Here is a 115,343-nt window from a genome sequence, read left to right on the forward strand (position 1 = left end):
ATACTAACCCAGCAAAAGAAGAGCAAGAATATGTCGATGCTATCAAGGAAGATGTTTCTTGGTTAGGGTATCAATGGGATAAGGAGTGTTTTTCAAGTGATTATTTCCAGCAGTTATATGATTGGACTGTCCAGCTTATTAAGGATGGAAAAGCTTATGTAGATTCTCAATCTAGTGAGGCAATGGCAGAGCAGAAGGGAACACCTACACAACCTGGTGTGCCTGGACCTTACCGTGATCGTACGGTAGAAGAAAACTTAGACCTTTTTGCTAGAATGAAAGCGGGTGAGTTTAAGGAAGGAGAGCATATTTTACGTGCAAAGATTGATATGGCGCATGTGAACATGTTAATGCGTGATCCTATTATTTATCGTGTGTTGCACAAAGATCACCACCGTACAGGTAGTGACTGGTGTATCTACCCTATGTATGACTGGACACATGGAGAGAGTGATTATATAGAACAGGTAAGTCATAGTTTATGTTCGCTTGAGTTTAAGCCTCACAGAGAACTTTATGATTGGTTCTTAGACCAAGTATACTCTGGTGAGGATTTACGTCCTAAGCAGCGCGAGTTTGCACGTCTTAACCTCAACTATACAATTATGAGTAAACGCAAGTTGCTCACACTGGTAGAAAAAGGAGTAGTTTCTGGATGGGATGACCCACGTATGCCTACTATTTCTGGACTAAGACGTCGTGGTTATACAGCTGCAGCAATACGTAATTTTATAGATGCAGTAGGAGTTGCAAAGCGTGAGAATGTGATTGATGTTGCATTGTTAGAATTCCACATTCGTCAGGATTTAAATAACATTGCTCCTAGAGTAATGGCAGTATTAGATCCAGTAAAACTGGTGATTACTAACTATCCAGAAGGTAAAGAGGAGTGGCTAGATGCAGAGAATAATCCAGAAGATGAGGCTGCTGGAGAGCGTAAAGTTCCTTTTAGTAGAGAGTTGTACATAGAACGTGAGGATTTTAAAGAAAATGCTGGAAACAAGTATTTCCGCCTTACTACAGATAAAGAAGTACGTTTAAAAAATTCATACATCATTAAAGGTGGTGAGGTTATCAAAGATGAGAACGGAGTTATCACAGAGATACACTGTACCTATGATCCAGAGAGTAGATCTGGAAGCGGTACAGAAGCTTCTAAGCGCAATGTAAAAGGAACACTACATTGGGTTTCTATTGCTCATGCGATTAAAGCAGAGGTACGTTTATTTGATAGACTATTTAGTGATGAAAATCCTGATGGTCATGAGGATAAAGACTTTATGGAATTTATAAATCCTAACAGTCTTACTACAATCACTGGATATCTTGAGCCAAGTCTTAAAGACGTTGAGGTAGGGGATATATTCCAGTTCCAGCGCAAGGGATATTTTAATGTAGATAAAGAATCTACAGCAGATCACCTTATTTTTAATAGAACGGTAGGTTTGCGTGATTCATGGGCAAAAGTAAAGCCTAAACAAGCACAAGGTAACACGCAAGGTCAAGCAAAACCACAGCAACAGCAAAAAGCTTCAGCTCTTAGTACGATTAATAAACTAGGTAAGAAACTTGCAAATCTACCAGAAGATAAACGTATTGCGGCTGTTGCAGATATACAAAAGTTAGCAGCGGGTTTAACAGAGGATGAGGTAAAAGGATTCTTTAATACTTCGGCAAAAAAGGTGGGTACTCGTATTGCGGGTATTGAGAGTTTGTACGCTTTCGCGAAAGCGCAAAACAAAACTATTAATGACATTGAAGGAGCCAAAGCATTTGTTGAAAAGGCAAAAGAAGATAGCAACGAAATATTACAAGAAGCAGCGTCTAGATTTTAATATCTAGGATCTATATTTTAACAATTATTGGCATAAATGTCTCATTTAAGGATGATAAGAGACTACTTTTAACAAAGATTATGAGTTGGTTAAAGAGATATTAACCGGTTATTAACGGAGAAAAGAAGCATATCAAAATATCTTTACATTCAACCAATTATTAATATAAAATAGAATCATATGAGTAAGTCAAGTAATACATTGTTAGCGTTAGTTTTAGGTGGTGCAATAGGTGCAGCAGCAGGAATTTTATATGCTCCAGAAAAAGGAACTAAAACTAGAAAAGATCTTTCTAAGAAAGCTAAGAAAGAGCAAGATAAATTAGTAAAGCAACTTAAGGAAACAAGAAGCTCACTTACTGATAATGCTCAGAAAGCTAAGTTAACTTTTGAAGAAAAGTTAAACGACTCTATTTCAACAGCGAGTCATAAAGCAGATGATGTAATCTCAACTTTAGAAACAAAATTAGCTGAATTACGTGTACAAAATGCAAAACTTCAAAAAGATGCTGTTGTAGATAAAAATGTAGCCAAAGTGGAGAAAGCATTATCATAAGCCAAAAGAAACCAATCAGATATGGCTTTTGAAAAGTTAACAAATAACTTAAAAGGACTAACAGACAACGGGCAGGAATATGCCAAAGTCACTGCGGAATACTACAAACTAAGCTTGTTCAAAAATGGAATGAGAGGATTAGTAAGTAGTGCAAACTTAGCTTTGAGAGCAACTTTTGGTCTTATAGCAATGATGTTCTTTTCTATAGGCCTTTCAATTGTGATAGGGGAGTCTCTAGATAGCTTGAGTGCAGGATTCTTTATTGTAGGAGGAATTTACTTAGTAATATTCTTTTTAGTATTTCTTTTTGCTGCAAAGCCTCTCGAAACTATGTTACTTAAGAAATACAGTAAACTTGCCTTTAGTGATGATTCACTCCCAGATGTTTCACCAGTAGCTCCTGTAGCAACTCAAAATATAAACACTGATGAGAGAATATAGTAGTTTTGAACAAATAGAGCATGATCTTAAAATTCTCAAACTTAAAAGACAAATAAGTGAGGAGGAGGTAAGACTAAATGTAAATGGAGCTAAAAATGGTATGAGCTCTGGATTTTCTCCAGTATCATCATTAGGAACTGTCTTAGGATCTTTAATTCAAAAAGCAGTAGTTACGAAATTATTAGGTACAATTTTTGGTTACAAGCGTGTTAAGGAAGTCAATAAGAAAGGTGACTACAAAGTGTAAAGACTTATTTTATAAATAAATAAAAACCCCAAGAACAATTTGTTCTCGGGGTTTTTTTATGAGATCAATGGTAATTATTAATCTTCTTGAGTGTCTCTTTTCTTCTTATTAACAATACCTTTTGCTTCATTATCTTTTTTCATTTGTTCTCCTATTTGATTAGAAGCTACAAAGGAAGTAATCATATCATTAAGCATATTACTTCCAGCTTGTGGTGAGTTAGGCATTAAAATTAAGTTAGAGTTAGTTTGCTCTCCCATAGATTGTAATGTGTCGTAGTGTTGTGTCACAACAATAAGTGCAGATGCTTCTTGAGAATTAATCCCCACATTGTTTAGTACATCTACAGACTCTTCAAGACCACGAGCAATCTCACGTCTTTGATCTGCAATACCTTGTCCTTGTAAGCGCTTAGACTCTGCTTCTGCACGAGCTTTTGCTACAATCTTGATACGATCTGCTTCTGCTTCAAACTCTGCAGCCACTTTCTCGCGTTCTGCTGCATTAATTCTGTTCATAGCTGCCTTTACCTGCATATCTGGATCTATGTCTGTTACAAGCGTTTTAATGATATCAAAACCATAACTAGACATAGCCTCGTTAAGCTCACGTTTTACTGCAATGGCGATATCATCTTTACGCTCAAAAACATCATCTAGTTTCATTTTTGGAACTTCTGCTCTTACTACATCAAATACATAGGAAGTAATCTGATCGTGTGGATTTTCAAGTTTATAAAATGCATCATACACTTTATCTTTTACTACTTGAAACTGTACAGATATCTTAAGACGTACAAAAACGTCATCCTTAGTTTTAGTCTCAACAACAACATCGAGCTGCTGTATTTTTAAGTTGATACGACCTGCAATTTTATCAAATACAGGAATTTTAAATTGAAGCCCCGAGTTACGCACTCCAATAAATCTTCCAAAACGCTCCACAACGGCGGCGGTTTGTTGCTTAACCATAAATATCCCCGAAAGGATTATAAGTATGGCTAGTACTATTAATACTGGTAAAAGAATCTGTCCCATATTGGATATTTTTAAAAATTATTGATGGTGATTATTGTAATCTTAAAGATAAGTAGCCATAATCGATAAAATGTAACACATAAACTAAAAGTTTCTTGATTGCCTCAAAGTTATTATACCTTAGAACCATTAACTAAGCATAACCTCTTTACATAATCCCCTATGAAATATCTATCACTTCTCGCTTTATTACTTGTTACGTCAACAACTATTTATGCTCAATCTTACAAGAGCAGTGGTAACTACAATCGTATAGGCCTTCAAGGTAAAGCTGCTTTGATGGATATAGATACAAAGAATTTTGATGTACAAGGAGAGACAGGTTTTCTAGCAGGTTTTACTACTAGAGGAAATGTGTATAATAACTGGGGTATGGTTTACGGGATTGATTTTTTAAGTACTACGGTTACAGTTCAAACAACAGCTTTAGATGAACTAACTAGTGAGGATACTCAATATAATATTATAGGTGCTCAACTTAATCTATTACTCAGTTATAATTTAATTGCAAACCATCTAGCAGTAGACATTGGACCTGCACTACTTATTAACAGTAAAATGAAGCTAGATAATTCTAATCAAAATACAAATATAGTAAGCGGTTATACTACTCTTACCGCAAGTGACATACAAGAAATATCTCGAGTAAATGGTTTTGGTGTCATAGGACTCACAGGAGGTTTTGAACACGTAAGACTCACGCTACAATATCAATATGGATTTACAAACATCCTCAATAATCTCAACGATCAAAACCTTGTGATTGATAACAATGCGAGAGATTTTAAAGGCAATGCATCAATAATCGCTGCTGGAGTTGTCTTTTATTTATAAACTATCTGTAAAAAATTAAGGCTACAAATCAATGATTTGTAGCCTTAATTAATAATGTGATGTATAACAGTTATCCTAGTGTGGTAATTGCATAATCTATACGTCGCAATGTTTCTTCTTTACCAATGGTGGTAGCAATATCAAAAACATCAGGTCCTTGCATAGCGCCCACAAGTGATAATCTAAAAGGTTGCATTACTTTTCCAAAACCTAATTCCTTTGCTACAATCCACTCTTTAAGAGCTGTTTGTGCTTCAATAGTGGTAAAGTTTGATACTCCAGATAAGATAATTTTTACCTCTTCCATGATGGCTGCAGTATCTTCTTTCCAAGCTTTCTTCGCTGCCTTTTCATCAAACTCCGTTGGAGCAGTAAAGAAGTAACTTCCTAATGTCCATAAATCTTCTACAAATATGGCGCGTTCTTTAATAAGATCAACTACGTGTGTAGTGTATTCCTCTGTAACGGTAACCTTCTTATCCTTTAAGAATGTCATAAATTGATCTGCTATAAGTGCTACAGGAGATTCTTGCATATACTGCTGCTGGAACCATTTAGTCTTTTCTGGATCAAATTTTGCTCCAGCTTTATTAACACGTTTTAAGTCAAAAGCTGCTACAAGTTCTTCTAGACTAAAAATTTCTTGCTCCGTTCCAGGATTCCATCCTAGAAAGGCAAGCATGTTTACCATGGCTTCTGCAAAGTAACCGTCTTCTCTGTATCCAGATGAGATTTCTTTTGATTTTGGATCTTCCCATTGTAGCGGAAATACTGGAAATCCTAGTTTATCACCATCACGCTTACTTAATTTTCCTTTTCCTACAGGCTTAAGAATAAGTGGTAAGTGAGCAAATATTGGCGCATCCCATCCAAAGGCTCTGTATAATAACACGTGTAATGCTAGAGATGGTAACCACTCTTCACCACGTATCACATGAGTAATTTCCATTAAATGGTCATCTACTATGTTTGCTAGGTGATAGGTAGGCATTCCGTCAGATTTAAATAACACCTTATCATCTAGAATGTTAGTATCAATCTCCATAGCACCACGTATTTCATCACGTAGTTGTAATATTTCATCTTGTGGAGACTTAAAGCGGATTACATAGTTTTCACCAGCGGCAATACGTCTCTCTGTTTCCTCTTGTGATAGAATGAGAGAGTTATCTAGTTTAAGGCGATTGTGCCAGTTATAGATAAAGGTCTTGCCGTTTGCTTCATGATCTTTTCTGTGTGTATCAAGACTTTCGGCAGTATCAAATGCATAGTAAGCATTATTTGAGTCTACTAACGCTTTCGCGAAAGCGTGATATTTATCCTTACGTTCACTTTGTCTATAAGGTCCAAAACCACCGTCTTTTGTAGGCCCCTCATCATACGATATCCCGCACCAGTCTAGACTTTCACGTATATAATCTTCTGCACCAGGTACATAGCGATTTTGATCTGTATCTTCTATACGGAGGATAAAAGTACCTCCATGTTTTTTTGCAAATAAATAATTAAAAAGCGCCGTACGCACACCACCGATGTGCAATGGCCCAGTAGGTGAAGGTGCAAATCGCACCCGAACGTTTTGAGACATAGTCTTAGATTTTGTGCAAAGATACTTTTAAGCCTTTAAAAAGGCTTAACGATTACCGTTTAAAGTTTTTTATGAAGTTCACAGTGATATCTTTGTAAATGTTGACATCCTCTTAAAACATAATAAAATAGTACTTTAGAGGTTGCTATAAAGAGAATTAGGATAGATGACGAATAGATTTGAAAAAATAGAGAAGAAGCTAGAGGGATTTATTAGAAAATATTACACTAATGAATTGCTGCGCGGTGCAATATTGTTTTTTGCACTAGGCCTATTTTATTTCTTAATCACACTGCTCATTGAGTACTTTTTCTGGCTCAGTCCTGCGGGAAGAACGGTTCTTTTCTGGGCGTTTATAGTTGTAGAAATTGCCTTACTCATCAAGTTTATAGCAATACCACTAGCCAGATTATTTAAATTGTCAAAAGGTATCAACTATAAGGATGCCGCTAGTTTGATAGGAAATTATTTTCCAGAAGTAAGCGACAAGCTTATAAACACCTTGCAATTACATAGTGAAGTAACAGACTCAGAGTTAATGCTCGCAAGCATAGAGCAGAAGAGTGAAGAGCTTGAGCCTATCCCTTTTAGACTAGCTATAGATTTTACAAAAAATAAGAAGTACCTCAAATATGCTGCAATACCTGTAGTTATATTTCTCATTGCAAACTATGCGGGGAAGGAAAAGGTTTTCTCAACAAGCTATGAGCGTGTTGTAAATTACAACGAGGCGTATGAGCCACCAGCTCCATTTAGTTTTTATGTAGTCAATGAGAATTTACAGGCGATAGAAAATAAAGATTTTGAGTTGCGCGTGCGCACACTGGGAGATATAATTCCTGAGGAGGCGTCTGTGCGATTTAATGATGAGGTGTATTTTTTACAGCAAATTGCTCCGGGAGAGTATAGCTATATATTTGAACAGCCTACGGAGAATATCACATTTAATCTTAAAGGTAATAAAGTCGTTTCCCAGCCTTATACTATCGAGGTACTCAAGGTTCCTGTACTTATGGATTTTGATATGGAACTCAACTATCCTGCACATACTCGCAAGGGAAAAGAGACTGTAAAAAATACGGGTAATGCAATCATTCCAGAAGGAACTACCGTTTCTTGGAATATAAGTACGAGGCAGACGGAAGGTGTAGATCTTGTGCTTAAGGATACTATTATACCTTTCGCTTTAAGCGAAAATGTGACAACCTCAAAAGTTTTTAAAGCAGTAAAACGTATCTATAATAACACGAGTTATGAAGTAAGTACGAGTAATAGTCAACTAAAAAACTATGAAAATCTGGCTTATAACTTACAAGTCATAAAAGATCAGTATCCTCAAATATCCTTGGAAGCAAAAAAGGATACTGTAAACGAGCAGCAGAATTATTTCTACGGAAAAGTAAGCGACGATTACGGGCTTAAAAAATTACAAATTGTTTATTATCCTGCAGAGAGTGATAATAAACAGTATGAGGAAATCAGTATTTCAAAGGGTAATGTAGATCAGTTTATATATGCATTCCCTAATAATCTTGATTTACAAGAAGGAGTAAATTATGAGTATTATTTTGAGGTTTTTGATAATGATGCCATCCATCGTTTTAAAAGTACGAAGAGCACGATATATAGTTTTGTAAAACTGACAGATGATGAGCTTAAAAACAAACAGCTTGAGCAGCAACAAAAATCTATAGGTAATCTTGATAAGTCCTTACAGAAGATGAAGGATAGTGAGAAGGAATTACAAGAAATCTCACGAACTCAGAAGGAGAAAAAGCAACTGAGTTTTAATGATCAAAAGAAACTTGATAGTTTTCTGAAACGCCAGAAGCAGCAAGAGGAAATGATGAAAGATTTTTCTAAACAACTTAAGGAGAATCTAGATGAGTTTCAAAAAGAAGAAGAACTTACAGATGAGGATAAAGAAAAATTGAAGGAACGTCTAGAGCGTCAAGAAAAGAAAGCAAAGGAAAACGAAAAGCTCTTAAAAGAATTACAAGAGCTTCGAGAGAAAATGCCAAAAGAAGAACTCTCTGAAAAACTTGAGGAACTTGAAAAGCAAAATAAAAATAACAAGCGCAACCTAGAGCAAATGGTTGAGCTTACAAAGCGTTATTATGTTCAGAAAAAGACCGAGCAAATTGCTCGTGACTTAGAGGAACTCGCAAAAAAACAAGAAGACTTAAGTAAGAAGGAAGGAAAAGAAAATACTAAGGAAAAGCAAGATGAACTCAATGAAGAGTTCAAAAAACTTGAGGAAGCATTAAAAGATCTTGAGAAAGAAAACCAAGAACTTAAAAAACCTATGGACCTTCCTGGTGACGAAAAGAAACAAGAAGAAATTAAAGAAGAGCAGGAGGGAGCTAGCGAAGAATTAGAAAAACAAGAAGATCAAGAACAACAAGACGGAACACCTCAAGATAAATCGAGTGCTCAAGAAAAGCAAAAAAAGGCTGCAGAGAAGATGAAGCAAATGAGCAAGTATATGCAGTCTCAAATGCAAATGGATGGAGAAGAAAGTCTTGAAGAAGATACAGAGATGTTACGCCAGATACTAGATAATCTTCTTGTTTTTAGTTTTGAGGAAGAAGCTATCATGATGGAATTTCGTAAGATGGATGATAAGAATCCTAATTATGCACGTAAGTTAAGAAGGCAAAATGTACTCAAACAAAACTTCAAACATATAGATGATAGTTTATATGCCTTGTCATTACGTCAGCCAAAACTGGATGAGATTATCAATGAGACTTTAGTCGATATTGATTACAGCATGGATCAAGCACTTTCAAGACTTGCCGAAAATCAAATAATGCAAGGTGTAAGTAGCCAGCAATATGTTATAACTGGAACTAATAAACTAGCAGACTTCCTTAGTCAGACGTTAGATAATATGCAAAATGCAATGATGTCTGGTAGCGGCTCCGGTAAAGGAAAAGGTATGGGCATGGGTTCTGGCAGTGGAAGTGGGGAACAACTCCCCGATATCATACAGAGTCAAGAAGAGCTCAATAAGAAAATGGGTGAGGGTAAAAAACCTGGAGAAGGAAAAGAAGGTGAAGGTAAGGAAGGAGAGTCTGGTGAAGGTTCTGAAGTTAAAGAAGGACAAGGAAAAGGAGGCGGTGATCAACCTGGATCTGAAGGCGAGGGAGGAAAAGAAGGCGAAGGTGAAGGTGGTCAAGGTGGAGGAAAAGGCTCGAGTAATAGCGATTTAAAAGGTGATGGAAATGGAGAAAATGGAGATGGACAAAGCGACGAGTATGAGCAGGGACTTCTTTATGAAATTTATAAAGAGCAGTCTAAGTTAAGACAACAACTAGAAGATGCTATTAAAAGGGAAGGTCTTGGGGATAATGCAGAGAAGCTAGTTAAGGATATGAAGGATGTTGAGCAGCAATTATTAGACAAAGGTTTTAATAATGAAACGTTACAACGTATGACTAATCTTAAGCACGAACTACTTAAACTTAAAGAGGCAACGTTACAACAAGGGGAAGAGAATAAGCGTGAAGCAAATACCAACTTAAAAGAGTTTGCGAACCCTGTGAATAGTGCGCTTGAAAAAGCCAAAAAGTATTTTAATACGACAGAAATATTAAACAGAAATGCACTTCCGCTTAAGGAAGAATACAAGCGTAAAGTGCAAGATTACTTCCAGAAAAACAATGATTGAATTTAATAGTACAAATGATTTTGAATTATCAAATCCTGAAGAGTTACTTCAGTGGTTAACATCTGTGATAGAAGCCGAGCAAAAACAAATGGGGGAGATCAATTACATTTTTTGTGATGATGCCTACTTGCATAAACTCAATGTTGAATATTTGAATCATGATACTCTTACAGATGTAATCAGTTTTGACTACACGAGTGGAGATGTAATTAGTGGGGATGTATATATTTCTGTAGAGCGTGTTGAGGATAATGCTGCAGATTTTAAAACCTCTTTTAAAGACGAATTAAGCCGTGTTATGGTTCATGGACTACTGCACTATTGCGGTTATAAAGATAAGAGTGAGGATGAGGCTAAGGAGATGAGAGCAAAGGAAAATTTATATTTATCAGTTAGATAAGTAGTAATTTTCTTACAGCGCTCTATTTCAAGGTTTAACATCTGTCCCAGCGGGAAGTTGTGTTAGAGAGAATTAAAGGCTGTATCTTTGCACGCCTTTAAAAGAATGTATATCACGCTTTCGCGAAAGCGTAACTTCTCTTAGAGATATTAATATTTTAATGTTCCACGTGAAACAATGAGTCTATTTCAAGATACATACGATGTTATAGTAGTAGGTGCTGGCCATGCAGGTTGTGAGGCTGCCGCTGCTGCTGCAAATATGGGAAGTTCTACACTTCTTATAACTATGAACCTACAAACCATAGCCCAAATGAGTTGTAATCCTGCGATGGGAGGAATTGCAAAAGGGCAAATAGTAAGAGAGATTGATGCACTAGGAGGATATAGCGGTATCGTATCTGATAAGACAGCGATACAATTCAAGATGCTTAACAAATCTAAAGGTCCTGCCATGTGGTCGCCACGTGTGCAATCTGATAGAATGAGATTTGCAGAGGAGTGGAGAATGAAGCTTGAGGGAACTAAGAATCTTGATTTTTATCAAGAGATGGTGAGCGGTCTTATAGTAGAAAATGATAAAGTAGTTGGTGTAAAAACCTCTCTTGGAATTGAAGTAAGAGGAAGATCTGTAGTGCTAACTAATGGTACTTTTTTAAATGGATTAATTCACATAGGAGATAAACAATTTGGTGGAGGTAGAGCAGGTGAAAGAGCAGCTACTGGTATTACCGAACAACTAGCGGGATTTGGTTTTGAGTCTGGAAGAATGAAAACGGGAACACCGCCACGAGTAGATGGTAGATCGTTAGATTTCTCTAAGATGATTATTCAGCCAGGTGATGAAGTTCCAGAGAAGTTTAGTTATAGTAAAGAAACAAGTCCGCTTACACATCAGCGTCCTTGTCATATGAGTTATACTTCGCTAGAAGTGCATGATATTTTGAGAGAAGGTTTTGATCGCTCGCCTATGTTTAATGGTCGAATTAAATCTCTCGGGCCAAGATATTGTCCGTCTATTGAAGATAAGATTAACCGCTTTGCAGATAAGGATAGACATCAATTATTTATAGAACCAGAAGGGTGGAATACCTGCGAAATTTATGTAAACGGATTCTCTACATCCTTGCCAGAAGATGTCCAGTTTAAAGCATTAAAGTCTGTAGCTGGTTTTGAGAATGTAAAATTCTTCCGTCCGGGATATGCTATCGAGTATGATTATTTTCCGCCTACACAGTTAAAACATACGCTAGAAACTAAGCTTGTGAGCGGGCTATATTTTGCTGGACAAATTAATGGAACTACAGGATATGAAGAGGCAGCATCTCAAGGATTAATGGCTGGTATGAATGCACACCTTAAAGTGCATGAGAAAGATCCTTTCATGCTCAAAAGAGATGAAGCGTATATAGGGGTTCTTATAGATGATCTAATCACAAAAGGTACAGAAGAGCCGTATAGGATGTTTACTTCTCGTGCTGAGTATAGAACACTGTTGCGTCAAGATAATGCAGATGAGCGTCTCACGCCTATGTCAAATGCTGTAGGTTTAGCCTCTGAGGAACGTCTCATTACTATGGAAAAGAAACAGGCAGAATCTAATGATCTTGTTAAGTTTTTTGAAGACACAAGTATTCTTCCTGAAGAAGTAAATGATATACTAGAGGAGAGAGGATCTTCTCCTATGAGACAATCTGATAAAATGTTTAAAGTATTTTCTAGACCCCAAATCACGCTTGATGATATGAAAGGCTTTGAGAAAGTAGCTGCCTATATTGAGGAGAAAGATCTTGATCGTGATGTATTAGAACAAGCAGAAATTAAAGTTAAGTATGCAGGTTACATTGCAAAGGAAAAGGCAAATGCTGATAAGTTACAGCGATTGGAAAATATTAAAATCCCAGAAGGTTTTGATTATACAAAACTGAAGTCTCTGTCTTTTGAGGCTAGGGAAAAATTATCTAAAATTAGGCCAACTACAATTTCTCAAGCGTCTAGAGTGAGCGGAGTTTCTCCTTCAGACATAAGTGTAATGTTAGTTTATATGGGACGATAATTTTTAAATAGTATAAGTTCCACGTGAAACAAAGTTGATGAAAGAAGATTTTAAAGTAAAAGATCATTCGGTAAGTGGGGAGGAATTTACATTAAAGTATGATGAGAAATACCACATGTATTTCACAATTCCTAAGCCGGAAATTTCTAAACTTCCTTCATATTATGAGAGCGAAGATTATATATCTCATACAGATGGAAAACGATCTTTATTTGAAATCGCATATCAAACTATAAAAGGTATCACGCTTTCGCGAAAGCAAAAACTCTTAAAAATGTTTAATCCTGACCAAGGCTCTGTTTTAGATATAGGAGCTGGAACTGGAGATTTTTTGGAATTTCTATCTAAAAGAAAATGGAACGTAAAAGGAGTAGAGCCAAATGATAAAGCTAAAAAGCTGGCTCAACATAAAGGACTCGATATTTATAACACTATCGATGAAGTAGGAGGGGAGTTATACGATGTGATAACTATGTGGCATGTGCTAGAACATGTTTACGATTTACAAGAGCAAATAGCATGGTTGAAAAAGCAACTAGCAAAAAATGGAACTATATTTATTGCCGTTCCTAATTTTGAATCTTTTGATGCTAGTTATTATAAATCATATTGGGCAGCTTTTGATGTGCCAAGGCACTTATACCATTTTTCAGAAACTTCTATAAAAAGACTTTTTGCAGAACAAGATTTACAATTAGTAAAAACACTGCCTATGAAATTTGATTCCTATTATGTGAGTCTTCTTTCAGAAAAGTATAAAAGTGGTAAAATGAATTTCTTCACTGCATTTGTAACTGGATTCAAGTCAAATCGTAAAGCAAAGCGGTCTGGAGGTTATTCATCTCATATTTATGTCCTAAAACACGCTTAAATTGCAAATAAGCGCTTTTAAGGGCTTATGAGTACGAATGCCTTAAATGTATATGGCTAAATGCTGAAACCGCTTAAAAACAGTGTTTATAGGCTTCGTTTTTAATAAGATTTTATTATTAATTCTCTTTTTGGTCATTACTTTTTCTTATGATGGCTTATTCCAATCAATTTTGACCTTTTTTTATTTAATCTGGAATTGAGAATTTAGTTTTCAATGTTTCTGCTCAAAATGCATTTTATTGTAAAATGTTCCACGTGGAATATTTTAAATCAACAATGTCAATTTTTAAATCACACAATTACTATCCCCTGTAATGTGTTTATCAATCTTCCTGATTATTTCACTTCTCTTCAATTTTAATGCTTTCAGTATATCGTATTTATTAATTACAAATTACTTCCTTATTTTAAATTGTAGCGTTCTCAATTAATTCTCTAAGTGTAGGTTTCAAAAGATTCAAGTTTTAGTGAATAATCGCTCACTTTAAGTCTATTTATATTTATTTAAGAGTCAAAATGGAAATAGACATGATTTTAATTAAGTTTTAATGGATTCTACCTATTTTCGCATCAAATAATCAAAATAACACAATGAAAAAAATAGGAATGCTACTTGTTACGGCTATGATGGCTGTAGCTTGTCAAACAGAGAAAACAGGTTTTGTAGATACTGAAGAGTTACTTACAGAATATGCAGAGCTTAAAAGCGCAAAGGATCGTTTTACAAAGCAAAATGACGAAATCATGGGCGAATTAGAGCTTAAGATTAAGTCTTACCAAATCAAAGAAGACTTGTTTAGAAAAAACGGACCGTCTATGTCACGTAAAAAACAAGAAGAAACTTACAATGAACTAGGAGCAGAGGCACAACAATTACAACAAGAACGCCAGGCAAGAATAGGTCAACTACAAGTAGAAAGCCAGAAAGTAATAGACTCACTTATTACAAAAGTGAAGGATAAAGTAAAGGCTTACGGAAAGACAAATGGGTACTCTTATATCTATGGATCTAACGATGCTGGAAGTGTTCTTTATGGTAAAGATGAGTTAAATCTTACAGAAGAAATTCTTACAGAAATGAATGGAGAATATGCTCCAAAAGAAGACTAGATTCAAGTCCTTAAAATAGCTTTAAAAGCGATGAGAAATCATCGCTTTTTTTATGTCTAATTTTGATGGATTATCTGATCAATAAATGACTAGATCGCGCCGTAAAATCTACGTAGTTTTCATCAAGATAATCAAGCTTATTTAATAAGATTTCACTAACCAAATGGTACTGCTTAGCGGGGTAGAAATCGCACCGGCAGATTATAGAGCCTTTAAATGTTCTCGTTTAGTGAAAGATCTGAGATCATCTGAGTATATAGATAGCGTACACTATCGATTGTTTATCTAAAAATTTATTTAGACAAAACTAAATATAGACATAACTATTTGATATAATCAACTCTTACGATGTAGAAATCGAGTTAATTTTATAGAAAGGTCTGTCATGATAATCTTAGCATTTCCATTGCGTTCTATGTGATACGAAGCCTCTTGAATGGCTTCTACAATAGGAAATATATTATTATTATGAACAAATGGGGCAAATTTTGAAAGATCAAAACCGGTCTCTGGTTCCATAAAAACAAGATCATTTGCCTTGTAATTTTTAAGCAAAGCTTGGCGGAAAAATTGAACACAGTATGCAAGAAAATTTTTCTGGGTTTCACGGCCAGATTTTGCTATGATTTCGCTCCACTCCATGAGTCCTAAAACGGCTTCTTTTTTACCCTTTGCTTGGAAGGCTGTACGCACCCAAGTAACAAACCATTTTTCAAACTGAATATCATCACCATCGTGATGCAATAAATGCATCGCTTGCTGATAATCTCCTTGTGCTTGATGAGCTATTTTATGAGCTTCAGCATCTGGAGTTTTATGATGAGTAATTAAAGCATCGGCAATTTGTGGTTCGCTTAATCTTGGGAAATGTAATACTTGGCATCTTGACTTTATCGTGTCTATAATGCTATCCTCATTTTCAGAAATGAGAATAAATAAAGTTTTTGCTGGTGGCTCCTCTAGTAGTTTGAGAAGTTTATTTGATCCAGCAGTATTCATTTTATCAACTGCCCAAATGATCATTACTTTATAACCACCTTCATATGACTTTAAAGCGAGAGCTTTATTAATTTCAGAAGCTTCATCTACACCTATCTGTCCTTGTTTTTTTTCAATACCAAGATGCTGGTGCCATTCAAAGAGATCTCCATATGGGTTTTCTGTAATAAACGAGCGCCACTCTCTCATAAAATTATTAGAGACAGGATGGCTTTTTACTTCGGGAGTAGTTGCTACAGGAAAAGCAAAGTGCAAATCCGGATGCGATAAGTGTTCAAACTTTAAATTACAAGCTTGAGATCCTCCCTCATTTTCGCCTTGAGCGTTATTACATAAAATATATTGTGCATAAGCAATAGCCATGGGTAAAACCCCTGTGCCAGATAAACCTATAAAAAGTTGAGCATGAGCAATACGCCCTGCATCAACACTTGTTGTGAGATGATTTTTAATAAAATCTTGCCCGATAACGTTTGAAAACAGCATAGCTTCAAATATAAAGGAATCACTGCATTTTTTATCCTCTGTATCTATTATATTTGTTAGCAAAACCAATGAAAATGATCACAGTAGACGACTTTAATTTTGAGAATAAGAAAGCATTAATTCGCGTAGATTTTAATGTTCCCCTTGATGAGAATGGTAATGTTACTGATACTACAAGAATTGAGGCTGCAAAACCTACAATCTTGAAAGTATTAGAAGATGGAGGATCTGCTATCCTTATGTCTCATTTAGGTCGACCTAAAAACAAAGAAGAGGAGTTTTCTCTCTCTCAGATTTGTAAAACAGTTTCTGAAGTCATTGGTGTAGAAGTAAACTTTGTGGAGGATTGTGTAGGTGCAAAAGCCACAGAGGCTGCATCTAACCTTGAAATGGGTAAAATATTACTACTAGAAAACCTTCGTTATTACAGCGAAGAAACAGCTGGTGATGTAGACTTTGCAAAGCAATTAAGTGAGCTAGGAGATATTTATGTAAATGATGCCTTTGGTACCGCACACCGTGCGCATGCTTCTACTACTATCATTGCTCAATTCTTTCCTGAAGCAAAATGCTATGGTTATTTACTAGCAAAAGAAATAGAGAGTCTTGATCGCGTGCTTAATAACAGTGAGAAGCCAGTACTAGCTATTCTTGGTGGGTCTAAAGTATCTTCAAAAATTACAGTTATTGAGAATATCCTAGATAAAGTAGATGAGATGATTATAGGCGGAGGTATGGCTTTTACCTTCATTAAAGCGCAAGGAGGTACCATAGGAGACTCTATTTGTGAAGATGATAAAATGGAGCTTGCGCTTGACATTCTTAAACAAGCCAAAGAAAAAGGAGTACAAATTCACATACCAGTAGATGTTATTGCTGCAGATGATTTCTCAAACGATGCAAATACAAAGGTGTGCGATATCATGCATATAGAAGATGGATGGCAAGGCCTTGACGCTGGACCAAAATCTCGCGAACTTTTTGACGAAGTAGCAAAGCGTGCAAAAACTATTTTATGGAATGGACCATTAGGAGTTTTTGAGATGGAAACATTTGCAGGAGGAACTATTGCACTAGGGCATAGTATTGCTGCAGCTACAAAGGACGGTGCGTTCTCACTTGTAGGAGGTGGAGATAGTGTTGCGGCTGTAAAGCAATTTGGTTTTGATACAAAAGTAAGCTACGTCTCTACTGGAGGTGGTGCAATGCTTGAGATGCTGGAAGGTAAAACATTACCAGGTATAGCTGCTATACAAGAATAATTAATAAAACATCAATTGATAAGACCACCTCTTGAGGTGGTCTTATTATTTATATACCTAACAGAAGTTGTGCTGGCTAGAAGTTATATTTCCTCTCTTTAAAACCATACGATTTTCCCGTATCTTTCGTTCCTTGACTATGACTCAAATGCAACATAATTTTAAAATATCCCTAGTAGCTTCTATACTCTTGTTTTCCGCTTTCGCGAAAGCGCAAGACACCCTCTCATATGAGGCTTATAAACAGAAAGCTCCGGTTATCAAAGAAGATAAAAAACCGGCACTCCAAAGAGATACTATCAAAGTAGTAGATACTGTCATTACCAATACAATCTCTCAAGATTTACCTCAAGTATTACTAGATACACAAGTAAGAGATTCTATAACGTTCAACTTACCAGATAACCCTCAGGCAGCACTTATAGATATGCGCTGGCGTAAGGAACTGGCAAGAATGGATCTATTTGATTCTATAAATAATATACGTGAAAGCCACACGTACCAGCCTGAAGTAAACCTAGAACTTCCTACAGATACGCTTAAAAAACGCCTTGCCGAAATAAATGCGCGTACTCCATTTAACGTGGAGTATAACCCTTCGCTAGAAAGCGTTATTAATCGCTACTTAAAGCGTCACAAACCAGCTATGGAGAAGCTTATGGCCGTGAGCCAGTTTTACTTCCCTATGTTTGAGGAGCGTCTCGATAAGTATGACATCCCTCTAGAGATGAAATATCTCGCCATTGTAGAGAGTGCACTGCGTCCAAGAGCAAAATCTAGAGTAGGAGCAACAGGTTTATGGCAGTTTATGTTTGCAACGGGTAAAATGTTTAACCTTGAGGTAAACAGCTATGTAGATGATCGCATGGATCCTATTGCAGCAACAGAGGCTGCTTGTGCTTATTTATCACAACTTTATGACATTCATGGAGATTGGGATCTGGCACTGGCTTCTTATAACTCTGGTCCCGGAAATGTGTCTAAAGCAATAAGACGTTCTGGAGGTGCTACAAATTACTGGAATATTAGAAAGAATTTACCGAGAGAAACCGCTGGTTATGTACCTGCGTTTCTAGCCACCATGTATCTTTTTGAATATGCAGATGAGCATGGATACACACCAGAAAGAGCACCTATAAACTACTTTGCAACAGATACCATTCACATAAAACAAAGCATTGCGCTAGATCAGGTTTCTAGTATCGTGGGAATTCCTTTGGAGATTGTTCAATTCCTAAATCCTCAGTATAAATTGGATATTATTCCAGTGGTAAAGGACAAGAAATATTACGTGCGACTTCCTATCGAGAGTGTGGGTAAATTTGTACAAAATGAACAGGCTATTTACGCTTTCGCGAAAGCTGAACTTGACAAACGTGAAAAACCATTACCAGAAGTACTTACAGCAAGCTCTCAGGTTAGATACCGAGTGCGTAGCGGTGATTATCTAGGAAAGATAGCAAGCAAATACGGAGTAGGTGTAAGCCAAATCAAGAAGTGGAATAACCTACGATCAAATGCACTTAAAATAGGGCAGCGATTAACTATTTACCCAAGAAAACCTGTTACCAATAGCAGTACAAGTAGTAGCTCAAAAACTGTTTCATTAAAGGGAAAGAAAACGTATACTGTTCAAAATGGTGACTCACTCTGGAAAATTGCAAATAAGTTTCCTGGAGTAAGCATTGATAATATTAAAGTTTGGAATGATATTAGTAGTAGTAAACTGAAGCCTGGAATGAAACTACGTGTTTCTAAATAAATCAATTATGAAAAAGTTACTTCTTTCATTAAGCTTATGCTTTACAGCAGTACTTGCTGCACAAGAAGTAACTCTCAAACCGTATGATGCTGCGGCTTATACTGTAGTAAATAGTGAAGGAAATGAAAAAGGTATTATAAAAAATCCTGTTTACACGTATTTGATAGATAATTATAAAGCCATTTCAGACAAGGAAATTCTTCCACCTAATGGTGGCGGAGATTGTGGATTTACACAAACTTTTGAAAATGGAATCGTTTACACAAAACGCAATTGTGGCGACGCAGCACTTGCAACTGGAGAAGTACTAACGATATCAAACCCTAATAGAGAATCTGTGCTGTTGTGGGTAGAGTCGGTTAATAAGATTTTTGGTGATTATGGTCAGAATCATTGGAACTTTGACCTTACAGAATACAGACCTACCGACAATATACTAGGAGGTTTTTTTACAATTAAGAGAGATATAGATTACACCACGGTCCTTGTGATGTCTGGATGTTAATCATTAATAATAGCAATATGATAAAAAGAATATTTTTAAGTATAGTAACAGCATCCTTACTTTTTTCTTGTGGGGATAATGACGGTAAACGCATTTTAAGCCAGTCTGTAGGTAATATTAACAACGTTAAGGTGATTGTGACTAAAGCACAATGGCAAGGAGCTATAGGAGACGCGCTACGCGACGTGCTGGCAGATCCGGTGTATGGATTACCACGTGAGGAGCCTAAGTTTTCTATAGATCAGATTCCGCCAGAGGCTTTCAGTGATTTTTTACTTAAGAATAGAATTTATTTGCAAATAAAACCAGCAGATAGTGCTTCTTTAACTATTGTAAAAGATAAGTACGCACGCCCACAAACAGGAGTAATTGTTACTGGAAGTAGCCATACACAAATTGCAAATCTTATTATTGATAATGAGGAACGTATTGTAACTGCTTTTAAAGAACAAGAACTTGTTGCAAACCAAAGTCGAATTAAAAAGGCACTAAAGAAAACAGATTCTTTACAAAAGGTATTTGGAGTAAGACTTAACTTTCCTAATGCTTATCGATATGCAGAACAGAAAGCAGATTTCTTCTGGATGCGTAAAGAGCTTAAGCGCAGCGGTAACATGAATATCACAGTGTACGAGGTGCCGCTAGAAGCAATTGATAAGGATACCTTAACAATCAAGAACATTATACGCATGCGTGATTCTATAGGAGGAAAGAAAATACCAGTAGATGACGGTCGCTTTATTACAGAACGTGCTTTCTCACCATACTTACAAGAAACAGAGATAGATGGAAAACTAGCTTATGAGACTAAAGGAACATGGGAAGTAGACGGTCGTTATATGGCTGGGCCTTTCGTAAACTATGCCGTAAGAGATGAAAAAAATGGAAGATACTTGATATTAGAAGGTTTTATATTCTCCCCTTCACAAGACCAGCGTGATAATATGTTTGAGCTTGAGAGTATCTTGAAGAGTGCTAGGTTGAGGTAAAAACGTTATCTTTATTATGTTGTTAAACAGTATATTATGGGAGTACTAGAGTTACGAGAAGAAGTTTTAAAAAAAGTGCAAGATGCAGATGAGCGTTTACTTGCAATGATAAATGCGCTAGCAATAAGCTATCAAGAATCTGAAGTAATTGCTTATACCGTGGAGGGAGAACCTTTGAGTAGAGAACAATACAAACAAGAGCTACAGGAGGCAAAATCAGAATATAAACGAGGAGAGTATACAGCTGTTGATGATTTTAAGAAAGAAATAAAGGATTGGTAATTGATGCTTAATACTGTCTGGACCAATACAGCAAAAAGAGATTTAAAGCAAATTTACAATTACATAAAGAATGTAAAGAAATCACCACAAGGCGCTCTAAATGTGGTTAATGATATTATCGAGGCAAGCGAAACTATTATTTACTTTGAGCAATATCAAAAGGATGAAATTAATAATACCTTTAGAAGGATTATAATAAGACATTATAAAATAGTGTATGATAGAGAAGGTGATGACATTGTTATTTTAAGAGTCTTTAGTACATATCAAAACCCTAGTAGATTGATAAATGACTTTTAGAAATTATGCTTTCGCGAAAGGTGATACACATAAAAAAACCGCATAACTTAAAGAGCTATGCGGTTTTTCTATATAAGAAAGAGGGAGTATTACTTCTTCTCTTCTATCATATCGTCTTCTTCGTCCTTAGACGCTTTCTTAAATTCTTTGATACCGCCACCTAAGCCGCGCATCATTTCAGGGATTTTCTTACCTCCAAAAAGTAATAAAACAACTAATACAATAAGTCCTATTTGCCAAGGGCCTACCATTCCTAAAAATATTGCTAAAAAATTCATCTTCATCTGTTTTAGAAAAACAAAGATAGTAAGAAAACAGACATACGAGCGTTAAAGTGATAAAAAGGACTTAATTGACGTTGAGTGGTTATCGCAATCCAATTTTCGCGAAAGCGTAAAGACATCAATTATCTCATATCTAAAAAGTATATTTGTATCTCAAATGGCAGAAAAAAAAGAGAAGAAAAAAAAGATTGCAAAAAAGCTACTGCACAAGTATCGCTTAGTTATTCTCAATGAAGATACTTTTGAGGAGCGTATTTCTTTTAAACTCACACGACTCAATGTGTTTATTCTAGTAGGTATATCTGCTATTATTCTTATTGCACTTACCACTTTACTTATCGCATTTACACCATTAAGGGAATATATTCCTGGTTACTCAAGCACAAAACTCAAGCGCAATGCGACGCTACTCGTTGCAAAAACAGATTCTATAGAAAATGCAATTAGAGTAAATGAGCAATACTACTCTTCTATACGTAGAGTATTGAGTGGTGATGTAGAAGAGCTAGAATTTGATAGAGATTCTATACGCGATGCCGTATTTAATGATGAAGAAATATATGTGCTTCCTAGTAGAGAAGATAGCTTACTAAGGCAAACAGTAGAGCAGGAAGACAAGTACAATGTGTTTGATAAAGCTATTGAGGATACAGATTTCTCACTGTTTCCTCCAGTAAAAGGAACCATATCATCTGCATATAATGCTAGTCAAAAACACTTTGCAGTAGATATTGTAACGGTAAAAGATGCTCCTGTAAAAGCAGCAGCAGATGGAACTGTGATTTTTGCCGAGTGGACTGCAGAGACAGGTCATGTACTTATCATCAATCATGGTAAGAACCTTATTACCGTATATAAACACAATGCTTCTCTCAATAAGTCACAAGGAGCCTTGGTTCAAGCAGGAGAAGTTATTGCCACGGTGGGCAACACAGGTGAGTATAGTACTGGACCGCACTTACATTTTGAGTTGTGGAGTAATGGGTACCCTATAAATCCGACTAATTTTATAGATTTTAACTAATGTCAATAAAGTCTTTTGGAGCAAAAATTTTTGCGTCGTACATACAGCGAAGTATAAAAAAATGGGCAGACAACCCTATTGAGACTCAGCACAAGGTTTTTGAGAGTCTTATAGATGCTGCTCAGTATACGACCTTTGGTAATGATCACCGTTTTGATACTATAAAATCACATGCAGATTTTGTAAAGCAAGTTCCCATAAGAGATTATGAAGACTTGCGATATTATGTGGATAAAATGGTTGCTGGAAAACCAGATATTCTCTGGCCAGGTAAACCTCTTTATTTTGCAAAAACTTCTGGAACAACCTCTGGGGTAAAGTACATTCCGCTTACAAAAGACAGCATGGAAACGCACCCTAACAGTGCGCGTAACGCAATTCTTTCTTACATCGCAGAGACAGGAAATACAGACTTTGTAGATGGTAAGATGATTTTTTTACAAGGAAGCCCAGAGATGACCGAAAAGAATGGCATCAAACTAGGCCGCCTTTCTGGTATTGTTGCACACTATGTGCCTAATTATTTACAGAAGAATAGGCTTCCTAGTCTTGAGACTAATTGTATAGAAGACTGGGAACAAAAGGTAGATGCGATTGTAGCCGAAACAATAGACCAAGATATGACACTCATAGGAGGGATTCCTCCGTGGGTACAGATGTATTATGAGCGTCTTATCCAGAAGAGCGGTAAAACCGTGGGAGAGCTCTTTAAAAACTATCAGTTATTTGTGTACGGAGGTGTAAACTACGAGCCTTACCGTCGCAAGTTAGAAGATCTTATAGGTAGAAGCGTAGATAGTATTGAGTTATATCCAGCCAGTGAAGGGTTTTTTGCCTTTCAAGACACACAGACAGAGAAAGGAATGCTGTTGCAACTAGACAACGGTATCTTTTATGAGTTTGTAAAAGCAGAAGAGTTTTTTAATGAAAACCCAACAAGGATAACGCTTAAGGATGTAGCGCTTGATGTAAATTACGTGATGATTATCTCTACCACAGCAGGACTATGGGCTTATAACATAGGAGATACCGTGATGTTTACGAGTCTCAAGCCGTATCGTATTATGGTTTCTGGGAGAATCAAGCACTTTATTTCGGCTTTTGGAGAGCATGTGATAGGTAAGGAAGTAGAGCAGGCCATGCTTGAAGCCTCTGCAGGAACAGATATTAAAGTGACCGAGTTTACCGTAGCTCCGCAGGTGGCGCCACAAGATGGGTTACCTTATCATGAATGGTTTATAGAATTTGAAAATGAGGGGAGTGGTGATTTACACGCTTTCGCGAAAGCGTTAGATTCCTCACTACAAGCTCAAAACTCATACTACCTAGACCTAATCACAGGAAAGGTACTCCAGCCATTAAAAATCACCAAGGTGGTAAAAGATGGTTTTAATAATTACATGAAATCACAAGGAAAGTTAGGTGGTCAAAATAAAATTCCACGTCTTTCAAACGATCGAAAGATTGCCGATCTATTGCAATCAAAATAGTATTTAATAGGTAAGCTGGCGATGAAATTACCATGGTCAAGTTCTATTAAGTACCTTTATCCCCAATTATGAGCACAAACAAAACACAGGGCCGTACAAGAGCCCAAGAGAGCAGCAGCGCTATAGAACGCATGTATATTACAATGCGTCACCTTTTTAACAGAGGATTTTATAAACCTATGGGTGTCTCTGGAGAGACACTTAGAGAGTCATTACTTATATTAAGACCAGAAATCTACGGTACCATTGCCGAAGAAAAAGTAGAACTAGATGGTCTTCTTTACGTTATTGATAGACTTCCAGAAGGAATAGAGCAATGTAGATTCATTAACTTAACAAGTGATGAAGGCTACAAAAACAGCCACTTTGAACCTATTATTCCAGCAAAACGTCGTCGTAATTGCTACCGTATAGATGAGGAGCAAATGAATATCGAGATCACGCGTGGTCGTTCTGAAATTTATGATATTCTTACACACGTGACCTTCCTATTTATTGAGTCTCATAAGATTATGAAACGTGTCCTCATAAATGATGAAGGCGCTGTAATACGTGATTGGGAAAAGCTAGAAAAAGCAGTTTTAAACAATGAAGAGCTAGATCAAAATAGCTGGGAGATTGCAACTACGCATACCGCAAATATCTTAGGACGCACTTTTGCAGAAGTACGAGCAATTGCACCTCTTTTTAATACGCGCACTAATAACAAGCGCTTCTTTGAGCTTATTTACTGGTTAGGTAAACTTGCGATAGCAGAAGTACTTAAAGAGGAGAAGCGCACAGTTACCTTTAGTCCTGTTTTAAGAGAACGATTAGGTCATCACATACACGGTGAGATCTGGGCAAATGATATTAAAGCGACTTTGAAGAAAAACAATCTTTTAGGTAGACCTCTTCATATTATTAGTGCAAACATGCACTCTGTAATGAATACGCTGTATGCGCCACTTGCACTTAAGTCTGAACTTAAGAAAAAGTCTAAACTAGAGGTGTATGAAATGCTTAGTAATAGTGGTAACGCAGCTCTACGTGCTAAAGTAGAGAAAGTCGCATTACAAAACGGAATGATATACCTGCCAGATGATAGTGGTACTAATATCAATGTGCAAATTTTTGACATGTGTAAGCTACCAGTAGCTGAAAATGACTTCTGTAGCAACGATGTAAAAAAGGAACAACAGCCCGTTATTATAGTAATGGACTACGCCTTTGGAGAGCAAGCTTATGAAACTATGGAAGAGCTTCTTAAGCCTTATGAAGAAGGAGAGGAGAAAACATACTTAGATGTAGATTCTGTGTCTATCATGGGTAAAGCAGGTATTCTAGAAGGTGGAAAGGGGGATCTTATGATTCCAAGTGCACACCTTTTTGAAGGAACAGCAGATAATTATCCTTTTGAGAACGAACTTACTAAAGAGGATTTTGAAGGACATGGATTAGAAGTTTTTGAAGGTGCTATGGTTTCTGTATTAGGAACCTCGTTACAAAATAGAGATATCCTTAAATTCTTCCATGACAGTACGTGGAGTGTGATAGGTCTAGAAATGGAAGGAGCACACTATCAAAAAGCAATACAAGCTGCCGCAAAACTTCGTAAGAGCATTCAAGAAGATGTAAAAGTGAGATATGCATACTATGCTAGTGATAACCCTTTAGAAACAGGAAGCACACTAGCATCTGGCGGACTAGGAACTACAGGAGTGAAGCCTACATACCTAATCACTGAAAAGATATTGCACCAACTATTTACTACTAATAAGTAGGAATATATTACAACTAACATTCAATTTTAAGTAAGCACATGAGCGATCACTACAATCAGTCTGGAAATCAGCAAGAAATGGACCTCTCAGACATCTTTTCTTTGATAGGTAGATTATTCAAAAATGTGGTTTATTCATTTTTTAGAATTATTGATTTTATAATTAAAATGTGGTGGGTGTTTTTATTACTCATCGTTGCTGGAATAGCTTTAGGGTTCGTTTTGAAGGAGAAACCATCGTATGAGTCAAATCTGTTGCTTAAAACTAATTTTACGAGCCAGGCTTACGTCTATACGGCAATAGAGCAGTTTAATAATAACCTTGAAGAAGATGATCAAGATTTTATAACATCTCTAGGTAAATCCTCAGAAAGCTATAGCATTAAACAGGTGAGCGTAGAGCCCGTAGTTGAGGTCATAGACTTAGTTAATTATATAGGTGAAAATGACGGTGCGCTTGGAGAAATGACTAGAGAGTTTAAGCTTAAAGATGATCGTGAGTTGTTTGCAACAGATAGATTTTTATCTAAGTTTAAGTTTCACAAACTCAAAATAGTATTTGACAGTGATAAGAGTTTAGGAGATGTTGAGTCTTTCTTATCTTTTATTAATGATAGCCCTTATGCTAAAGAACTTAAAAAGGAAGGTCTTAAAAATCATAAAATCTATCTTGAAAGTGAAGAACAATCTATTGCTCAGATAAATGAGCTTATTAATTCCTTTAGTAAGGATACTGGTACATCAGAACAAAAAGACAGAGAAGGGTTTTATTTTAATAATCAAAATGAGAACCTAGCATCATTATTTCATACTAAATCAAATCTAGTAGGAAATTTAGAAGTTGAAAAAAACGATTACGTGAGTTATACTGATGTGGCAGTAATCGTAAGTGACATTCAAGTGTCAAAGAAGTCATCTATAACAGATAATTTGATTGTTATTTTCCCATTAGGCTTAGTGATTATATTTCTAATACTCTCAGGGATTGTAAGTGTATACAAATCATACAAGCGTGAAACGGTGGTCCTAAAAGGATAGTTTCTCCCACATATTAATAATTATTTATGAGTAATAAAGTAGCATTAATTACCGGTGTGACTGGTCAAGATGGAGCGTACTTAAGTGAGTTTTTACTTAAGAAGGGCTATGAGGTACACGGTATTAAACGTAGATCGTCTTTATTTAATACAGATAGAATAGATCATCTTTATGAAGATCCACATATTGATAATCAGCGATTTTTTCTTCATTATGGAGACCTTACGGATAGCACAAATCTGTTTAGAATCATACAAGAAGTACAGCCAGATGAGATTTATAATCTCGGCGCAATGAGCCATGTACAGGTATCCTTTGAGATGCCAGAGTATACAGCAAATGTAGATGGACTAGGTGCCCTAAGACTATTAGAAGCAGTGAGAGCTTTAGGTCTTGAAAAAAAGACGCGTATTTATCAAGCAAGTACATCAGAATTATATGGGAAGGTACAAGAAGTACCACAGTCTGAGACAACACCTTTCTATCCAAGAAGTCCTTATGCAGTAGCAAAGTTATATGCATACTGGTCTACCGTAAACCATCGTGAAGCTTACAATATGTTTGCGTGTAACGGTATTTTATTTAATCACGAGTCTCCAGTAAGAGGAGAAACTTTTGTGACTAGAAAGATTACTAGAGCTACATCAAAAATTGCTTTAGGCTTACAAGATAAAATGTATCTAGGAAACCTAGATGCAAAGCGTGACTGGGGTCATGCTAAGGATTATGTGAGAATGATGTGGATGATCTTGCAGGCAGATGAGCCAGAAGACTGGGTAATCGCCACGGGAGAGACTACGACGGTACGTGACTTTATTAAAATGTCATTTGCTCATATAGGTGTTACGTTGTCATTTGAAGGTGAAGGAATAGACGAAAAAGGAATTGTTACTGCATCAGAAAATGCAGATTACCCTGTAAAAATAGGGCAGGTAGTTGTTGAGGTGGATCCTAAGTACTTTAGACCTACAGAGGTAGAATTACTTATAGGCGATGCTTCAAAGGCTTACAACAAGCTTGGCTGGAAGCCAGAATATCAACTACAAGGACTTGTAGATGATATGATGCAAAGTGACCTAAGGCTGATGAAGAAAGACAGCTATCTCAAAGAAGGCGGATATAAAACGATGAATTATTTTGAGTAACACACCAATACCTAAAAACGCTAGAATATTTGTTGCTGGACATCGCGGTCTCGTAGGGAGCGCCATTGTAAATACACTTGAAGCAAAAGGTTATACGAATATAATAACACGTACTCATAAGGAACTTGACTTAACAAACACAGTCGCAACACAAGAGTTTTTTGAAAAAGAAAAGCCGGAATATGTTTTCCTAGCAGCTGCCAAAGTGGGAGGGATAATTGCAAATAATACATACCGAGCAGATTTTCTGTACGTGAATCTCATGATTCAAAATAATGTGATTCATCAGAGTTATGTACACGGAGTTAAGAAGTTATTGTTTTTAGGAAGTACCTGTATTTACCCTAAAAATGCACCGCAACCTATGTTAGAAGAGGCGCTACTTACGGGCGCTTTAGAATACACAAATGAGCCGTATGCTATTGCAAAAATAGCAGGTATTAAACTCTGCGAGAGTTATAATCTGCAATACGGAACAGATTTCATTTCGGTGATGCCTACTAATCTATATGGATTTAATGACAACTTCGACTTAGAGAAATCTCACGTGCTACCAGCATTGATTAGAAAAATTCACCTTGCAAAACTACTGTCTGAAGGAAGGAATGATGAGGTTTGTAAGGATCTTGATGTTTCCGCTTTCGCGAAAGCGCAGCCTATACTAGAAAAATTTGGTGTAACAGCCGAAAGTGTTGAGATATGGGGAACAGGAACACCCAGAAGAGAATTTTTATGGAGTCAAGATATGGCAGATGCTTGTGTACATATCTTAGAAAACACAAGTTTTGACGATGTAAAAGGAAGCACCACCGAGGTAAGGAATACACACATCAACATAGGCACAGGAGAGGATATCTCTATAAAAGAGTTAGCTACCCTCATCAAAGAAACGATAGGTTTTACAGGAGCGTTAATTTTTGATAGCTCAAAACCAGATGGAACCCCGCGCAAACTTACAGACGTTACAAAACTTAATAGTTTAGGATGGGAACATACGGTAGCGCTGGAGGATGGAGTTAATAGATTATATAATTGGTATCTAGATACCAAGAACGGATAAAAATGTCATTTTACAACACACTTAAATTTATTGTCTCACACCCTCTTAATAAGAAAAATCCAGTGGGGGGTCTTTTACGTTTTGGCAAATGGCAGTTGAAGAGTAGGTTTCTTAATAGGCCTATTATTTGCAATTTTGCTACTAAAAGTAAGTTATTAGTCTCTAAGGGGATGACTGGAGCAACCCAGAACATATACTGTGGCCTTCAAGAATTTAATGACATGGCTTTTCTACTTCATTTTTTGCGAGATACGGATCAATTTATTGATATAGGAGCAAATGTGGGGAGTTATAGTATACTTGCTTCTTCTGAGATAGGCGCTATTACTTATGCTGTAGAACCAGTCCCTAAGACCTTTGAAAGTTTGCAAAAAAATATAAGGCTGAATAATAGTCAAGATATAACGAATTCTTTTAATATGGGTGTGGGCAGTACTAAAGGGGAGATTTTATTTACTGCCGGATTAGACACAATGAATCATGTAGCTGTAGAAGGAGAAAAAAATACAATAGAGGTCCTTGTAGACACTTTTGATAATTTGTTTGAATTAAATAAAACAACACTTGTTAAGATAGATACAGAAGGATTTGAATCTGCCGTTTTAGAAGGAATGGAGAAATCAATCTCAAATAAGGAATTACAAGCTATAATCATTGAGTTAAATGGACTTTCTAAAAGATATGGGGATGATGATAGTAAAATTCACAATAAGCTTATAGAAAGTGGTTTTAAGCCGTATGATTATGACCCTTTTACACGTACTTTAGATTTACGCACATCATATGGAAAATATAACACATTGTATTTACGTGATTTTGAATTTATTTTAAATAGAGTTCAAACGGCACCATTATTTGAGATTCATAATACTGAATTTTAAATGTAACAATCACATTAGAGTTTGAAAAACCTTCAAGAAATTAAGACATTAATGAATTCCTCTTTTGGGAAAAGAATTTCTATAAACTATATCTCGCTTTTACTTATTCAGGTTACAAACTTAGTATTACCAATAGTCACTTTTCCTTATCTAATCTCAGTATTGGGTCTAGAAAAATTTGGACTTATTATGTTTGCACAAGCCGTATGTTCTGTACTATACATTTTTGTAGATTATGGATTTAGTCTTAGTGCAACAAGGCGTATAACTCTACAGAGAACTAATAAGGAAGAAATGGCAATCGTCTTTTCAACCGTTCTTCTTATAAAAATTGCTATTGCTACAAGTGTATTTATTTTATATTCTCTTGCTGTTTTTATTGTGCCTAAATTTCAAGTTGAAAAAGAAGTTTTTCTATTAAGTTACCTTATGGTAGTTGGACAGGCATGCTTTGTAGATTGGTTTTTTCAAGGAATAGAGAAGATGAAAGTAATGGCACTCTTAAGCCTTCTAGCAAAAGGAGTATTTACACTTCTTATATTTGTATTTATAAGAGACGTTTCGCATTATGTTCAAGTTCCGTTTTTTATGGGAATAGGGTATATCCTAGCAGGAATTCTAAGTGTTATTTTAGCTTTAAAATATGTTTCCATTGTTAGACCTAGTTTAACACTAGCAAAAGAATTATTGATGGAAAGCTTTAGCTTATTTATATCTAACCTTGCTGCTAGATTGATTAATACAATTCCAATTTTAATATTAGGCTTCTTTGTTAATGACTTTACAGTAGCAATTTACACAAGTATGGAAAAGCTTATAACAACTTCAAAAGGAGTTTTTGTTTCTCTATACCAAGCATTATTTCCATGGTTAGTTACTCAAACACGTTTAAAACAAAGGGCATACGTAAAGAAAATGATACCTATAGTGGGTTTGCTTGCAATTATTATCACGCTACCATTTTTAATATGCGGAGGGTGGTTGTTAAATATATTGTATGATAATGTAGCTATAAATGAAAACAGTTATCTTTTCTACATACTTGCACTTAATATTATTTTCACTAGTTATTTTATGCTTTTTATCGCCCATTATTTTCCTGCTGTTGGAGATTTCATGTCCCGATTGAAGACATTAGCTTTTTCAGCACTTTGTGGGATAATATTAGGCCTAATTTTTATTAGTCAGCTTGAGATACTTGGAGCAGTTATCACGGCGGTTTCTATAGAAGCTATTCTATTAATATTCTCAATATATTACTTTATTAAAACGAGACCTGTTGGAACTATCTAAAGATAAAAAGTTGATTATTATTCAAACGGCTGTCCCAGATTATAGGAAAGGTTTCTTTAAAGCCTTAAGGGATAATTTAGGGGATAATTTTGAGTTGTATAGTGGTAGTCACTATTTTGAAAAGTCTATACAGTCTGACGCGACAATCCCTCATAAGAAAACTAAGAATACTTACCTTTTTAACGCTAGATTTTTAATTCAATTTGAAGTCATAAAATTAATAGCGAGTGATAATCTGTTAGTGCTCGAACTCAACCCTAGAATAATTTCTAATTGGATACTATTAATTGGTAGAAAAATAGTAGGAAAACAAACAATACTTTGGGGTCACGCGTGGCCACGACAAGGGAAAGATGCAAGTACTGATACCTTGAGACAGCTCATGCGAAAGCTTGCAAGCGCTATTGTGGTATATACTAATAAACAGCGATTAGAACTTCAAGAGAGAATGCCTCATAAAACTATTCTTGCTGCTCCTAATGCGCTTCTTAATAAATCTCAAATGGGTGCAACTGCTGGAAATCCTAAACATCTTATTTATGTGGGGCGATTAACAAAAAGTAAAAAAGCACTTTTTCTTGCAAAAGCATTCAGTAATACTCTTGATTATATACCAAATGATGTACAGCTTCTTATAATAGGAGATGGTGAAGAAAAAGCAGCTCTAGAAACTTTTATAATAGAAAACAGTTTAGCTCAAAGAATACAACTATTAGGTCATATAAGTGATGAAAGTCGTTTGAGGGAATTATATGGAACTAGCTATTTTAGTGTGTCTCCTGGTTATGTGGGATTATCAATAACTCAAAGCTTTGGCTTCGGTGTACCTATGATTGTCTCACGCGATGAAGATCATTCCCCTGAAATTGAGGCAGTCTTAGATGGTGAAAATGCTATTTTTTTTGAAACAAATAGTGAATTAAGCTTTCGCGAAAGCTTATTGAACATTTATAATGACACTAATTTTTGGTTGTCTAAAAGAGATGAAATTGCGACATTTTGTGCAGAGAATTATTCTGTGGAGGCGATGGCTCGAGTATTTTGTAAATTGCTAAAAACGTATAGAACATAAGCTTTTGTCAGCACTAGCTTGTCAATTACAAACTATAATTTTTATTACTAGTACTAAAGAAAACAGCCATACTTCTCAGATAACGATTAATTAAATGGATATAAAAACGCATCACAAAAGCATCAGATTAGTAGAGGGTGCTCTCTTGTTATTATTTGCGTCTGTTTTATTGCCGTCTAATATAAAATCTATCGCTATAGGTCTATTTGCTGTGGTAAGTGGCATGCATTTTTTTAAAAGTCGAAATAGCTTCAATTTTAAGTTTTTCCTTGTAAATAGTGTTGTTTTTATAGTAATGGTAATTACTTTACTGTATAGTGAGAACGTTGTTTACGGTGTGCAAAGACTTACCATGTTTTTATCACTTGCAATATTTCCGCTTTGCTTTTCGATGTATTCTCAAGAGGATGTAAGCTACTTATATAGGAATAAGGAAAAGTACTTATCTACATATATAATTACGGTAGTTTTATTTAATATCATACCCTTTATATGGTTTTATATTACTAATTATAGTTTTGAGGAAATAATAGAGCACTTTCCTATGGCTATGAAATTAGACGTAGGTAAATACGGGATGCATGCCATATACTTGTCCATGCACTGCAGCATTGCGATTCTCTTTTCATTATACGTGTTACCGTCTTTATCAATAAGGTGGAAAATGATAGGCTTGATTGTACTTGATGTGATATTAATTTGTTTTTTAGTTATTTATGCTAAGAAAGGATCAATAATAGCCTTAACTACAGTTGCTTTTCTATTTGTGCTTTTCCAACGAAAAAAATTAACTATAAGACCTTATCTTTTTGCTTTAATAGGACTTTTGATACTAGTAGTTGCAATCCCGCGCACTAGAAATAAATTTTTAGAGTTTAAAAAAATTGAAGTAGTAGGAAAAGGAGCAGCTACCTCTACAAATATTAGATATACTATTTATCGCGTTGCAAAGGATGTAATTTTAGAAAGCCCTATTCTGGGTTATGGTGTAGGTGATTATCGTTCCGTTTTAAGTGATAAGTATCGCGATTTGGGAATACCTGTGCTACAAGAAGGAAGATTTAATGCGCACAATCAATTTCTGAGCTTCTTAATTATAGGTGGTGCTGTAGCACTTCTAGCCTTTTTAGCTACGCTCATTATAAACTTTATCTTTGCAGTTAGGTTTAATAATGAATTACTCATCTTATTAATCATATTTTATGGCATTTTAATGCTTACAGATAATATTTTGGAGAAGGAGGCGGGAGTTGTTTATTTTGCATTGTTTTTTAATTTTCTTGCTGCAAGATCGCTTTTTGCTTTACCTGATCAAGATTGATTGAGAGCGTGTTTTAGTTGAACCTTGTTAAGAATAATATTTTCAGGGCTCAAAGCGTATTTAAAGAGAGTGAATATTCAAGTTTAAAGATTTATGCTAGGTAAACTCATATTGATGGTATCTTATCTATTGATAAGTATATTTCTATTTGCAACATTCAGTGCAGATACTTCTGTGTGGATATCGTTCTTTGTTAGCAATCTTTTGTTATTTGGGATGTTCTGGTGGCATTTGCATCAGGAGAAAGAGTTTTCTCCTTTCATTTCTGTCTTTCTTGTCTTCAGCTTTCTATTTTTTATACTTTCTCCAGTTCTTCAAATAGGAGAATTAAACCTTGCAAATGGAGTTTTCATAACTAATTTAAAATACTCCCAAACTGCGATTGTACACACAAATGTACTTGTAATCATATTTAACTTGACCTTTGCTGCAGCATATCTTTATTTTAAAAAGTTTAGAACACTGAGAGTTATTCCAGTATATGATCAAACCAAATATAAAACCCTACCAATATTAATTAGTATAATCACAATCGCTACATTGCTTGTTTTTATTGCTAGCTTCGGTTTTGTACAAGAAGAAATAAGAAGACATAGTGGGACACCCTCGTCTGCGTCGATAGGGATGCTCTTGTTGTGGAAGAAGGTGCTGTTTATGATGCCATTTGCAGGAATTGTACTATGCTTTCAATATTTTGAGAAGCGAAAAAAGCTACCATTGAACATCGTTATTGTAGCCTTCCTTTTTTTAATTCTTGGAGCGTTTTTATTATGGTTTAAAAACCCTTTAACAGAAAAGCGCAACGCTTTAGGTCCCATTTACATTTGTATTATATTTTTGATAGCACCTAGATTACTTAATAGCAATGTTAAAATGACGCTATTTATGTTCTTTTCAATGATTATAGTTTTTCCACTCTCTGCCATGCTCACGCATGTAACAGCTACGTTTAAGGAGATTTTAAACAAACCTAGAGTGTTATTGGACAGTCTTGAAGGTTATGGTATTGGTCAGGTTTTTAACACATTACACTATGATGCTTTTATAAATATTACGGCCACCATAGATTACGTAAAATATGAGGGCTTTTCATACGGAAATCAATTGCTAAGTGGCTTATTATTTTTTATTCCTCGTAGTCTATGGGAGGCAAAACCCATAACCACTGGAAAATTAGTAGGTGAACACCTTATTGAATATCATGGATTCCATTATAGTAATTTATCTAATCCATTAGTATCTGAAGGTTACATTAATTTGGGAATTTTTGGAGTCGTTATAATAGCTATTGTTCTTGCAATCACATGTATAAAGTTTCTTTCATGGTTTAAAAGCGACGACTATCTCAAGAAGATTTTAGCACTCTACTTTTCTATACATTTATTATTCTTATTGAGAGGTGATTTTGCAAATGGATTTTCTTATTACATAGGCATATTTGTCGGAGTTTATATACTTACACGCTTTATACAATATATAATGGAGCAGATGTTTTTAAACCAGTTATCATGGAAGGCAAAGCATAAGCAACGTATATAAAGAAGCTTTACACTTTTCGAATTTATAAATTAATGTAGGCATCATTTTGAACTGTGAAAAGGGATTAAATTATCTGCATTTTTGATTGATTTCACTTCTAATATCCCTAAGTAACAAATGCACATAGTCCAAATACACAATAGATATAAAGACATAGGCGGTGAAGATATCGTTGTAAGTCGAGAAAAATTAATACTAGAAGCAGCAGGTCATAAAGTCTCTCAATATATTGTAAATAACAATAATATTAATACGCTTTCGCGAAAGTTAAAAACGGCATTATCACTACCATATTCGGTATCTCAAAAAAAATTAATCAAGACATTCTTAAAGGAGACTTTACCTGACGTGGTTCACGTCCATAATTTTTTACCTATAATCACACCTTCGGTTTTCTACGCTTGTAAAGAGCTTCATATACCTGTGGTAGTTACATTACATAATTACAGAATACTATGCAGTAACGGGCTCCTCTTTAGAGATGGAAAACCATGCGAAGATTGTATAACAAGTAAATGGGGTATTCCTGCTATTAAACATGGTTGTTATCAAGAATCTAAGGTTGCTACGGTATTTCCAGTACTTAGTAATGCCTTGCATGAATACCTACATACATGGTCGTCTTATATTGACAAAGTGATTTTACTAAGTGAGTTTTCTAAAAATATATTTAAAAAATCTCACATAACTTTTAGAGAGCAACAAGTTGTAATCAAGCCAAATTTTACAGAAGATAGAGGCTACCTCTATGACAAAGAGAATTATATACTATTTGTAGGGCGTCTCTCAGATGAAAAAGGAATTGTAAACGTAATAGAAGCTTGTATTAAAGCAAATAAAAGACTCAAAATTGCGGGTACAGGTCCCCTTTATGAAGTTGTTGAGAATTATTCACACATAAATAATAATATAGAATTTGTAGGAAATCAAGATGGAGAAGAGTTATCAAGCTTATATAAAAATGCTCAAGCATTAATTACAGCATCTAAGATGTACGAGACTTTTGGGTTAGTGATTATAGAATCTTTTTCCTTCGGTACTCCGGTAATTGCTCCATCCTTTGGAAATGCTGGGCAATTAGTAGAACATGAAGGTAATGGATTACATTATACATTAGATAACGTTGATGATCTTGCAAAAGCTATTTTAAAATTAGATTACCAAGATCAAGAAACTATGAGAAAGAACGCTCGTAATACGTTTCTCAAGAATTATACTGCTCAGGATAATGTATCTAAGCTAGAAGAAATATATCAATCTGTTTTATAAGCTTAACCCTAAGCATACCTAGCGATATTTTTGAGATTAGTTGTTGTTGTCTACAAGGTATTGAGCGAAGTTAATTACCTCCACATATAAAGAGTTTGCTAGTCGCTTACATTATTACTTGCAAAGTAAAACCTTATGCTTATGAGAGTGCAAATAATTACTTAATAGATTTGAATTAAACTATTTTTACAAGCCCTATGAATAACCTACAAGGCAAACATATCACGCTTATCTCCTTAAACTTCTATCCAGAAGACACGGCAATAGGACTTTACAGCACACAACTAGCAGAATATCTGGAATCACAAGGTGCTTTGCTTTCGGTGATTACAGCATTTCCTTATTACCCAAAATGGGAGATAGCAGAATCATATCAAAACCAAGGAACTTATCTGCATGAGAAGAAGGGAGCCATTGATATATACCGATATAAGCAGTTTACTCCCAAGGAGCCTACATTCTTAAATCGCGTTATACACATAGCCGATTTTACGATAGGATCACGCTTTAATTTCAAACATATTGCAGCGTGTGACATTGTAATCTCTGTAATTCCTTTTACGAGTAGTGCGTGGTTAGGTAATACGCTTGCGCGAAAGCGTAACGCAAAACACTGGATTCACATTCAAGATTTTGAATTTGATGCAGCTTTTCAGTCGGGTCTTGCGTCTGGAGTTGAAAGTAAAAGTATGGCATATAAAGCTTTGATGAAATTAGAGCGTAGTATTCTCAATAAAGCAGATTATGTAAGTACTATAAGTCAAACAATGCTTGCCAAACTTAAAGAGAAAACCACTTCCAAAACTTACTATCTACCTAACTGGATAGATGCAGCCGAGAGTGATCCATCTAAGTCACAAGTACATCCTTATTTTTCTCATGATAAGTGTAGTGTTTTGTATTCTGGAAATGTGGGAGATAAGCAAGACTGGCAGTTATTTACTAATGTGGTTAAAGCATTAGATTTTAATAAGTTTGAAGTAATTGTAGTAGGAGCAGGGGCAAAAATGGAGGTTCTAAAGGAAAATCTAAAAGACACTAAAGTAAAATTCTATCCGCCTGTTCCATTTATAGAGTTGTCAAGTTTACTCGCTAGTGCAGATGTGCATATTTTATTTCAAAAAGGCGAAGTTGTAGATACGGTTATGCCTTCTAAAATTATAGGTATGATGGCTAGTGCTAGACCATCTATCATCACCGGTCACCCAGACGCAGAGCCAGCTAAGATTATAAAAGATTCAAATGGTGGATATTATAACTCCGTTATTAATGTTGATATAATATTGAGCCAGCTAGAAACTCTCAATTCGGCTCCTGAAATAGCTATGACTATAGGTACTGCTGCGAGAAAGTATGTACTTGAAAAATTTGCAAGGAAACCTATTTTAGAGAAATTTTCTCAAACCCTGAGTAGGTTATAAGGCTTAGGCTTTACAAGCAGCTAATACTTCCTTATTTTTACGAACACAGATTTTTAAGTCTGTATAGATTAATCAACCAATTATGAAGAGAGTTTTAATTACGGGTGCTGCAGGATTTTTAGGGTCTCATTTATGTGATAGATTTATTAAAGAAGGTTTTCATGTAATTGGTATGGATAACCTTATTACAGGGAATTTATCAAACATTGAGCATCTCTTTAAGTTAGAGCAATTTGAGTTCCATCATCACGACGTTACAACATTTGTACATGTACCTGGTGAACTCGATTACATCTTGCATTTTGCATCACCAGCAAGTCCTATAGACTATCTTAAAATTCCTATCCAGACACTTAAAGTGGGTTCTTTAGGAACACACAACCTATTAGGGTTGGCTAAGGTTAAAAATGCCCGTATTTTGATTGCATCAACTTCTGAAGTTTATGGTGATCCACTGGTACATCCTCAAGATGAAAATTATTATGGTAATGTAAATACTATAGGACCTAGAGGGGTATATGACGAGGCAAAACGTTTTCAAGAATCTATCACGATGGCTTATCATCGTTTTCATGGCTTAGAAACCCGCATAGTGAGAATCTTTAACACCTATGGACCTCGCATGAGACTTAATGATGGTAGAGTAATACCTGCATTTATGGGACAGGCGCTCAGGGGAGAAGATCTAACGATATTTGGTGACGGATTACAGACTCGTTCTTTCTGCTATGTAGATGATCAAGTAGAAGGGATTTACCGTCTACTATTAAGTGATTATGCACTACCAGTAAACATAGGTAACCCAGATGAAATCACGATAAAAGACTTTGCTGAGGAGATTATAAAACTTACCGGAACAGATCAAAAGGTAATTTACCAAGACTTACCGGTAGATGACCCGATGCAACGTAAACCTGATATTTCTAAAGCAATGGAAATATTAGATTGGGAGGCCAAGGTAGGTCGCGCAGAGGGTATGAAAAAGACGTTTGAGTATTTTAAAAGTTTATCTCAAGAGCAATTATATAAAAGCGAACATAAAGACTTTTCAAAACACATACGTAAATAAGTATGGCGCAACGCGTAGGTAGGTATTCCTTTTACATAAGACCCATAATTTATGTTATAGACCTAGTAATTATTTTATTACTAGCTAGGGTATGCCTCATTATGAATGAAGATTTTGTGGTGTTCTCATTGTATATCACGACGACTTGGATTTTTTCAACAATTAAGTCAGATTTTTATGAGGTATATAGATACACAAAGCCCACACGCATTGTCTCACTTTTACTACTACAGTTATTCATTTTTGCGCTACTTGTTTTTGCATTTTTTGGGCTATTTCAAAAAATAGATGCATCACCTGTTGACGTATTTCTATATGTATTATATGTTTTTATAGGTATAGGTATTAATAAATTTGGGATATTTTACTTGTTGAAAACATACAGGGCTGTTTTAGGAGGTAACCATCGTCGTGTTGTTATTTTAGGCTGGAATGTACAAGTTAAGGAGCTTAAAAAGTTTTTTGATGAAAATAAAAGGTATGGCTATGTAGTGAGTAACACCTTTGATATAAAAGACCCAAGTGTTTCTCTTGATAGCATATTTAATTACATATTAAAGCACAATGTAGATGAGGTATACTGCTCAGTAGAGCAATTTACAAATGAAGAATTGAGAGAAATATCTGAATTTACAGATAATAATCTTAAGATATTAAAATTCATTCCAGACAGTCGTGAGATCTTCACAAAAAAGCTAGAATATCAATATCTTGGGATTACTCCTATTTTGTCACTACGTACTATCCCCATAGATAAACCGCTTAATCAGTTTATTAAGCGCGCGTTTGACATTTTTCTTTCTGTGGCTGTACTTGTAGGAATATTATCATGGCTTACGCCATTACTTGCTATTTTAATAAAGCTCGACTCTAAAGGAACTGTGTTTTTCAAACAGAAACGTAACGGATTAGATTATCACGAGTTTTACTGCTATAAATTTCGATCTATGCGAGATAATAAAGAGGCAGATATTGAGCAGGTGAGTAAAAATGATAGTCGTATTACTAGAGTAGGTAGCTTCTTGCGTAAAACGAGTATGGATGAGTTGCCACAATTTATAAATGTTCTTAAGGGAGACATGTCTGTGGTGGGGCCTAGACCTCATATGGTGAGACATACTCATATGTATGCGGAGCGTATAGATAAATTTATGGTACGTCACTTCATAAAACCTGGAATTACAGGCCTTGCGCAAGTAAGTGGATATAGAGGAGAAATTGAGACCGATGAAGATATTGTGAACCGCGTAAAATTTGACATATTCTACGTAGAAAACTGGTCACTCTTTTTAGATATTAAAATTGTTTTTAATACTATTTACAAAGCTATTGTAGGAGATGACAAAGCTTACTAAAAAAGATATACAGCCACTAGTCTCCATTATCACTCCGCTGTATAATGCAGCACCGTTTATTGCTCAAACCATCGCGAGTATTCAAGCACAAACGTATCAAAACTGGGAGCAAATTATCGTTGATGACTGCTCAACAGATGATTCTGTTCAAATTGTAAAAGCGCTAATAGCTCTTGATAATAGAATTAAACTTATTACGCTTTCGCGAAATAGTGGTGCCGCACACACTCGCAACATTGCAACAGAAGCTGCACAAGGTAAGTTTATAGCCTTCTTAGACTCTGATGACCTGTGGCATCGAGAAAAGTTATCTAAACAAATTGCTTTCATGCAAGAAACAAGTTGTGACGTTTCTTATACCAGCTATGTGCATATTAATGAAAATGGAAAACCACTTGGAAAACGCATCGTGGCATTACCAGAACTCACTTACAAGAAACAACATAGTAATAACTATGTGGGAAATCTCACGGGTATTTACAATGTATCGGCAATAGGTAAAATAAGCGCTCCAGACGTTAGAAAAAGACAAGACTGGGCGCTGTGGTTAGATGCTATAAAGAAGAGTGGGAAACCAGCCTTAGGCTTAAAAGAAGACCTAGCTTTTTATAGAGTACGTGAAGGCTCAATGAGCTCAAATAAATTAAATCTTGTTAAGTACAACTACCAGTTTTACAAAACTTGCCTAGGATATTCTCATATAGCAGCCACACTATATTTAGTACGCTTTTTCTGGGAGTATTTTGTAATGAGACCTAAGTGGATACAGCGATACGATGTCTAAGAGACTAGAGATGTAAACTGTTTGAGCTTTCCTCTATTACTACGGTCCATCATAGCTACTTTTTTATAGGATAGTTTTAGTCCACTTTCAAGATATTTGGCGGTAGCCTTTTCAATATTTATTTTCTCGTGAGCATTTAGTGGTCTTTCAGAGGTATAAATAAATGTAAAGGAATCTTGAGCAGTTTGCTCAATAATGAACTCACTTACATTGCCATCTTCCTCTATAATGCTTTTGGTCACGTAATAAAATGTGAGGCCAGGAACTACTTTACCACTAGGAAGACGTGCAATATCACTTGTTCTACCTTGTAGATTTTCTAAAATAGGTTTTTTAAGTGTGCTTTGAGGAGATAATGACCCCATATCCCCTATGTCATAGCGTATAAAGGGATGCGCTTTATTATAAAAAGACGTTATAACAATACGCCCTACAACACCTTGAGGCACAGGTTTATCGTTATCATCAAGAATTTCGACAAATAACAGTTCACTGTCTACCTCAAGCTGATTCTTCTTGTTTTGAAAGGCTATAAGTCCTACTTCTGAGGCTCCATATTCATTGATGATTGGGACATTAAATTGCTGTTCCATTAATTGTAAATCATCGGGAAATAGCATTTCACTAGTGACAATACATGCCTTAAGCGTAGGGCAAATATCGGTGAGTATAAGTTGGTGCTTTTTCAAGTACTTAGCAAGTAACACAATGCTACTTGTATAGCCATTGATATAGTCAAAAGGTGTCTTACTAAATTTATCAACCATACCAGCAAGCTTGTGCTCGCAAAGATCAAAAATGGGAAAACGATATCTGTTGCCTAGTTTGTCCTTGAGCCTTTCCTTCCGATATCCGATTTTATTGAGAGGGATTCCATAAAAACGGGCCTGTTTTGACGTATCCAGATCAAGATAATACCAATTATACCTATGTTGAAAACTGACCCAGCTCAAGGCATGAGCAACTTTGTCTTTTGCAAAAATAAAAGGATGTCCAGAAGAACCAGAAGTATTACTTACGTATACACTCTTGCGGTCGTAGTTTTGAGAAAGTCTATTTTCAAGAGGCTGTTGTAAATCTGATTTTGTTAGCACTGGCAGTGTTTCCCAATCTTTTTCGTCTCTTTCGGTAAGAAGATTTCTATAAAATGAATTATAGATTTCGTGATGGGTAACAATCTTTTTTTTCTGCTCAGATATATAAGCCGCATATTGATTTTCTGGGATATCTATGATACGTTGCAATTCCGCTTTCGCGAAAGCGGTATCAAATCCTTTCATTTTTAAAGCCCAGTTGAATAAATTCACATCGTCTTAATTAGGGAGCCAAAATACAAACATTTATTTTTGTCTAAACGCAAAATACACCATAATGAATATCTTAATCTTAGGTTCTGGAGGACGCGAGCATACATTTGCTTATAAACTAGCACAGAGCGAGCAATGTGATTCACTTTTTGTTGCACCAGGTAATGCAGGTACTGCTCAAATTGCAACGAATGTTGCCATAGGCGTAACCGATTTTGAAGCCATCAAAGCTTTAGTGATTAAGGAACAAATAACAATGGTTGTTGTAGGACCTGAGGATCCACTTGTGCAAGGAGTATATGACTTCTTTAAAGCAGATGAGTCTCTTAAAAACGTTGCTGTCATTGGGCCAAGTAAAGAAGGGGCAGAACTTGAAGGAAGTAAGGAACGAGCAAAGGAATTTATGATTGCTCATGATATTCCTACGGCTGCCTACGAAGCCTTTACAGCAGAGACACTAGAGAAAGGACAAGCGTTTTTAGAAACTTTAAATGCTCCATATGTTTTAAAAGCAGATGGTCTTGCGGCGGGTAAAGGAGTTTTAATCATAGAAGATCTTAATGAGGCAAAGGAGGAACTAGCAAGCATGCTTGGTGGTAAATTTGGCGATGCAAGTACGACCGTAGTGATTGAAGAGTTTCTAGACGGAATCGAGCTTAGTGTATTTGTGCTTACAGATGGTAAAAACTATAAAGTGCTTCCTACTGCCAAAGATTACAAACGCATAGGTGAAGGTGATAAAGGACTTAACACCGGGGGAATGGGTGCAATAAGCCCTGTTCCATTTGCAGATGATGCTTTTATGAGGAAAATAGAAGACCGTATTGTGAAGCCTACGGTTAATGGTCTTACTAAAGAAAATATAGATTACAAGGGATTCATTTTTATAGGTCTTATTAAAGTAGGAGATGACCCTAAGGTAATTGAGTATAATGTGCGCATGGGTGATCCTGAGACAGAGGTAGTATTACCACGTATCCAGTCTGATCTTGTATCACTTTTTAAAGCTGTTGATAATCAAACATTAGACCAGCAAGAGTTTAAGCTAGATCCTAGAAGTGCGGCAACAGTGATGCTTGTTTCTGGTGGATATCCAGAGGCATATCACAAAGGAAAAGTAATTACAGGGCTTGAAAAAATTGAAGGTTCTATAGCTTTTCATGCAGGAACTACAGAAAAAGATGGCGCAGTAGTTACTAATGGTGGTAGAGTGATTGCCATCACTTCCTTCCATGAAGATTACAGAGAGGCCATAAAAAAATCCTACCAGAATATAGAAAAACTACATTTTGATAGGATGAATTATCGTACAGATATAGGTTTTGACCTATAGTAAATTAAAGGTTGCTTTCTAGCTCGCTGTTTTTACCTAAGAAGCCGTGAGCTTTTGCCTCGCGATATTCTGTGTCGTTATCGTCATACTTTTTGATTTCCATAACCCAGTATACGATAGCTGCAGCACAAATAAGCATAAAGAACCAGTTGATTCCGTTAGCTAGCCACCAGTTGCTCAGTTCTAATTCTGCAAGTGCGTTGAAAGGTGCAAATAAAGTTGCTTCTGCAAATTCTTGAATGCCTTCGTAAAGTCCTGTCAAACTCATAATGTTGTATGTTTACAATATTGAAATCTTAATTATGCATCTTATAAAGATGTTATTGCAAAAATAGGAAAAAAACTAGCTATGCTCACAAGATTTTTTGGGTCATCAAAACCACTCGCTATTGCAATTGTTTTGATATATATGACCTTGGGCTTTTTTTATAGTCATAGGGACATAATTACTGAGCCATTTACATGGCTAAGTACATTTACAACACTAGGTATGTGGATACTTTATGTGCTCACAATGTTTATATTAAGTTTTGTTTCTCAAAAAAATGATCTTACTAAGCGATCATCTTATGGAGTACTTTTATTTGCAGCATTTAGCCTGGCATTACCAGTCGCTCTAAAGGATCACGCCATTTTAATAGCTGGGTTTTTTATCTTAATTGCGCTACGTAGGATCATCAGTTTCAAGTCAGAATTACATATGGAACGCAAGATTTTTGATGCTGCGTTGTGGATATTATTGGCCTCACTAGCTTTTTATTTTAGCTGGCTTTACGTTATAGCGATTTATCTAGCATTGCTTTTTTATAGAATTACTGTGGTAAGATATCTCTTTATTCCACTACTAGCATTACTGAGTTTTAGTGTGATTTATTATTCTATTTTATTATTTCAAGTGGGTGATCCGTCTGAGGTTTCGTTATCATTCCAATCTATATCGCTAGATTTTACAGCTTATAATAATCTACAAGTGCTCGCTGCAATCGCTTTCTTTATAGGGACATTATTATGGACCATCTGGAAGTATCTGGGGGAACAACGAAGGGCTTCTACGGGATCAAAAAGTAGATACTCGGTTATTTTAGGAATACTAGCTGTGGGATTACTGTTAATCTTGTTTACTACCACAAAAACAGGAGCAGAGTGGTATTTTATTATACCTGTAATGACCATTATTGTAAGCAATTATCTAGAGAACACAGAGAGCCTGTTGTTTAAAGAAAGCTTATTATGGTTTATCGTATTATTACCTATTCTTATTCATCTACTACCTTAATTACGTCATTCTTGCTCATAAATTAAGCGATGCTATTATGACTTATGGAAGGCAACAATTCCAAATCAAAAAATAATATCTTTGTAAACAATGCATGTTGCACGTATTCTTTAGAGGATTTAGACTTTATACGAAGTACTCTGCATTATAGAATAATTACATTATAGAAAACAATTTTATGTTTACAGAAAAGGCAAATGCCATTTTTAAAGAAGCAATCGATACCTATCATTTAGTAAATACGGTAGACCAACCATTTATCAATAAATACGATAAAGGCGAAGATTTATTGGGCCACCTATTGTACAGAAAATGCTGGATAGATACGGTACAGTGGCATTATGAAGACATCATTCGTGATCCGCAGATTGATCCAGTTGCAGCCTTGACACTAAAACGTAAGATTGATGCTTCTAACCAAGATCGTACAGATATGGTAGAATATATAGACAGCTATTTCCTCGAAAAATATAACAGTGTTGAGGTTAAAGAGGGCGCCACTATTAATACAGAAAGTCCAGCGTGGGGAGTAGATCGCTTATCAATTCTAGCACTCAAAGTATACCATATGAACGAGGAAGCAACTCGTGCAGATGCTAGTGATACGCATCTTGCTGCTTGTAAAACAAAACTTGACATATTACTTGAGCAACGCGTAGATCTTTCGACAGCGATAGATACCTTACTTGAGGATATCTCAAAGGGAGATAAATACATGAAAGTCTATAAGCAGATGAAGATGTACAATGACGATGAGCTCAACCCAGTACTGCGCAACATTAAAAAATAATTATCTGTTGAAGGTTTTAGTTTAAAATCGATAAACCCTTCACAAGTCCGGCTGTATAATGGCTCAACAAAAACACATGCTCATCATTCGTCTCTCTGCAATGGGAGACGTTGCGATGACAGTGCCTGTGGTGTACGCTTTCGCGAAAGCGAACCCAGAAATAAAAATATCCTTTCTTTCAAAACCTTTTTTTAGGCCTATTGTTGAGGCAATACCTAATGTAACCTTTATCGCTGCTGAAGTTAATACCATACACAAAGGTGTAAGCGGTATGTGGAAATTATCGCGCCAACTCAAAAAGTTAGGAATTACATATGTCGCAGATATGCACAATGTAATTCGGTCAAAAATGCTGCGTAAGTTTCTTAATCTTCCCAGCGTTTGCCTAGATAAAGGTAGACCAGATAAAAAAGCACTTACTAGAAGTACAGATAAAGTTTTTAAAGCCCTCAAGACCACAATAGCTAGATATCAAAATGTCATTGAAGGGTTAGATGGACGTCATTTTATACCAGAATCACTCCCTAAACCTAACAAACAAAATGAAGTTGTAGAGTTTACTGCTGGTTGTCATAAAAAGTGGATTGGCATTGCGCCTTTTGCTGCACACCAAGGAAAGCAATATCCACTAGACTTGATGGAACAAGTTATTAGAGAGTTAGATGGTAAAAAGGAATACAATTTATTCCTTTTTGGAGCGCCAGATGAGGTGGAGATACTAAGAGATCTTTCGCAAGGTTGTGCAATGACAAAGGTGGTTGCCGGAAAACTAAAATTTAAAGAAGAGATAAATCTTATCAGTCAGCTGGATGGTATGATCGCTATGGATAGTGGTAATGCACACCTAGCAGCAATGTATGGGATTCCTACCATAACGTTGTGGGGAGTAACGCACCCACATGCAGGGTTTGCACCATTTAATCAAGAAGCAAACTGCTTACTTTCGGACAGAAAAAAGTATCCAGAAATACCGACTTCTATTTATGGAAACGTAGTGCCAGAAGGGTATGAGGATGTGATGACAACCATCTTACCTATTGATATTGTTGATAAAGTTACGACTATAATCTAGCCCAAAAGTATTATGCACGCATAGTAAGATTGATTATATTTGTTTAAATTGAATGTTATGAGCACAACAAAACCTACCCTAAAAGATTTACTTGGAATTACACATCCTATCATTATGGCACCTATGTTTTTGGTATCTAATGTAGCGATGCTCAAAGCCGGAATGGAAAACGGAATTGCTGCTTGTGTGCCAGCACTCAATTATAGAACGATAGATGAGCTTAAGGCTGCAATTACTGAGCTTAAGGCTGCCAAAGTTCCTGGAGGAGCTTTTGGTATTAACCTCATTGTAAATAAGTCAAACATGAAATACCCCGCACAGCTGGAAGCGGCTTGTGAGCTAGGGGTAGACTTTATAATTACATCCTTAGGATCACCACAAATGGTGATTGAGCAGGCAAAACCTAAAGGAATCAAAGTATTTTGTGATGTAACAGACCTTGGTTATTCAAAAAAAGTAGAGGCTATGGGCTGTGATGCTCTTGTGGCTGTAAATAATCAAGCAGGAGGACACAGAGGTAACATCGCTCCCGAAGCATTAATAAAAGAACTTGATGAAAATTGTGCAATTCCAGTAATCACTGCTGGAGGCGTTGCAAATAAAGCAGATCTAGAGCGCGCCATGTCTTATGGTGCTATAGGAGCAAGTATAGGAAGCCCTTTTATAGCATCAGAAGAGGCTCCAGTATCTCAAGAATACAAGCAAGCTTGTGTAGACTTTGGAGCTAAGGATATCGTGATGACTCAAAAGATTTCTGGTACACCTTGTACTGTCATAAACACGCCTTACGTTCAAAAGATAGGGACTAAGCAAACGTGGTTAGAAGGCTTACTCAATAAGAATAAGAAACTTAAGAAGTGGGTAAAAGCGATTCGCTTTGCAAAAGGAATGCGTGACACCACAAAAGCTGCTCAGAGTGCTACATATAAAACAGTATGGGTAGCAGGTCCATCCATAGAAGAAACGACTGCTATAGAGCCTGTAGCTACTATTATTAAGAAGTTTATATAGAAGTACGCTTTCGCGAAAATTTGAGATGTCATCTCGACGCTAGGAGAGATCACACAAGAAGCTCAAGGCGGAAATTTTCAGAAAGTTTGCTTACCTCAAATAACCAAAATTTTTCAGATCTTTTGAGGTATGAACTTCATGAGCAACACCATCTTTTAATACCAAGTTCTTAGTAGAAACATCAAATACATCTGTATAATAGTGATCTGTGAGTATGATTCCTTTTTTCGCTTTAAACGAAATTAAAAACTCTTTTATTTTTTCCTTGTAAAGCGGTTCTATCATAGAGAAAGGCTCGTCCAGCATCAAAAATGAATGGGTGAGGTTTGCGACAAGTAGTAATTCTAGATAGCGTATTTCTCCCATAGAGAGTAGGCCAGCTTTTCTTGAAGCAATTTTCTCAATAAATGGAGCTCTAAAGATGGTGTCTTGAGCATCACCACTTTCATGAAATAGGGGAATAATATCTCTCACTTTTAAATGCTTAGGCAAGAAACTTTCTTGCGGTAAGTAACCGATAAGTTGCTCAGGTATGATGTTTTTAGGTGCTATGGATGTACCATTTATGCTAAGCTCTAAGCGCGTAGGTTTAAGTGTTCCAAAAAGAATTTTGAGAAGGGTAGATTTTCCACATCCATTTTTTCCAAAAAGTCCTAAGACATCTCCTGTACTAAGATTAAAGGATACATCTGTGAGTATGTTTTTCCCTCCAAAGTTTTTGTAGAGACCGTGTACATTGATTTCATTTTTCATAGAAACGGCAGTACAAAAACAGTGAGGATACAGGCAAGAACAAAATTTACCGCCCATGCACGTAGTATCAAATAGCGCTTTGTAAAACCAAGATTATAATACATATAATATTGCTGCTTCTGAAAATACGCAAATGCCAAAACGCCTAAACCAGTGCCAAAAACTCCAAAAATAATGATGGTGGTAATTATACCTACAGCGATACGTTCACTAGCGGGAACGTGAACAAGCCCAAACACTAAGCAAATGCCTGCGGCGTATAAAGTTACATCACGGTAATAGGTCCACATGGATTAAAAGTAGGGAGAGTAATTGTTTTTGCAAATGAGTAATGATGGTTAAAATGCAGGGGTTATAAAGCTTAAGAATTATTCAAAAATCTAAAGAGCTTTCTTAAGTCATTATCTTCCTTAAAGGATAACTTTTCATCTTTCATAAAGGTTTTTACTGTATTAGACTCATTATCAAATTGATTGATAATAGAAGATTTTTTTAGTTTTATCTTTATTATTTCATCATTTTGAGAGATGTAATAATTACTATTTATAACTATTTGATCATTTAAATTACCCCTATATGGGTCTGATCCTCTTTGTATAAGCTCTGCTTTGAAGTCTTTTAATAAAGTCTTTCCATTATAATTTCCTAACTCTTGAAAGAGAACAAATTTATTTTCTTTCTTAAAATACTTAACTACATAAGGATTGTAGTTAATGTTTACTTTTTTAATGTCACCAAGTTCAAATATGTACACAGATTCCTCTGATATTTTTGATTCAAATGAACCTTTATAAGCGTTAATATTGAAGTTTTGCTCTAAGACATATTTTTTGCCATTATTTAATTCAATTACAGCATTGTTTTCCCAATTTTCAAATACGTAATATGACCCTTCAACATTAGTTGGCGAAGAAGAAAACATACTCGAACTTCCTGATGCTGTGCCTATAGTATTAGGTGCTCCAGCATTTGATATAGAGGAAAGAGCATTAAAATTAGTCTCGGTAACACTACTTTGCTGTCCAAAGAGCGAAAATGTGGTTAAAATAAATATTGTAGCGACATGTAGGGATTGTATAAGTTTCATGATTAGATGTTTACAGTTAAAACATCAATGTAATAAATATAAATAGTTTTACATGAAATGTAGATAACATTAACTAATTGAATATAAGCTGTTTGTTGATATTCTTGATTGCTATATTTTATAAACGCCTTTACCACCATATTGAGCGATGACAAGGCTATTAAATTCCTTTAAAAATGATTTTTTATCTAAGGCATGCTTTTCGGCAGTTGCTCTTAGTCCTTTTTTCAGTGCGGCATTTTTCTTAAGAATGGACACTAAAAACCAAATAAGTATGGCTATTATTAAGACTCCTAGGGTGAGCATTGTCATTTCTATAATATTCTTCTCTGAATAAGTAACACGTTTTCCAGAAATAAAAATGTTGTAAATACCAAATAGTCCAGCTACTGCAAAACCTACATATCTTACATTATAGGTAGTCTTCATAAACAATATATAGCTATCAACGTGGGCTTGAAGTTCTTGAGCTGGTAGCGTAGATAATATTGGGAATTCTTGTTGGTTTACATCCATTGTTTAATTTGTTTAGTGATTTCTTTTACTTGCTATCTTTTTGTCGAAATTTTCATTCTCCTAAAAAGAAGCCTGCAATATATCTACAAATGATAAGTACATGCAAGTGTTTAAAAAGAAAAAACTCATTAAGTAGCTATACCTAATGAGTTTTAAAAATATGTTATCGTAAAAGACTACACATCATCATAGTCTACCACAATCGAAGCTGAGGTAGGGTGGGCCTGGCAGGTAAGTATTAATCCTTCGGCTACTTCTGAGTCTGTTAAGATTTGGTTTTGTGACATAACTGCCGTTCCTTCTGTTACACGAGCAATACAGCTGCTGCATATGCCGCCTTGACAAGAATGTGGAGCATCTATGTCTTGATCTAAAGCTGCATCTAGAATAACAGCATCCTTCTCCATAGTAAATTCAAACTCCTCATCATCACAAACTACTTTGATAGCAGTTTTACCATCTAGGTTGGCGTCAATAGTCACCTCTTCTGTACTTGCTGTAAAAAGTTCGAAGTGTATGTTTTCTTCTTTGGTGTCGTTTTCCTTAAGCACCTTAGAAACTTCTTTAATCATGGCTTCTGGACCACATAAGAAGTACTCGTTAAAGTCATTTGCTGCATATTTATTTTTCACTACAAAATTAACTGTAGCTTTCATTATACGTCCAAAATGTGCTCCATCTACTCGTGTTTGAGAGTAAATAAACTCTATAGAGAAACGATCTTTATATTGGTCACGTAAGGCTATTAACTCATCGCGGAACATAGCTTCTTCTTCGGTGCGATTTCCGTATACTAGAACAAATTTACTATCTGCAGACTGTGATAAAGTAGTCTTAATCATTGATAAGATAGGCGTGATTCCTGATCCTGCGGCAAAGGCTGCGTAGGTTTGCGCTTTCGCGAAAGCGGAATTTTCAATTTTAAATCGTCCTTCTGGTGTATGAACGTCCATGGTATCACCCTCTTTTAACTCACGGTTTGCATAGGTGGAAAAGGTACCATTCTCAACTTCTTTTATCGCAACAGTAAGTCCTTCTTGAGGAGTGCTGCAAAGAGAATATGCGCGACGAACTTCCTCACCATTAATTTGAGTTTTTAAAGTTATATATTGTCCTGCAGAGAAGTTAAAATCTTCTTTAAGTGAATCTGGAACGGCAAAAGTTACTGCCACAGATTTTTCTGTAACGCGCGTAATGCTTTGTATATGAAGTGTATGGAATTGTGACATTATGTTTTTTTTGTAAAAATACAAACGATTGCGTTTTGTATGTAACATTATCGAGAGTTTAAATACCTATACCTCGCTAAATAACCTGTAATTATGGTAAAACAATTTATAAGTCTAGAGTGGAAGGCTTTTTTTAGAAGTGCTTCTTTTCAAACCAACCTCGCTCTCAAGATCTTGATGATTTTTGGGGTGTTGATGATGATATTGTACTTAGGAGGTGCAGGTGTAGGACTCTATTTCCTTCTTGAGAAAATGGATCTCGAACCATTTGCTACGGTAAATATGTTTATGATTTATTATGTAGTGGGTGATCTCATTATACGATATATGGGTCAGAAAATGCCAGTAGTAAACATTAAACCACTATTACTACTGCCTTTTAAGAAGACCAAAATTGTAAAATTTGCATTAGGCAAGACGGTACTTTCTTTTTGGAACTGGATGCATGCATTTTTCTTTATTCCATTCTCTATTGTATTAATTACACAAGACTTTAATCCGCTGGGAGTATTGGTGTGGCATATTGCGATGTTCTGTTTTATATATGCAAATAACTTTATCAATGTCTTTTTGAATGATAAGTTGTGGTTAGTAATAGGTGTGGGAGCACTTTTTGCACTTCTAGGCGCTGCCCAGTATTATGAATATTTTGATATTACTGCTTTCACTCAGCCATTCTTTCAAGGGCTGTATGAAATTAAGTGGACGGTTATATTCCCTATAGCACTACTTGCTGTGGTGGCAACTATTGCATTTAAATATTTCTTAGCACGACTATACCTAGATGCAGGGCTTGCAAAAAAGGTGAGTGAAGCAAGCGGTGGAGATTTAGGATGGTTAGACCGTTTTGGGAAACAATCTACATTTCTCAAAAATGACATTAGACTTATAATGAGAAATAAACGCTCTAAGACTACGGTCTTTATGAGTATGATGTTTTTGTTTTATGGATTGTTGTTTTTTGGAGATGCTATAGAGGTTTATAGTGGTCCGTTCTGGATGATGTTTGCGGCAGTGTTTGTGTCGGGAGGGTTTTTATTCAGTTTTGGTCAGTTTGTTCCATCATGGGATAGTGCTTACTATCCGCTCATGATGACGCAAAATATTGCTTATAAAGAGTATTTAAAATCAAAGTGGTTACTAGTAGTAATCGCCACTCTTATCTCTGCAATACTTTGTATTCCTTATGTTTACTTTGGGGTAGATGTACTACTCGCCATCATTGTAGGCGCCATTTTTAATATGGGAATTAACGCTCACTTAGTATTACTGGGTGGTGCGTTTATAAAAACACCTATAGACTTGCAGAGTGGTAAAAAAGCCTTTGGTGATAAGAGCTCTTTTAACCTTAAAACATTACTCGTGAGCTTGCCAAAGATGCTCGGACCAATGGCTTTATATGCTATAGGTCACTTTACAGTGGGGCCTATGCTAGGGTATGCACTTGTTGCTATAGTAGGATTGATAGGTTTTGCCTTTAGAGATAAAGTGTTTGACCAGATTATTAAAATATATAAGAGCGAGAAGTATAAAACGCTTGATGCTTACAAACAAACTAAATAACAGAGACTATGATTACTATAAACAACTTATCAAAATCATATAGTGGAGTAACAGTTCTTAATCTTGAAGGTTTTGAGATTCCTAAGGGACAATCTTTTGGACTCGTAGGTAATAACGGAGCGGGAAAAACAACACTTTTTAGCTGTTTGCTAGATCTTATCCAGCCTACTTCTGGTTATATAGAAAATGGTGGAGTAAAGGTAAATGAAAGTGAAGACTGGAAAACACACACCGCATCTTTTATAGACGAGACTTTTCTCATAGGTTACTTAACACCAGAGGAATACTTTTACTTTATAGGAGACTTGCGAGGCGAGAATAAGGCAGATGTAGATGCGTTGCTTGCAACTTTTGAAGACTTCTTTAATGATGAGATTATAGGAAAGCGTAAGTATTTGCGTGATCTTTCTAAAGGAAATCAGAAAAAAGTGGGTATCGTGGCAACGCTTATAGGAAAGCCTGATGTTATTATTCTTGATGAACCTTTTGCAAATCTGGACCCAACTACGCAAATAAGACTCAAAGGAATTATCAAGCAAATGGCCATTGACAAGGAGGTTACAGTACTTGTTTCAAGTCATGACTTACAGCATGTTACAGAAGTTTGTGAGCGTATTGTAGTGCTTGAGAAAGGAGAACTTGTAAAGGACATTATTACCTCACCAGCGACTCTTAAAGAGTTAGAAGGTTATTTTGCTGGTAATGAGGTGATCACAGAGATATAAGTTTTGGGTAAAAAAAATGGTCACAATAAAGCAACCATTTCCTAAGTTCCCCAACTTAATTGTTCAAACCGTTTAAACGGCCTGAATTGTAAATGTACTAAAGTGCTTGCAATCAATGATGAACATGGGGTAATTTTTATAATAAAATTTCAAACGATTGCGTAAAATGTGCTTTTGCTGCTTATTTGTTGTGAAGAGGACATTTCTTACTAAGTGAATACTATTTAATTACTGATAGAAATCTTCGTTTTTTCAAAAAGAAGCGTATTTTTACGAGCTTCCATACTAATAAAGGTAAATTACAGTTCCTTTTAGTAAAAACAAATAAGGTTTGAAATTACTCTTAAAACGTTTATTCATTACTGGTGTTATCACACTATCTCTATCGAGTTGTTCTCGTAAGAACGATTCTTTTTTGAGTCGTAACTTCCATGCTGTTACTACAGAGTTTAATACTTTATATAACGGTAATGTAGCCCTTGAAGAAGGCAAAAGCTCGCTCGTGCAAACCTTTAATGATAATTACTGGGATATCTTACCCATTGAGCGTATCGTTTTTGAGGAAAATACGGCACTAGGTGAGGAGAACAGAGATCCTAATTTTCTAAGAGCAGAAGAAAAAGCTATTAAAGCAATACAAAACCATGCTATGAAGATAGATGGTGAGGAGCGTAACCCACAAATGGATGAAGCTTTTCTTCTTTTAGGTAAAGCACGTTATTACGATCAGCAGTTTGTGCCTGCACTAGAGGCCTTTAATTACGTGCTGGCATACTATCCTAAAAGTAATAATATAGCGCAAGCCAAAGTCTGGAAAGAAAAGACGAATATCCGCCTTGAAAATAATGAGGTTGCAATTGCTAATCTGGAGAAAATATTTAAGGTTGAAAATAAATTAAAGGATCAAGACATTGCAGATGCAAAGGCGATGCTTGCTCAAGCATATCTCAATTTAAATAAACTAGATAGTGCTCTTATTTACATTAAAGACGCTTCAAAATTAACTCGTAAATCTGAGGAGAGAGGTCGTTATAATTATATTAAAGGACAACTCTACAATCGTTTAGGAGAAAAGGATAGTGCAAACCTAGCATTCCAAGAAGTAATTGATCTTAATAGAAAGATTCCCCGCAAGTATCACATAAACGCTAATATAGAGCAGATACGTAATTATGATTATCAAGAAGCAGATACTCTGCTTTTGAGAGAGCGATTAGATAAGATGGTACGTAACCGTGAAAACAGACCATTTTTAGATAAAATCTTTTATGCAAAGGCAGACTTCTTTATGAAAACAGGAAGAGAAGACTCTGCAATTGCAAATTATAATAAGTCGTTGAGACAAAGTAGTACAGATGATTATTTGTTTTCTAGAGATTACCTAGCACTTGCAGACTATAGTTTTGAGCAAGCCTCTTATAAAATTGCAGGAGCTTATTATGATAGCGTGATAGGTAAGATAAGTGATCGCAGCCGTGAGTATCGTACTATCAAGAAAAAGCGTGAGAATTTAACCGACGTTATAGATTACGAAAACCTTACACAGCGCAATGACAGTATTATAGCGCTTGTTACACTTTCTGAAGATTCGCTTACAGCTTATTTCGATAACTATATTGCTCAAATTAAAGCAAAGAAAGCGGCAGATTCTATTGCGCGCATTGATAACATACGAAACAATGAATTTTTTAATGCTTCAAGCAGTGGCGGAAGGGCAATAGGAGGTGAGCCAGGAGAATTTTATTTCTATAATGATGTAGCTGTTTCTTATGGGAAACAGTCTTTTGAAAAAAGATGGGGAAAGCGTCGCCTTGTAGATGGATGGAGGTTATCATCTACACAGTCTGTACCACTCAATTCTGGTACGTTGCCAGTAGCTTTAGATAACCCAGAGCTTGATGGTGAGAAGGCGATGACTGCGGCAGATTATATTGCAACCTTACCAAGAGAGAAAACGCAGGTAGATAGTTTATTAAAAGAACGTGACTTTGCATACTTTCAACTAGGGCTTATTTATAAGGAAAAGTTTAAAGAATACCCTTTGGCAGCGCAGCGATTAGAAAAATTGTTAGCTTTTAATCCAGATGAAAAGTTAGTGCTTCCTGCATTATACAATCTCTACCAAGTGTATGGGGCTATGAACGCTTCCGCGAAAGCGAATACTTATAAAAATAAAATCACAGCGGAATATCCAGACTCTCGTTATGCTACCCGCATTAATAATCCAGACAAAGCATTAGAAGCCGACGCAGAGTCGCCAGAAGAGGTGTACAAAGGATTATATAAGAGATTCCAAAATCAAAACTTTGCAAATCTTGAGAGTGATTTAAATAAAAGGATAGACCAGTTTTATGGCGATCCATATTTGCCAAAATTTGAATTACTCAAGGCAACAGTTGCTGGTAGATATGAAGGATATGATGCTTATAAAAAAGGGTTGAGCTATGTAGCACTCACATATCCTCGCACAGAAGAAGGGAAAAAAGCACAAAGCTTACTTCAAAATGCGCTGCCTACCATGAAGTTTGATCAGTTTGATGACGAGGCAATTGCAATTAACTACAAAATAGTCTACCCATTTAATAACAGTAATATTCAAGGAGCAAAGGATTTACAGAAAAAGCTTTTAGAAAGCTTTGATGAGGTGGGTTATACGGAGTTCTCAACCTCCATTGATGTTTATGACGCACAACAATCGTTTGTTGTAGTTCATTTTTTAAGTAGCCGCAGGCAAGCAGAAGGTCTCGTAGAGTTGCTTAGTACTAATAAAGATATTTTGATAACATTACCTAGTATGGTAATCGCTTCAGAGAATTATAAAATAATACAAATGCATAAAAATCTTGATGCCTACAAAGCACAAGATTCAAATTAACTGACTAATTTTTTACCGATGTTTTCAGACAATAAGAAAGGAAAAGGACCTGACCTCACTAACCAGCAGAACCGTATAAGCCAGGGTACAACACTTAAAGGAGATGTAACCTCAGAAGGTGGTTTCCGTATTGATGGAGTTATACATGGTAATATTACATCACCTAATAAAATCGTTATAGGAAAAACAGGTGTGGTCATAGGAACTCTTATTTGTAATGATGCAGATGTAGAAGGTAAAATAGAAGGTAAATTAGAAATTAAGAACCTTCTGTCTATTAAAACAGCTGCTCATATTGAAGGCGAAGTAATTACTGGTAAACTAGCTGTAGAGCCAGGAGCAACCTTTAATGCATCTTGCGTTATGAAGGGAAGCGTAAAATCATTGTCAAATGGCAAAGGAAAAGAAGAACGTTCAGCTTAATAAATGGGTTAAATTTTCCACCATACCTTTCCAGATGGGTGTAACTATCTACTTAGGTAATTTATTAGGAAAATGGCTCGATGTGCGGTATGAGGCAAATTGGCTAGAGACTACAATCACATTATTATCAGTTTTTCTTTCCATTTATATAGTAATCAAAGGAGTAATACAACTTAACAAGTAGTCGTGATAAAAAAATTACTCTTGTATGTAATCATTGCTGTAATCACTTTTTTTATAAGTTACAGCTTGCATAATTACTTGTTAACGTCACTAGATAGCTCCCCTCCTTACAGCTTGAGAGATGTATATATCTTTCATGCTTCATTATCTCTATTTTTTGTTTTAACATTTGAGCTCATAATTTATTTTTTAAAAGAGTTTAAGGATCAAATAGGATTTTTATACCTAGGATCTATTGTTTTAAAAATGATGCTCTTCTTTGTGATTTTTAGAGAATTGCTGTCTACAAGCTTGCAATTAACAAAGTCAGATAAATTATCATTACTCATTCCTATTGCTATTTTCATAATTTATGAGGTGATGGTGGTTGTTAAAATGCTAAACAGAGCGGATTAATTTTGAAATAATTAAGAAATGCATTTTATTTTCAAGAAAATGAGTATTTTTGCACAAAATTTAAGGTTACGTTATTTATTGAAAATTTAAGAATGAAGGTAGCATCAAAATCAATCACACTTTTAGTATTAGTTTTTGTTCTTAGTATTCCCTTTTACGCTTTCGCGAAAGCGGATGCTGGAAAGACTGGAGAAAAAGGAAATCCAGTTAATACTAAAGAGGAGGTAAAGGCTTATATACAGCATCACTTAAAGGATTCTCACGACTTCCATTTATTCTCAACTTTTGATGATAATGGAGTAGAGCATCACTGGGGCTTTCCACTTCCTGTAATGTTATGGGGAGAAAACGGATTTACTGCGTTTATGTCTTCTGAGTTTCATCATGATGATGAAGGACAGGTAATCGTAACTAAGGGAGAAAGCCGCTTTGTAAAAAATCACGGTCGTATCTATGAACTTGATGCAGGAGCAACAAGTCTTACTTATGATGAAGATCACCACGCTACAAATGCTTCAAAACCTTTTGATCTTTCAATAACAAAAAGTGTTTTTGGTATCTTACTAATAGGACTTTTAATGTTAATCTGGTTCTCAGGACTAGCAAGACAATACAAGAAAAAAAATATCCCAACAGGATTTGCACGAGTACTTGAGCCTCTAGTAATTTACGTGAGAGACGAGATTGCAAAACCAAACATTGGGGAGAGCTATAGAAAATTTACTGGATACCTTCTTACAGTATTCTTCTTCATCTGGATACTTAACCTTGTAGGTTTAATGCCATTTGGTTTTAACGTTACAGGTCAGATTGCGGTAACTGCAGCACTTGCTGTTATTACATTAGTGATTTACGTATTTAGCGGTAACAAGCATTTCTGGGGTCACATGTTATGGATGCCAGGTATCCCTTACGTGTTCAGACCATTATTAGGTATTATCGAGCTTGCAGGTACATTGGTTATTAAGCCATTTTCACTGTTAGTACGTTTATTTGCAAACATCACGGCAGGTCACACTGTAGTTATGAGTCTTGTTGCTGTGGGAATCTTATTGCAAGATTCACTAAGCGTTGCAGGTTCTACTATAGTATCATTATTCTTGTCACTATTTATTATGCTTATAGAATTGCTAGTAGCATTTCTACAGGCGTATATATTCACTACATTGTCAGCTCTATTTATTGGTATGGCTGTAGCAGATGATCATCATGACGAGGAGTTACATGACGAGCATGGTGAAACGATAGAGGATACTGAGGTTATTAGAAAGAACTTCACTTAATTAAGAATTTTTATTTGTTTAATTTTTTATATACACTATTATGTCTTTAGCATTAGTACAAGAAGTAGCACCAATGATCCCAAATTTAGTGGGAGCTGGTTTAGTAGTAATTGGAGGTGGTATCGGTCTTGGTAAGATTGGTGGAGCTGCAATGGAAGGAATTGCTCGTCAGCCTGAGGCTGCTGGTAAGATCCAGACTGCGATGATTATCGTTGCTGCACTTTTAGAAGGACTTGCATTTGGTGCCCTAATTTTAGGAGCTTAATCCAAATCAACCTTAAAATTCAACTTCCTGTAACGGTTGGTTACAGGAGTTGAATTTCATTAAACAAAGAATAAAAGAACAAAGAATCACTTTTGAGATGGAACAATTATTAGACAATTTTTCACTTGACCTGTTTGTAAAACAAACAGTCCTTTTTTTATTGATCATTTTATTGATGGTAAAATTTGCTTGGAAGCCTATTATGAATGCTCTTAATGAGCGTGAAGAAGGAATACAAGGAGCTCTAGATGCTGCTGAAAAAGCAAAGCTAGACATGCAAAATCTTCAAGCAGATAACGAGAAGCTTTTAAAAGAAGCACGTGCAGAGCGTGAGTCTATGATTAAAGAAGCTCGTGAGATGAAGGCTAAAATGATTGACGATGCTAAGGCAGAAGCAAAACTTGAGGCAGATAAAATGGTATCACAAGCGCAGGCCGCAATCGAAGCTGAGCGTAAGAGTGCTATCGCAGATCTTAAAGGTCAGGTTGCAGCACTATCTGTAGAGATTGCAGAGAAAGTTGTAAAGAGTGAACTTTCAAATAAAGGAAGGCAACTAGAGCTCGTAGATGAGATGCTAGGAAACACGACTTTAAACTAATAGAATTTAAGCGGCCATCACTATGAGTAGAGCAGCAATAAGATATGCAAAAGCAGTACTAGATCTTGCAAAAGATAATGGTACTATTGAGGCAGTTTTAAATGATATGAAATCTGTTACAGCAACGCTAGAAGGAAGTAAAGGTCTTCGCAATGCTCTTAACAGTCCGATTATCAAAACAGACGATAAACGTGCAGTACTACGTCAAGTATTTACAGACGGAACAAAGGAGACTCTTGGTCTTATTGATGTTCTTGTAGATAATAAAAGAGCTAACTTGTTAGGCGGCGTAGCACAGAGCTTTATTACAGAATATAATAAAGCTAATAAAATTGAAGCTGCAACGGTAACAACCGCAGTAGCTTTAACACCAGAGCTAGAAACTAAAGTTTTAGCAAAAGTGACAGCTCTTACTGGAAGTACAAACGTAACCCTAACTAATGTAATAGATGAGAGCATTATAGGAGGTTTTGTACTACGTGTAGGTGATACGCAATACAATGCGAGTATTGCTAGCCAGTTAGGCAAATTAAAAAGAGAATTTAGTAATAGTTTATAAATAAACGGCTCATCGTACGGTGAGAAAATTTTCGCGAAAGCGGACTTATAAATTTAGATCAAATGGCAGAAGTTAAACCAGCAGAAGTTTCGGCAATTTTAAAGAAACAACTTTCAGGTTTTGAAGCAACAGCTTCCCTTGACGAAGTAGGAACAGTATTGACCGTGGGTGATGGTATCGCTCGTATTTACGGACTTGCAAACGCACAGTATGGTGAGCTTGTTGAGTTTGAAAGTGGTCTTGAAGCAATTGTTCTTAACCTTGAAGAAGATAACGTAGGGGTTGTACTCTTAGGTACTTCTTTATCTATTAAAGAAGGTGACACCGTAAAACGTACACAGCGTATCGCATCTATCCAGGTAGGTGAAGGTATTACTGGACGTGTGGTGAACACACTAGGTCTTCCTATTGATGGAAAAGGACCTATCGCTGGACAAACTTATGAGATGCCACTTGAGCGTAAAGCGCCTGGTGTTGTTTTTCGTGAGCCAGTAACAGAGCCATTACAAACAGGAATCAAAGCAATTGACGCGATGATACCAGTGGGTAGAGGACAGCGTGAGCTTGTAATTGGTGACCGTCAGACAGGTAAGTCTACTGTTTGTATTGACACTATCCTTAACCAAAAAGAATTTTACGATGCTGGTGAGCCAGTACATTGTATATATGTAGCCATCGGGCAAAAAGCTTCTACAGTTGCACTTATTGCAAATGTACTTGAAGAGGCTGGAGCTATGGCGTATACAACGATAGTTGCAGCAAACGCATCAGACCCAGCAGCAATGCAGGTATATGCACCATTTGCAGGAGCAGCTATTGGAGAATATTTTAGAGATACAGGTCGTCCAGCATTAATCATTTATGATGATTTATCTAAGCAAGCAGTTGCATACCGTGAGGTATCACTTCTTCTTCGTCGTCCACCGGGACGTGAGGCATACCCTGGAGATGTATTTTTCTTACACTCTAGATTACTTGAGCGTGCTGCAAAGGTGATTAATGATGATGCGATTGCAAGAACAATGAATGACCTTCCTGATAGTCTTAAGCCTATCGTAAAAGGAGGAGGATCACTTACTGCACTTCCTATCATTGAGACACAAGCGGGTGACGTATCTGCTTATATCCCTACAAACGTAATTTCTATTACAGATGGGCAAATCTTCTTAGATGGAGATTTATTTAACTCTGGTGTACGTCCAGCTATTAACGTAGGTATCTCGGTATCACGTGTAGGAGGTAACGCACAGATTAAATCAATGAAAAAAGTATCAGGTACTTTAAAACTGGATCAAGCAGCTTTCCGTGAATTGGAAGCGTTTGCAAAGTTTGGTTCTGACCTTGATGCTGCTACCCTTAACGTAATTGAAAAAGGAAAGCGTAACGTAGAGATACTTAAGCAAGCAGAAAATACACCGTTTACAGTAGAGGATCAAATTGCGATTATTTATGCAGGGTCTAAAAACTTACTACGTAACGTACCAGTAAATAAGGTTAAAGAATTTGAAGCAGATTATATCGAATTCTTAAACGCTAAGCATAGAGGTATCCTTGATACACTTAAATCTGGAAAACTTACAGACGAGGTTACAGATACATTAGTAGCTGTTGCAAAAGACCTATCTGCAAAGTATATCTAAGAGTATTTCGCTTTCGCGAAAAATGTAATTCAACAACTCCCGCGCGAGCGGGAGACTTGTCAAAATTAAAGACAAATCGTGATGTTCAAGATGTAATGCTTGAGACTACGGGAATTTAAAGAAGATGGCAAACTTAAAGGAAATAAGAAACAGAATTTCATCGGTATCTTCTACGATGCAGATCACTAGTGCCATGAAAATGGTATCTGCTGCAAAGTTGAAAAAGGCACAAGATGCAATTACAGCAATGCGCCCATATTCTGATAAGCTTACTGAGCTTTTACAGAACTTAAGCGCTACACTAGATGCAGATTCTGGAAGTAAACTTGCAGAAGATCGTGAGATAAAGAAGGTACTTATAGTAGCTATTTCATCAAACAGAGGTCTTGCAGGGGCTTTTAATACAAATATTATCAAAGGTGTTAATGCACGTGTTGCCGCAAAGTATGCTGGTAAAGAAGTGCACTTAGTTACATTAGGAAAAAAAGCTGATGCTATTTTAGCAAAGACTTTTAAGGTAATCGAAAATAACAATGATATTTACGATGATCTTACTTTTGATAATGTAGCCGCAATTGCAGAAGATCTAATGGCTCGTTTTGAAGCTGGTGAATACGATCGCATTGACATTATCTACAATAAATTTAAGAACGCAGCAACTCAAATTGTAACTCCAGAGCAGTTTTTACCTATTGTAGCAACCGTACAAGAGGAAGCAGCAGCAACTGCAGATTATATCTTTGAGCCTTCTAAAGAGGAAATCGTTGAAGGATTAATTCCTAAAGCTTTAAAAACGCAACTTTTTAAAGGAATTAGAGATTCTGTAGCATCAGAGCACGGCGCGCGTATGACTGCCATGCACAAAGCAACAGACAACGCAACAGAGCTTAGAGATGCGCTTAAATTACAATATAACAAAGCACGTCAAGCAGCTATTACAAACGAGATTTTAGAGATCGTAGGTGGAGCAGAGGCTTTGAATAACTAGTACTGATCTAAATATCACTATTATAACTCATAGAGTAAACTCCAATCGGAAACGGTTGGGGTTTTTTTTTGCACATTATTTTGGGGTAATAGCGCATAGGCGCTGCATTTAAATGAAGTCATATCCACAAGAATAATCTTTACTACCTTTATGGCAAGGGTTTTGAATATGAACTCAAAACAACTAATTATGAAAATGTACAAACTAGTAGCGATTTTAGGCATAGGATTTTCCTCATTATTACTCACACAATGTAAGTCTACTGCTGTGTCAGATACTCAACAAACTATGGTCCTATCTCAACCAGCTTTTGCATCAAGTCCAGCATATTATAATACGTATGTTGCTGGCATGTCTCAGGGAGGCTCGGGAATAGAGTTCTATTTAGACATAGAAGCATTAGAAGCAGATGTGGTATTAGAAAACGTATATTTCCGCGAAAGCGTAGGAAAAATTATGCGTGGTAGTGATAATTATGTCGCTCGCTTTAGAACAGACCAAGGTCCCAATCAAGATCTTGTAATGTCTGATAATGCAGAAGGTGAGGCAGTAAATACTCCTCCCGTTAAAAATGATACATTTCCATTTACATTATCACCATCTGAAGCTGGTATAACTTACCGCGATAATGGAGTGCTTAAATACGCTAAAATCGCAAACGTGGTAGAGAAAGAAACTAAAGCCTACCCTAGTCAGAAACCACGTGGTGGTCGTAACTAGTTGCTAGTATAATTTCTGTACTTTTGGCTACTTAAATACATAATTATTTGAGTTCTCTTAAAAGCCTTTTCAAACACACCTTTGTGTATGGTCTCGCGACGGTATTACCGCGCGTACTTACGGCTCTACTCACACGTCTCTATACTGGATATTTGCCAGATAAGGAGGCTTTTGGAGAAGTGACTATCGTATTTTCTTATGTGATGATACTCAACGTGCTTCTTACCTACGGGATGGAAACCGCTTTTTTTAGATTTTTTAATGATGATAAGTATAGTGCTAAGACGCTATCTACATCCCTTATAGCCTTACTGGTTTCTACAGTTGCATTCACAATTATAGCATTTTTGGGTATTGATACGCTATCTCAAATATCCGACGTTCCTGCTGTATACTGGCGATGGGTGATACTAATCATTGCATTTGATACGCTTACCGTAATCCCTTTTGCATATATGAGAGCGCAAAAGAAGTCTGGAACATATGCATTTATAAAATTACTCAATGTTGTAATCTCAACAGGACTCTCTGTAATATTACTAGTATGGCTACCTGGTTTAGATAGTGTTTCTAGTTGGTTGCCTTCAGATAAGATAGAGCTCGTTTTCATAGCGCTTTGTTTACCAAGTGTTCTCACTTTTTTAATTGTAATCAAGCCATATTTTGTAAAGTGGTCTTTTGATATAGATTTGTGGAAGAAGATGGTTACGTATGGAACACCTGTTTTACTGGCAGGCTTAGCTTTTACGATCAATGAATCTTTTGATAAGATTCTATTAGAAAAAATACTACCAGAAGACATTGCCAAAGGGGAAGTGGCTATTTACGGCGCCTGCTATAAATTATCTATTGGTATGACACTGTTTGCTACTGCATTTAGAATAGGGATTGAACCTTTCTTTTTTAGCGAAGCAAAAAATGAAAATGCACAAGTCATGTATGCTCAGATTACAAAGGCATTCGTAGTCTTAGGCTCTATTGCATTATTTGCTTATGTGGTCCTCGTAGACGTTGTAAAAGTGATTTTGTTAGATGGAGAAGAATATTGGGAAGGCATGTACATCGTGCCACTCATTCTCGTAGCATACCTGTTTTTTGGAATTTATCAAACGCTATCCGTATGGTATAAAGTGACAGATAAAACTCGATATGGTGCATACATTTCTGTAGGCGGTGCCATTCTCACTATCGTTATAAATGTAACGTTGATACCTAGAATAGGATATCTCGCCAGTGCTATTGCTACCTGTAGTGCTTATGGATTAATGGTGGTTGTATCTTATCTCATGGGACGCAAACATTTAGCAGTTCCTTATGATGTAAAAAATATACTTTTGTACCTAGTCATGAGTATTACATTTTCTTGCGTTTTCTTTTATGGTTTTAGAGATTATTTTGGTGTTGGGAGCTTGCCATTGTATCTTGTAGGAGTCGGTATGATTGTAGTTTTAATAGGCTTTATTAGCTTTCGCGAAAAAGAGCTTTTATTAAGGTTATTGAAAAGAAAATAAAGTCAACTCATAGTTTAATAAAAACACCGCAGACGCGGAATTGAAATAGATTATAATGAAGATTAAAGTAATTAATAAAAGTGCACACGCACTTCCTCACTATGAAACCATTGCTAGTGCAGGAATGGATTTACGTGCAAATATCACAGAGTCAATCACGATAGGTTCATTAGAAAGAGCCATTGTTCCTACCGGAATATTTATGGAACTTCCTATAGGTGTTGAGGCACAGGTAAGACCACGTAGCGGACTAGCAGCCAAAAAAGGAATCACCGTACTCAATGCTCCAGGAACCATAGATGCAGATTATAGAGGAGAAGTAGGAGTAATTCTTGTAAACCTTTCTAATGAGCCGTTTACAATTGAAAATGGCGAGCGCATTGCACAAATGGTCATTGCAAAGCATGAGCAAGGACAATGGGAAGAAGTAACAGAACTTTCAACTACAGATCGTGGTGAAGGCGGTTTTGGGAGTACAGGAGTTAAGTAAATTTATGCGTAGGTAAGAATTGCTCTCTCTAAAAGCAATAAGTATTAAATTCCATGTAAATGGAATAAATAAAGATTTATAAAAGATGAAGATAATAGTACCAATGGCCGGACTCGGCTCGAGATTAAGACCACATAGTTTAACAATACCTAAACCACTAATTCCTGTTGCAGGAGCACCTATTGTGCATCGTTTAGTGCGTGATATTGCAAAAATTTTAAAGCAACCAGTAGACGAGATTGCTTTTATACTTGGTGATCCTACATTTTTTGGAGATGCTGTAATTGCACAACTTGAGGAACTTGCACAAAGCCTTGGTGCAAAAGCATCTATTTATCGTCAGGGAGCGCCATTAGGAACTGGTCACGCAATCATGAGTGCAGAGCCTTCTTTAACCGGTCCTGCGGTAATCGCATATGCAGATGCACTAATACGAGCAGATCTGGAGCTAGATCCAGAGGCAGATAGTGTTATATGGACTAAGAAAGTCCCTAATCCTGAGGCTTACGGAGTTGTAAAACTTAATGACAAAGAAGAAATTGTAGAGCTTGTAGAGAAGTCAGAAACATTTGTATCTGATCAAGCCGTTATAGGGATATATTATTTTAAGGATGTAGCCGTTCTTAAAGAGAAGCTTCAAGAAGTGTTAGATGAAAATCTAATGAATGGAGGTGAATACCAGATTAACGATGGTATAAAGAAAATGATGGCCGAAGGGCGTATTTTCAAAACGGGAACCGTTACAGAGTGGATGGATTGTGGTAATAAAGAAGTAGCTATAGATACTAATTCTAAGATGTTACAGTTCTTACACGATGAAAAAGAAGAGCAACTAATTGCAGACTCTGTGGTAAATGAGAACTCAACTATTATTGAACCTTGTTTTATAGGTGAAAACGTAGTTCTTAAAAATTGTACTATAGGTCCGGGTGTTGCGATAGGAGCTGGCACAACTATTGAAGATAGTACCATAAGCCATAGCTTAATCCAGCAAGATAGTGTTATAAAAAACGCACAGTGGACAGAAGCCATGATAGGTAACAAAGTACAGTATAATGGAGAACACACGCGTGTAAGTCTTGGAGACTACACAGTGATGAAATAATATAAAGTGATGAACAAAGGGATTTACATACTCATATTTACCGTGTTTTTTACGCTTTCGCGAAAGCGTATGAACGCACAGCAACCGCAAGAGGTAACACCTTTTGCAGATGAGAATGTGGATGACTTAGGTGATGTGTCAGATGCTTTTCAAACAGCTTTTTTTGAAGCCCTTAAGCAAAAGGGGATTGAAAATTATGAACGCGCCATCACATCATTAAATAAGTGTATCGCTGTAGAACCTGAGCTTGCCATATTATATTTTGAAAGAGGGAAAAACCAAGTATTTCTCAAAAACTATGATGAGGCTGCCTCAGATTTTAATACGTACTTAGATATCAAACCTAATGATGTAGATGTTTTAGAGGCACTATATGAAGTTCATTTCCAGCAGCAAGATTATGAGGCTGCAGCTACCACAGTAAAAAAGCTAATAGGTTTTGATGTGCAGTACAAGGAAGATCTTGCACGCATCTATACAAGTACGAAGCAATACGAAGAAGCACTTGACCTCATTGAAGAGCTAGATGACGAGATAGGAAGTGACATATATCGAGATCGATTAAAGAGCAAATTATATGCGCTTTCTGGTAATACGAATAGACAGGTAAAGGAGATAGAAAAAAATATTGCTTCTAATCCAAAGAGCGAGGCAGAGTACCTCAAACTTATATTACTGTACAGTGAGCAAGGCGACACACAAAAGGCATACGAAACAGCACTTGAGCTACAAAAGGTTAATCCTTATGCAGACGAAGTTCACTTAGCGTTATACAAGTTCAACCTTAATGATGGGAAGATAGATGAAGCAATTGCTTCTATGCAAAAGGTACTTGAGAGTACGCGTATGAGTCCGCCAGCAAAGCATCGCGTGCTTAATGATTTTGTGCTTTTTGTAAATAGAAATCCTAAGTACGAGCCGGAGCTAGAGCAAGCTATTGCAATTTTTGACACGCAAGTAGCTGATGCAAATATTTATCAAGAGCTAGCTACCTATTACATTCAAAAAGGAAATAAAGCGAAGGCATTGCCATACCTTATTAAGGCGTTAGATAGTGAGCCAGAAAATCTCGAACTTATAAAAAACACAAGTTTATTATTGCTAGACGCAGGTGATTTTGAAAAAGTAGAAGATGTAGTGGCAGATGGTCTTGATTTATATCCATCGCAGCCGTTATTGTATCTTACTTATGGCGTGGCATTAAATAAACAAGGTAAGTTCAAAGCTGCTATTGATCAGCTGGAACTTGGTGTAGATTATATTATTGAAGATTTGATTATGGAGATGGACTTTTACAAGCAACTAGGTGATGCACACACTGGTGATGGAGATGCTACAAAAGCAACTCGTTATTACAGCAAAGTAAAAGAACTTAAAGCACAAGGAAATTAATGAAGAAGCTAGGCTACATATTATTAGTAATAGTGCTCGCAAGTTGCGGTGGTGCAAAGAAAGTTACTACAACAGAGACAGTAGAAGATATTTCTTCTAAGCGTCTTGTAAAGGAATATTATAATAATGCGATAGATTTTACAACTTTTGACGCTCGTACAAAAATTAAGTACAGAGATAAAAAAGGAACAAAGCCTACAGTTACTCTTACTATCCGTATTGAAAAGGATAAACAAATCTGGATGAATGCATCTTTGATAGGCTTTTCTGGTGCTCGTGCTTTAATAACTCCACAAAAGGTGCAGTTTTATGATAAGCTCAACAATCAATACTTTGACGGTGACTTTGCATTTTTAAGTCAATATCTCGGTGTAGAAATAGACTTTTTCCAACTGCAACGTTTACTCACTGGGCAAACTGTTTATGATTTGAGAGAAGGGAAGTATACATTTAAGGAAACTCAAAATGGCTACGAGGTTACCCCAAGAAAGCAACTTGATGAAGTGAATTTATTCTTTGGGATTAATACTCAAAATTTTGTTACTCAAGAACAACGTATAGAGCAAAAGGATAATGGAGGATCACTTGATATTGCATATGGTGATTATAAAGAAGTAGGAAATAAGATCTTTCCTTACTTGCTAGATATCCTTGCAGATGATGGTAAGAACCAGTCTCAAGTGCAAATAGAGTATCGCGATATAGATTTAAACGGAGAGGTACGCATGCCATTTTCTATTCCTTCTGGATACCAAGAAATCAAGCTCAATGCAAAAAAGTAAGTTAGCATACATCTTTATTGTAAGCTGTTTCTTGACGTTATTTATGTCACAAGCAGCCCTTGGGCAGTCTGCAAAGCAAAGACAGCTAGAACAGCGCAGAGAGGCTCTTAAAAAGGAAATGCAACAGTTGCAACGCTTGCGCGAAACAAATAAAAAGAAAGAGGTTTCCATCCTCACACAAGTAGAAGACCTTGACACAAAAATTAGACTTAGGTCAGATCTTATCAAGGTCACTAATAGTCAGGCTAATTTACTTACTCGGGAGATTAATGAGAACCTCGAGAAAATGGAAAACCTACGCAAGGAACTTACCATACTCAAAGATGATTATAGTGATATGATTCGTAAGTCTTATAAGAGTAAGAGCGGTCAAAGTAAGATTATGTTCCTCTTATCTAGTGAGAGCTTCAAGCAAGCATATAAGCGTACGCAATACATGAAGCAGTATGCAAATTACCGCAAGAAGCAAGGCTTGCAGATTAAGGAGCGCACCACACTCATTCAAGAAACAAATAAGAAGCTAGTTAAACAAAAAGGTGATAAGGAAGCCCTTATTGCAGAGAATCGTATAGCTAGACGAGAGCTTGATAAAGAGAAAGAACGTCAAGATGAACTTGTAAAAGAGATTCGTAAAAAATCCAGTAGCTACATAGCTCAGATTAAAACGAAACAACAAGAGGCAGATCGTATAGATAGACAAATAGATAAACTCATTGCAGATGCTATTGCAGCGAGTAATAAGAAAGCTGGAAAGTCGGCTAGCAGTAAGACATTTGCAATGACTCCTGCAGAGGTTGCACTAGCCAAAGAGTTTTCTGGAAACAAAGGAAGATTAATATGGCCAGTAGTGCGAGGTAGAGTCACTCGTCGCTTTGGTAAATCTGCACACCCTACGCTTCCTGGTATTACACTTACTAATAGCGGTGTAGATATTGAGACAGAACCAGACGCAGCTGTGAGAGCTGTATTTGCAGGAGAGGTTACTCAAATACAAGATATGCAAGGAGGTGCTATCACTGTTTTTATACGTCATGGAGATTATCTCACTGTCTATACAAACCTTAAGAGTATCAAGGTAAAGCAGGGCGACCAAGTTTCTTTTAAACAAGAGATAGGTCAAGTCACGCGCAATGCCTTCAGCGGTAAGAGTGTTCTTAAATTTTCGGTGCGTAAAAACACTTCAAAGCTCAACCCATCAGACTGGGTACTTAATATGTAATCCTTTTTTTACGCTTTCGCGAAAGCGTAACACTTATTACTATTTGGCATTTACCTAGCTTATTTTGTAATAAGCTTAACACAAGAGTGTTAGGCATGGTGTAATTTTAGGGTATGAGACATTATATCTACCTACTCTTCTTATGTGTCACCTCGTTTATGAGCGCTCAAGCAACCCCAGCCTCTGGAGAATCATTTTTAAATATTAAGGCTGTAGGAGCTATAGCTAATAATGTGGGAGAACTCAACAAGGAATTTTATGATCAAACACGTACGCTATTTGTGGGCGCCTCTGTAGGTTATAAATCCATGATACAAATGGGTATATCAAGATCAAGAGTAGGCAATGATGAAGTGCTTGAGTTTCCGCTTATTTTTAGATATCAGGCTACAAAGGGTATAAGCACTTATATGGGATTACAAGGACAAGTGGTGAGAGGACTTAATACTAATGGGGCGATGTTTACAGAACTTTCTCCTACCATGGGAGTTGATGTACAATTTACACCAGAGTGGGATGCAGGCATTCAGTTTTTTACACCTGTATATAAAAATGATGCAGCTCCTGCACTTAACTACGAGTTGTCACATCCTATAAAATTAAGAACGGGTATTAAGTTCTAGTCTAAGCACTCTTAGTAATGTAAGTTTTAGGATAACCATAACACTTTTTAATACTCTCTTATTACAATAAAGCGCTCATTAAAAGTAATTTAGTAGTGAACTTAAAAAGAGAAGATTATGAACAGCACAGAACTAGAAGGAAAGTGGAATCAAGTAAAAGGAGATTTTAAACAGAAATACGGAAAGCACTTTGACGACGACGAGACATTTGCAGATGGAAAATTTGATGAAGTTGTAGGTCGTATCCAAGAAAAAACTGGAAAAACCAAAGAAGCTATTAAAGAAGAAGTAGAAAAGTGGTAACCACCACAAGCATAAAAAAAGCCTCCAATAGGAGGCTTTTTTGTGTTATATAAATAAAGCTTTAAGCTCTGTTGCGTCTTCTGGTTTCATCTTACCAGCAAGCACAAGCGATAGTTGCTTACGTCGCAGTGCGGCGTCATATCGTTTCTTCTCAAGATCAGACTCTGGAGTTACCTGTGGTACTAAAACTGGGATTCCTTGTTCATCTACGGCAACAAAGGTATAGATTGCTTCATTAGCCTGCGATTTTAAGCCGCTCTCACGGTCTTCTATCCACACATCAATCACTATCTCCATAGAGGTTCTAAAAGCGCGAGAAATCTTTGCTTCTACAGTTACTACACTTCCTAGAGGAACCATGCGGTTAAAGGCTACGTGGTTTACAGATGCAGTTACTACTATACGACGAGAGTGTCGTCTTGCAGCAATACTTGCAGCTCTATCCATACGAGCGAGTAACTCACCTCCAAAGAGATTACCCAAAGGGTTAGTCTCACTAGGGAGTACTAAATCTGTTAGTGTTGTTTTTGAATCAGTAGGCGTACGTGCTTGCATTACATTTCAATTTTGGCGCAAAGGTACGTCAAACTCGAAAGGTTAAAAATGAAAATCTAATAAAGGATTATTCCATTTCTTGCACAAGAAGCCACGCTTCCTTATTATCTGTACTGCGTATAGACTTTAATGCGGCAAGAGCTTCTTGAGAGTCTGTATAGCTTCCATACACTACTTGATGAAGGCCATATTTATTAGTTCCTATCTTGCGAGCCTTAAAACCTTGTTCTGTAAGTTGGTCCACACGTGTTTGTGCATTTTCTTCCATACGGAAAGCTCCTGCAACAATATGATAGCTCCCTACAGGCTTCGTAAGTGATAGCTTAATCGCTGGTAGCGGATTAGGTATCTCAAAAGTAGCTTCTTGAATTTTATCTTCTAGTTGCTCTTTTGCCTCTTGATGAGAAACATAGTTATGCTGCTCTACATCTTTTACATAGTTAAATCCTACAGCGCCTATAAGGCCAAAAGCTATTACAGCTGCAGCTGCATACTTCATCCACGAGCTCGTTGCCTTGCGTTCTGGAGTAAAAGCTATAGGAGTTGTGCTTTCTAGAGCAGTAACTTCTTCTTTGTATACTTCTCTTAAAATCTCTGGAGAGGTAAATGAAGAAAGACCAAAAGAATCTGTAAGATAATTAAGGTGGTATGATGGCTCAAACTGTAACCTGCTTTCTGTGTCTAGAGAAAGAGTACCTATGTTTGATAGTGTTTGTGCTTCTCCCTTGCGAAGACTGTCAAAAAGAAAACGCACGTATGTTTTAATACGAGTACTCGCTTCCTCATGAGGGATCATCTCAGTTTTAGAAATATAATTTGCTAGCAATCCATCGCTATCTGTAAGTTGCGCGTTAAAAGAAAGTTTCTTCTTAGGCGGGTAGAAGGCATGGGTTGTTGAGTGAATCTGTGCACTCTGGATTTGAGTCAAAAACGCCCCAAAACCAGGTAATATCACACATTCATATCTATATAATAAATCGCTTATGTACTGATCTAACTGCATAATTCAAAATTAATCAAAATGCACAACCCTCCAAGATTTAGTGATTTATTTTATTAACAGATATAATAGTTGTTACTTAGATGTCTTAAAATCAACAGTTAATGTCCGAAAAAGAATTGCTTTCCTTGCTTACATTACAACATACTCCTAATCTAGGTGATGGTACCATCAAGAAATTAATACAACAATTTGGGAGTGCAGAGGAGGTACTAAAACAGCCTAAAACCACGCTTCTCAAAATAGATGGTATAGGAAATCATAAACTTAGTGCCTTTGGTGAGGAGGAGTATTACGCTTTCGCGAAAGAAGAACTTTCATTTATTCAGTCTAATGATATTAAGGCAACTACCTACACGGACCCAGACTATCCACAGCGGTTGAAATATTGTATAGATGGACCAGTTGTGCTCTTTTCTAGAGGAAATATTAACTGGAATAATCCGCGCATCATTAGTATTGTTGGAACTCGTAAAATCACTACTTATGGTGAACATTTCTTAAAAAAGTTTATAAAAGAGATAGCTCCGCTTAATCCGCTTATTGTCTCTGGTTTTGCATATGGTGTAGATATTACAGCACATAAAGCGTGTATTGACCACGGTTTACAAAACATAGGCGTACTTGCTCACGGCCTTAATCAAGTGTATCCTAAAGTACATAGTAAGTATATGAGCGGAGTAGAGGCAAACGGTGGTTTTGTTACAGATTTCTGGAGTCGTAGTAGTTTTGTGCATACTAACTTCTTGCAGCGCAACCGGATTATAGCGGGCCTCTCTGAGGCTACTATTGTGATTGAATCTGCAGAGAAAGGAGGATCACTTGTAACGGCAGATTTTGCAAATGGCTACAATCGCGATGTATTTGCAGTACCTGGTCGAGCAGACGATAAGCAAAGTTTAGGATGTAATAATCTCATTAAACAACAACGAGCAAATCTCATGACAAGCGCAGCCGACCTTGTGTATATTCTCAACTGGAAACTAGAAGAAAAGCAGCAGCCAGCCATTCAAAAACAACTTTTTGTAGAACTCACAGAAGAAGAAAAGGTAGTGTGGCGATTCCTTAACGAGAATGGTAAAGAGCTTATGGATATTATTGCTCTCAACTGCAAGCTACCCACCTTTAAAATCGCGAGTATATTATTGCAAATGGAACTTAAAGGAGTGGTAAGACCTTTACCTGGGAAGTTGTTTGAGTTGACGTAATCTTTAAAATATTTTGAGAGGTTTGGTTATGAGTTAGTTGCTCTCATCGTAAGTGAATACTTTATATATAATGCACTTTTATGAGGTTGAGAACATTTTCGCGAAAGAGAAATTAAAACATAATAAACTAATAATTAGATAGTTATATTTTTGGCACGCCGTTTGAATACTGTTAAGGGAATTAAAAAACGAACAGTATGAAAACGATCAAAAAATTATTTGCAGTAGCGCTTATCGCAGCCCTATTTACTTCTTGTTATACAGAAGAGATCGTAGTAGTAGATCCTTATGTTGAAGTAGATAATGGACCTTCACTTAACCAAGTGTTAAGTCAGTATGAAATATTTTATGTAGATATCGATGCCTCCTCTGGTAATCTTACCGTACCATTTTTACAAAAGGCATTTACAGTATCCTTTAGAAACGGAACCATCTTTGCAAACAATAACTTGTCTGGTTTAGGTCAGAATGGTGCAGGATTTGGTATTGATGTGGGAGCATATGACACTTTTGGGTATGAGCTAGATGCTTATCATGATCTAGATGGAGATTATTCTTTTGATGTACGTGTATTATCTAGCAATGAGATAGAGTTATTTCACCCGTCTACAGGAGCAGTATATATTCTAGTAGGATACCAAAGAAGCACTTTTGACTATGACTTGGTTTTCTATAACAATATCCACTACTTCTTACAAGAATTTGAAGCTTGGGAAAAAATATATACTAGTGAAGAAGGAGCAATAAACCCATTTGATAATGAGAATTTCTTACAGTTTCTACCTGCGGGACAGTCTGGAAACTTTAGAAGCTCTGAAGATGGAAACGGAACATCTACAAATAACATTTTTTGGGACTATGATGGAATCTATGATGTTAATGATGTGCCTGGAGATTTCTACTTGAAGACTTTAACATTAGATTATAATTTTCCAGACAATGAGTTCTTTGACCTTACCGTTATTGATGATGAAACGATAGAGCTGTATCAAGTAAATACGGGAACTACTTACCAGTTTAGAGGTAGAGGGTATATCCAGTTTAGAACAGCAACAGATGGAAAGAGTAAAAATGCGCCGAAACTTCGTAAGAAAACGGCAGACATTAAAGCAGAAATAAAAGCGCTTACCGCAAAGAAAGCAGCAGCGCTTAAAAAGTAATAATCACTGCACTAGCCACGGCAGTGTGATTCAAGAATTTTTGGTTGGTTATTTAGTTGGAGAATCCTTACCTAAGTGTTACTTAGTGTGAGGATTCTCTTTTTTTGGAAAGTGGCTCATGTGAATGAGATTCTACAAAAACATAGATGATCTGCTTAAATGTTAGGTAAGGGTTAATATACGTTGAGATTTACTAAAGTCATCATAACAATAGATTGATAACTCTAGCTTTTTTGTAACTTCCGTACTCAATAAAAACACTAACTAAATATTATAACTATGGGATTATTTTCATTCATTAAAAATGCAGGAGCAAAAGTTTTTGGAATAGGAAAAACAGATGCAGAAGAAGCAGCAGAAAAAGCAGCAGTAGCCGAAGAAAAAATTGCAATGGCAAATGCTAAAGCAGCAAGTAACATGGCAGAAACAATTAATGACTTAGGTCTTGATGTTGATAACCTTGATATCTCAATAGATGGAGATGTTGCTGTAGTTACTGGAAGCGCAAACGATCAAGCAACTAAAGAAAAGGTAATCCTTGTAGTAGGAAACTCTACAGGTATTGCAACGGTAGATGATAGACTTACGGTAGAGAATCCAGAGCCAGAAGCTCGTTTCTACACAGTAGTAAGCGGAGATTCTTTAAGCAAGATCTCAAAAGCGATGTACGGAGACCCAATGAAGTATCCACAAATTTTTGAAGCAAACAAACCAATGCTTAAGGATGTAGATAAGATTTATCCAGGTCAAGTATTACGTATTCCTCACTTAGAGAAATAAAAGAAAGCGCTCAAGCGCGATTATAGACTAATTAAAAGAACAAATATGAAAGACGATAGTCTGGAATGTTTGTTCTTTTTTTGTTTGTAGTAATTAAGATAGCTGACTAAAAACCTCTAAAACTTCTTTAGAAAGTTTCATTAAGAAAAATAGCCAGAAAATAACTGATATAATTGCAAAAACGCGAGCCTTAGCGAGCTTAGGGCTTTGAGGTTCCTTTCTAGCTTTGAGATATTTGATGATAGTAAGTATACTAGATGCAATAAATAAGGCAACCGTAAATCCCAAGAGAAAATCAGGTAAATCATTATCTGAAGCTTTTACACGTTGTAAAGCGAGGTGTACAAGAAATGAAATAACCATCAACATACCGTAGTAGGTAGCCTCTTTGCTATTTTGATGTGTCAAATCCCGTTTAGACATACAATTATGACCTATTTGTAAAAGTTCATTTGATCGATGTAAGTATGAACCTCAGGGGGTAATAAGGGTCTTATATTTTTACCATCCTTAATAGCTTTACGAATCATTGTAGAAGAAATTTCCATAATAGGAGCGTCTACTTTGTGAATCTTTGAGTGGTTGTCAAACTGTGTTTCAACTGTGCCTTCAGAGATTCTAGGATATACATATATGTCGTGACGTTCAAGAATAACCTCATAGTTTTTCCATTTATGAAGACTTTTAAGATTGTCTTCTCCCATGATTAAGCAAAACTCATGCTGAGGATACTTTTCTTCTAGATGAGCTAGTGTGTATACTGTATAGTTAGGTTGTGGTAAATTGAACTCAATATTGCTTGGCTCTATTTTATCATAGGTTTCAAGAGCTTCTAAGACCATCTGATAACGATGATTGTTGTCTAGTAAGCTACTCTTTTTCTTAAATGGATTGTGCGGTGTGATGACCATCCAGATTTTGTCTAGGTCGCTATACTCTGCCATGTGATTTGCAATCGCAAGATGCCCTATGTGAATAGGGTTAAATGTTCCGAAGTAGAGACCTATTTTCAATGAAGTAGTATTTAAAATTATTTCTTATGGAGAGGATTTGCATCAAAAGAAATACCCTCCCAGCCGTGCTGCATGAAGTTTCTAATGTTTTGGTGATCTGTACCCTCTGGGTTTTGTAGTACATCTTCTCTGTAATATGCGCCAAAACAGTGTAGTGTGTCACTTTTATTCAATCCTTGGTCTTTTGCAAAACCGAATAACTTGCAAGAGCCATTGTTTTCACCGCTATCATTACGAATGTTTCCGTTTGTAAAGGAGCTAGGCGTAAAAGTATATAGAGATTCTATAACCTCCATGGTATCGGTAAATCGAATATCACTAGGTGTGGTAGCAAGTTTGGTTTTAAAATCTTGTAATGTCATTGAGCTATTATTTTACAAAATCGGTAACAAGTGTGACCGCCTCTTTAAGAGCTTTTTCTAGATTGTCATTAAGAATGATATGATCAAACTGTGGTGCCGTAGCGAGCTCTACAGAAGCTTTTGCGATACGCATGTTAATCTTATCCTCACTCTCTGTGCTACGCTTCTTAAGGCGTATTTTAAGCTCGTCTACACTAGGTGGTTTTACAAACACAGCAAGTGTCTTATCTGGAAATTTCTTTTTGATACGTAAACCTCCCACAACATCAATATCAAAAATCACATGTTTGCCCATGGCCCAGATACGTTGTACCTCGCTCCACAGTGTTCCATAAAAGTTATCGCGGTATACTTCTTCCCACTCTAGAAAGTCGTCTGCCTTGATGTGATTTTTAAATTCTTTGAGATCTATGAAATAATAGTCCTTCCCATTCTTTTCTTCTCCACGAGACTCACGGCTCGTTGCAGAGATACTAAACTCAAGGTTTAATTCTTCTTGTGCTAGAAGGTGTCTCACTATCGTAGTTTTTCCGCTTCCTGAAGGTGCCGAAAATACGATGAGCTTTCCTTGATGTTCACTATTATTATCTTCTGGTTGCTTTGCCATTAGAGTACATTTAAAACTTGCTCCTTTATTTTTTCTAGTTCGTCCTTCATTTGCACTACTAGCTGCTGCATAGGTGCATAGTTAGACTTAGATCCTACTGTATTAATCTCGCGACCTATTTCTTGACCTATAAAGCCAAGTTTCTTACCGTTAGAATCATCAGATTCTAGCGCTTCTGTAAAGTAATCTAGGTGATTTTTTAAGCGAACTTTTTCCTCAGTAATGTCATATTTCTCTAGGTAATAGATAAGCTCTTGCTCAAAGCGATTCTCATCTACATTTACTTTAAGATCAGAAACAGCTTTCTCAAGCCTTACTTTTACATCACTCAGTCTATCTACATCAAGTACAATAACCTCTTCCAGCAAGCGCTGTAGGTTTGCAATACGTAGTTCAAACTCCGTTTTAAGAGAATTCCCTTCATCTAGACGGTACTTGTTTATTTCCTTAAGTGCTTCCTCTAGATTTGATACAATCGATGTGTACTCATTTTCATCTAGTTCCTCACGTTCTGTTTTAAGAGCATCTGGTAGGCGCATTGCCATTTTAAGAAGTTCTGTCTCGCTAGGATTACCACTCACAGCATCAGAGAGCTGAGCCATATAAGCGTTTACCACCGTTCCATTAATAACTGTATTGGTGTTTTCTCCAGTACTTTCTACATAAAGACCTACATCAATCTTGCCGCGTTCTAGTGCTTTTGCAACCATATTGCGCAGGGCAAGTTCTTTCTCACGATAGGTAGAAGGTATACGAGCATTGAGATCTAGATTTTTGCTATTAAGCGATTTGATCTCTATTGTAATTTTTTTTCCAGGAAGTTGTAGTACACTTTTCCCAAAACCAGTCATCGATTTTATCATTCGGCAAAGATAAAGGTTCAGTTATTAATTATGAATGGGGTTTGTACGCTTTCGCGAAAGCATAGTTGTATTCCTATAATCTTGTAATTAAGAGTATTTAAGTCGTGCCTACATACAATCATTCAAGACGTTTAGTGAATGCAATCAAATTTTCGCGAAAGCGAGACAATGTTATTTTATTTTGTCAGTCATATATGAGCGCACCTGGTAATTTGCTAAAATCACATAAGCGATAAGCGCAACATAACCGCCGTATGCTGCATAAGGGCTTTCAAGAAAGAACAAACAGCTACAAATTGCAAAAAGTGCAATAGTACCGATGCCATATTTTTGAGCCAAAAACGAGTACGCACTATTCCAAGTGGCTTGATCTCTCATCCACCATTCTGGAGATTTTGCTAAGAATGAGTTACCCATTGACGGTGGGAAGTAACGCGTATTTATAAATAATGCTAGACTTATGAGTGCTGGCGCTAGTGTGGTAAGTATTGTAGGTAAGTCCATTAATTTAATTTACGTAACCAAATATTTCTATAACCTACACCGCTCATATCGCCATGATCTTGAAGTATGATTGGTCCATCTCCATGGGCATTGTTCTTAGGAAATCCTATATACTCTGTGCTTCCTTGTAATTCATAGTGATCTTGAACAAGCACACCATTGAGTAATACTGTGAGCGTACCTGCTTTTGTTCTTTTTCCTGCACTGTCAAATTCTGGCGCGTGAAAAACAATGTCATAAGTGTTCCACTCACCTGTAGGTTTTGCAGCCATCACGTCTGGAGCTTTTTGCTTGTAGATAGAGCCTACCATACCGTTTACGTAGGTGTCATTATCATTGTTATTTAATATTTGTACTTCGTATAAGCCTTGAAAAAACACACCACTATTACTTCTGTTTTGGTTAGTCTGTGTGTTGTTTGGATCACTGCGCCATTCCAAGTGTAATTGCACACTCCCGAAGTCCTCTTTGGTCACAATATCTCCCGTCTTATCTTTTACGGTCATACTCCCGTCTTGATTAATCGTCCACTTAGGAGCGCCGCCGTCGTTTTTACTTTTCCAAGCGTTAAGGTTTGTGCCGTCAAACAATACTACAGCATCACTAGGGATACCGGTCTGCCCGTTTATGGCCACCTTTGCAGGTTTTGGACCCCATACTTCTGTTTGTTCTGGTTTCGTTGGTTCATCACCCACATTTCCTGAGCCGCACGATGTAATGGTTAGTGCTGTTGCGATAATTCCTAAATGGTATAATTTCATAATCTATTTTTTTAAATAAAGGTTGTTTTTTAAAGTCCAAGTATCTTCTTCAACTGCTCTTTGTCGATATCCTCACCTGCAAAATCATCAAAGCGTTTTTGTGTAGCCTCAATAATATGTGAAGCGATAAATGGTGCACCTTCTCTAGCTCCTTGTTCAGGACTTTTTACACAACATTCCCACTCCATCACTGCCCAAACGTCACAACTGTATTCTGTGAGTTTTGTAAAAATGGTTTTAAAGTCAATCTGCCCGTCTCCAAGTGAACGGTATCGCCCAGCGCGATCTTGCCAGTCACTGTAACCGCCAAAAGTACCGCGCTTCCCATCTGGTTTAAACTCAGAATCTTTTACATGGAAGGCTTTTATAAACTCGTGATAGTGGTCTATGTATGCGATGTAATCTAGCTGCTGCAATACAAAGTGACTCGGGTCATATAAAATATTACAACGCTTGTGATTACCTGTAGCTTCTAGAAAACGTTCAAAAGTCACTCCGTCGTGAAGATCTTCACCAGGGTGAATCTCATAAGCCACATCTACACCACACTCATCATAAGTGTTGAGTATAGGTAACCATCGTTTTGCAAGTTCTTCAAACCCCATCTCAACAAGTCCTGCAGGACGTTGTGGCCAAGGGTGCATTGTATGCCAAAGTAACGAACCACTAAACGTCGCACTCACATCAAGACCTAGATGTTTACTTGCGTGTGCAGCGCTTATTACTTGCTTGCGAGCCCACTCCGTACGCTTCTTTGGGTTGTTTTTACAATCGTCTGGAGCAAAATTATCAAACATCAAGTCATAAGCAGGATGTACTGCAACCAGTTGCCCTTGTAGGTGTGTAGAGAGCTCTGTAATCTCTAAGCCGTAACTATTGATTTTTCCTTTGAGTTCATCACAATAGGTCTTGCTTTCTCCAGCTGTGGTAAGATCTATTAATCTGTTCTCCCAAGTTGGGATTTGTATTCCTTTATACCCAAGGTCTGCTGCCCATTTACATAATCCGTCTAGCGAATTAAAGGGTGCTTTGTCATCCATAAATTGGGCGAGAAATACTGCGGGTCCTTTTATTGTTTTCATTGGATATATTTTTTTTCATTCTCGCAAAGGTGAGAATCTTTTTAATTGTTGCTTTTTACGCTTTCGCGAAAGCGTTCTTATACTACTCTAGGTCTATCCACACATTCCCATCACGATGAGATTGTACGGCTTTCTCTATAAAGTTCATACCTCGCACACCATCTGTCATACCCGGAAACTCGCCTGAATTGTAGTCTTCTCCACGTATTGCCTTTGCAACACCTTTATAGATATTACCCATCGCGTCAAAAATACCTTCTGGATGTCCCGGAGGTAGTTTTGTGCCGTCTAGCGATAGCGCACTGTTATAAGCGTGGCCTGGTTTAAGCACGCGCATAGGTTGTCCATCTTCTAGTAAATAGAGATAATTAGGGTTTTCTTGCTCCCACTTGAGACCTGCTTTTGTACCATAAACAGCTACGGTAAAGTTGTTCTCCTCACCTGTTGCTATTTGACTAGATCGCAACACACCTTTTGTGTATTCATCTAGGCGTAGTAATACGGTGCCGTCTATATCCATCTCATTATCTGCATATAGATGGTTGAGGTCTGCAAGTACAGATTTGATTTTCTTACCAGTCACAAACTCTAGCATCTGGTAAGCGTGAACGCCTATATCACCAAGACAGCAAGAAATTCCAGATTTTTCAGGCATTAAACGCCAGGTGCTATTGCGCTGCTCCTTGTCATGTATGAGGGTATTAATCCAGCCTTGGTAATACTGAGCATCTACTTTCTGTATTTCGCCTAGTTCTTCATTTGCTATCATTTCCCTCATCTGGCGTACCATAGGATACCCAGTATAGGTGTGTGTGAGTCCAAAAACGTTGCCATTCTTCTTTTGGATAGCCTCAAGCTCCAGCGCCTCTGCGTGCGTCATGGTCATAGGCTTCTCACAAATCACGTTAAAGCCAGCTTCTAGAAGCTGCTTTGCCATCGGGAAGTGTAAAAAGTTAGGTGTAAGTATAGATACCACTTGCATGCGCTGGTCTACTGGGAGCGCGGTTTCCTTTTCTATAAGCTCCGTTAAATCTTTGTATATACGATCTGTCGGGATGCCTATTTGAGTAGCAAAGTCTTTGCTTATCTCTATATCTGGGTTAAAAGAACCACCTACTAGCTGGTATGCGTCAAACATACTTGCCGCCACGCGGTGTAACACACCTATTAAACTATCTCCGCCGCCACCTAAGACGCCCCATCTTATTTTATTGCTCATTGTGTTGTGTTTTTATTTGCCGATTTCCATTTCCCTGTCTTAAAGGGTGTGTAAATCGACTTTTTAGATTTTTATTTATACTGAGTATATTATTACTTGTCCTAAAAACGTCCACCCTTCAAGGTAGGGGAACAACTTTTTAAGCCTGAACTACTACTCCGTATATTCTATTTTTTCTTCTTTAAATAGCACTGCAAATATCACAAATACTGCTGCTGCAAAAATTGCTGGGAATATCCATACAGAGTTCCAATCGTGACCTTCACCTACAATGTTTGCATCTGTTATTTTTCCTGCCACATAAAAACCTACTAACATCCCTACACCGTAAGTAGCAAGTGTGATAAGTCCTTGAGCGGCACTTTTAATTTTTGGTCCAGCTTTGCTGTCTGTATAAATCTGTCCAGATACGAAGAAGAAATCATAACAGATACCGTGAAGTACAATCCCTGTGATAACCATAAAGAATAAATCTCCAGTGTTTCCGTAAGCAAATAATAAATAACGTAATGTCCACGCTAACATTCCTACGAGGATAGTCTTCTTAAACCCAAACTTCTTAAAGAAGAAAGGAAGTAATAACATAAACACTACCTCAGATACTTGACCAATAGAAGCAAGGGCTGTAGATTTTTCTACTCCAGATTCCGTAAGGAACGGACTTAAGTTTTGGTAGTAAAATGCAAGTGGAATACAGATAAGTACAGAAGAAAGGAAAAACACTAAGAAATTTCTATCCTTAAGTAAACCTAGCGCTTCAAGACCTAAAATATCTTTGATAGCAACTTTTTCTCCTTTTGCACTTGGTGGTGTTTTAGGAAGTGTAAAACTAAAAACGCCTAATACTGCCGAAGCTATAGCCGTCATCACAAATGTATTCTTAAGCATGCCTGATGCAATAGAATCTTGTGAATCCCATCCAAAAGCAAAGCTGATTAACAATCCAGCTACAATCCACCCTATTGTTCCCCATACGCGTATGAATGGAAAATCTTTTGAAGGATCTTTCATTTGATTAAACGCAACGGAATTTACAAGTGCCAGTGTAGGCATATAAGCAATCATATACCCTAAAACATAAGGGTAAAAGACAGCCGAGTCTGTTGCTTGAGACATCATATACATTAATGCAGCGCCAATGATGTGAAGTACACCTAGTATGCGCTCTGCATTAAAAAATCGATCTGCAATAAGACCTATAATAAATGGTGCAATAATAGCACCCCAAGATTGTGTTGAGAATGCTGCTGCAATTTCTCCTCCTTCTGCATTCAGGTTATTGCCCATGAATGTGCCTAAGGTTACAAACCAGCCTCCCCAAATAAAGAACTCGAGGAACATCATAAAAGATAACTGGAATTTAGTAGTTGATTTCATAGGGTTTATTTAAGGTTGTCTATTGATTTTTGAACTAGTGCTTTAGTAAGAGCGATACCTTCTTTTGGATCTTCCAGTGGCCCTTCATATTCAGTACCTACATATCCTTCAAAACCACTATCGGCAACGATTTGCATTAATCGTTGGTAGTCTAATTTTGTCTCATTACCATTTTCATCAAAGTTATATGACTTTGCAGACACTCCTTTTGCATACGGCATCATTTCTTCTATTCCTTTATAAGTATCATATTCTAACACACAAGGAGCGCTCCAGCGTTCTCCACCTTCGCGTTTTACACAAAAGTTTCCAAAATCAGGTAAGACACCTATTGTTTCCATATTAACCTCTTTCATCACAGCAATAAGCTTTTCTCCATCGCTTGACCATCCTCCGTGGTTTTCTATGATTACGTTTACACCTACTTCTTTACCGTAAGCTCCTAGCTCTTTAAGAGATGCTACAGATAGAGCATGCCATTTTACAGGATCTAGCTCTCCAAAGAGATTTGCTCTTACCGAGTGTGCTCCCATAAGTTTTGCTGCATCCATCCATATTTTGTGATTTGCAATAGCTTCTTCTAGTTTTTTAGGGTCTGGATCTGCTAGTTCACCAGCGTGATCAACCATAATAAGAACGTTATCCATACCTGCAGCAGTTGCCTTATCATTAAGGTCGTTTGCAAGTTTCATTACACGTTCTTTATAATCTGTCCCTACTTCAGCAACAGATGGATATAGTTGTGTCACATATTCTACTCCGGTAAAACCAAGATCTTTGGCAATTTGCGGGAATTCCATCGGGTCCATAGTACCATCTTGAAACGGTTTGTGAAGTGACCATTGAGCTAGCGAATGTTTGAAAGTTGGAGCTGTTTTTTGAGAATTTTCAATTTCTGCTTTCGCGGAAGCGTTATCACCCTCTTTTTTTTGATCTGTTTTACAAGAAAAGAGTGTAAATGCGCATAAAAATGCTCCTAGAAGATATTTTTTCATAATATAATTTAATTGGAGGGTAGAACTATAACGTTTTCGCCCGTGAATTACTGTTAAATCTAGTGTTTGACTAAGGTAACCTTTTTCTCATATTAACAAAAAACAACTTAAAATTTATATATTTGGTAAACTACATCACAATTTTTTTTCATTAATACAATATATAGTGAACACAGCCAACGAAAACGAAATGTACGACGCAATCGTCGTAGGCTCAGGAATCTCCGGAGGATGGGCAGCAAAAGAGTTATGTGAGAATGGTATGAAAACGCTTGTTTTAGAGCGTGGTCGTATGGTTAATCACATTGAAGACTACCCTACTATGCATAAAGACCCTTGGGACTTTGAGTTAAAGGGTAATAATAGTGTAGAAGTAGAGGCTCGTTATGAGAAGCAAGCTCGTACGGGTTATGTTCATAAAGCAGAGAGTCGTCACTTTTTTGTAGATGATGTAGATCATCCTTATAATGAGACAAAACGTTTTGACTGGATACGTGGATATCACGTGGGAGGTCGTTCTATTATGTGGGGACGCCAGAGTTACCGTTTATCTGATATTGATTTTGAAGCAAATAAAAAAGAAGGCATAGCTGTAGACTGGCCAGTGCGTTATAGCGATATTTCTCCTTGGTATGATAAGGTGGAAGAGTATATCTCTGTTTCTGGAGAGAGTCTAGGTCTTGAAGTATTACCTGATGGTAAATTCTCACCTCCTATGGAACTTAACTGTGTAGAGGAAGTACTTAAGAAAAACATGGCCGAAAATTACAAAGACGGTCGTTTACTTACTATTGGGCGTGTTGCGCACATTACAGGAGCAAAAACTTATGATGGTCGCTCTGCTTGCCAGTTTAGAAATCGCTGTGTGAGAGGATGTCCTTTTGGAGGGTATTTCTCAAGTAACTCATCTACTTTACCAGCTGCCGAGCGTACAGGAAATATGACGTTACGTCCATTTTCTATCGTAACAGAAGTGGTGTATGATGATAAAACAGGGAAGGCAACTGGAGTAAAAGTTACCGACCAAGAGACCATGGAGACTATGGAGTTTAAAGCAAAGACCGTTTTCCTTTGTGCTTCTGCAATTGCCTCTGCTAGTATTCTTATGAACTCTAAGAGTGAGCGTTTTCCTAACGGGATGGGTAATGACTCTGGAGAGCTAGGACACAACTTAATGGATCACCACTTTAAAGCAGGAGCAACTGCAAAGTGGGATGGTGATAAAGACAAATATTACAAAGGACGTCGTCCTAATGGGTTATATATTCCTCGTTTTAGAAACATAGGCGGAGTAACAGATCAAAAAACCTTTAAGCGTGGTTACGGTTATCAAGGTGGTGCAGGTCGTGGTGATTACCAACCACAAATTGCCGAAGCAGGATACGGAGCAAAGCTTAAAGAAGAGATTCAAAAACCAGGAGGATGGACTATGAGTCTTATGGGCTTTGGAGAATGTCTTCCTTACCATGAGAACAAAATGACGCTAGATTATAATGATCTTGATAAATGGGGACAACCTAAGGTAAACTTTGACGCAGAGTGGAAAGAGAATGAGTGGGAAATGCGTAAGGATATGATTGCAAGTGCAAAAGATATGCTTAAAAAGGCTGGATTTACAGATATCCAGACTATGGATGATCCTAGTGCTCCGGGTAACGGAATACATGAAATGGGTACGGCTCGTATGGGTCGTGATCCTAAGACATCAGTTTGTAACGGTAATAACCAGTTGCATGCTGTTCCTAACGTTTATGTAACAGACGGAGCGTTTATGACCTCTGCAAGTTGTGTAAACCCATCACTCACATATATGGCTTTTAGCGCACGTGCTGCAAATCACGCTGCTGCTCAAATCAAAAAAGAAGCGTAAGATGAATAGAAGACAATTAATAAAGAACTTAGGATTAGGTGGAGTAGCACTTGTTGCAACACCTACGATATTGAGCCTTTTACAAAGTTGTAAAGCAGATGGACCGGTGTTTGAGCCTGTATTTTTAAGCAAGTCTCAAGGTAAAGCATTGCGCCATATGGTAGATCTTATTATTCCTTCTGACGAGATGATCCCAGGAGCGGTAGATGTAGGTGTACACAAGTTTATAGATACTTACTGGAATCAAGCAGTAGATGCAGAAGGTAAAACGCAAATTCTAGCAGGGTTTGACGCACTTGCAAATAGATTGCAAGACGCCTCTGGAAAGACATTTGAAGATGCCGAAGCAGAAGATTATGATGCCTTACTCACAAAGTACCTTAATGCATCTCAAGAAGAACAAGCTATTTACAATAAAGGTTTAGGTGAGTTTTATCAAGTTTACGAGAATGACAAGACGGTAAAAGTAGATCCAGATGCTGGTTCTTTTAGCCTTTTAGGAAATATAAGAGGAATGACTATATGGGGATGGAAAGCCTCAGAAGAAATAGGAGAAAATGTACTCGCTTATGAGCCTATTCCAGGTAAACAAGTAGGTTGCTTACCACTAGAGGAAGCAACAGGAGGAAAGACATATTCTCTATAAATTACACCAGATGTAATTAATAAATGGAATGCTATAAATGACAATATTGTAATAGCTATACACTAGCAATCATTGCAAGAATATTAATAAGTTATGGACAGAAGGAAATTTATACAAAAAGGAGCTCTCACGGGTTCCTTTTTAGGTTTAGGTAGTATTGGGGTAAACGCTATGGTTAATGGGATGGGAGATGTTTCCGCTTTCGCGAAAGCGAAAAATGGAGCACACTCTTTTAATCTCAACTATGCTCCACATGTAGGTATGTTTAAAGAGCTCGCTGGAGAAAATGTGATCAATCAGCTCAACTTTATGGCAGATCAGGGATTTACCGCCTTCGAAGATAATGAGATGCGCAACCGTCCCATTGCCGAACAAGAGGCTATGGCACTTGTTATGAAAGAACGCGGGATGACTATGGGAGTTTTTGTAGCTCATAAAATATACTGGACAACACCTCATCTAGCGAGCGGAAAGCAAGAATGGAGAGAAGAGTTTCTAGGTGATATTAAGAAATCTGTTACTGTTGCCAAACGTGTAAATGCAAAGTGGATGACAGTCGTACCTGGTCATGTGGATATGCGTCAAGACATGGCATATCAAACGGCAAACGTGGTAGAGACTTTAAAACAAGCTGCGGCCATTCTAGAACCACATGGAATTGTAATGGTGCTTGAACCACTCAATTTTAGAAATCACCCAGGACTCTTTTTATCTAAGTCACCGCAAGCATATCAAATTTGTAAAGCAGTAGATAGTCCGTCGTGCAAGATTCTATTTGATATTTACCATCAGCAAATTCAAGAAGGAAACCTAATCCCGAACATAGAACAGTGCTGGGACGAGATTGCTTATTTCCAGATAGGAGATAACCCGGGGCGCAATGAGCCTACTTCTGGAGAGATTAACTATAAAAATGTATTTAAATACATTCATAGCCGCGATTTTAAAGGAGTTTTAGGAATGGAGCATGGCAATAGTATAAAAGGGAAGGAAGGCGAGCAGCTTGTAATAGATGCGTATGTGGAGAGTGATCTCTTCTTATAAATTATTTTTTAAAATAATACAATCAGAATCTATACGTTTGATAACGGAGTGTGTAGGATTTACTACTTTTACTCAAAACCCTAGCAGATGAGTTCATCCTTTGAGAAATACCAGAAACGACGATTAATTACCTCCTATTTTTCGGTGGTGATTAGTATTGCTTTGGTGCTATTTCTACTGGGAATACTAGGATTACTAGTGCTTAACACCAAAAAAGTAGCCGACTATTTTAAAGAGACTATTGCAGTAGGTGTTTACTTTAAAGATGGAGCAAGAGATGTGGAGATGAAGCAGCTTGAGAAGTCTTTATCACTGGCAGAATACACAAAATCTATACAGTTTGTATCAAAAGAAGAAGCTGCTGAAGCACATAGCGAAGCTTTAGGAGAAAATTTTGTAGACTACCTTGGAGAAAACCCACTACAAAATAGCATAGATTTATACCTTAATGCAGATTACGTGTCAGCAGAGAAAGTATCAGAAATTGCTGCAGAGATTGCTTCTAAAAACTTTGTTGAGGAAGTGACGTATGACAAGCCGTTAATCTCACTTCTTAACGACAACATTAAGAAAATGAGCCTGTGGATTCTTATTATCTCAGGGATATTCACTTTTATAGCAGTGTTGCTTATTAATAGTTCTATACGATTATCCGTGTATGCTAAGCGTTTTACCATAAAAACCATGCAGATGGTTGGAGCAACAAAGAAATTTATACGTAGGCCTTTCGTTTGGAAAAGCGTGCGCTTAGGGATTATAGGAGCGCTTATAGCCATTGCAGGGATGGCTGGAGTATTGTATTATGCAAACAAGACTTTTCCTCAACTCACATTACTTGATGATCCACTACTATTAGGAGCACTTTTTGGAGGTGTATTTATGATGGGTATCGTGATTACTTGGTTTAGCACCTTTCTTGCAACACAACGTTTCTTAAATTTGCGCACAGACGAATTATACTACTAGCAGTATAAAAGTATTACTATGGGAGAACAAAAACGTAAAGAAGTCATTAAACAGGAAACCGAATTTATCTTTGGTAAGAAGAACTTTACCTGGATGCTTATTGGACTTGGTGTGATTGCCTTAGGCTTTATACTAATGTCTGGTGGTGGTAGTGACGACCCTAATGTTTTTAATCCTGAGATCTACTCATGGAGACGTATACGTCTAGCACCTGCTGTGATTCTCATAGGTTTTGGTATAGAAGTATATGCGATACTACTTAACCCTAATAAAGGGAAGTAACACTTGCCCCTTATAACGACAATCTTATCTTTGCGGTTATGGATAACTTAGACGCATTAATCCTTGGTGTCATTCAAGGACTCACAGAGTTTTTACCAGTTTCTTCTAGTGGTCATTTAGAACTAGGGAAGGCAATCTTAGGAGACACTTCTGTCCCAGAAGAAAGCTTGATGTTTACCGTTGTTGTGCACTTTGCCACGGCACTTTCTACCATCGTAGTTTTTAGAAAAGATATTGTAGAAATTTTGAGCGGATTGTTTTCATTCGAGTGGAATGAAGAAACACAATTTTCGGCAAAAATCGTGTTATCCATGATTCCTGCAGTAATTGTAGGGCTGTTTTTTGAAGAACAGCTAGAAGCGCTTTTTGGAGGAAATATCATGCTCGTAGGCTGTATGCTTCTTGTAACTGCGGTGCTATTATACTTCGCAGATAGAGCAAAAGACACTCAAAAGAATGTTACTTTTTCAAATGCATTTATAATTGGCGTCTCTCAAGCAGTGGCAATGATTCCTGGTATTTCTCGCAGTGGAGCAACTATATCTACCTCTGTGTTATTGGGTAATGATAAGAGCAAAGCAGCGCGTTTTTCATTTTTAATGGTGATTCCGCTTATTTTTGGGAAGATTGCAAAAGACCTTATGGATGGAGCGCTTACCACACAAACGGGTAACGTATCTGTACTAGTAATAGGCTTTGTAGCTGCCTTTGTAGCAGGACTTGTAGCTTGTACGTGGATGATTAAACTTGTTAAGAAAAGTAAACTCTCTTGGTTTGCTATTTACTGTCTCATTGTAGGAGTAATTGCAATAGGATTTTCCATCTATAATCAAGCTTAATACGTTTTATCTCTAGTTCTCGTCTTCTGATGTAAAGTGAAACATTGAATACTGTAATTCAATAGCTTCAGTATGGTTTGCAGCTGGATTATAGATTCCAGCCTTAAGATAATATCCATTTGCAATACCATTATCTTCTATCCAGTTTGTGCCTACCTCAGGGCTATAAGTATCATCTATAAGCGTTTGACCTCCCTGGGCTACAATAAGATGTACAACACCATTACCTTTTTCAATAATGATTTTTAAAGGCTCAGCATTATAGTTTGCACCATTGACAAAAGAGTAAAAATCTTTATCAAATTCTGTATCACTCGAGCTTACTTCTGGATCTCTTCGTACGACAGTTTCTAGTTCATCATTATGCAATTCAAGTCTAAAAAAAGGCTTATTAGAACTACCACCTCTATTATGAACCTGCGCAATGGTTATTCCTTCTGTAGGAATATCTAAGTATACTGCTTCAAATTCCATGCGAGATGGTGTTGTTAATGGACCTTCTGAGGATTGTTTAAACTCGGTTCTTCTTCCTTTTTCTAGTTGGCACTTCAAATTCAAAATGGTTCCGTTATTAGAAGAATAAAAATACTCGTCATCTGGCTGTCCACTTTCAAAAATGTCATCGAGATTTTCATCGTCTGTATCACAAGGTCCAGGTATACAACCACCCGTATTGAAACTATTTTCTATAACTAAATTTGGCTCAAATGAGAAGGCCTCGGTGTCTAGAGCATTGGCTTCATCTGTTGTACCATCGTCATCTGTTTCATCTGTTGGTGTAACTACAGGAACAGTAACTTCTACTGCATCATCAGACGACCCATCATTAGATGAACATTGCGTGCACATTAGGATTAAACCTACTAAAACAATAATTCTTTGCAACTGGGACATATTTTATTTTAAAGTATATCTCTTATTTATTACGGAGATAAGGAGGTGATTTCTTATAAAAATATATCATTAAACCACAATAAGAGTATTTTGATATCATAAAAAGCATAATAAGTTATGCGTGATATTTCTAGTTAAATAGCATTATCTTGATAACTTTGCCTCTTAGTCCCTAACAAAACCTACAAAACCAAGCTGGCTATGCTTACAGATCAAGATTATAAAGATGGGCAAGTACTCATTTTTGATAAACCGCTAGAGTGGACCTCGTTCCAGCTGGTTAACAAAGTGCGCTGGCTTATACGTAAGAACCTTAATATTAAGAAGATTAAAGTAGGTCATGCGGGTACGTTGGATCCTTTGGCAACGGGTCTTATGATTATTTGTACGGGGAAGTTTACAAAGCGCTTACACGAGTTCGTTGGGCAAGAAAAGGAATATACGGGCACCATTGTTTTAGGTGGTACTACGCCTAGTTATGATCTTGAGACAGAAGTAGATCAAACTTTTTCTACAGAACATATTACTGATGAGGATATTTACGCTTTCGCGAAAGCGTACCAAGGAAACATCATGCAACGCCCGCCAGTATTTTCTGCACTCAAAAAGGAGGGGAAACGCTTGTATGAATTTGCACGAGCAGGAGAAGAAGTAGATATTCCTAAACGAGAGATTAATATCTCATCTTTTGAAATCACACGTATTGCAATGCCAGAAGTAGATTTTAAAGTGCGCTGTAGTAAAGGAACATATATTAGATCGCTAGCATTTGACTTTGGCGAAGGACTCAAAAGTGGAGCTCACTTAAGTGCGTTGAGAAGAACCAAAATAGGTGATTACAACGTAGATGATGCACAGTCTCTTGATGGATTTATAGCCGAAATTACAGCTGGTTCCACGGAGGAATAATTCGTGAAACGCTGTTATTAGGCGATTGACCTATTTTTCTTTTATTATTTTAGTTCTTTATGAAGATTTCTCATTCTGATAAGGCTTTACTAATTACCGTTACGGGGGCAATTTTACTTGTGCTCGTTTTTTTCTTTCTGGGAGTAAAACCATATCAAGGAGAGATAGAGGAGTTTATAGAGATTCCTGTAATTACTGAGGAGGTAGTAGAGGAGCTTCAAGAGCAACAAGAAGATCAAGTTCAAGAGCGTCGTATTTCAAAAACGAACCAAGCCTACAATACCGCTCAACTTAGGGAGGAAAATAGAAGCTTTCAAGATAACGACGAAATTAGAAAAGCAATAGAAGCTCAACAGCAGAATAGTGTAGAGCAACTTAATGACGACTATGAGGCTAAGCTTAAGGCACTTCAAGAAGCTAGAGAAGGTAATCTAGAAGCAAAAAGAGAAGAGGTACAAGCGGCTATAGATGCTCGAGAAGCTGCACGTAATAAGAAAAAGAAAAGTGCTTATAGACATAGTACGGTTTCTTACGATCTAGTAGGCCGTACTGCAATAGTTTTACCTAATCCTGTGTATACCTGCGATGCTTACGGTAAAATAGTAGTGAATATCACCGTAAACGATAAAGGAACTATCATTGATAAGGATTATAATAAAAGTGCCTCTACAAGCTCAAATGGATGTCTCATAGATCAGGCAATGGAGTATTTAACAAGAGCTTACTTTGATAAAGGAAATAAAGCCACACAATTAGGGAGTGTGACTTTTGATTTTCAAGGGTAAGAGCTTACTTAAGTAGTTTAAGTAAATCTTGGGCAGTTCCTTGTCCTTTGTCTTTATTATACCACACTTGTAAATCTTCTTTAAATTCTGGCGTTAACTTACCGTGGGCTTCCTTATAGTCATTAACCATTTTTGTAGCCTCAGATGGACGTGGCCCCCAGTCTGCTATCACTTCATTTGTGTCGCTATTTACAGCGATAAGTCTCGGAATAGAACGTCCTCCATTATATAGAAACTGATCCATAAGATCAAGATTCTCATCTCTAAGAACAACTTTAAATTTAATGTTAGGGTTGAGGTCTGCAAACTTTTGCATCATAGGCATCGTTTGAGCAGCGTCACCACACCAGCTCTCTGTAAGTACTAGCCAGGTTACATCTCCTTTAAAATCTTTTATTTGTTGCTGTACATCATCAGAGAGCTTGAGTGTCTTGTCTAGACGTTTCATGCGCTTGTGATTAAGCATTGTATAGTTATGTAGCGCCTCTGTCACTTCTGGACCTGTATTAGTTCCTTCTAGGGCGTGAGTCTCTGTAAGTACTCTATAATCTTGATATGAAATAGCCTGAGAGAGACCCTCTGCTATTAATTGTGTTCTTGTTTTTTCCATTGTTTCCATAGCACATATGTCGTGAGCTCTGCTACAAACTTACTATCTTTCACCTTAGAATCCCAAATGATCAATGATGACAAAAAACAAATGCGGTTGGTGTGTAGGTGATGATCTCTATGAAGCTTATCATGATAATGAGTGGGGAACTCCTTTGAGAGATGAGGATTTACTTTTTGAGTTCCTTGTATTAGAAACATTTCAAGCGGGATTGAGTTGGATTACTATTTTAAAAAAGAGAGAAAACTTTAGAGTAGCCTTTGATAACTTTGACTACAAGCGTATTGCAGCTTATAAAGAAGATAAAATCCAGTCATTATTGCAAGATGCCGGCATTATCAGAAATAAATTAAAAGTGCGTGGTACAGTCACAAATGCTAGGCTATATATGGAGATTCAAGAAGAGTTTGGGAGTTTTTCTAAGTATCTCTGGGCTTATGTAGATAATACTCCTATCCAAAATGAGGTGCAGTCGTACAAAGAAGCACCAGCAAATACTCCGCTGAGTGACGCCATATCAAAAGACCTAAAAAAACGCGGATTCAAATTTGTGGGAAGCACCATTATCTATGCATTCATGCAAGCTATTGGTATGGTAAATGACCACGAAGTAAGCTGCTTCAGATATAATAAGGTGCAGTAGGGACGCAAGGCATTGCGTCCCTACTGTAGATATTCAAGAAATAAATCTCTCGGAATCTCTGCGGCACCTAAGCTCGCTAGATGGTCTGTATACATCTGGCAATCGATGAGGTGGTAATTTTCTTTTTCTAGCTTTCGCGAAAGCGTAATAAATCCCACTTTACTGGCATTGCTCATGGTTGCAAACATGCTTTCTCCACAAAATATTCCCTTCTCCTTAAGATCTATTCCATAAAGACCTCCGACTAATTTTTCATCATGCCAAACCTCAACAGAGATTGCATGACCTAGTTCGTGTAGTCTGAGATATGCATCTATAATATCATTAGTAATCCACGTGCCGTCTTGACCGTTGCGTTTAATGCGTTTACAAGCAAGTATGACTTCTAGAAAATTCTGGTTATAGGTAACTATAAATTGATTGTCACGTAACACCTTACGCATAGATTTTGATACGTGTACATCACTAGGTTTTACTACCATACGTGGGTCCGGTGTCCACCATAAAATAGGCTGTCCCTCATTATACCAAGGAAAAATGCCAGAATTATAAGCAAGCAATAACCAGTCTGTAGTGAGATCACCACCTACCATAAGTAACCCTTCCTCGTCTGCCAGATGATGTTCTGGAAACCAAGGTTCATTATTCCAATGTTGATCTTCTGGGAGTAAAAGCACGAGTATAATTAATAGCTATACACAAAGATAACTAGGCTTTGCTTCTATTAAAAGTATCAATTAACTTAAAATTTCTTCTTGTATGCCACACATAGCCTATTGCAAGTGGCGTGTAAAGTGCAATAATTAAGGCGATATAGGTGATGTCTGTGAGAAAGTAGTAGGCAGAAGATAATATTACAACACCTACAATTGCAACCTCCAAAACCGCATGACGTATGCGTTTTGAGAGTTTTGCTTTAAGCTGGTTTATAGTAAAGGTGGTAGTGACCCCGCATCGGGTACATTTTTTTGAAATGCTTGGACCTATTTGTTTTGAGAGTTCTGTGCGTGTATCCGCAAGAACATTTAGGCTCAAGTGGTTATGGCAACTTTTACAAACTCCGTATACAATCATAGGTTGATAAAGGTGTAAAAATAAAGAACCCAAAACAAGTTAATTGTTTTGGGTTCAAAAATCAATACGTTGACCTTTATCGTCTTAAAATGGTAGATCGTCGTGATCGTCACTATTAAGGTTTGTTGCAGGCTCAAATGAATCTGCAGGAGGCATAGGAGGAAGTGGTTGACCACCACCTGCATTTTCAGCAGCTACATTCTCAATGCGCCATCCTTGGATAGAATTAAAATACTTAGTCTCACCTTGTGGATTTACCCACTCGCGTCCTCTTAGGTTAATGCTCACTTTTACGTTTTGACCAACAGCATAGTTGTTCAAAAGATCTGTTTTATCTTGTACAAACTCCACCATAATGTGCTGTGGATATTGCTCTTCTGTCGTTACGACAAGTTCTCTTTTTCTAAAGCCGTTGCTCCCAAATGTTTGAGTCTCACCGACCATCTTTACTTTACCTTGTACTTCCATCGCGTTCAATTATTAGGGTGTAAATTTATGAAAATCCTAGCGTTTTGCGAGCAGAACTCTCCACGCATTGTCCACATTTTTTTTATCTAAATATTCCTTTGCTAGTTTATGCACTGTTTCCTCACTTGCTGTAGCAAGATTTGTTCTTAAATCTTCATGCTGTTTTATAAAGTCAGAAATCTCATCTTCGGTAGGTAGCTGCTCTACATTACCTAACATACCTAAGTCGTTACCAGTGAGTATCGTACTATTTCTTATTTCTTGAGGGATCATATCCACCCCTATACCTGTTCTCAAAACTGGTTTAGGCACTTCAAAAAGTCCATCTTTTGCTCTACTATACCAGTTTGCACCCATTCGTGAGACTTGATCTATCTTGAGAGGATCTATCGCTCCATGAGCATCTAATACCTCCTCATTAATATGCATTTTTAAAATCTCGCAAATTACAAGATTTCCCGCGCCACCTTGATCACCTAGTGGCTTTACCTCAATTACTTTACACTCAAACTGTACAGGAGCCTCTGCAACGCAAGGAGGTTGCACCATCTCAGATGGTTTTTCAGTAAGTCCAGACTTTGTAAACTCGTTTACACCTTTTGCATAAGCCGTACTTGCCAGTGACATTTGCTGTACCATTGCATAGTTTACAATGTTTACAGTACATTCAGGTACTTCAAGTACGTTATCTAGCGTGTGTTTTGTGGTGTTATCACGACCACTTCTAGAAGGGGAATACACAAGAATAGGAGGATTTGCCCCAAAGACATTAAAAAAGCTAAAAGGAGCAAGATTTACTTTACCATTCTTATCTACAGTACTTGCAAATGCAATAGGACGCGGTCCGACAGCACCTGTAAGGTGAGCAAATAATTGTGGAACTGGAATTTCTTTAGGATCTATCGTGAGCATACATATTGATTTTAAAAGTGTATCAAAAATAGGAATTCTTTGAGGGTATTAATAACGCTTTCGCGAAAGCTTAACAAGAACCTCTATAGCGCTGCTTGAAAAGGTATCTAGCAGCTCTATTAGTAAGGTTTTGTATGACGCATTTAAAAACCACTTATAAATATAGGGGTGTAAGCCCTTGTAAATTAACGCCATTATATCCCTTAGGGACCCATAAATCTGGTTCATATTTGTAATGTATTAATCACTTAAAAAGATATGTCATGAATACAAATACGGAAGAGTGGGGACTTCTAGAAGAAATTTTTCAAGATGAGGAATTTGATGTTTCTTATTTCTCAATAGAGTTTCCAGATGGAAGCTCATATGAGTACCAAGGATAGATGATAAGCCACTATACATTGTTTTGAGTTGCCTTTATATAGGCAATTAAGACCTGCTATTGTTTGAGGGAACAATAGTAGGTTTTTTTATGCTCCTTTTTTTAATAGGTATTTAACCTATTGACAAATAGGTTTTTATAGATGGAGGTAGTTGTGTTATTAAGCCATATTTGTACAAATTAATCTTTTAAACTAATTATTATGAATGACAATTATGCAATCGACACAGCTTCAAGATTTGGAGATATTCCATTTGTAGAGTTTACAAAAGAACTAGTTACAGGTGTTTTTGATTCTTTAGTAGAAGCTCATATTCTACAAATGGAAGAGTATGCAGCATTTGTATCTTCACTTACAGATGATTTATCTACTTATATCAACAACACAAAAGACGACGTTAGTTTTGATCAAATATCTGAGTTTGTACTAGCTTATGACCTCCCTGAACCAGACGCCACCGCCATAACAGAACACTTGGATAAATTACAACCTCCCAGCGCACCTGGAGCACCAGCCGCTGCAGATAAGCCAGCAGTTGACGATAAATGGTGGGGAGGTCTTATTAATGCACTCGCTCCAGTAGCAACAGGACTTGTAGATAAAATTAACGATCCTAGTGAAATGCAAGGTCTTGACGCGCTTAATAAATATAATGAAAAAGTGCTTGAGGGAGCCGAAGCTATCGCAGATCACCTTCCCACCTATAATGAGATAAACGATGCTATTGCTTCACTCATTGCTTCAAACAAGTATGGTCTGTTACAAACCATAGCAAAGCAAGGTGTAATGCGATTAGTAGTAACTGAAGGAGAAATAGAGACTAAGATTACTTTTTCTACCTGGAATAATAGTACTTCAGGGAGTAGTAGCGGCTATAACCAAAAAGCAAAGATTAAGACCAAAGCAAAGGATGTGAGAGGTGGGGGAATCATCGGGATTTTTAGATCAAAGAGAAAAAGAAAAAATGTGAGTAGAACTGTTACTGTAAACACAGCAAAGTCGTATCAAAGAGATTCTAGTGGAACTAAAGTTGACATCTTTGGACGAGTACTAATCAAGTTCAAAACGGATTATGCTCCATTAAACGGATAGGATATGGAAAATTTTAGCGAAGTAGGTTTAGGATTTTCAGAATTTGTGGGGCAGCTGTTACAAGAAACATTTGACGCTACCCTTTCCGCTCAAAATCACCAACTGGAAAAATACAGAGAGCTTCAAGAAGCATTAAATCTTTCATATGATGCCTTTAAAAAAGATTACCTCAACGAAGAAATGATAGCTGATAAAGAGCTTGCTCAATTTGGAGCGCTTATTGAAAATCTAGGTGTAATTACAGATGATCAATTAAGCTATCTTGAAACTCAATTTGATAGTCTTAAAGGGATTGTGTATCGTGGTAAATTGACTAAGGACGGTGTTCAAAAGGTTAAAAACCTCACGATAGAAAATCTTGTAGATGAATATAAAGGTTCTATTGAGTTACTCCTTAATAGAGCTGAGTCTACCCAATTAGTTGTTGATTCTGGAGAAATCAAAGCAAAGCTTGAACTTTCTAATTACTATCAAGAGTCTCAAGTTTCTAAGCCTATCCTTGCTAAAAAAATGAAGTCAAAAGTTGAAGCTAAGGATATAGTAATAGGCAAAGGCGATATAAAATCAATTGTAAATCTTGAAGCAACTCCAATTTCTATCAAAGGAATTTCTATTAAAGAGGTATTCGATTCTGAGCGAAATACCAAGGTTATTATGGTAGATAAGGCAGCAATGATTGAAAAAGGATCTATAGGAGCTTCCATTCCTTCTGTTAGAATTATTGCAAGGCCTGCTAGTACAAAAAGTGCTAGTAGTAATGCTACATTATATAGTGAGGTTACAATAAGATTTAAAACGGTGTAATAATGGAAGAAATCATACACGAACTTAAATATCTTGTGAATCTCGCAAGATACCTTCCGTTAGAAATTACTGACATCAGTATATTATTGCCCGACGGAACTCTAATTATTATAAAGTAACCTATTTGAATCGGCTATGTTAGGAATAACAATAGCCGATTTTTTGTGCACTATTTTTTCATAACTTTAAAACACAAAATAAAACAACACAACCTATGGATATTTTTAATAAAATTAAAGAGAAACTCAGTAATGAGTTTATAGATATTGTCGAGTGGTTAGACTATACAGATGACACCATTGCTCACCGTTTTGAGCGCTATCAAAATGAGATAAAAAATGGTGCAAAGCTTGTTGTACGTGAAGGACAGACGGCAGTGTTTGTAAATGAAGGCCAACTGGCAGATGTTTTTACACCAGGAACATATGACCTGACTACTCAAAATTTACCAATATTATCTACTATTAAAGGTTGGAAATATGGCTTTAACTCTCCATTTAAAGCAGAAGTTTATTTTGTAAACACACACTTATTTACAGACGAAAAGTGGGGAACTAAAAACCCAATTACATTAAGTGATGACCGTTTTGGACTGGTTGAGATTCGTGCTTTTGGAACCTACGCCTTTAGAATTGCAGATGCTGGAAAGTTTATCGTAGACATCGTAGGGACAGATAACAACTTTACTAATTTTGAGATTAATGAGCATCTCAAAAGTCTCATTGCAACAAGATTTACAGATACGGTAGGAGAAGCAAATCTTCCTATAGAGCTGTATGCTGCAAATACGTCTGAGCTTTCTGATACGTGCCAAGAGGTAATGAAGCCAGAGTTCATGTCTGTAGGTATTTCTCTTGAGAAGTTTTACATCGAGAATGTGTCGATGCCAGAAGACCTCAAGAAAGAAATATTTGAATACAGTCGTCTGGATAAAATAGACCTAGATAAACTTACTAAGTTCAAAACCGCAAAAGCAATAGAAGCTGCAGCTATTAATGAAGGTGGTACTGCAGGAGCAGGAATGGGAATGGGAATGGGCTTTGTTCTTGCGCAACAAATGGGCGGAATGATGTCTCCACAAATGGGAGGACAACAACAAGCACAACCCCAAATGAATCAAGGAGGAATGATGCCTCCACCTATGCCAGCCGCAGTACAATATTTTTATGCTGTAAACGGTGCGCAACAAGGACCCGTAGGTATCGATCAGCTCAAGGCTTTATTTGCAAACCGCACTATCAATAAGGAGAGTCTTGTGTGGAAACAGGGAATGGCTGCATGGACTGCATTGCAAGAGGTGGAAGAGCTTAAGTCTTTCTTAGGAGGTAACACACCGCCGCCGTTACCACAATAATATTTTATAACTAAAACTTTTTGAGGTGCGTATTTCTACATACGCACCTATTATTATTCCTATATGGAAGAAACACCCATTCATAAAACTGAACTTAAAAAGGCATGTATCAATTGTGGTGCAGAGCTTAAGTATAAGCCAGGTACAACGTCTATTACCTGTGAGTACTGCGGGCATCAAGAAAAAATATCACTTGAGACCAGTAAGTTTGAAGAACTAGAGCTTTATCCTTATTTGGATAAAATGGGAGATCAAAAAAACAGCGAAGAAATCTCAATGCTTCACTGTAAAAACTGTGGGGCAAACCAGCATGTAGAAGAGCATTATAAGTCCCTGCATTGCGTGTATTGCAGTATGCCGCTCATACTTGAAGATATGCGTAAGGAAGACTGGATCTTGCCAGGAGCTGTATTGCCATTTCAAATAGATCAGGGTGCCTCGTTTACTATTTTTAAAAAGTGGGTAAATGGGTTGTGGTGGGCTCCTAATAAATTAAAGAAAGCTTCACTAGATCCACAATTTACAAAGGGACTGTATTTACCTTACTGGACCTTTGATGCGCAGCTTGCTGCAAACTATACTGGCCAGCGAGGGGAGTACTACTATGTAACAGAAACCTATCGAGATAGTAAAGGAAAAACGCAATCTAGACAGGTGCGAAAAACGCGATGGTATCCTGCTTCTGGCAGTGTATCTGGATTTGTAGATGACACCTTGGTAGAAGCCTCAAAACAACGAGCAGGAAGAGTTCCTTCTAAAATTGCTAGATGGGATCTTAAAAAATTACAACCCTTCAATAGCGGATTTTTATCTGGTTTTGTGACAGAAAAATATACCATTCCTCTTAAAGATGGTTATGGTAAATCTCGTGATGTTGCAAAGCAAATAGCATCTACGTGGGCAGCTAGAGACATAGGTGGTGATACACAACGAGTGTCATCTATAGACATGAAGCTTGCAGAAGAGACGTTTAAACACATTTTATTACCTGTTTATGTGAGTTCATACCGCTATAACGGTAAGGAATATAACTTCTTTGTTAATGGAGAAACGGGAGCACTCTCTGGAAAACGACCATATTCATTCTGGAAGATTTTCTTTGCGATACTAGCGGGTCTTATTATGATAGGAGTTATTGTTATGCTAGCAAATAATGGCTAGCAGTAATGTAGATTATTAACTAACTCATGAGCTATGTAGTTTCTGTTTCAAAAGTCAACTATGGATGATAACCAACATAAAAATTTAACTTGGAGTGATTTTACTAAGGTAGAAATGCGAGTAGGCACCATCTTATCTGCAGAGGTATTTGCAGAGGCTAGAAATCAATCCTATAAAATGGTTGTGGACTTTGGTGAGCACGGTAAAAGAAAAACATCTGCACAAATCACTCAGTTATATACTACTCAAGAACTAGTGGGAAGGCAAGTGGTTGCAGTCCTTAATTTTCCGCCTAAGCAAATTGCAACGATGATGAGTGAGTGTCTCGTTTTGGGAGGTTTGGGCAATGATAAGGATGTTATTTTAATAGCTCCAGATAGAGAAGTAGCAAATGGCACTCAAATAGGTTAATGACTTTTAACTTCCTCAAAACAAGTGTAGACTATTAGTTGAGGTCATTATAAACCTTTGTTAAAGATGATGTTATATGCTGTTAATATCGCTTTCGCGAAAGCGTAATCTAATTACTTTTACTTCATATTAACAGCAGCGATAAGGACATGTTCTTGTCGTTTTAAATTACCAATTATGAAGTTTACAAGGAAAGCAAGCGCCCATTGGGCAGGAAGTGGGAAAGAAGGTAAAGGATCAATATCAACAGAAAGTACTGTATTAGATAAAGCACAATATGCATTTGGGACAAGATTTGAAGATGGAGTAGGAACCAACCCAGAAGAGCTTATAGGTGCAGCACATTCAGGATGTTACACGATGCAATTAAGTTTCTTATTAAATGAAGAAGATTTTGTTGCAGAGAGTCTTGACACAGACGCTCACGTAACTTTTGAAGACGGCGAAATCACCACAATTAAGTTAGTAACCAAAGGTAAAGTGCCAAATATCTCAAAAGAGAAATTTGAAGAGATTGCTCAAAAAGCAAAGGAAGTGTGTCCACTCTCTAAGCTTATGAAAGCAGAAATCACACTAGACGCTACACTATTATAGAAAACAACTGTTTACAAAATGAAAGTCCGCTATGAAAAATATCATAGCGGACTTTTTTAATATGGAATATATAGAGCTATTTACGCCTTACCGTAATCATGCTCATCTTGCCATTTTTTGAGTTCTGCCCATTTTCCTAGTGCTGCCATTTCTGCTTGCATAGGCCATGTCCCTGGGCGATGTATTTCATAGCGTTTTCCACCAGAATTAAGTACTTCCTGGCACTTCTCTACAGAGGTGCTTGCTAGTGCTGCCCATGTTTTAATATCGTGATTATGGAAGAGCTCTGAGATTTTTGGACCTATACCTTCTACAATGGTGAGGTCATTCTCTCTTACTTTTTTCTTCCCGTAGGCACCTTTTGCAACTGCTGCATCAAACGGTACGCCTATAATACCTATAGATGGTGATGGTTCACTAGTATTTGTATTTTCAATAACTGTTTTACTTGTAGCTGCCCCTGCCGCAAATGAACTTGCGATGCTCGCGGTACTAGTTGCCGCCAAGGGAGCTTTTTTTGCTAGACTAAGCTTAGACTCACTTGAAGCTAAATCTGCCTCTAAGGATGCAGTTTTACGAGTACACGCATCTAGATCTGCTTGTAGAGATGCTGTTTTACGCTTGCAATCTTCAAGATCTGCGCTGTAGTCTATTGTTTTATTAGTACTACTGCCAAAAAGGCGACCCAATAAATATCCTAAAATACCGCAGATGACACCCGCGATGAGTGGCCATATCCAGCAAGCTATGTTTGAAAAATCCATAATTATTTTGTTTTTGGTCTGTTAGTTTAATGTGATGACTGCGCGTCTATTTTTATTACGTCCCTCCTCGGTATCATTTGTTTCAATAGGGCTGCGCTCTCCTTTTGAAACTGTTTTAATTTTTGATCCCGGAATACCGTTGTTTGCGAGGTATGCCTTAGCAAACTCTGCTCTTTCTAATCCTAATCTATCGTTAGTTGTGAGGCTACCTTGACTATCTGTGTGTCCTTCTACAGTGATGGTTGCACCTTCTTTTTTATCTAGATAACGGCTTATGTTTCCTATTTGTAAGCGTTGTTTCTCGCTTAGCGTTACAGAGGCTTCTCCATAATCGAAGTACAATACTAGTGGGTCTGCTCTTAGGCTATTCTCTATGTCTTGTAGTGCCGTATTAGTAGCATCAAGATCTCCATTTGCCTGATTAAAGATCCTGTATTCCATAGGACCTTTGTACACGTTGTTATCAGGAACTAGTGATGAGCGTAGTTCTCCATACGTATTAATGCGGCTAGAAGAAATTCCTTGATCAACAAAATAGTTTTTTACAGAATTAGATCTCGCAAGTCCAAGATCTGCAAATGCTGAGGTGTTTTTTTCTCCACTGTCATAATATCCTGTGATGTCTATCATTTTATCTTCATTACCTGTGGTCTCAAAGTATGTTTTGAGCTCAGCTACGCCATCTGTAACCTTCCCAGAAATAGGAGGTAGTATTGAAAATGATGAGGTGTTGAAGTTAAAATTGTCATTGCTTGTAAAAGCAAAATTACCGTCAGGTCCTTTAAGGTTAAAGGCCATTGAGGTTGCTACTTCTGGAGTAGCTACTGCAGGAGGATTGTCAATAGTTTTTTCTCTTTGATTGTTTTGCAAATCACTATTTCCAGTGGTGTTGCAACAAAAAATCCATGCGAGAATCATACAAATAACAATCGTAAGCAGCATACCTAGTAGGTATCCCGTTTTCTTACTCATTTGGTTGTTTTTTAGGTGATTACTGTTTCTTAAAGTTAGTTAAAATATTAACACTTACAACTTTTTAGGTTTGATATTCAGCAGATTATGTATTTCCCCGATAATTTTAAGAGATTAATCGAGTAATAATTATCAAGTTCAAGCGCAAAACGTAGGTTATATACTGTTTTGCTTATTGTGAGAAGAGTGGGCTTGATGTGTTCAATTTTCGCGAAAGCGCATAAAAAAACCGCTTCCTTTAATGGGAAACGGTTTTGAAAATAAGTAGTTACTTAAAAGATATAGTCTCTTATAAGTCAAATTTAATTCCTTGAGCAAGCGGTAGCTCGGTTGTGTAATTAATAGTGTTAGTCTGTCTTCTCATATATACTTTCCAAGCATCTGATCCGGACTCGCGGCCTCCTCCAGTGTCTTTCTCACCACCAAAGGCTCCACCTATCTCTGCACCAGAAGTACCTATGTTCACATTTGCAATACCACAATCTGAACCGGCAACGCTTAAGAAACGCTCTGCCTCGCGAAGATTGTTAGTCATAATAGCAGACGAAAGTCCTTGTGCAACTCCGTTTTGAAGCTCTAAGGCTTCCATTACATCTCCTTTGTATTTTAATAAGTATAATACAGGAGCAAAAGTCTCGTGCTGTACAATCTCATAATCATTACTAGCCTCTGCAATCGCTGGCTTTACGTAGCAACCGCTCTCATAACCTTCTCCACTAAGAACACCACCCTCTACAATAAGGTTTCCACCTTCTGTAACTACACGTTCTAGTGCGCTGTTGTAATTAGCAACTGCATCTGTATCAATTAATGGTCCTACGTGATTATTTTCATCAAGAGGGTTACCTATGCGCAACTGGCCATATGCTTTTACAACGGCGTCTTTTACTTTGTCATACATACTCTCATGTATAATAAGACGTCTAGTAGATGTACAGCGTTGTCCAGCAGTTCCTACAGCGCCAAAAACAGCGCCAATTACTGTCATTTTAATATCTGCGTCTGGAGTTACAATGATTGCATTGTTTCCTCCAAGTTCTAGTAGTGAAGTTCCTAGACGTCCTCCTACAGTTGCAGATACCTTTTTTCCCATACGAGTAGAACCCGTAGCAGAAATAAGAGGGACACGCTTATCTGTAGTCATCATTTCACCTACTTTGTAATCTCCATTTATAAGGCACGAGATACCTTCTGGCATATCATTAGCTTTAAGAACTTCGGCGATTATGTTTTGACAAGCAACACCACAAAGCGGTGTTTTTTCTGATGGTTTCCATACACATACATCTCCACAAACCCAAGCAAGTGCTGTGTTCCAAGCCCAAACAGCCACAGGAAAGTTAAATGCCGAAATGATACCAACCACACCTAACGGGTGGTACTGTTCATACATTCTATGTCCAGGACGCTCCGAGTGCATTGTAAGACCGTGTAACTGTCGAGAAAGACCTACTGCAAAGTCACAGATGTCTATCATCTCTTGTACTTCACCTAGTCCTTCTTGATATGATTTACCCATCTCATAAGAAACGAGTTTACCTAATGGTTCTTTAACCTCACGAAGCTTGTTTCCAAACTGACGTACCATCTCTCCACGTGCTGGAGCTGGCATTGTTCTAAAGTCTTTAAACGCTGCAGTCGCAGAGGTCATTACTTTCCCGTAATCTTCTTTTGTGGTAGTTTTTACTTTACCTATTAACTGTCCATCTACTGGAGAGTAAGATTCGATAATGTCACCATTACCAAAACTTTTTTGACCTGTAGAGGTTCCTTCATTTATATCTGAAATGCCAAGTATTTTAAGCGCTTCGTCCATTCCAAAATCTTTTGCTACTGTGCTCATAGTTTTTTGAATTATTGAGTGAAGAAAACATACATAGCGATCTTACTCAATGGTTAATAATTTCTTTAATATACACCTGCTGCAATAGAGGTGTTGTCCTGAGTCAAATCTAAGGATAATTCAAAGGCTTCCATAAAAAAGGGCGTGTTATTAAACACACCCTAAAAATTATTCTGTTTTTTTACTAATCTGTAGTAAATCGCTCATCTACTTCCATAACGGTTCCGCAGTTATTGCAAGTTCTATGTTCTAAACTTCCGTAAAAATCTTTAAAGTGTCCTAAAAAGTCTTTTTCAATATCATTAAGCTTGAAGAAAACTTCGTATAATTTATGATTACAGTTATCGCAGAACCATAATAAACCATCCTTACCATCAAGGTCTACTCTCTTGCGTTCTATCACGAGACCTATAGAGTTTTCATGCCTAACGGGTGAGTGTGGTACACCAGCGGGGTGCAAATACATATCACCAGGACCTAGGTGCATAGTGCGCTTTACTCCTTCATCTTGTACGTGCACTTCAATAGTACCTTCTATTTGAAAAAATAGTTCTTCGGTCTCATTGTAGTGGTAGTCTTTACGAGCATTTGGGCCACCTACAATCATTACGATATAGTCACCTGCGTCTTTGTATAAGTTCTTATTGCCTACGGGTGGCTTGAGGAGATCTCTGTTTTCCTCAATCCACTTATTTAAATTAAACGGTTGTTGAATTGCCATAATCTTATTCTTTGTATAAAAATACAATTTATAGAAGTACGCTTTCGCGAAAGCGTAAAAAAACAACCCCGTCTACTGTTGTAAACGGGGTTGATAATCAAAACTGATTTGGGGGTATCTTTTTATCGTATAAATAATTGTGTATAATATGGTATTCCTGTTTCTGTCATTACGATGCCTACACCTGTATGTGTGTAATCTCCTTCTATTGCTTGCTTGTGCGCAGGGCTGTTAAGCCATCCTTCTAGAACTGATTCTGCATCTCTAAACCCATAAGCAACATTCTCGCTCACCATGTCTGCCCCATTTTCTTGCAATATAGCAGCACGCTCATAAAAGTTATCATGACTAGCAGCATTTTGAGCTACCATATAACTAGAGTGTCCTACGGCAAGGTTTTCTGAATCTGTGTGCCATTGCAGTGCATTGAGACCTAGAGATGCCCTATAGTCATTAAGTACATCAAGTACCTCTTCGGCAAGCTCAATGTTGTTTTCTACTTCAATAGTAGTTTCTAAATTTGCAAGAGTATCTATCTCTGTAGATTCTTCGCTGGTGCACGCGCTTAGGAGGCACAACGCAACTAGTGCGTATAAAGTTTGGCTAATCAATTTCATAATTTGGGGTTATGAGTTTATTATGACTGCAATATAAAACTATTTTGCACTTAAACGTATATTTTGTGTATTTAATCGATGAAATACACAAAAAAAGTTGATTTGTAAGAAATTTCAAAGAATATACTGTGTATTTCATCGATGTTTTTAAAAAGTGCGGTTCGTTTTACAGATTCTTTCTCCTTATATTTAGACACTTACAAAATCGTAATCTCTATGAAAAAATTAGTTTTTGGCATTATTTCGTGTTTTTTAATCATGTCTTGTGACATGCCAGTTAAAGAAGAAGCTTCTAAGGAATTTGAAAATACTATCCCTGCAGATCAAAATTTTGGTCTTGTTATACATGGAGGAGCTGGTACTATTCTTAAAAAAAATATGACAGATTCACTAGAAAAAGCATATCGTCTTAAACTAGAAGAAGCTACAAAGGCTGGTCATAAAATTCTAGACGATGGTGGAACTAGTATGGAAGCCGTAACAGCAGCTATAAATATTATGGAAGACAGTCCTTTATTTAATGCAGGAAAAGGTGCTGTTTTTACACATGATGGTACAAATGAGCTTGACGCAAGTGTGATGGATGGTAAGACGCTTAATGCGGGAGCCATCTCTGGAGTAACAACAGTAAAAAATCCTATTGATCTTGCAGTAGCCGTTATGGATAAGTCTGAACATGTGATGCTAAGTGCAAAAGGAGCAGAGCAATTTGCAAAAGAGCAAGGACTAGAAATTGTAAATCCTTCCTATTTCTATACAGAAAGGCGCTTCCAGTCATTACAGAAAATAATAGATAAAGAAAAAACACAACTCGATCATGATGATGATAAGAAGGTGGCATTTATGGATCCTTTTATAAAGGATAGCAAATTTGGAACCGTAGGTTGTGCGGCGCTAGATAAATATGGTAACCTAGCTGCGGGAACTTCAACAGGAGGAATGACTAACAAACGTTACAATCGTATAGGTGATGCTCCTATTATAGGTTCTGGTACATATGCAAATAATGCTACGTGTGCAGTAAGTAGTACAGGGTGGGGAGAATTTTTTATACGTGCGCAGGTAGCTCATGATATTTCGGCAATGATGGAATATAAAGGAGTAACGCTCCAAGAAGCGGCTAGCGAAGTTATCCAAAAGAAAGTTCCAGCTTTAGGTGGAGATGGAGGAATTGTAGCAATCGATAAAGACGGTAATGTTGCGATGGAATTCAACACTGCGGGAATGTACCGTGCTCATATGAATGCTACCGGAGACCTAGACATTAAGATTTATAAGAATAATTAAAGAATACTAACCTCATAATATGGACAACTGAGCTTTGAGCTCAAGTATCTAGCAAGTATATGGAAAGAGCTTGTCCCGAGTGTGGAGATAAAATCATAGGACGCGCAGATAAAAAATTCTGTAGCGACTCATGCCGTAATTCGCACAACAATAATCAAAATAAGGACTCAAAAAATATTATGCGCAATACTAATAATGTGTTGCGCAAGAATTATCGCATCTTAGAGCGTCTCAATCCAGAAGACAAAACAAGAACGACCAAGTCTAAGCTTAATGCAGCTGGGTTTAACTTTAATCTATTTACTAGTATTTATACTACAAAAGCAGGTACGGTGTATTACTTTGTGTATGATCAAGGCTACTTACCGCTTGACGGTGATTTTTATGCGCTTGTGAAGCGCGCATAACATTACAGCATACTCTCAATTTTTAAATTAATTATGACCTACCACATAGAAACAGAACACCTAATCTTACGCGAGGTTCGAATAGAAGATACAGGAGACATGTATCGATTAGATAGCGATGCGTTGGTACATGAATATTTAGGTAAAAATCCTATTACGTGTATGGGTAAGGCAAGAACCTACGTAGATTATATACGCATGCAATATGAAACCTACGGTATAGGTCGCTGGGCAGCGATAGAGAAAAGCACAGGAAATTGGATAGGGTGGATAGGACTCAAATATAACTTTGAGCAGGAGATGAATGGCCACACTAACTTTTATGATATAGGCTATCGTTTTATGCCTGAGTATTGGGGTAAAGGTTATGCAACCGAATCTTCAATCGCGGCAAGAGATTACTTTTTTGAACATTTTCCAAATACAAAACTCTGCGGCATGGCAGAGTTAGGGAATAAAGCATCTTGCAGAGTACTAGAGAAGATAGGCCTCGAGCGCAAGAATAATTTTATATATGAAGCCCAGCAAGTAGAACTCGCTTGGTTTGAAAAGACAGTGTAATACGTTATTTCCAGGTTTGACCGTTGAGGGCTAGAGCAGCTTTAAGAACATCTTTTTGGCTTATCTGCCCTACAAGCTTGCCGTTTTCTACAATAGGAAAACGTCTGTGTTTTGACTCCAGAAATTTATTTGCTGCATCAAAAACATTCATATTACCATCTATCGTATCCACATTAGTCACCATGTGATTAGACACCTTCATATTATCCATAGGCATATTGTAGTAGCGGCTTTCAGAAATTTGCTTCATACAGTCACCTTCAGAGATAATACCCAGTAGTTCGTTATTTTCATTAACCACGGGACCACCAGAAATCTTGTGTTTAATTAAGTTGTTCATCACTTCAAGTACCGATTGATCAGGAGAAAAAGTAATGAGCTTTCGGCTCATGTAATCACTTACCTTAATGTCTGTAGCGCTGCTTTTGGTGTCCTTTGCGCGCTTACCCATAAAACTTTTAATTGCCATAACTTGCTGATTTTGTTCTCTTAAAGTTAGTGATTTAATTTTAATCTCTGAGGTTACGCTTTCGCGAAAGCGTACTCAAGCTCATAAATTCGTATTTTACAAGCACCAAACCAATAGATTGCCTTCTCAATGAAACGTTTATCCCATATTATTTCATTTATTCTAGTGTTGTTTTTAGTATTTGTGAGCTTTTACTCACTCATGCCTAAGACTATAAGTGATAAAGAAACTCCGCTTACAGAATTTTCTACGGCAAGAGCATTATCACATTTAAATGTAATCTCAGCAAAACCGCATTTTGTAGGTACAGCGGCACATACAGAAGTGCAACAATATATTGTACAAGAACTTCGCAAGCTTGGTCTAGAGCCGCAAGTACAAGAAGGTTTTGTAAATGAGGAATGGAATGGATACAGTAATCTTACAAAGCCTCAAAATATCCTAGCGCGCATAAAAGGAAGTGGTGATGGTAAGGCACTATTACTTATGTCACATTATGATAGTGCGCCACACAGTGCATCTCATGGCGCAAGTGACGCAGGTTCTGGTGTGGTAACCATACTAGAAAGTGTAAGAGCTTACCTTGCTAGTGGTGTCACTCCTGTAAATGATATAATAATCTGCATCACAGACGCCGAAGAAATTGGCTTAGATGGCGCTCAGCTTTTTGTAGATGAGCATCCATGGGCAAAAGACGTGGGACTGGCCCTCAACTTTGAAGCACGTGGTAGTGGTGGTCCTTCTAATATGATTGTAGAGACTAATCACGGTAATAAAAATCTCATTAATGGATTTATGGAAGCAGGAGTGGAGTATCCCGTAGGGACTTCATTAATGTATAGTATTTACAAAATGTTGCCTAATGATACGGACTCGACGGTCTTAAGAGAAGATGGTGATATCGACGGTTTTTTCTTTGCATTTATAGACGACCATTTTGACTATCATACGGTAAATGATACTTTTGAAAACTTGGATCGCAAGACTCTAGAGCACCAAGGAAATTATTTAATGCCATTACTCAAGCACTTTGCAGCTGCAGATCTTACCAACATAAAGTCTGATGAAGATTATGTGTACTTTGATGCTGCAGTGGCCAACTTTGTTGCATATCCATTTTCATGGATCTGGCCTATGGTAGCAATTGCAATTGTTCTGTTTATAGCATTGCTAGTTTATGGATTTAAAAAGGAACAATTGAGGAGAAAATATGTTGCTAGAGGTTTCAGCACTTTCTTCCTTACATTAATCTTAGGAGGAGGGCTTTTTTATCTATTATGGGAGTTATTAAAGTATGTATATCCTAGTTATGAAGACATGTTGCCTGTTTTTATCTATAATGGTCACTGGTATATTATTGCCTTTGCGTTACTAGGTTTTAGTTTATGCATGGGTATTTATCATAGGCTCACCGTGGCACAAAACACGGCAAGTAATATGGTAGCTCCACTCATGATGTGGCTCGTTATCAATATAGTTGTTGCCGTTTATTTAAAAGGCGCTGCCTTTTTTATTATTCCTGTATATTTTGGATTAATTGCTTTTTATGTGCTTATAGCGCAGCGTAAGCCTAGTGTGTTGTTACTTGTATTACTGTGTGCTCCAGCTATATTTTTATTAGCTCCTCTAGTACAGTTCTTTCCTGTAGGTTTAGGACCAGATATGCTCTATGCGAGTGTAATCTTTTTGACACTCCTTTTTGGATTAGTATTGCCAGTATTTGGTTTATATAGAAACAAGAAGTTCTTAGCATATTTGAGTTTGCTAGGAGCGCTCGTTTGTTTTGGGATTGCACACATGAACTCAGATGCTGCCGTAGATCGTCAAGCACCTAATAGTCTTATTTATTATCAAAATACAGATACAAATCGAGCATACTGGGCAACATATAATAAGTCACTTGATGACTGGACCAAAGGATATCTAGGCGAAAACCCAGAGCAAGCTGCTATGTACATAGGTAATGCTGCAGGTAGTAAATACAATACTCCATATACCTATGCAAAGGAAACTGCTGTAATCGATTTACCAGAAAGTACGGTGCAGCTAGATAAAGACACGCTGGTAGATGGGTTGAGGTATATGACACTTACAGTCACACCTAATCGTACTGTGCATCAAATGCGTATGTACACAGCTATAGAAACTCCTTTACAGCATATCTCTTGGAACGGCGTTGCTGTAAAAGCAGATAGTACTGAGACGCTTTATAAGAAAAGAGGTAGTAAAGGTATTTTAAGTTATTACAGAGGGAAAAATGACAAGCTGGAGTTTAAATTTGCCGTGCCAGAAGGTGTAAATCCTAAATTTACGCTCAAGGAGTTCTCGTACGATTTATTAGAAAACCCAAAATTTACAGTTTCGGCGAGGCCTAATACTACGATGCCAAAACCATTTGTACCTAACGATGCTATCATAGTAGAGCGTACGATTGATATTGCTGAGTACGCTTTCGCGAAAGCGAAAAAGGATACCATCAACACTGGTGTAGAAGAGTAATGTAATTCTCGATAAGAGTATAGAAGTAGCTAATTATTATAGCTGCTGCTGAAGATTTAAACGAAAAACCCTAGTTATTGCTAGAAAATAGATGAATAAAAAAATTACAATTGCAGGTTTAGGGTGGCTTGGTAAAGCACTTGCCACGAGGCTCCAGCTTATGGGGTACACGGTAAAAGGAAGTGTAACAGATGCAGAGAAGGCAAAAGATCTTACGAGAAGTAATATCGCTGCATATCCCGTAATAATAGCAGAAAGTGGTGTCTCAGGCTTAGTAGAAACTTTGCTTGCAGATACAGATGTGCTACTCATTATGATCCCGCCAGGTTTGAGAAAGAACACAGGTGCAAATTATGCTCTTAAAATGGCGCATTTTCTACATGTGATTGAACGGTCTGAGGTTAAAAAAGTGATTCTTATAAGTAGTACTTCTGTTTATGATGATGCTCAAGGTAAGGTGACAGAGAAAGATGCACCACAACCAGATACAAATGCGGCTAAGCAGTTATATGATGTAGAACAGATATTCTTTAACACGCCGGCTTTTGAGACAACGATTGTTCGTTTTGGAGGATTGTTTGGTGGTAGTAGAAACCCTGTGAGGTTTCTTGCTGGACGAAAGGGACTCACTAATGGTGATGCTCCAGTTAATATGATACATCGCGATGACTGCATTGGGATTTTGACTGCGATAATCAAGCAAGATGCCTTTGGTCACATTATAAATGCGGTGTCCCCTAATCATCCTACAAAAAAAGAGTATTACACAAAACAGGCTATTGAGTTAGGTCTCGAGCCACCAGAATACACTGAAGAAGATTCCTTATCCTTTAAGCAGATAGATAGTATCACGGTAGACAGTGTTTTAAATTACGAGTTTACAGTACAGCTTTAATAACGAAAGCAATAAGCATAAAAAAACCGCCTCGATTGAGGCGGTTTTTGTTTTCGCGAAAGCGAGTATATTATATTACCAGATGCGAACTCTCTTCTCAGGAGCTAGGTAATTTGCATCTCCTTCTTTAATATCAAAAGCTTCGTAGAAAGCATCAACATTTAATAAAGGTTGTACCGCACGTACCATTCCTGGAGAGTGTGGATCTGTTTTTACTTGTGTTCTTAATGCTTCATCACGGCTCTTAGTTCTCCATACTGTTGCCCAAGACATGAAGAAACGTTGCTCAGGAGTAAACCCGTCAATGTTTTCTGGACGTCCATTCTCTGCATAGTATTTCTGTAATCCATCATAAGCTCCAAGTACACCACCTAAGTCACCTATGTTTTCACCTAGCGTGAATTTTCCGTTTACGTAAACGCTATCAAGTACCTCTACAGCGCTGTACTGCTCTGCAAGTGCATTACCACGAGTTGTAAATGCCTCAAGATCTTCGGCAGTCCACCAGTTTTTTAGGTTTCCATCTGCGTCAAAACGTGATCCGCTATCATCAAAAGCGTGAGAGATCTCGTGACCAATTACAGCTCCAATTCCTCCATAATTTACAGCCTCATCTGCCGTATAGTTATAAAATGGAGGTTGAAGTATTGCTGCTGGAAATACAATCTCATTGTTAAGTGGATTGAAGTAAGCGTTTACCGTTTGAGGAGACATTCCCCACTTAGACTTATCTACTGGCTCGCCTATATCATCATAATTTTTAAGTTGGCCCCATTTACCTACAGCCGTCATATTCTCAAAATACGTTTTATCTGCCGCTACGTCCATTGTTGAGTAATCTTCCCACTTATCTGGATATGCAATCTTAACAGTAAATTTATCAAGCTTCTCGATAGCTTTTTCTTTAGTTTCTTCACCCATCCAGTCTAATTTTTGGATACGAGATTTGTAAGCATCAATAACGTTTGCAATCATTGTTTCTGCTTTTGCCTTTGCTTCTGGCGGGAACTTAGCATCTACATATAACTGTCCTAGCGCTTCTCCTACAGAACCATTTACTGTTGCTAGTGCACGCTCATCTGCTGGACGTTGTTTTTTTGCACCGCTTAAGTACTTACTGTAAAACTCCCAATTTGCAGTTTCTATTTCTGTACTCAATCTGCCTGCAGAACTATTAAATGTATCCCAACGAACTAGCGTTTTGATATCTTCAAGAGAAGTTTTTTTAAGGAATGTATCTAGAGCCTCAGTATATTTTAATTGTGTCACAAGAAGCGTGTCAAAATCTTTCTTAATACCAAGATCTGCAATCATCTTTTTAAGATCTATAGATGTGAGCATCTCATCTGCCTGTGCGATAGAACGTGGGTTGTTAAAGTTACGAGCGTCACGGCTCTCTACTTTATCTAATCTTGGAGTAGCTAGTGCAGTTTCCATTGCAAGGATTTTATCGGCAGCGGCAGTTGCATCTGCTTCAGAATCTCCTAGCATTTGAAGCATGCGTGAGATATGTTTTACATATTCTACACGAATTTCCTTAGACTTACCATCTTCTAATAGGTAATAATCACGATCTGGTAGACCAAGACCATTTGCACCTAAGTACACAGTGTTCATAGAGCTATCATTAAGATCTGCTCCTGCTCCTATACTTAAAAAAGGTGATGATACAGCAGGGTTAGTAGCTAGTACTGTCTGTAATTCATTTAAGTTAGTTACACCAGCAATTGCATCTAGTGCAGGTTGTAGCGGTGTAAGCCCAGCTTTATTGCGTGCTACGGTATCTAGCTTAGTATTATAAATTGCCAGCGCTTTTGCTTGGTCTGTTCCGGCAGTGTATTTTCCGCTTTTTTCAGCCTCTGCAAGTATTTCCAAAACATCTGCATCTGTAGCTTTACGCAGTACAGAAAATCCTCCCCAGCTAGTGCGGTCATCTGGAATTTCAGTGTTTTTCATCCAAGATCCATTTACATAATTGTAAAAGTCTTGATTAGGAGCAACCGTAGTATCCATATTCTCTAGTA

General features: G+C 37.1%; 118 protein-coding genes (2 of these 118 running past the window's edge). 81 read left to right on the forward strand and 37 right to left on the reverse strand.

Annotated elements, in window-relative coordinates; genetic code table 11:
* The 4 genes from ACJJVU_RS01780 to ACJJVU_RS01795 form a co-directional block, all read left to right on the forward strand.
* Positions 1 to 1,835, forward strand: partial view of a glutamine--tRNA ligase/YqeY domain fusion protein gene (locus ACJJVU_RS01780; RefSeq protein ID WP_405221630.1) — the 3' portion only. The gene continues 202 nt to the left of window position 1, outside the view; 1,835 of the gene's 2,037 nt are visible here — the last part of the coding sequence; its start codon lies off the left edge, out of view; its stop codon occupies positions 1,833 to 1,835.
* 180 nt (positions 1,836 to 2,015) lie between these two features.
* Entirely contained in the window at positions 2,016 to 2,390 is a 375-nt protein-coding gene (locus tag ACJJVU_RS01785) for a YtxH domain-containing protein (protein ID WP_298323380.1), read from the forward strand.
* A gap of 21 nt (positions 2,391 to 2,411) precedes the next feature.
* Positions 2,412 to 2,831: a hypothetical protein gene (locus tag ACJJVU_RS01790; protein ID WP_339846123.1), complete on the forward strand. Its 420-nt coding sequence runs from the start codon at positions 2,412 to 2,414 to the stop codon at positions 2,829 to 2,831.
* Entirely contained in the window at positions 2,818 to 3,078 is a 261-nt protein-coding gene (locus tag ACJJVU_RS01795) for a DUF6327 family protein (protein WP_396597688.1), read from the forward strand. The genes ACJJVU_RS01790 and ACJJVU_RS01795 overlap by 14 nt, the downstream gene beginning before the upstream one ends.
* A gap of 77 nt (positions 3,079 to 3,155) precedes the next feature.
* Here the strand turns inward: ACJJVU_RS01795 and ACJJVU_RS01800 are convergent, their stop codons facing one another.
* Positions 3,156 to 4,115 (reverse strand): SPFH domain-containing protein, encoded by a 960-nt coding sequence (locus ACJJVU_RS01800; RefSeq protein WP_339846129.1) that lies wholly within the window; start codon positions 4,113 to 4,115, stop codon positions 3,156 to 3,158.
* A 162-nt stretch (positions 4,116 to 4,277) separates the two neighbouring features.
* Here ACJJVU_RS01800 and ACJJVU_RS01805 point away from each other — a divergent pair, with 162 nt between their 5' ends.
* Positions 4,278 to 4,949, forward strand: a complete 672-nt coding sequence (locus tag ACJJVU_RS01805) for a hypothetical protein (RefSeq protein WP_405221635.1) — start codon at positions 4,278 to 4,280, stop codon at positions 4,947 to 4,949.
* A 70-nt stretch (positions 4,950 to 5,019) separates the two neighbouring features.
* Here ACJJVU_RS01805 and gltX read toward each other — a convergent pair whose 3' ends face one another.
* On the reverse strand, positions 5,020 to 6,537 hold the full coding sequence (gene gltX / locus ACJJVU_RS01810; RefSeq protein ID WP_405221638.1) for a glutamate--tRNA ligase: 1,518 nt from the start codon (positions 6,535 to 6,537) through the stop codon (positions 5,020 to 5,022).
* 166 nt (positions 6,538 to 6,703) lie between these two features.
* Between gltX and ACJJVU_RS01815 the strand changes: the two genes are divergently transcribed.
* The 5 genes from ACJJVU_RS01815 to ACJJVU_RS01835 all read left to right on the forward strand — a co-directional run bounded on the left by ACJJVU_RS01815 (position 6,704) and on the right by ACJJVU_RS01835 (position 14,648).
* Positions 6,704 to 10,210 (forward strand): hypothetical protein, encoded by a 3,507-nt coding sequence (locus ACJJVU_RS01815; RefSeq protein WP_405221641.1) that lies wholly within the window; start codon positions 6,704 to 6,706, stop codon positions 10,208 to 10,210.
* Positions 10,203 to 10,610 carry an rRNA maturation RNase YbeY gene (gene ybeY, locus ACJJVU_RS01820; RefSeq protein WP_405221644.1) on the forward strand — a complete coding sequence of 136 codons (408 nt, stop codon included), beginning with the start codon at positions 10,203 to 10,205 and terminating at the stop codon, positions 10,608 to 10,610. Before ACJJVU_RS01815 ends, ybeY begins: the two co-directional genes overlap by 8 nt.
* 177 nt (positions 10,611 to 10,787) lie before the next feature.
* Complete coding sequence (mnmG, locus tag ACJJVU_RS01825; protein WP_405221647.1) at positions 10,788 to 12,665, forward strand: tRNA uridine-5-carboxymethylaminomethyl(34) synthesis enzyme MnmG; 1,878 nt, start codon at positions 10,788 to 10,790, stop codon at positions 12,663 to 12,665.
* 37 nt (positions 12,666 to 12,702) lie between these two features.
* Positions 12,703 to 13,536 carry a class I SAM-dependent methyltransferase gene (locus ACJJVU_RS01830; protein ID WP_405221649.1) on the forward strand — a complete coding sequence of 278 codons (834 nt, stop codon included), beginning with the start codon at positions 12,703 to 12,705 and terminating at the stop codon, positions 13,534 to 13,536.
* A gap of 593 nt (positions 13,537 to 14,129) precedes the next feature.
* Positions 14,130 to 14,648, forward strand: a complete 519-nt coding sequence (locus ACJJVU_RS01835; protein WP_405221652.1) for an OmpH family outer membrane protein — start codon at positions 14,130 to 14,132, stop codon at positions 14,646 to 14,648.
* A gap of 336 nt (positions 14,649 to 14,984) precedes the next feature.
* Here the strand turns inward: ACJJVU_RS01835 and ACJJVU_RS01840 are convergent, their stop codons facing one another.
* Positions 14,985 to 16,133, reverse strand: a complete 1,149-nt coding sequence (locus tag ACJJVU_RS01840) for an ATP-binding protein (protein ID WP_405227429.1) — start codon at positions 16,131 to 16,133, stop codon at positions 14,985 to 14,987.
* 74 nt (positions 16,134 to 16,207) lie between these two features.
* Between ACJJVU_RS01840 and ACJJVU_RS01845 the strand changes: the two genes are divergently transcribed.
* The 6 genes from ACJJVU_RS01845 to ACJJVU_RS01870 all read left to right on the forward strand — a co-directional run bounded on the left by ACJJVU_RS01845 (position 16,208) and on the right by ACJJVU_RS01870 (position 21,233).
* Entirely contained in the window at positions 16,208 to 17,395 is a 1,188-nt protein-coding gene (locus ACJJVU_RS01845) for a phosphoglycerate kinase (protein ID WP_405221655.1), read from the forward strand.
* Positions 17,396 to 17,534: 139 nt separating this feature from the next.
* Positions 17,535 to 19,157, forward strand: a complete 1,623-nt coding sequence (locus tag ACJJVU_RS01850) for a LysM peptidoglycan-binding domain-containing protein (RefSeq protein ID WP_339846152.1) — start codon at positions 17,535 to 17,537, stop codon at positions 19,155 to 19,157.
* A gap of 7 nt (positions 19,158 to 19,164) precedes the next feature.
* On the forward strand, positions 19,165 to 19,662 hold the full coding sequence (locus tag ACJJVU_RS01855; RefSeq protein WP_405221659.1) for a hypothetical protein: 498 nt from the start codon (positions 19,165 to 19,167) through the stop codon (positions 19,660 to 19,662).
* Positions 19,663 to 19,679: 17 nt separating this feature from the next.
* Positions 19,680 to 20,651, forward strand: a complete 972-nt coding sequence (locus ACJJVU_RS01860; RefSeq protein ID WP_405221662.1) for a DUF4837 family protein — start codon at positions 19,680 to 19,682, stop codon at positions 20,649 to 20,651.
* Between the two features lie 36 nt (positions 20,652 to 20,687).
* Complete coding sequence (locus ACJJVU_RS01865) at positions 20,688 to 20,933, forward strand: hypothetical protein (RefSeq protein WP_405221665.1); 246 nt, start codon at positions 20,688 to 20,690, stop codon at positions 20,931 to 20,933.
* A gap of 3 nt (positions 20,934 to 20,936) precedes the next feature.
* Entirely contained in the window at positions 20,937 to 21,233 is a 297-nt protein-coding gene (locus ACJJVU_RS01870; RefSeq protein WP_405221668.1) for a type II toxin-antitoxin system RelE/ParE family toxin, read from the forward strand.
* 89 nt (positions 21,234 to 21,322) lie between these two features.
* Here the strand turns inward: ACJJVU_RS01870 and tatA are convergent, their stop codons facing one another.
* The gene (tatA, locus tag ACJJVU_RS01875; protein ID WP_013750675.1) at positions 21,323 to 21,511 is read right to left on the reverse strand and encodes a twin-arginine translocase TatA/TatE family subunit; all 189 of its coding nucleotides are present in this window, start codon (positions 21,509 to 21,511) and stop codon (positions 21,323 to 21,325) included.
* Positions 21,512 to 21,674: 163 nt separating this feature from the next.
* Between tatA and ACJJVU_RS01880 the strand changes: the two genes are divergently transcribed.
* The 16 genes from ACJJVU_RS01880 to ACJJVU_RS01955 all read left to right on the forward strand — a co-directional run bounded on the left by ACJJVU_RS01880 (position 21,675) and on the right by ACJJVU_RS01955 (position 41,040).
* The gene (locus tag ACJJVU_RS01880; protein WP_144782555.1) at positions 21,675 to 22,541 is read left to right on the forward strand and encodes a M23 family metallopeptidase; all 867 of its coding nucleotides are present in this window, start codon (positions 21,675 to 21,677) and stop codon (positions 22,539 to 22,541) included.
* Positions 22,541 to 24,031, forward strand: coding sequence for a GH3 auxin-responsive promoter family protein (locus tag ACJJVU_RS01885; protein WP_405221672.1), 1,491 nt, complete (start codon positions 22,541 to 22,543; stop codon positions 24,029 to 24,031). Before ACJJVU_RS01880 ends, ACJJVU_RS01885 begins: the two co-directional genes overlap by 1 nt.
* A gap of 68 nt (positions 24,032 to 24,099) precedes the next feature.
* The gene (locus ACJJVU_RS01890; protein ID WP_339846166.1) at positions 24,100 to 25,794 is read left to right on the forward strand and encodes a DUF6909 family protein; all 1,695 of its coding nucleotides are present in this window, start codon (positions 24,100 to 24,102) and stop codon (positions 25,792 to 25,794) included.
* Between the two features lie 38 nt (positions 25,795 to 25,832).
* The gene (locus ACJJVU_RS01895; RefSeq protein WP_405221675.1) at positions 25,833 to 26,831 is read left to right on the forward strand and encodes a hypothetical protein; all 999 of its coding nucleotides are present in this window, start codon (positions 25,833 to 25,835) and stop codon (positions 26,829 to 26,831) included.
* Between the two features lie 26 nt (positions 26,832 to 26,857).
* A complete protein-coding gene (gene gmd, locus ACJJVU_RS01900) occupies positions 26,858 to 27,976 on the forward strand; it encodes a GDP-mannose 4,6-dehydratase (RefSeq protein WP_405221678.1) in 1,119 nt (372 codons plus the stop codon).
* Between the two features lie 7 nt (positions 27,977 to 27,983).
* Positions 27,984 to 29,036: a GDP-L-fucose synthase family protein gene (locus tag ACJJVU_RS01905; protein ID WP_405227432.1), complete on the forward strand. Its 1,053-nt coding sequence runs from the start codon at positions 27,984 to 27,986 to the stop codon at positions 29,034 to 29,036.
* Positions 29,037 to 29,038: 2 nt separating this feature from the next.
* The gene (locus ACJJVU_RS01910) at positions 29,039 to 29,917 is read left to right on the forward strand and encodes an FkbM family methyltransferase (RefSeq protein WP_405221680.1); all 879 of its coding nucleotides are present in this window, start codon (positions 29,039 to 29,041) and stop codon (positions 29,915 to 29,917) included.
* A gap of 21 nt (positions 29,918 to 29,938) precedes the next feature.
* Positions 29,939 to 31,210 carry an oligosaccharide flippase family protein gene (locus ACJJVU_RS01915; RefSeq protein ID WP_405221683.1) on the forward strand — a complete coding sequence of 424 codons (1,272 nt, stop codon included), beginning with the start codon at positions 29,939 to 29,941 and terminating at the stop codon, positions 31,208 to 31,210.
* Positions 31,197 to 32,282 carry a glycosyltransferase gene (locus tag ACJJVU_RS01920; RefSeq protein WP_405221686.1) on the forward strand — a complete coding sequence of 362 codons (1,086 nt, stop codon included), beginning with the start codon at positions 31,197 to 31,199 and terminating at the stop codon, positions 32,280 to 32,282. The genes ACJJVU_RS01915 and ACJJVU_RS01920 overlap by 14 nt, the downstream gene beginning before the upstream one ends.
* A 94-nt stretch (positions 32,283 to 32,376) precedes the next feature.
* Positions 32,377 to 33,603, forward strand: coding sequence for an O-antigen ligase family protein (locus ACJJVU_RS01925; protein WP_405221689.1), 1,227 nt, complete (start codon positions 32,377 to 32,379; stop codon positions 33,601 to 33,603).
* Positions 33,604 to 33,717: 114 nt separating this feature from the next.
* A complete protein-coding gene (locus ACJJVU_RS01930) occupies positions 33,718 to 35,142 on the forward strand; it encodes an O-antigen polysaccharide polymerase Wzy (RefSeq protein WP_405221692.1) in 1,425 nt (474 codons plus the stop codon).
* Between the two features lie 117 nt (positions 35,143 to 35,259).
* Complete coding sequence (locus ACJJVU_RS01935; RefSeq protein ID WP_405221695.1) at positions 35,260 to 36,411, forward strand: glycosyltransferase family 4 protein; 1,152 nt, start codon at positions 35,260 to 35,262, stop codon at positions 36,409 to 36,411.
* A gap of 197 nt (positions 36,412 to 36,608) precedes the next feature.
* Positions 36,609 to 37,832, forward strand: a complete 1,224-nt coding sequence (locus tag ACJJVU_RS01940; RefSeq protein WP_405221698.1) for a WcaI family glycosyltransferase — start codon at positions 36,609 to 36,611, stop codon at positions 37,830 to 37,832.
* Between the two features lie 82 nt (positions 37,833 to 37,914).
* Positions 37,915 to 38,901: a UDP-glucuronic acid decarboxylase family protein gene (locus tag ACJJVU_RS01945; RefSeq protein WP_405221701.1), complete on the forward strand. Its 987-nt coding sequence runs from the start codon at positions 37,915 to 37,917 to the stop codon at positions 38,899 to 38,901.
* Positions 38,902 to 38,903: 2 nt separating this feature from the next.
* The gene (locus tag ACJJVU_RS01950; RefSeq protein WP_405221704.1) at positions 38,904 to 40,256 is read left to right on the forward strand and encodes an undecaprenyl-phosphate glucose phosphotransferase; all 1,353 of its coding nucleotides are present in this window, start codon (positions 38,904 to 38,906) and stop codon (positions 40,254 to 40,256) included.
* A complete protein-coding gene (locus tag ACJJVU_RS01955; RefSeq protein WP_405221707.1) occupies positions 40,240 to 41,040 on the forward strand; it encodes a glycosyltransferase family 2 protein in 801 nt (266 codons plus the stop codon). Before ACJJVU_RS01950 ends, ACJJVU_RS01955 begins: the two co-directional genes overlap by 17 nt.
* Here ACJJVU_RS01955 and ACJJVU_RS01960 read toward each other — a convergent pair.
* A complete protein-coding gene (locus ACJJVU_RS01960; RefSeq protein ID WP_405227435.1) occupies positions 41,037 to 42,320 on the reverse strand; it encodes a phenylacetate--CoA ligase family protein in 1,284 nt (427 codons plus the stop codon). The genes ACJJVU_RS01955 and ACJJVU_RS01960 overlap by 4 nt on opposite strands.
* A gap of 91 nt (positions 42,321 to 42,411) precedes the next feature.
* Between ACJJVU_RS01960 and purD the strand changes: the two genes are divergently transcribed.
* Positions 42,412 to 43,680, forward strand: coding sequence for a phosphoribosylamine--glycine ligase (gene purD, locus ACJJVU_RS01965; RefSeq protein ID WP_405221709.1), 1,269 nt, complete (start codon positions 42,412 to 42,414; stop codon positions 43,678 to 43,680).
* A gap of 4 nt (positions 43,681 to 43,684) precedes the next feature.
* Here purD and ACJJVU_RS01970 read toward each other — a convergent pair whose 3' ends face one another.
* Complete coding sequence (locus ACJJVU_RS01970; protein ID WP_108877437.1) at positions 43,685 to 43,948, reverse strand: DUF6341 family protein; 264 nt, start codon at positions 43,946 to 43,948, stop codon at positions 43,685 to 43,687.
* An 81-nt stretch (positions 43,949 to 44,029) separates the two neighbouring features.
* Here ACJJVU_RS01970 and ACJJVU_RS01975 point away from each other — a divergent pair, with 81 nt between their 5' ends.
* From ACJJVU_RS01975 to ACJJVU_RS01990, 4 genes are all read left to right on the forward strand, one after another.
* Positions 44,030 to 44,956 (forward strand): hypothetical protein, encoded by a 927-nt coding sequence (locus ACJJVU_RS01975; RefSeq protein ID WP_405221713.1) that lies wholly within the window; start codon positions 44,030 to 44,032, stop codon positions 44,954 to 44,956.
* Between the two features lie 178 nt (positions 44,957 to 45,134).
* Entirely contained in the window at positions 45,135 to 45,746 is a 612-nt protein-coding gene (locus ACJJVU_RS01980; protein WP_405221716.1) for a DUF4254 domain-containing protein, read from the forward strand.
* Between the two features lie 76 nt (positions 45,747 to 45,822).
* Positions 45,823 to 46,818 carry a glycosyltransferase family 9 protein gene (locus ACJJVU_RS01985; protein WP_405221718.1) on the forward strand — a complete coding sequence of 332 codons (996 nt, stop codon included), beginning with the start codon at positions 45,823 to 45,825 and terminating at the stop codon, positions 46,816 to 46,818.
* Between the two features lie 57 nt (positions 46,819 to 46,875).
* The gene (locus ACJJVU_RS01990) at positions 46,876 to 47,829 is read left to right on the forward strand and encodes a nitronate monooxygenase family protein (RefSeq protein ID WP_013750698.1); all 954 of its coding nucleotides are present in this window, start codon (positions 46,876 to 46,878) and stop codon (positions 47,827 to 47,829) included.
* 90 nt (positions 47,830 to 47,919) lie between these two features.
* Here ACJJVU_RS01990 and ACJJVU_RS01995 read toward each other — a convergent pair whose 3' ends face one another.
* From ACJJVU_RS01995 to ACJJVU_RS02015, 5 genes are all read right to left on the reverse strand, one after another.
* Entirely contained in the window at positions 47,920 to 48,582 is a 663-nt protein-coding gene (locus tag ACJJVU_RS01995; protein ID WP_405221721.1) for an ATP-binding cassette domain-containing protein, read from the reverse strand.
* Entirely contained in the window at positions 48,579 to 48,872 is a 294-nt protein-coding gene (locus tag ACJJVU_RS02000) for a hypothetical protein (RefSeq protein ID WP_405221724.1), read from the reverse strand. Before ACJJVU_RS02000 ends, ACJJVU_RS01995 begins: the two co-directional genes overlap by 4 nt.
* Before the next feature lie 71 nt (positions 48,873 to 48,943).
* On the reverse strand, positions 48,944 to 49,669 hold the full coding sequence (locus tag ACJJVU_RS02005) for a hypothetical protein (RefSeq protein WP_405221727.1): 726 nt from the start codon (positions 49,667 to 49,669) through the stop codon (positions 48,944 to 48,946).
* Between the two features lie 111 nt (positions 49,670 to 49,780).
* Positions 49,781 to 50,185: a hypothetical protein gene (locus ACJJVU_RS02010; protein ID WP_405221730.1), complete on the reverse strand. Its 405-nt coding sequence runs from the start codon at positions 50,183 to 50,185 to the stop codon at positions 49,781 to 49,783.
* 176 nt (positions 50,186 to 50,361) lie between these two features.
* A complete protein-coding gene (locus tag ACJJVU_RS02015; RefSeq protein WP_013750708.1) occupies positions 50,362 to 51,414 on the reverse strand; it encodes a ferredoxin--NADP reductase in 1,053 nt (350 codons plus the stop codon).
* Between the two features lie 93 nt (positions 51,415 to 51,507).
* On the opposite strand from ACJJVU_RS02015, the gene ACJJVU_RS02020 reads away from it, so the two are divergent.
* The 21 genes from ACJJVU_RS02020 (at position 51,508) to ACJJVU_RS02120 (ending at position 71,057) form a co-directional block, all read left to right on the forward strand.
* Positions 51,508 to 52,977: a DUF5687 family protein gene (locus tag ACJJVU_RS02020; protein WP_405221733.1), complete on the forward strand. Its 1,470-nt coding sequence runs from the start codon at positions 51,508 to 51,510 to the stop codon at positions 52,975 to 52,977.
* Between the two features lie 8 nt (positions 52,978 to 52,985).
* Positions 52,986 to 53,702, forward strand: a complete 717-nt coding sequence (locus ACJJVU_RS02025; RefSeq protein WP_298323481.1) for an ABC transporter ATP-binding protein — start codon at positions 52,986 to 52,988, stop codon at positions 53,700 to 53,702.
* Between the two features lie 331 nt (positions 53,703 to 54,033).
* The gene (locus tag ACJJVU_RS02030; RefSeq protein WP_405221737.1) at positions 54,034 to 56,577 is read left to right on the forward strand and encodes a tetratricopeptide repeat protein; all 2,544 of its coding nucleotides are present in this window, start codon (positions 54,034 to 54,036) and stop codon (positions 56,575 to 56,577) included.
* A gap of 18 nt (positions 56,578 to 56,595) precedes the next feature.
* A complete protein-coding gene (locus ACJJVU_RS02035) occupies positions 56,596 to 57,000 on the forward strand; it encodes a polymer-forming cytoskeletal protein (RefSeq protein WP_298323485.1) in 405 nt (134 codons plus the stop codon).
* The gene (locus ACJJVU_RS02040; RefSeq protein ID WP_144782510.1) at positions 56,969 to 57,184 is read left to right on the forward strand and encodes an AtpZ/AtpI family protein; all 216 of its coding nucleotides are present in this window, start codon (positions 56,969 to 56,971) and stop codon (positions 57,182 to 57,184) included. The genes ACJJVU_RS02035 and ACJJVU_RS02040 overlap by 32 nt, the downstream gene beginning before the upstream one ends.
* A gap of 2 nt (positions 57,185 to 57,186) precedes the next feature.
* The gene (locus tag ACJJVU_RS02045) at positions 57,187 to 57,579 is read left to right on the forward strand and encodes a DUF6168 family protein (RefSeq protein ID WP_144782508.1); all 393 of its coding nucleotides are present in this window, start codon (positions 57,187 to 57,189) and stop codon (positions 57,577 to 57,579) included.
* A 92-nt stretch (positions 57,580 to 57,671) separates the two neighbouring features.
* Positions 57,672 to 58,862, forward strand: coding sequence for a F0F1 ATP synthase subunit A (atpB, locus tag ACJJVU_RS02050; protein WP_298323489.1), 1,191 nt, complete (start codon positions 57,672 to 57,674; stop codon positions 58,860 to 58,862).
* A gap of 40 nt (positions 58,863 to 58,902) precedes the next feature.
* A complete protein-coding gene (atpE, locus tag ACJJVU_RS02055; RefSeq protein WP_013750716.1) occupies positions 58,903 to 59,127 on the forward strand; it encodes an ATP synthase F0 subunit C in 225 nt (74 codons plus the stop codon).
* A gap of 97 nt (positions 59,128 to 59,224) precedes the next feature.
* Entirely contained in the window at positions 59,225 to 59,725 is a 501-nt protein-coding gene (locus tag ACJJVU_RS02060; protein ID WP_339846232.1) for a F0F1 ATP synthase subunit B, read from the forward strand.
* A gap of 22 nt (positions 59,726 to 59,747) precedes the next feature.
* The gene (gene atpH / locus ACJJVU_RS02065; RefSeq protein ID WP_298323495.1) at positions 59,748 to 60,284 is read left to right on the forward strand and encodes an ATP synthase F1 subunit delta; all 537 of its coding nucleotides are present in this window, start codon (positions 59,748 to 59,750) and stop codon (positions 60,282 to 60,284) included.
* Between the two features lie 62 nt (positions 60,285 to 60,346).
* Positions 60,347 to 61,924 (forward strand): F0F1 ATP synthase subunit alpha, encoded by a 1,578-nt coding sequence (gene atpA, locus ACJJVU_RS02070; protein WP_298323499.1) that lies wholly within the window; start codon positions 60,347 to 60,349, stop codon positions 61,922 to 61,924.
* 124 nt (positions 61,925 to 62,048) lie between these two features.
* A complete protein-coding gene (gene atpG, locus ACJJVU_RS02075; protein WP_013750720.1) occupies positions 62,049 to 62,912 on the forward strand; it encodes an ATP synthase F1 subunit gamma in 864 nt (287 codons plus the stop codon).
* A gap of 189 nt (positions 62,913 to 63,101) precedes the next feature.
* Complete coding sequence (locus ACJJVU_RS02080) at positions 63,102 to 63,632, forward strand: hypothetical protein (protein WP_405221746.1); 531 nt, start codon at positions 63,102 to 63,104, stop codon at positions 63,630 to 63,632.
* 47 nt (positions 63,633 to 63,679) lie between these two features.
* Positions 63,680 to 65,143, forward strand: coding sequence for a lipopolysaccharide biosynthesis protein (locus ACJJVU_RS02085; protein ID WP_405221749.1), 1,464 nt, complete (start codon positions 63,680 to 63,682; stop codon positions 65,141 to 65,143).
* Between the two features lie 55 nt (positions 65,144 to 65,198).
* Positions 65,199 to 65,633 (forward strand): dUTP diphosphatase, encoded by a 435-nt coding sequence (dut, locus tag ACJJVU_RS02090; RefSeq protein WP_405221752.1) that lies wholly within the window; start codon positions 65,199 to 65,201, stop codon positions 65,631 to 65,633.
* A gap of 85 nt (positions 65,634 to 65,718) precedes the next feature.
* On the forward strand, positions 65,719 to 66,738 hold the full coding sequence (locus ACJJVU_RS02095; RefSeq protein ID WP_405221755.1) for a sugar phosphate nucleotidyltransferase: 1,020 nt from the start codon (positions 65,719 to 65,721) through the stop codon (positions 66,736 to 66,738).
* A gap of 9 nt (positions 66,739 to 66,747) precedes the next feature.
* Complete coding sequence (locus tag ACJJVU_RS02100) at positions 66,748 to 68,130, forward strand: tetratricopeptide repeat protein (RefSeq protein ID WP_405221758.1); 1,383 nt, start codon at positions 66,748 to 66,750, stop codon at positions 68,128 to 68,130.
* Positions 68,130 to 68,912, forward strand: coding sequence for a DUF4292 domain-containing protein (locus ACJJVU_RS02105; RefSeq protein WP_379952850.1), 783 nt, complete (start codon positions 68,130 to 68,132; stop codon positions 68,910 to 68,912). The genes ACJJVU_RS02100 and ACJJVU_RS02105 overlap by 1 nt, the downstream gene beginning before the upstream one ends.
* Positions 68,899 to 70,131: a murein hydrolase activator EnvC family protein gene (locus tag ACJJVU_RS02110; RefSeq protein ID WP_405221761.1), complete on the forward strand. Its 1,233-nt coding sequence runs from the start codon at positions 68,899 to 68,901 to the stop codon at positions 70,129 to 70,131. The genes ACJJVU_RS02105 and ACJJVU_RS02110 overlap by 14 nt, the downstream gene beginning before the upstream one ends.
* A 113-nt stretch (positions 70,132 to 70,244) precedes the next feature.
* Entirely contained in the window at positions 70,245 to 70,754 is a 510-nt protein-coding gene (locus ACJJVU_RS02115) for a hypothetical protein (protein WP_405221764.1), read from the forward strand.
* 117 nt (positions 70,755 to 70,871) lie between these two features.
* Positions 70,872 to 71,057 (forward strand): CsbD family protein, encoded by a 186-nt coding sequence (locus ACJJVU_RS02120; protein ID WP_013750728.1) that lies wholly within the window; start codon positions 70,872 to 70,874, stop codon positions 71,055 to 71,057.
* Positions 71,058 to 71,102: 45 nt separating this feature from the next.
* On the opposite strand, the gene ACJJVU_RS02125 is transcribed toward ACJJVU_RS02120, so the two are convergent.
* Together ACJJVU_RS02125 and ACJJVU_RS02130 are read right to left on the reverse strand one after the other, a co-directional pair.
* Positions 71,103 to 71,612: an acyl-CoA thioesterase gene (locus tag ACJJVU_RS02125; protein ID WP_108877412.1), complete on the reverse strand. Its 510-nt coding sequence runs from the start codon at positions 71,610 to 71,612 to the stop codon at positions 71,103 to 71,105.
* A gap of 67 nt (positions 71,613 to 71,679) precedes the next feature.
* Positions 71,680 to 72,615, reverse strand: coding sequence for an SPOR domain-containing protein (locus tag ACJJVU_RS02130; RefSeq protein ID WP_405221768.1), 936 nt, complete (start codon positions 72,613 to 72,615; stop codon positions 71,680 to 71,682).
* A 101-nt stretch (positions 72,616 to 72,716) separates the two neighbouring features.
* Between ACJJVU_RS02130 and dprA the strand changes: the two genes are divergently transcribed.
* From dprA to lysM, 3 genes are all read left to right on the forward strand, one after another.
* Positions 72,717 to 73,820 (forward strand): DNA-processing protein DprA, encoded by a 1,104-nt coding sequence (gene dprA / locus ACJJVU_RS02135; protein WP_405221771.1) that lies wholly within the window; start codon positions 72,717 to 72,719, stop codon positions 73,818 to 73,820.
* A gap of 197 nt (positions 73,821 to 74,017) precedes the next feature.
* Positions 74,018 to 74,980, forward strand: coding sequence for a nicotinic acid mononucleotide adenyltransferase (locus ACJJVU_RS02140; RefSeq protein WP_405221774.1), 963 nt, complete (start codon positions 74,018 to 74,020; stop codon positions 74,978 to 74,980).
* 279 nt (positions 74,981 to 75,259) lie between these two features.
* Positions 75,260 to 75,760: a peptidoglycan-binding protein LysM gene (gene lysM, locus ACJJVU_RS02145; RefSeq protein WP_405221777.1), complete on the forward strand. Its 501-nt coding sequence runs from the start codon at positions 75,260 to 75,262 to the stop codon at positions 75,758 to 75,760.
* Positions 75,761 to 75,853: 93 nt separating this feature from the next.
* Here lysM and ACJJVU_RS02150 read toward each other — a convergent pair whose 3' ends face one another.
* The 11 genes from ACJJVU_RS02150 to ACJJVU_RS02200 form a co-directional block, all read right to left on the reverse strand.
* On the reverse strand, positions 75,854 to 76,183 hold the full coding sequence (locus tag ACJJVU_RS02150) for a hypothetical protein (RefSeq protein ID WP_405221780.1): 330 nt from the start codon (positions 76,181 to 76,183) through the stop codon (positions 75,854 to 75,856).
* An 11-nt stretch (positions 76,184 to 76,194) separates the two neighbouring features.
* Positions 76,195 to 76,773 (reverse strand): nicotinate (nicotinamide) nucleotide adenylyltransferase, encoded by a 579-nt coding sequence (gene nadD, locus ACJJVU_RS02155; protein WP_108877405.1) that lies wholly within the window; start codon positions 76,771 to 76,773, stop codon positions 76,195 to 76,197.
* A gap of 17 nt (positions 76,774 to 76,790) precedes the next feature.
* Positions 76,791 to 77,135 (reverse strand): HopJ type III effector protein, encoded by a 345-nt coding sequence (locus tag ACJJVU_RS02160; RefSeq protein WP_405221783.1) that lies wholly within the window; start codon positions 77,133 to 77,135, stop codon positions 76,791 to 76,793.
* A 7-nt stretch (positions 77,136 to 77,142) separates the two neighbouring features.
* Positions 77,143 to 77,742 (reverse strand): guanylate kinase, encoded by a 600-nt coding sequence (gmk, locus tag ACJJVU_RS02165; protein WP_405221786.1) that lies wholly within the window; start codon positions 77,740 to 77,742, stop codon positions 77,143 to 77,145.
* Positions 77,742 to 78,605, reverse strand: coding sequence for a YicC/YloC family endoribonuclease (locus ACJJVU_RS02170; RefSeq protein ID WP_298323531.1), 864 nt, complete (start codon positions 78,603 to 78,605; stop codon positions 77,742 to 77,744). Before ACJJVU_RS02170 ends, gmk begins: the two co-directional genes overlap by 1 nt.
* Before the next feature lie 171 nt (positions 78,606 to 78,776).
* On the reverse strand, positions 78,777 to 79,109 hold the full coding sequence (locus ACJJVU_RS02175; protein WP_339846282.1) for a hypothetical protein: 333 nt from the start codon (positions 79,107 to 79,109) through the stop codon (positions 78,777 to 78,779).
* A complete protein-coding gene (locus tag ACJJVU_RS02180) occupies positions 79,109 to 79,870 on the reverse strand; it encodes a DUF1080 domain-containing protein (protein WP_405221791.1) in 762 nt (253 codons plus the stop codon). The genes ACJJVU_RS02175 and ACJJVU_RS02180 overlap by 1 nt, the downstream gene beginning before the upstream one ends.
* Positions 79,871 to 79,899: 29 nt before the next feature.
* Positions 79,900 to 80,952: a sugar phosphate isomerase/epimerase family protein gene (locus ACJJVU_RS02185; protein WP_405221794.1), complete on the reverse strand. Its 1,053-nt coding sequence runs from the start codon at positions 80,950 to 80,952 to the stop codon at positions 79,900 to 79,902.
* A gap of 82 nt (positions 80,953 to 81,034) precedes the next feature.
* Complete coding sequence (locus tag ACJJVU_RS02190) at positions 81,035 to 82,171, reverse strand: Gfo/Idh/MocA family protein (protein ID WP_405221797.1); 1,137 nt, start codon at positions 82,169 to 82,171, stop codon at positions 81,035 to 81,037.
* 153 nt (positions 82,172 to 82,324) lie between these two features.
* Positions 82,325 to 83,548, reverse strand: coding sequence for a nucleoside permease (locus ACJJVU_RS02195; RefSeq protein WP_405221800.1), 1,224 nt, complete (start codon positions 83,546 to 83,548; stop codon positions 82,325 to 82,327).
* 5 nt (positions 83,549 to 83,553) lie between these two features.
* Positions 83,554 to 84,543, reverse strand: coding sequence for a sugar phosphate isomerase/epimerase family protein (locus ACJJVU_RS02200; RefSeq protein ID WP_405221803.1), 990 nt, complete (start codon positions 84,541 to 84,543; stop codon positions 83,554 to 83,556).
* Between the two features lie 190 nt (positions 84,544 to 84,733).
* Here ACJJVU_RS02200 and ACJJVU_RS02205 point away from each other — a divergent pair, with 190 nt between their 5' ends.
* The 6 genes from ACJJVU_RS02205 (at position 84,734) to ACJJVU_RS02230 (ending at position 90,190) form a co-directional block, all read left to right on the forward strand.
* Positions 84,734 to 86,413, forward strand: a complete 1,680-nt coding sequence (locus ACJJVU_RS02205) for a GMC oxidoreductase (protein ID WP_298323861.1) — start codon at positions 84,734 to 84,736, stop codon at positions 86,411 to 86,413.
* A gap of 1 nt (position 86,414) precedes the next feature.
* Positions 86,415 to 87,059 carry a gluconate 2-dehydrogenase subunit 3 family protein gene (locus tag ACJJVU_RS02210; RefSeq protein ID WP_405221806.1) on the forward strand — a complete coding sequence of 215 codons (645 nt, stop codon included), beginning with the start codon at positions 86,415 to 86,417 and terminating at the stop codon, positions 87,057 to 87,059.
* Between the two features lie 93 nt (positions 87,060 to 87,152).
* A complete protein-coding gene (locus ACJJVU_RS02215; protein ID WP_405221809.1) occupies positions 87,153 to 88,103 on the forward strand; it encodes a hydroxypyruvate isomerase family protein in 951 nt (316 codons plus the stop codon).
* Between the two features lie 87 nt (positions 88,104 to 88,190).
* On the forward strand, positions 88,191 to 89,069 hold the full coding sequence (locus tag ACJJVU_RS02220) for a cell division protein FtsX (RefSeq protein ID WP_405221811.1): 879 nt from the start codon (positions 88,191 to 88,193) through the stop codon (positions 89,067 to 89,069).
* A gap of 18 nt (positions 89,070 to 89,087) precedes the next feature.
* A complete protein-coding gene (locus ACJJVU_RS02225; protein WP_013750750.1) occupies positions 89,088 to 89,351 on the forward strand; it encodes a DUF3098 domain-containing protein in 264 nt (87 codons plus the stop codon).
* Between the two features lie 38 nt (positions 89,352 to 89,389).
* Positions 89,390 to 90,190, forward strand: coding sequence for an undecaprenyl-diphosphate phosphatase (locus tag ACJJVU_RS02230; RefSeq protein ID WP_405221814.1), 801 nt, complete (start codon positions 89,390 to 89,392; stop codon positions 90,188 to 90,190).
* Between the two features lie 12 nt (positions 90,191 to 90,202).
* Here ACJJVU_RS02230 and ACJJVU_RS02235 read toward each other — a convergent pair whose 3' ends face one another.
* Complete coding sequence (locus tag ACJJVU_RS02235; protein ID WP_405221817.1) at positions 90,203 to 91,075, reverse strand: hypothetical protein; 873 nt, start codon at positions 91,073 to 91,075, stop codon at positions 90,203 to 90,205.
* A 210-nt stretch (positions 91,076 to 91,285) separates the two neighbouring features.
* Here ACJJVU_RS02235 and truB point away from each other — a divergent pair, with 210 nt between their 5' ends.
* Positions 91,286 to 91,993, forward strand: coding sequence for a tRNA pseudouridine(55) synthase TruB (gene truB, locus ACJJVU_RS02240; RefSeq protein ID WP_405221820.1), 708 nt, complete (start codon positions 91,286 to 91,288; stop codon positions 91,991 to 91,993).
* Positions 91,994 to 92,052: 59 nt separating this feature from the next.
* On the forward strand, positions 92,053 to 92,778 hold the full coding sequence (locus tag ACJJVU_RS02245) for a hypothetical protein (protein WP_405221823.1): 726 nt from the start codon (positions 92,053 to 92,055) through the stop codon (positions 92,776 to 92,778).
* A gap of 4 nt (positions 92,779 to 92,782) precedes the next feature.
* Here ACJJVU_RS02245 and ACJJVU_RS02250 read toward each other — a convergent pair whose 3' ends face one another.
* Entirely contained in the window at positions 92,783 to 93,397 is a 615-nt protein-coding gene (locus tag ACJJVU_RS02250; protein WP_405221826.1) for a thioredoxin family protein, read from the reverse strand.
* Positions 93,398 to 93,464: 67 nt separating this feature from the next.
* On the opposite strand from ACJJVU_RS02250, the gene ACJJVU_RS02255 reads away from it, so the two are divergent.
* Positions 93,465 to 94,031: a DNA-3-methyladenine glycosylase I gene (locus ACJJVU_RS02255; RefSeq protein ID WP_405227438.1), complete on the forward strand. Its 567-nt coding sequence runs from the start codon at positions 93,465 to 93,467 to the stop codon at positions 94,029 to 94,031.
* 20 nt (positions 94,032 to 94,051) lie between these two features.
* On the opposite strand, the gene aat is transcribed toward ACJJVU_RS02255, so the two are convergent.
* From aat to ACJJVU_RS02275, 4 genes are all read right to left on the reverse strand, one after another.
* Positions 94,052 to 94,708 (reverse strand): leucyl/phenylalanyl-tRNA--protein transferase, encoded by a 657-nt coding sequence (gene aat / locus ACJJVU_RS02260; RefSeq protein WP_405221829.1) that lies wholly within the window; start codon positions 94,706 to 94,708, stop codon positions 94,052 to 94,054.
* Positions 94,709 to 94,739: 31 nt separating this feature from the next.
* Entirely contained in the window at positions 94,740 to 95,105 is a 366-nt protein-coding gene (locus ACJJVU_RS02265) for a hypothetical protein (protein WP_405221832.1), read from the reverse strand.
* An 84-nt stretch (positions 95,106 to 95,189) separates the two neighbouring features.
* Positions 95,190 to 95,573: a DUF3127 domain-containing protein gene (locus tag ACJJVU_RS02270; RefSeq protein WP_298323566.1), complete on the reverse strand. Its 384-nt coding sequence runs from the start codon at positions 95,571 to 95,573 to the stop codon at positions 95,190 to 95,192.
* A 36-nt stretch (positions 95,574 to 95,609) separates the two neighbouring features.
* The gene (locus tag ACJJVU_RS02275) at positions 95,610 to 96,485 is read right to left on the reverse strand and encodes a flavin reductase family protein (RefSeq protein ID WP_405221835.1); all 876 of its coding nucleotides are present in this window, start codon (positions 96,483 to 96,485) and stop codon (positions 95,610 to 95,612) included.
* A gap of 584 nt (positions 96,486 to 97,069) precedes the next feature.
* Between ACJJVU_RS02275 and ACJJVU_RS02280 the strand changes: the two genes are divergently transcribed.
* From ACJJVU_RS02280 to ACJJVU_RS02305, 6 genes are all read left to right on the forward strand, one after another.
* Positions 97,070 to 97,960, forward strand: coding sequence for a hypothetical protein (locus ACJJVU_RS02280; protein ID WP_405221838.1), 891 nt, complete (start codon positions 97,070 to 97,072; stop codon positions 97,958 to 97,960).
* A gap of 3 nt (positions 97,961 to 97,963) precedes the next feature.
* Complete coding sequence (locus tag ACJJVU_RS02285) at positions 97,964 to 98,764, forward strand: hypothetical protein (protein WP_405221841.1); 801 nt, start codon at positions 97,964 to 97,966, stop codon at positions 98,762 to 98,764.
* Between the two features lie 214 nt (positions 98,765 to 98,978).
* The gene (locus ACJJVU_RS02290; protein ID WP_405221844.1) at positions 98,979 to 100,118 is read left to right on the forward strand and encodes an SPFH domain-containing protein; all 1,140 of its coding nucleotides are present in this window, start codon (positions 98,979 to 98,981) and stop codon (positions 100,116 to 100,118) included.
* Between the two features lie 63 nt (positions 100,119 to 100,181).
* The gene (locus ACJJVU_RS02295; protein ID WP_405221847.1) at positions 100,182 to 101,279 is read left to right on the forward strand and encodes a DNA helicase PriA; all 1,098 of its coding nucleotides are present in this window, start codon (positions 100,182 to 100,184) and stop codon (positions 101,277 to 101,279) included.
* 60 nt (positions 101,280 to 101,339) lie between these two features.
* Positions 101,340 to 101,690, forward strand: coding sequence for a tRNA-binding protein (locus ACJJVU_RS02300; protein ID WP_405221850.1), 351 nt, complete (start codon positions 101,340 to 101,342; stop codon positions 101,688 to 101,690).
* A gap of 177 nt (positions 101,691 to 101,867) precedes the next feature.
* Positions 101,868 to 102,284, forward strand: a complete 417-nt coding sequence (locus ACJJVU_RS02305; RefSeq protein WP_298323579.1) for an OsmC family protein — start codon at positions 101,868 to 101,870, stop codon at positions 102,282 to 102,284.
* Between the two features lie 80 nt (positions 102,285 to 102,364).
* Here ACJJVU_RS02305 and ACJJVU_RS02310 read toward each other — a convergent pair whose 3' ends face one another.
* The 5 genes from ACJJVU_RS02310 to ACJJVU_RS02330 all read right to left on the reverse strand — a co-directional run bounded on the left by ACJJVU_RS02310 (position 102,365) and on the right by ACJJVU_RS02330 (position 107,201).
* A complete protein-coding gene (locus tag ACJJVU_RS02310; protein WP_405221853.1) occupies positions 102,365 to 103,048 on the reverse strand; it encodes a hypothetical protein in 684 nt (227 codons plus the stop codon).
* A gap of 21 nt (positions 103,049 to 103,069) precedes the next feature.
* Positions 103,070 to 104,020, reverse strand: coding sequence for an OmpA family protein (locus ACJJVU_RS02315; RefSeq protein ID WP_405221856.1), 951 nt, complete (start codon positions 104,018 to 104,020; stop codon positions 103,070 to 103,072).
* A gap of 289 nt (positions 104,021 to 104,309) precedes the next feature.
* Positions 104,310 to 105,863, reverse strand: coding sequence for an aldehyde dehydrogenase family protein (locus ACJJVU_RS02320; RefSeq protein WP_405221859.1), 1,554 nt, complete (start codon positions 105,861 to 105,863; stop codon positions 104,310 to 104,312).
* A gap of 184 nt (positions 105,864 to 106,047) precedes the next feature.
* Positions 106,048 to 106,584 (reverse strand): 3-hydroxyanthranilate 3,4-dioxygenase, encoded by a 537-nt coding sequence (locus tag ACJJVU_RS02325; RefSeq protein ID WP_339846323.1) that lies wholly within the window; start codon positions 106,582 to 106,584, stop codon positions 106,048 to 106,050.
* A gap of 122 nt (positions 106,585 to 106,706) precedes the next feature.
* Positions 106,707 to 107,201 carry a CAP domain-containing protein gene (locus ACJJVU_RS02330; RefSeq protein WP_298323589.1) on the reverse strand — a complete coding sequence of 165 codons (495 nt, stop codon included), beginning with the start codon at positions 107,199 to 107,201 and terminating at the stop codon, positions 106,707 to 106,709.
* A gap of 216 nt (positions 107,202 to 107,417) precedes the next feature.
* Between ACJJVU_RS02330 and ACJJVU_RS02335 the strand changes: the two genes are divergently transcribed.
* The 3 genes from ACJJVU_RS02335 to ACJJVU_RS02345 are packed head-to-tail and all read left to right on the forward strand — an operon-like array spanning position 107,418 to position 109,456.
* A complete protein-coding gene (locus ACJJVU_RS02335) occupies positions 107,418 to 108,488 on the forward strand; it encodes an isoaspartyl peptidase/L-asparaginase family protein (protein ID WP_405221863.1) in 1,071 nt (356 codons plus the stop codon).
* A 59-nt stretch (positions 108,489 to 108,547) separates the two neighbouring features.
* Entirely contained in the window at positions 108,548 to 108,895 is a 348-nt protein-coding gene (locus ACJJVU_RS02340) for a hypothetical protein (RefSeq protein WP_405221866.1), read from the forward strand.
* Between the two features lie 33 nt (positions 108,896 to 108,928).
* A complete protein-coding gene (locus ACJJVU_RS02345; protein WP_405221869.1) occupies positions 108,929 to 109,456 on the forward strand; it encodes a GNAT family N-acetyltransferase in 528 nt (175 codons plus the stop codon).
* Between the two features lie 4 nt (positions 109,457 to 109,460).
* On the opposite strand, the gene ACJJVU_RS02350 is transcribed toward ACJJVU_RS02345, so the two are convergent.
* Positions 109,461 to 109,925 (reverse strand): CBS domain-containing protein, encoded by a 465-nt coding sequence (locus ACJJVU_RS02350; protein WP_013750774.1) that lies wholly within the window; start codon positions 109,923 to 109,925, stop codon positions 109,461 to 109,463.
* A gap of 129 nt (positions 109,926 to 110,054) precedes the next feature.
* Between ACJJVU_RS02350 and ACJJVU_RS02355 the strand changes: the two genes are divergently transcribed.
* Together ACJJVU_RS02355 and ACJJVU_RS02360 are read left to right on the forward strand one after the other, a co-directional pair.
* Positions 110,055 to 112,424 carry a M28 family peptidase gene (locus ACJJVU_RS02355; protein ID WP_405221871.1) on the forward strand — a complete coding sequence of 790 codons (2,370 nt, stop codon included), beginning with the start codon at positions 110,055 to 110,057 and terminating at the stop codon, positions 112,422 to 112,424.
* A gap of 91 nt (positions 112,425 to 112,515) precedes the next feature.
* Positions 112,516 to 113,319: an NAD(P)H-binding protein gene (locus ACJJVU_RS02360; RefSeq protein ID WP_405221873.1), complete on the forward strand. Its 804-nt coding sequence runs from the start codon at positions 112,516 to 112,518 to the stop codon at positions 113,317 to 113,319.
* Between the two features lie 75 nt (positions 113,320 to 113,394).
* On the opposite strand, the gene ACJJVU_RS02365 is transcribed toward ACJJVU_RS02360, so the two are convergent.
* Positions 113,395 to 115,343, reverse strand: the 3' portion of a protein-coding gene (locus tag ACJJVU_RS02365) for a M13 family metallopeptidase (protein ID WP_405221876.1). It continues 112 nt past the right edge of the window; only the last 1,949 of its 2,061 coding nucleotides appear in the window; its start codon lies off the right edge, out of view; it ends in the stop codon at positions 113,395 to 113,397.

The sequence above is a fragment of the Dokdonia sp. Asnod1-B02 genome (assembly GCF_045063955.1).
Taxonomy (GTDB): domain Bacteria; phylum Bacteroidota; class Bacteroidia; order Flavobacteriales; family Flavobacteriaceae; genus Dokdonia.

Coding starts and splice junctions, on each gene's coding strand:
- ACJJVU_RS01785 (WP_298323380.1), top strand. CDS start 2,016: ATGAGTAAGTCAAGTAATACATTGTTAGCGTTAGTTTTAGGTGGTGCA.
- ACJJVU_RS01790 (WP_339846123.1), top strand. CDS start 2,412: ATGGCTTTTGAAAAGTTAACAAATAACTTAAAAGGACTAACAGACAAC.
- ACJJVU_RS01795 (WP_396597688.1), top strand. CDS start 2,818: ATGAGAGAATATAGTAGTTTTGAACAAATAGAGCATGATCTTAAAATT.
- ACJJVU_RS01800 (WP_339846129.1), bottom strand. CDS start 4,115: ATGGGACAGATTCTTTTACCAGTATTAATAGTACTAGCCATACTTATA.
- ACJJVU_RS01805 (WP_405221635.1), top strand. CDS start 4,278: ATGAAATATCTATCACTTCTCGCTTTATTACTTGTTACGTCAACAACT.
- gltX (WP_405221638.1), bottom strand. CDS start 6,537: ATGTCTCAAAACGTTCGGGTGCGATTTGCACCTTCACCTACTGGGCCA.
- ACJJVU_RS01815 (WP_405221641.1), top strand. CDS start 6,704: ATGACGAATAGATTTGAAAAAATAGAGAAGAAGCTAGAGGGATTTATT.
- ybeY (WP_405221644.1), top strand. CDS start 10,203: ATGATTGAATTTAATAGTACAAATGATTTTGAATTATCAAATCCTGAA.
- mnmG (WP_405221647.1), top strand. CDS start 10,788: ATGAGTCTATTTCAAGATACATACGATGTTATAGTAGTAGGTGCTGGC.
- ACJJVU_RS01830 (WP_405221649.1), top strand. CDS start 12,703: ATGAAAGAAGATTTTAAAGTAAAAGATCATTCGGTAAGTGGGGAGGAA.
- ACJJVU_RS01835 (WP_405221652.1), top strand. CDS start 14,130: ATGAAAAAAATAGGAATGCTACTTGTTACGGCTATGATGGCTGTAGCT.
- ACJJVU_RS01840 (WP_405227429.1), bottom strand. CDS start 16,133: ATGCTGTTTTCAAACGTTATCGGGCAAGATTTTATTAAAAATCATCTC.
- ACJJVU_RS01845 (WP_405221655.1), top strand. CDS start 16,208: ATGATCACAGTAGACGACTTTAATTTTGAGAATAAGAAAGCATTAATT.
- ACJJVU_RS01850 (WP_339846152.1), top strand. CDS start 17,535: ATGACTCAAATGCAACATAATTTTAAAATATCCCTAGTAGCTTCTATA.
- ACJJVU_RS01855 (WP_405221659.1), top strand. CDS start 19,165: ATGAAAAAGTTACTTCTTTCATTAAGCTTATGCTTTACAGCAGTACTT.
- ACJJVU_RS01860 (WP_405221662.1), top strand. CDS start 19,680: ATGATAAAAAGAATATTTTTAAGTATAGTAACAGCATCCTTACTTTTT.
- ACJJVU_RS01865 (WP_405221665.1), top strand. CDS start 20,688: ATGGGAGTACTAGAGTTACGAGAAGAAGTTTTAAAAAAAGTGCAAGAT.
- ACJJVU_RS01870 (WP_405221668.1), top strand. CDS start 20,937: ATGCTTAATACTGTCTGGACCAATACAGCAAAAAGAGATTTAAAGCAA.
- tatA (WP_013750675.1), bottom strand. CDS start 21,511: ATGAATTTTTTAGCAATATTTTTAGGAATGGTAGGCCCTTGGCAAATA.
- ACJJVU_RS01880 (WP_144782555.1), top strand. CDS start 21,675: ATGGCAGAAAAAAAAGAGAAGAAAAAAAAGATTGCAAAAAAGCTACTG.
- ACJJVU_RS01885 (WP_405221672.1), top strand. CDS start 22,541: ATGTCAATAAAGTCTTTTGGAGCAAAAATTTTTGCGTCGTACATACAG.
- ACJJVU_RS01890 (WP_339846166.1), top strand. CDS start 24,100: ATGAGCACAAACAAAACACAGGGCCGTACAAGAGCCCAAGAGAGCAGC.
- ACJJVU_RS01895 (WP_405221675.1), top strand. CDS start 25,833: ATGAGCGATCACTACAATCAGTCTGGAAATCAGCAAGAAATGGACCTC.
- gmd (WP_405221678.1), top strand. CDS start 26,858: ATGAGTAATAAAGTAGCATTAATTACCGGTGTGACTGGTCAAGATGGA.
- ACJJVU_RS01910 (WP_405221680.1), top strand. CDS start 29,039: ATGTCATTTTACAACACACTTAAATTTATTGTCTCACACCCTCTTAAT.
- ACJJVU_RS01925 (WP_405221689.1), top strand. CDS start 32,377: ATGGATATAAAAACGCATCACAAAAGCATCAGATTAGTAGAGGGTGCT.
- ACJJVU_RS01930 (WP_405221692.1), top strand. CDS start 33,718: ATGGTATCTTATCTATTGATAAGTATATTTCTATTTGCAACATTCAGT.
- ACJJVU_RS01935 (WP_405221695.1), top strand. CDS start 35,260: ATGCACATAGTCCAAATACACAATAGATATAAAGACATAGGCGGTGAA.
- ACJJVU_RS01940 (WP_405221698.1), top strand. CDS start 36,609: ATGAATAACCTACAAGGCAAACATATCACGCTTATCTCCTTAAACTTC.
- ACJJVU_RS01945 (WP_405221701.1), top strand. CDS start 37,915: ATGAAGAGAGTTTTAATTACGGGTGCTGCAGGATTTTTAGGGTCTCAT.
- ACJJVU_RS01950 (WP_405221704.1), top strand. CDS start 38,904: ATGGCGCAACGCGTAGGTAGGTATTCCTTTTACATAAGACCCATAATT.
- ACJJVU_RS01955 (WP_405221707.1), top strand. CDS start 40,240: ATGACAAAGCTTACTAAAAAAGATATACAGCCACTAGTCTCCATTATC.
- ACJJVU_RS01960 (WP_405227435.1), bottom strand. CDS start 42,320: ATGAAAGGATTTGATACCGCTTTCGCGAAAGCGGAATTGCAACGTATC.
- purD (WP_405221709.1), top strand. CDS start 42,412: ATGAATATCTTAATCTTAGGTTCTGGAGGACGCGAGCATACATTTGCT.
- ACJJVU_RS01970 (WP_108877437.1), bottom strand. CDS start 43,948: ATGAGTTTGACAGGACTTTACGAAGGCATTCAAGAATTTGCAGAAGCA.
- ACJJVU_RS01975 (WP_405221713.1), top strand. CDS start 44,030: ATGCTCACAAGATTTTTTGGGTCATCAAAACCACTCGCTATTGCAATT.
- ACJJVU_RS01980 (WP_405221716.1), top strand. CDS start 45,135: ATGTTTACAGAAAAGGCAAATGCCATTTTTAAAGAAGCAATCGATACC.
- ACJJVU_RS01985 (WP_405221718.1), top strand. CDS start 45,823: ATGCTCATCATTCGTCTCTCTGCAATGGGAGACGTTGCGATGACAGTG.
- ACJJVU_RS01990 (WP_013750698.1), top strand. CDS start 46,876: ATGAGCACAACAAAACCTACCCTAAAAGATTTACTTGGAATTACACAT.
- ACJJVU_RS01995 (WP_405221721.1), bottom strand. CDS start 48,582: ATGAAAAATGAAATCAATGTACACGGTCTCTACAAAAACTTTGGAGGG.
- ACJJVU_RS02000 (WP_405221724.1), bottom strand. CDS start 48,872: ATGTGGACCTATTACCGTGATGTAACTTTATACGCCGCAGGCATTTGC.
- ACJJVU_RS02005 (WP_405221727.1), bottom strand. CDS start 49,669: ATGAAACTTATACAATCCCTACATGTCGCTACAATATTTATTTTAACC.
- ACJJVU_RS02010 (WP_405221730.1), bottom strand. CDS start 50,185: ATGGATGTAAACCAACAAGAATTCCCAATATTATCTACGCTACCAGCT.
- ACJJVU_RS02015 (WP_013750708.1), bottom strand. CDS start 51,414: ATGTCACAATTCCATACACTTCATATACAAAGCATTACGCGCGTTACA.
- ACJJVU_RS02020 (WP_405221733.1), top strand. CDS start 51,508: ATGGTAAAACAATTTATAAGTCTAGAGTGGAAGGCTTTTTTTAGAAGT.
- ACJJVU_RS02025 (WP_298323481.1), top strand. CDS start 52,986: ATGATTACTATAAACAACTTATCAAAATCATATAGTGGAGTAACAGTT.
- ACJJVU_RS02035 (WP_298323485.1), top strand. CDS start 56,596: ATGTTTTCAGACAATAAGAAAGGAAAAGGACCTGACCTCACTAACCAG.
- ACJJVU_RS02040 (WP_144782510.1), top strand. CDS start 56,969: ATGGCAAAGGAAAAGAAGAACGTTCAGCTTAATAAATGGGTTAAATTT.
- atpB (WP_298323489.1), top strand. CDS start 57,672: ATGAAGGTAGCATCAAAATCAATCACACTTTTAGTATTAGTTTTTGTT.
- atpE (WP_013750716.1), top strand. CDS start 58,903: ATGTCTTTAGCATTAGTACAAGAAGTAGCACCAATGATCCCAAATTTA.
- ACJJVU_RS02060 (WP_339846232.1), top strand. CDS start 59,225: ATGGAACAATTATTAGACAATTTTTCACTTGACCTGTTTGTAAAACAA.
- atpH (WP_298323495.1), top strand. CDS start 59,748: ATGAGTAGAGCAGCAATAAGATATGCAAAAGCAGTACTAGATCTTGCA.
- atpA (WP_298323499.1), top strand. CDS start 60,347: ATGGCAGAAGTTAAACCAGCAGAAGTTTCGGCAATTTTAAAGAAACAA.
- atpG (WP_013750720.1), top strand. CDS start 62,049: ATGGCAAACTTAAAGGAAATAAGAAACAGAATTTCATCGGTATCTTCT.
- ACJJVU_RS02080 (WP_405221746.1), top strand. CDS start 63,102: ATGAAAATGTACAAACTAGTAGCGATTTTAGGCATAGGATTTTCCTCA.
- dut (WP_405221752.1), top strand. CDS start 65,199: ATGAAGATTAAAGTAATTAATAAAAGTGCACACGCACTTCCTCACTAT.
- ACJJVU_RS02095 (WP_405221755.1), top strand. CDS start 65,719: ATGAAGATAATAGTACCAATGGCCGGACTCGGCTCGAGATTAAGACCA.
- ACJJVU_RS02100 (WP_405221758.1), top strand. CDS start 66,748: ATGAACAAAGGGATTTACATACTCATATTTACCGTGTTTTTTACGCTT.
- ACJJVU_RS02105 (WP_379952850.1), top strand. CDS start 68,130: ATGAAGAAGCTAGGCTACATATTATTAGTAATAGTGCTCGCAAGTTGC.
- ACJJVU_RS02110 (WP_405221761.1), top strand. CDS start 68,899: ATGCAAAAAAGTAAGTTAGCATACATCTTTATTGTAAGCTGTTTCTTG.
- ACJJVU_RS02115 (WP_405221764.1), top strand. CDS start 70,245: ATGAGACATTATATCTACCTACTCTTCTTATGTGTCACCTCGTTTATG.
- ACJJVU_RS02120 (WP_013750728.1), top strand. CDS start 70,872: ATGAACAGCACAGAACTAGAAGGAAAGTGGAATCAAGTAAAAGGAGAT.
- ACJJVU_RS02125 (WP_108877412.1), bottom strand. CDS start 71,612: ATGCAAGCACGTACGCCTACTGATTCAAAAACAACACTAACAGATTTA.
- ACJJVU_RS02130 (WP_405221768.1), bottom strand. CDS start 72,615: ATGCAGTTAGATCAGTACATAAGCGATTTATTATATAGATATGAATGT.
- dprA (WP_405221771.1), top strand. CDS start 72,717: ATGTCCGAAAAAGAATTGCTTTCCTTGCTTACATTACAACATACTCCT.
- ACJJVU_RS02140 (WP_405221774.1), top strand. CDS start 74,018: ATGAAAACGATCAAAAAATTATTTGCAGTAGCGCTTATCGCAGCCCTA.
- lysM (WP_405221777.1), top strand. CDS start 75,260: ATGGGATTATTTTCATTCATTAAAAATGCAGGAGCAAAAGTTTTTGGA.
- ACJJVU_RS02150 (WP_405221780.1), bottom strand. CDS start 76,183: ATGTCTAAACGGGATTTGACACATCAAAATAGCAAAGAGGCTACCTAC.
- ACJJVU_RS02160 (WP_405221783.1), bottom strand. CDS start 77,135: ATGACATTACAAGATTTTAAAACCAAACTTGCTACCACACCTAGTGAT.
- gmk (WP_405221786.1), bottom strand. CDS start 77,742: ATGGCAAAGCAACCAGAAGATAATAATAGTGAACATCAAGGAAAGCTC.
- ACJJVU_RS02170 (WP_298323531.1), bottom strand. CDS start 78,605: ATGATAAAATCGATGACTGGTTTTGGGAAAAGTGTACTACAACTTCCT.
- ACJJVU_RS02175 (WP_339846282.1), bottom strand. CDS start 79,109: ATGGACTTACCTACAATACTTACCACACTAGCGCCAGCACTCATAAGT.
- ACJJVU_RS02180 (WP_405221791.1), bottom strand. CDS start 79,870: ATGAAATTATACCATTTAGGAATTATCGCAACAGCACTAACCATTACA.
- ACJJVU_RS02185 (WP_405221794.1), bottom strand. CDS start 80,952: ATGAAAACAATAAAAGGACCCGCAGTATTTCTCGCCCAATTTATGGAT.
- ACJJVU_RS02190 (WP_405221797.1), bottom strand. CDS start 82,171: ATGAGCAATAAAATAAGATGGGGCGTCTTAGGTGGCGGCGGAGATAGT.
- ACJJVU_RS02195 (WP_405221800.1), bottom strand. CDS start 83,548: ATGAAATCAACTACTAAATTCCAGTTATCTTTTATGATGTTCCTCGAG.
- ACJJVU_RS02200 (WP_405221803.1), bottom strand. CDS start 84,543: ATGAAAAAATATCTTCTAGGAGCATTTTTATGCGCATTTACACTCTTT.
- ACJJVU_RS02205 (WP_298323861.1), top strand. CDS start 84,734: ATGTACGACGCAATCGTCGTAGGCTCAGGAATCTCCGGAGGATGGGCA.
- ACJJVU_RS02210 (WP_405221806.1), top strand. CDS start 86,415: ATGAATAGAAGACAATTAATAAAGAACTTAGGATTAGGTGGAGTAGCA.
- ACJJVU_RS02215 (WP_405221809.1), top strand. CDS start 87,153: ATGGACAGAAGGAAATTTATACAAAAAGGAGCTCTCACGGGTTCCTTT.
- ACJJVU_RS02220 (WP_405221811.1), top strand. CDS start 88,191: ATGAGTTCATCCTTTGAGAAATACCAGAAACGACGATTAATTACCTCC.
- ACJJVU_RS02225 (WP_013750750.1), top strand. CDS start 89,088: ATGGGAGAACAAAAACGTAAAGAAGTCATTAAACAGGAAACCGAATTT.
- ACJJVU_RS02230 (WP_405221814.1), top strand. CDS start 89,390: ATGGATAACTTAGACGCATTAATCCTTGGTGTCATTCAAGGACTCACA.
- truB (WP_405221820.1), top strand. CDS start 91,286: ATGCTTACAGATCAAGATTATAAAGATGGGCAAGTACTCATTTTTGAT.
- ACJJVU_RS02245 (WP_405221823.1), top strand. CDS start 92,053: ATGAAGATTTCTCATTCTGATAAGGCTTTACTAATTACCGTTACGGGG.
- ACJJVU_RS02250 (WP_405221826.1), bottom strand. CDS start 93,397: ATGGAAACAATGGAAAAAACAAGAACACAATTAATAGCAGAGGGTCTC.
- ACJJVU_RS02255 (WP_405227438.1), top strand. CDS start 93,465: ATGACAAAAAACAAATGCGGTTGGTGTGTAGGTGATGATCTCTATGAA.
- ACJJVU_RS02265 (WP_405221832.1), bottom strand. CDS start 95,105: ATGATTGTATACGGAGTTTGTAAAAGTTGCCATAACCACTTGAGCCTA.
- ACJJVU_RS02270 (WP_298323566.1), bottom strand. CDS start 95,573: ATGGAAGTACAAGGTAAAGTAAAGATGGTCGGTGAGACTCAAACATTT.
- ACJJVU_RS02275 (WP_405221835.1), bottom strand. CDS start 96,485: ATGCTCACGATAGATCCTAAAGAAATTCCAGTTCCACAATTATTTGCT.
- ACJJVU_RS02280 (WP_405221838.1), top strand. CDS start 97,070: ATGAATGACAATTATGCAATCGACACAGCTTCAAGATTTGGAGATATT.
- ACJJVU_RS02285 (WP_405221841.1), top strand. CDS start 97,964: ATGGAAAATTTTAGCGAAGTAGGTTTAGGATTTTCAGAATTTGTGGGG.
- ACJJVU_RS02290 (WP_405221844.1), top strand. CDS start 98,979: ATGGATATTTTTAATAAAATTAAAGAGAAACTCAGTAATGAGTTTATA.
- ACJJVU_RS02295 (WP_405221847.1), top strand. CDS start 100,182: ATGGAAGAAACACCCATTCATAAAACTGAACTTAAAAAGGCATGTATC.
- ACJJVU_RS02300 (WP_405221850.1), top strand. CDS start 101,340: ATGGATGATAACCAACATAAAAATTTAACTTGGAGTGATTTTACTAAG.
- ACJJVU_RS02305 (WP_298323579.1), top strand. CDS start 101,868: ATGAAGTTTACAAGGAAAGCAAGCGCCCATTGGGCAGGAAGTGGGAAA.
- ACJJVU_RS02310 (WP_405221853.1), bottom strand. CDS start 103,048: ATGGATTTTTCAAACATAGCTTGCTGGATATGGCCACTCATCGCGGGT.
- ACJJVU_RS02315 (WP_405221856.1), bottom strand. CDS start 104,020: ATGAGTAAGAAAACGGGATACCTACTAGGTATGCTGCTTACGATTGTT.
- ACJJVU_RS02320 (WP_405221859.1), bottom strand. CDS start 105,863: ATGAGCACAGTAGCAAAAGATTTTGGAATGGACGAAGCGCTTAAAATA.
- ACJJVU_RS02325 (WP_339846323.1), bottom strand. CDS start 106,584: ATGGCAATTCAACAACCGTTTAATTTAAATAAGTGGATTGAGGAAAAC.
- ACJJVU_RS02330 (WP_298323589.1), bottom strand. CDS start 107,201: ATGAAATTGATTAGCCAAACTTTATACGCACTAGTTGCGTTGTGCCTC.
- ACJJVU_RS02335 (WP_405221863.1), top strand. CDS start 107,418: ATGAAAAAATTAGTTTTTGGCATTATTTCGTGTTTTTTAATCATGTCT.
- ACJJVU_RS02340 (WP_405221866.1), top strand. CDS start 108,548: ATGGAAAGAGCTTGTCCCGAGTGTGGAGATAAAATCATAGGACGCGCA.
- ACJJVU_RS02345 (WP_405221869.1), top strand. CDS start 108,929: ATGACCTACCACATAGAAACAGAACACCTAATCTTACGCGAGGTTCGA.
- ACJJVU_RS02350 (WP_013750774.1), bottom strand. CDS start 109,925: ATGGCAATTAAAAGTTTTATGGGTAAGCGCGCAAAGGACACCAAAAGC.
- ACJJVU_RS02355 (WP_405221871.1), top strand. CDS start 110,055: ATGAAACGTTTATCCCATATTATTTCATTTATTCTAGTGTTGTTTTTA.
- ACJJVU_RS02360 (WP_405221873.1), top strand. CDS start 112,516: ATGAATAAAAAAATTACAATTGCAGGTTTAGGGTGGCTTGGTAAAGCA.